This window comes from Microbacterium sp. Cr-K32, from assembly GCF_000708345.1.
GTDB lineage: Bacteria > Actinomycetota > Actinomycetes > Actinomycetales > Microbacteriaceae > Microbacterium > Microbacterium maritypicum_A.
In genome coordinates, this window is sequence record NZ_JARD01000012.1 from 1 (window position 1) to 114883 (window position 114883).

At 68.2% G+C, this 114883-nt stretch carries 108 protein-coding genes and 4 tRNA genes (1 of these 112 cut by a window edge); 76 read left to right on the forward strand and 36 right to left on the reverse strand.

Annotated elements, in window-relative coordinates:
* The 3 genes from GZ64_RS0104355 to GZ64_RS0104365 all read right to left on the reverse strand — a co-directional run.
* Positions 1-730 (reverse strand): biotin/lipoyl-containing protein (locus GZ64_RS0104355; RefSeq protein ID WP_029265291.1); only part of this gene is annotated, 730 nt, incomplete at its 3' end.
* Positions 731-797: 67 nt separating this feature from the next.
* Positions 798-2171: a dihydrolipoyl dehydrogenase gene (lpdA, locus tag GZ64_RS0104360; RefSeq protein ID WP_029259306.1), complete on the reverse strand. Its 1374-nt coding sequence runs from the start codon at positions 2169-2171 to the stop codon at positions 798-800.
* 3 nt (positions 2172-2174) lie between these two features.
* Positions 2175-3647, reverse strand: a complete 1473-nt coding sequence (locus GZ64_RS0104365; protein WP_029265292.1) for a leucyl aminopeptidase — start codon at positions 3645-3647, stop codon at positions 2175-2177.
* A 113-nt stretch (positions 3648-3760) separates the two neighbouring features.
* Here GZ64_RS0104365 and GZ64_RS0104370 point away from each other — a divergent pair, with 113 nt between their 5' ends.
* The 3 genes from GZ64_RS0104370 (at position 3761) to GZ64_RS0104380 (ending at position 6801) form a co-directional block, all read left to right on the forward strand.
* Positions 3761-4702 carry a proteasome assembly chaperone family protein gene (locus tag GZ64_RS0104370; RefSeq protein ID WP_029265293.1) on the forward strand — a complete coding sequence of 314 codons (942 nt, stop codon included), beginning with the start codon at positions 3761-3763 and terminating at the stop codon, positions 4700-4702.
* A 168-nt stretch (positions 4703-4870) separates the two neighbouring features.
* A complete protein-coding gene (locus tag GZ64_RS0104375; protein ID WP_029265294.1) occupies positions 4871-6109 on the forward strand; it encodes an RNA polymerase sigma factor in 1239 nt (412 codons plus the stop codon).
* On the forward strand, positions 6106-6801 hold the full coding sequence (locus GZ64_RS0104380) for a coenzyme F420-0:L-glutamate ligase (RefSeq protein WP_021200693.1): 696 nt from the start codon (positions 6106-6108) through the stop codon (positions 6799-6801). Before GZ64_RS0104375 ends, GZ64_RS0104380 begins: the two co-directional genes overlap by 4 nt.
* A gap of 77 nt (positions 6802-6878) precedes the next feature.
* On the opposite strand, the gene GZ64_RS0104385 is transcribed toward GZ64_RS0104380, so the two are convergent.
* Entirely contained in the window at positions 6879-7895 is a 1017-nt protein-coding gene (locus GZ64_RS0104385) for a sugar-transfer associated ATP-grasp domain-containing protein (RefSeq protein WP_029265296.1), read from the reverse strand.
* A gap of 80 nt (positions 7896-7975) precedes the next feature.
* On the opposite strand from GZ64_RS0104385, the gene GZ64_RS0104390 reads away from it, so the two are divergent.
* Both GZ64_RS0104390 and GZ64_RS0104395 read left to right on the forward strand, forming a co-directional pair.
* Complete coding sequence (locus GZ64_RS0104390) at positions 7976-8680, forward strand: alanine racemase (protein ID WP_231479825.1); 705 nt, start codon at positions 7976-7978, stop codon at positions 8678-8680.
* The gene (locus GZ64_RS0104395) at positions 8677-9717 is read left to right on the forward strand and encodes an alanine racemase (RefSeq protein WP_029265299.1); all 1041 of its coding nucleotides are present in this window, start codon (positions 8677-8679) and stop codon (positions 9715-9717) included. Before GZ64_RS0104390 ends, GZ64_RS0104395 begins: the two co-directional genes overlap by 4 nt.
* Positions 9718-9776: 59 nt before the next feature.
* On the opposite strand, the gene GZ64_RS0104400 is transcribed toward GZ64_RS0104395, so the two are convergent.
* Positions 9777-9995 carry a DUF7455 domain-containing protein gene (locus tag GZ64_RS0104400; protein WP_021200689.1) on the reverse strand — a complete coding sequence of 73 codons (219 nt, stop codon included), beginning with the start codon at positions 9993-9995 and terminating at the stop codon, positions 9777-9779.
* A gap of 181 nt (positions 9996-10176) precedes the next feature.
* On the opposite strand from GZ64_RS0104400, the gene GZ64_RS0104405 reads away from it, so the two are divergent.
* Complete coding sequence (locus tag GZ64_RS0104405; RefSeq protein ID WP_021200688.1) at positions 10177-12297, forward strand: DNA gyrase/topoisomerase IV subunit B; 2121 nt, start codon at positions 10177-10179, stop codon at positions 12295-12297.
* A gap of 83 nt (positions 12298-12380) precedes the next feature.
* On the opposite strand, the gene GZ64_RS0104410 is transcribed toward GZ64_RS0104405, so the two are convergent.
* The gene (locus tag GZ64_RS0104410; protein ID WP_029265301.1) at positions 12381-14822 is read right to left on the reverse strand and encodes a DNA gyrase/topoisomerase IV subunit A; all 2442 of its coding nucleotides are present in this window, start codon (positions 14820-14822) and stop codon (positions 12381-12383) included.
* A 95-nt stretch (positions 14823-14917) separates the two neighbouring features.
* Between GZ64_RS0104410 and GZ64_RS0104415 the strand changes: the two genes are divergently transcribed.
* Complete coding sequence (locus tag GZ64_RS0104415; RefSeq protein ID WP_081859674.1) at positions 14918-15988, forward strand: alkaline phosphatase family protein; 1071 nt, start codon at positions 14918-14920, stop codon at positions 15986-15988.
* Between the two features lie 59 nt (positions 15989-16047).
* On the opposite strand, the gene sepH is transcribed toward GZ64_RS0104415, so the two are convergent.
* Positions 16048-17097 carry a septation protein SepH gene (gene sepH / locus GZ64_RS0104420; RefSeq protein ID WP_021200685.1) on the reverse strand — a complete coding sequence of 350 codons (1050 nt, stop codon included), beginning with the start codon at positions 17095-17097 and terminating at the stop codon, positions 16048-16050.
* A gap of 198 nt (positions 17098-17295) precedes the next feature.
* Here sepH and GZ64_RS0104425 point away from each other — a divergent pair, with 198 nt between their 5' ends.
* Positions 17296-17589 carry a DUF4193 domain-containing protein gene (locus tag GZ64_RS0104425; protein ID WP_029259298.1) on the forward strand — a complete coding sequence of 98 codons (294 nt, stop codon included), beginning with the start codon at positions 17296-17298 and terminating at the stop codon, positions 17587-17589.
* Between the two features lie 113 nt (positions 17590-17702).
* On the opposite strand, the gene GZ64_RS0104430 is transcribed toward GZ64_RS0104425, so the two are convergent.
* Positions 17703-18167, reverse strand: a complete 465-nt coding sequence (locus tag GZ64_RS0104430) for a DUF3093 domain-containing protein (protein WP_029265304.1) — start codon at positions 18165-18167, stop codon at positions 17703-17705.
* Positions 18168-18179: 12 nt separating this feature from the next.
* Between GZ64_RS0104430 and dut the strand changes: the two genes are divergently transcribed.
* The 5 genes from dut to dxs all read left to right on the forward strand — a co-directional run bounded on the left by dut (position 18180) and on the right by dxs (position 25062).
* The gene (gene dut, locus GZ64_RS0104435) at positions 18180-18653 is read left to right on the forward strand and encodes a dUTP diphosphatase (RefSeq protein WP_046398983.1); all 474 of its coding nucleotides are present in this window, start codon (positions 18180-18182) and stop codon (positions 18651-18653) included.
* Complete coding sequence (locus GZ64_RS0104440; RefSeq protein ID WP_021200682.1) at positions 18646-19233, forward strand: DUF3710 domain-containing protein; 588 nt, start codon at positions 18646-18648, stop codon at positions 19231-19233. Before dut ends, GZ64_RS0104440 begins: the two co-directional genes overlap by 8 nt.
* Positions 19230-19964 carry a DUF3159 domain-containing protein gene (locus GZ64_RS0104445; RefSeq protein ID WP_021200681.1) on the forward strand — a complete coding sequence of 245 codons (735 nt, stop codon included), beginning with the start codon at positions 19230-19232 and terminating at the stop codon, positions 19962-19964. The genes GZ64_RS0104440 and GZ64_RS0104445 overlap by 4 nt, the downstream gene beginning before the upstream one ends.
* Before the next feature lie 153 nt (positions 19965-20117).
* Complete coding sequence (locus GZ64_RS0104450; RefSeq protein WP_021200680.1) at positions 20118-22952, forward strand: aconitate hydratase; 2835 nt, start codon at positions 20118-20120, stop codon at positions 22950-22952.
* A gap of 169 nt (positions 22953-23121) precedes the next feature.
* On the forward strand, positions 23122-25062 hold the full coding sequence (gene dxs / locus GZ64_RS0104455) for a 1-deoxy-D-xylulose-5-phosphate synthase (RefSeq protein WP_029259296.1): 1941 nt from the start codon (positions 23122-23124) through the stop codon (positions 25060-25062).
* Positions 25063-25101: 39 nt separating this feature from the next.
* Here dxs and GZ64_RS0104460 read toward each other — a convergent pair whose 3' ends face one another.
* From GZ64_RS0104460 to GZ64_RS0104470, 3 genes are all read right to left on the reverse strand, one after another.
* The gene (locus tag GZ64_RS0104460) at positions 25102-25863 is read right to left on the reverse strand and encodes an SPFH domain-containing protein (protein WP_021200678.1); all 762 of its coding nucleotides are present in this window, start codon (positions 25861-25863) and stop codon (positions 25102-25104) included.
* Positions 25864-25954: 91 nt separating this feature from the next.
* The gene (locus GZ64_RS0104465) at positions 25955-27406 is read right to left on the reverse strand and encodes a glycerol-3-phosphate dehydrogenase/oxidase (protein WP_029265311.1); all 1452 of its coding nucleotides are present in this window, start codon (positions 27404-27406) and stop codon (positions 25955-25957) included.
* Entirely contained in the window at positions 27403-27981 is a 579-nt protein-coding gene (locus tag GZ64_RS0104470) for a TetR/AcrR family transcriptional regulator (protein ID WP_029265312.1), read from the reverse strand. Before GZ64_RS0104470 ends, GZ64_RS0104465 begins: the two co-directional genes overlap by 4 nt.
* A gap of 20 nt (positions 27982-28001) precedes the next feature.
* Between GZ64_RS0104470 and GZ64_RS0104475 the strand changes: the two genes are divergently transcribed.
* The 3 genes from GZ64_RS0104475 to GZ64_RS0104485 are packed head-to-tail and all read left to right on the forward strand — an operon-like array spanning position 28002 to position 32155.
* On the forward strand, positions 28002-29624 hold the full coding sequence (locus GZ64_RS0104475) for an FAD-binding oxidoreductase (protein ID WP_231479826.1): 1623 nt from the start codon (positions 28002-28004) through the stop codon (positions 29622-29624).
* A gap of 1 nt (position 29625) precedes the next feature.
* A complete protein-coding gene (locus GZ64_RS0104480) occupies positions 29626-30531 on the forward strand; it encodes a YegS/Rv2252/BmrU family lipid kinase (RefSeq protein WP_029265314.1) in 906 nt (301 codons plus the stop codon).
* Positions 30524-32155, forward strand: a complete 1632-nt coding sequence (locus tag GZ64_RS0104485) for a GMC family oxidoreductase (protein WP_029265315.1) — start codon at positions 30524-30526, stop codon at positions 32153-32155. Before GZ64_RS0104480 ends, GZ64_RS0104485 begins: the two co-directional genes overlap by 8 nt.
* Here GZ64_RS0104485 and GZ64_RS0104490 read toward each other — a convergent pair.
* From GZ64_RS0104490 to GZ64_RS0104510, 5 genes are all read right to left on the reverse strand, one after another.
* Positions 32140-32319 (reverse strand): hypothetical protein, encoded by a 180-nt coding sequence (locus GZ64_RS0104490; RefSeq protein WP_029265317.1) that lies wholly within the window; start codon positions 32317-32319, stop codon positions 32140-32142. The genes GZ64_RS0104485 and GZ64_RS0104490 overlap by 16 nt on opposite strands.
* Positions 32320-32369: 50 nt before the next feature.
* Positions 32370-34514, reverse strand: a complete 2145-nt coding sequence (locus tag GZ64_RS0104495) for a 3-hydroxyacyl-CoA dehydrogenase NAD-binding domain-containing protein (protein ID WP_029265319.1) — start codon at positions 34512-34514, stop codon at positions 32370-32372.
* Positions 34515-34522: 8 nt separating this feature from the next.
* Positions 34523-35728, reverse strand: coding sequence for a thiolase family protein (locus GZ64_RS0104500; protein WP_029265320.1), 1206 nt, complete (start codon positions 35726-35728; stop codon positions 34523-34525).
* Between the two features lie 72 nt (positions 35729-35800).
* Positions 35801-36994 (reverse strand): ribonuclease D, encoded by a 1194-nt coding sequence (locus GZ64_RS0104505; RefSeq protein ID WP_029265322.1) that lies wholly within the window; start codon positions 36992-36994, stop codon positions 35801-35803.
* Positions 36987-37568 carry a DUF3000 domain-containing protein gene (locus tag GZ64_RS0104510; RefSeq protein WP_021200668.1) on the reverse strand — a complete coding sequence of 194 codons (582 nt, stop codon included), beginning with the start codon at positions 37566-37568 and terminating at the stop codon, positions 36987-36989. The genes GZ64_RS0104505 and GZ64_RS0104510 overlap by 8 nt, the downstream gene beginning before the upstream one ends.
* Before the next feature lie 25 nt (positions 37569-37593).
* Between GZ64_RS0104510 and GZ64_RS0104515 the strand changes: the two genes are divergently transcribed.
* On the forward strand, positions 37594-38748 hold the full coding sequence (locus GZ64_RS0104515) for an alpha/beta hydrolase family protein (RefSeq protein ID WP_029265323.1): 1155 nt from the start codon (positions 37594-37596) through the stop codon (positions 38746-38748).
* On the opposite strand, the gene GZ64_RS0104520 is transcribed toward GZ64_RS0104515, so the two are convergent.
* Positions 38732-39163: a SufE family protein gene (locus GZ64_RS0104520; protein ID WP_021200666.1), complete on the reverse strand. Its 432-nt coding sequence runs from the start codon at positions 39161-39163 to the stop codon at positions 38732-38734. The genes GZ64_RS0104515 and GZ64_RS0104520 overlap by 17 nt on opposite strands.
* A gap of 19 nt (positions 39164-39182) precedes the next feature.
* Positions 39183-40076, reverse strand: coding sequence for a sulfurtransferase (locus GZ64_RS0104525; protein WP_029265325.1), 894 nt, complete (start codon positions 40074-40076; stop codon positions 39183-39185).
* Between the two features lie 146 nt (positions 40077-40222).
* Between GZ64_RS0104525 and zapE the strand changes: the two genes are divergently transcribed.
* From zapE to GZ64_RS0104540, 3 genes are all read left to right on the forward strand, one after another.
* Positions 40223-41260: a cell division protein ZapE gene (zapE, locus tag GZ64_RS0104530; RefSeq protein ID WP_029259286.1), complete on the forward strand. Its 1038-nt coding sequence runs from the start codon at positions 40223-40225 to the stop codon at positions 41258-41260.
* Positions 41261-41394: 134 nt separating this feature from the next.
* Entirely contained in the window at positions 41395-42633 is a 1239-nt protein-coding gene (locus GZ64_RS0104535) for an ammonium transporter (protein ID WP_021200663.1), read from the forward strand.
* A 20-nt stretch (positions 42634-42653) separates the two neighbouring features.
* A complete protein-coding gene (locus GZ64_RS0104540) occupies positions 42654-43238 on the forward strand; it encodes a type II toxin-antitoxin system PemK/MazF family toxin (RefSeq protein WP_021200662.1) in 585 nt (194 codons plus the stop codon).
* Here the strand turns inward: GZ64_RS0104540 and GZ64_RS0104545 are convergent.
* Complete coding sequence (locus GZ64_RS0104545; RefSeq protein WP_197020505.1) at positions 43204-44361, reverse strand: DUF1611 domain-containing protein; 1158 nt, start codon at positions 44359-44361, stop codon at positions 43204-43206. The two genes, GZ64_RS0104540 and GZ64_RS0104545, sit on opposite strands and share 35 nt — an antisense overlap.
* Before the next feature lie 277 nt (positions 44362-44638).
* Between GZ64_RS0104545 and GZ64_RS0104550 the strand changes: the two genes are divergently transcribed.
* Positions 44639-45025 carry an SPW repeat domain-containing protein gene (locus GZ64_RS0104550; RefSeq protein ID WP_021200660.1) on the forward strand — a complete coding sequence of 129 codons (387 nt, stop codon included), beginning with the start codon at positions 44639-44641 and terminating at the stop codon, positions 45023-45025.
* Positions 45026-45100: 75 nt separating this feature from the next.
* On the opposite strand, the gene GZ64_RS0104555 is transcribed toward GZ64_RS0104550, so the two are convergent.
* Positions 45101-45538, reverse strand: a complete 438-nt coding sequence (locus tag GZ64_RS0104555; RefSeq protein ID WP_029265328.1) for a GIY-YIG nuclease family protein — start codon at positions 45536-45538, stop codon at positions 45101-45103.
* A gap of 90 nt (positions 45539-45628) precedes the next feature.
* Here GZ64_RS0104555 and GZ64_RS0104560 point away from each other — a divergent pair, with 90 nt between their 5' ends.
* On the forward strand, positions 45629-46801 hold the full coding sequence (locus GZ64_RS0104560; RefSeq protein ID WP_081859687.1) for a PQQ-dependent sugar dehydrogenase: 1173 nt from the start codon (positions 45629-45631) through the stop codon (positions 46799-46801).
* 140 nt (positions 46802-46941) lie between these two features.
* Here GZ64_RS0104560 and GZ64_RS20145 read toward each other — a convergent pair whose 3' ends face one another.
* From GZ64_RS20145 to GZ64_RS0104575, 3 genes are all read right to left on the reverse strand, one after another.
* Positions 46942-47073: a putative transporter small subunit gene (locus GZ64_RS20145; protein ID WP_029265330.1), complete on the reverse strand. Its 132-nt coding sequence runs from the start codon at positions 47071-47073 to the stop codon at positions 46942-46944.
* Complete coding sequence (locus GZ64_RS0104570; protein WP_051667865.1) at positions 47073-48719, reverse strand: sodium:solute symporter family protein; 1647 nt, start codon at positions 48717-48719, stop codon at positions 47073-47075. Before GZ64_RS0104570 ends, GZ64_RS20145 begins: the two co-directional genes overlap by 1 nt.
* A 463-nt stretch (positions 48720-49182) precedes the next feature.
* Positions 49183-49258: transfer RNA gene (locus GZ64_RS0104575), tRNA-Val, on the reverse strand.
* A 151-nt stretch (positions 49259-49409) separates the two neighbouring features.
* On the opposite strand from GZ64_RS0104575, the gene GZ64_RS0104580 reads away from it, so the two are divergent.
* The 3 genes from GZ64_RS0104580 to GZ64_RS0104590 all read left to right on the forward strand — a co-directional run bounded on the left by GZ64_RS0104580 (position 49410) and on the right by GZ64_RS0104590 (position 49705).
* Positions 49410-49482 (forward strand) — tRNA-Gly (locus tag GZ64_RS0104580).
* Between the two features lie 54 nt (positions 49483-49536).
* Positions 49537-49607, forward strand: a tRNA-Cys gene (locus GZ64_RS0104585).
* A gap of 26 nt (positions 49608-49633) precedes the next feature.
* A tRNA-Val gene (locus GZ64_RS0104590) sits at positions 49634-49705 on the forward strand.
* Between the two features lie 164 nt (positions 49706-49869).
* Here GZ64_RS0104590 and GZ64_RS0104595 read toward each other — a convergent pair.
* The 6 genes from GZ64_RS0104595 to GZ64_RS0104620 form a co-directional block, all read right to left on the reverse strand.
* A complete protein-coding gene (locus GZ64_RS0104595; protein WP_029265332.1) occupies positions 49870-51096 on the reverse strand; it encodes a Dyp-type peroxidase in 1227 nt (408 codons plus the stop codon).
* Positions 51096-51629 carry a copper chaperone PCu(A)C gene (locus tag GZ64_RS0104600; RefSeq protein WP_029265333.1) on the reverse strand — a complete coding sequence of 178 codons (534 nt, stop codon included), beginning with the start codon at positions 51627-51629 and terminating at the stop codon, positions 51096-51098. The genes GZ64_RS0104595 and GZ64_RS0104600 overlap by 1 nt, the downstream gene beginning before the upstream one ends.
* Before the next feature lie 11 nt (positions 51630-51640).
* On the reverse strand, positions 51641-52258 hold the full coding sequence (locus tag GZ64_RS0104605) for a copper resistance CopC family protein (protein ID WP_029265334.1): 618 nt from the start codon (positions 52256-52258) through the stop codon (positions 51641-51643).
* Between the two features lie 121 nt (positions 52259-52379).
* Positions 52380-52985 (reverse strand): hypothetical protein, encoded by a 606-nt coding sequence (locus GZ64_RS18980; protein ID WP_051667849.1) that lies wholly within the window; start codon positions 52983-52985, stop codon positions 52380-52382.
* Between the two features lie 64 nt (positions 52986-53049).
* Positions 53050-54402: a cryptochrome/photolyase family protein gene (locus GZ64_RS0104615; RefSeq protein ID WP_029265336.1), complete on the reverse strand. Its 1353-nt coding sequence runs from the start codon at positions 54400-54402 to the stop codon at positions 53050-53052.
* Between the two features lie 34 nt (positions 54403-54436).
* Positions 54437-54850 (reverse strand): DoxX family protein, encoded by a 414-nt coding sequence (locus tag GZ64_RS0104620; protein WP_021200650.1) that lies wholly within the window; start codon positions 54848-54850, stop codon positions 54437-54439.
* A gap of 181 nt (positions 54851-55031) precedes the next feature.
* On the opposite strand from GZ64_RS0104620, the gene thrS reads away from it, so the two are divergent.
* Together thrS and GZ64_RS0104630 are read left to right on the forward strand one after the other, a co-directional pair.
* Positions 55032-56957 (forward strand): threonine--tRNA ligase, encoded by a 1926-nt coding sequence (gene thrS, locus GZ64_RS0104625; protein ID WP_231479832.1) that lies wholly within the window; start codon positions 55032-55034, stop codon positions 56955-56957.
* Positions 56954-57508: an HIT family protein gene (locus GZ64_RS0104630; protein ID WP_021200648.1), complete on the forward strand. Its 555-nt coding sequence runs from the start codon at positions 56954-56956 to the stop codon at positions 57506-57508. Before thrS ends, GZ64_RS0104630 begins: the two co-directional genes overlap by 4 nt.
* Positions 57509-57589: 81 nt before the next feature.
* On the opposite strand, the gene pdxY is transcribed toward GZ64_RS0104630, so the two are convergent.
* A complete protein-coding gene (gene pdxY / locus GZ64_RS0104635; protein ID WP_029259275.1) occupies positions 57590-58441 on the reverse strand; it encodes a pyridoxal kinase PdxY in 852 nt (283 codons plus the stop codon).
* A 46-nt stretch (positions 58442-58487) separates the two neighbouring features.
* On the reverse strand, positions 58488-59795 hold the full coding sequence (locus GZ64_RS0104640; RefSeq protein ID WP_029265338.1) for an aminotransferase class I/II-fold pyridoxal phosphate-dependent enzyme: 1308 nt from the start codon (positions 59793-59795) through the stop codon (positions 58488-58490).
* Between the two features lie 90 nt (positions 59796-59885).
* Between GZ64_RS0104640 and pdxS the strand changes: the two genes are divergently transcribed.
* Positions 59886-60779, forward strand: a complete 894-nt coding sequence (gene pdxS, locus GZ64_RS0104645; protein ID WP_021200645.1) for a pyridoxal 5'-phosphate synthase lyase subunit PdxS — start codon at positions 59886-59888, stop codon at positions 60777-60779.
* Positions 60769-61389 (forward strand): pyridoxal 5'-phosphate synthase glutaminase subunit PdxT, encoded by a 621-nt coding sequence (gene pdxT / locus GZ64_RS0104650; protein ID WP_029265339.1) that lies wholly within the window; start codon positions 60769-60771, stop codon positions 61387-61389. The genes pdxS and pdxT overlap by 11 nt, the downstream gene beginning before the upstream one ends.
* Here the strand turns inward: pdxT and GZ64_RS0104655 are convergent, their stop codons facing one another.
* Positions 61390-62313 (reverse strand): aminoglycoside phosphotransferase family protein, encoded by a 924-nt coding sequence (locus GZ64_RS0104655; protein WP_029265340.1) that lies wholly within the window; start codon positions 62311-62313, stop codon positions 61390-61392.
* Complete coding sequence (locus tag GZ64_RS0104660; protein WP_029259271.1) at positions 62310-63020, reverse strand: alpha/beta hydrolase-fold protein; 711 nt, start codon at positions 63018-63020, stop codon at positions 62310-62312. The genes GZ64_RS0104655 and GZ64_RS0104660 overlap by 4 nt, the downstream gene beginning before the upstream one ends.
* Before the next feature lie 86 nt (positions 63021-63106).
* Here GZ64_RS0104660 and GZ64_RS0104665 point away from each other — a divergent pair, with 86 nt between their 5' ends.
* From GZ64_RS0104665 to GZ64_RS0104700, 8 genes are all read left to right on the forward strand, one after another.
* The gene (locus tag GZ64_RS0104665; protein ID WP_021200641.1) at positions 63107-63868 is read left to right on the forward strand and encodes a YebC/PmpR family DNA-binding transcriptional regulator; all 762 of its coding nucleotides are present in this window, start codon (positions 63107-63109) and stop codon (positions 63866-63868) included.
* 45 nt (positions 63869-63913) lie between these two features.
* Complete coding sequence (gene ruvC, locus GZ64_RS0104670) at positions 63914-64498, forward strand: crossover junction endodeoxyribonuclease RuvC (protein WP_021200640.1); 585 nt, start codon at positions 63914-63916, stop codon at positions 64496-64498.
* 9 nt (positions 64499-64507) lie between these two features.
* Entirely contained in the window at positions 64508-65128 is a 621-nt protein-coding gene (gene ruvA / locus GZ64_RS0104675; RefSeq protein WP_029259270.1) for a Holliday junction branch migration protein RuvA, read from the forward strand.
* The gene (gene ruvB / locus GZ64_RS0104680) at positions 65121-66146 is read left to right on the forward strand and encodes a Holliday junction branch migration DNA helicase RuvB (RefSeq protein WP_029265341.1); all 1026 of its coding nucleotides are present in this window, start codon (positions 65121-65123) and stop codon (positions 66144-66146) included. Before ruvA ends, ruvB begins: the two co-directional genes overlap by 8 nt.
* Before the next feature lie 78 nt (positions 66147-66224).
* A complete protein-coding gene (locus tag GZ64_RS0104685) occupies positions 66225-66623 on the forward strand; it encodes a preprotein translocase subunit YajC (protein ID WP_021200637.1) in 399 nt (132 codons plus the stop codon).
* A 55-nt stretch (positions 66624-66678) separates the two neighbouring features.
* Complete coding sequence (secD, locus tag GZ64_RS0104690) at positions 66679-68427, forward strand: protein translocase subunit SecD (protein ID WP_021200636.1); 1749 nt, start codon at positions 66679-66681, stop codon at positions 68425-68427.
* The gene (secF, locus tag GZ64_RS0104695) at positions 68427-69416 is read left to right on the forward strand and encodes a protein translocase subunit SecF (protein ID WP_021200635.1); all 990 of its coding nucleotides are present in this window, start codon (positions 68427-68429) and stop codon (positions 69414-69416) included. The genes secD and secF overlap by 1 nt, the downstream gene beginning before the upstream one ends.
* Positions 69417-69482: 66 nt before the next feature.
* Positions 69483-71735, forward strand: coding sequence for a RelA/SpoT family protein (locus GZ64_RS0104700; RefSeq protein ID WP_029259269.1), 2253 nt, complete (start codon positions 69483-69485; stop codon positions 71733-71735).
* Here the strand turns inward: GZ64_RS0104700 and GZ64_RS18985 are convergent.
* Together GZ64_RS18985 and GZ64_RS0104710 are read right to left on the reverse strand one after the other, a co-directional pair.
* Positions 71722-72273, reverse strand: coding sequence for a type IV toxin-antitoxin system AbiEi family antitoxin (locus GZ64_RS18985; RefSeq protein WP_051667850.1), 552 nt, complete (start codon positions 72271-72273; stop codon positions 71722-71724). The genes GZ64_RS0104700 and GZ64_RS18985 overlap by 14 nt on opposite strands.
* Before the next feature lie 64 nt (positions 72274-72337).
* Positions 72338-73690: a DUF349 domain-containing protein gene (locus GZ64_RS0104710; protein WP_021200632.1), complete on the reverse strand. Its 1353-nt coding sequence runs from the start codon at positions 73688-73690 to the stop codon at positions 72338-72340.
* A 213-nt stretch (positions 73691-73903) separates the two neighbouring features.
* Here GZ64_RS0104710 and GZ64_RS0104715 point away from each other — a divergent pair, with 213 nt between their 5' ends.
* Both GZ64_RS0104715 and GZ64_RS0104720 read left to right on the forward strand, forming a co-directional pair.
* Positions 73904-75796, forward strand: a complete 1893-nt coding sequence (locus GZ64_RS0104715) for an NAD(P)/FAD-dependent oxidoreductase (protein ID WP_051667851.1) — start codon at positions 73904-73906, stop codon at positions 75794-75796.
* Positions 75796-76554, forward strand: a complete 759-nt coding sequence (locus GZ64_RS0104720) for a winged helix-turn-helix domain-containing protein (protein ID WP_051667852.1) — start codon at positions 75796-75798, stop codon at positions 76552-76554. The genes GZ64_RS0104715 and GZ64_RS0104720 overlap by 1 nt, the downstream gene beginning before the upstream one ends.
* A gap of 42 nt (positions 76555-76596) precedes the next feature.
* Here GZ64_RS0104720 and GZ64_RS0104725 read toward each other — a convergent pair whose 3' ends face one another.
* The gene (locus tag GZ64_RS0104725; RefSeq protein ID WP_036331106.1) at positions 76597-76899 is read right to left on the reverse strand and encodes a hypothetical protein; all 303 of its coding nucleotides are present in this window, start codon (positions 76897-76899) and stop codon (positions 76597-76599) included.
* Between the two features lie 102 nt (positions 76900-77001).
* Between GZ64_RS0104725 and GZ64_RS0104730 the strand changes: the two genes are divergently transcribed.
* The 37 genes from GZ64_RS0104730 to trpB form a co-directional block, all read left to right on the forward strand.
* Positions 77002-78390: a replication-associated recombination protein A gene (locus GZ64_RS0104730; protein ID WP_029265345.1), complete on the forward strand. Its 1389-nt coding sequence runs from the start codon at positions 77002-77004 to the stop codon at positions 78388-78390.
* A gap of 182 nt (positions 78391-78572) precedes the next feature.
* The gene (gene rpsD, locus GZ64_RS0104735) at positions 78573-79202 is read left to right on the forward strand and encodes a 30S ribosomal protein S4 (RefSeq protein WP_017830546.1); all 630 of its coding nucleotides are present in this window, start codon (positions 78573-78575) and stop codon (positions 79200-79202) included.
* 111 nt (positions 79203-79313) lie between these two features.
* Positions 79314-79502 (forward strand): hypothetical protein, encoded by a 189-nt coding sequence (locus GZ64_RS0104740; protein ID WP_021200628.1) that lies wholly within the window; start codon positions 79314-79316, stop codon positions 79500-79502.
* 55 nt (positions 79503-79557) lie between these two features.
* Positions 79558-82218: an alanine--tRNA ligase gene (gene alaS, locus GZ64_RS0104745; protein WP_029259262.1), complete on the forward strand. Its 2661-nt coding sequence runs from the start codon at positions 79558-79560 to the stop codon at positions 82216-82218.
* Positions 82215-82688, forward strand: coding sequence for a Holliday junction resolvase RuvX (gene ruvX / locus GZ64_RS0104750; protein WP_021200626.1), 474 nt, complete (start codon positions 82215-82217; stop codon positions 82686-82688). Before alaS ends, ruvX begins: the two co-directional genes overlap by 4 nt.
* Positions 82689-82690: 2 nt before the next feature.
* Positions 82691-84211, forward strand: a complete 1521-nt coding sequence (mltG, locus tag GZ64_RS0104755; protein ID WP_051667853.1) for an endolytic transglycosylase MltG — start codon at positions 82691-82693, stop codon at positions 84209-84211.
* On the forward strand, positions 84186-85028 hold the full coding sequence (locus GZ64_RS0104760) for a shikimate dehydrogenase (protein ID WP_051667866.1): 843 nt from the start codon (positions 84186-84188) through the stop codon (positions 85026-85028). The genes mltG and GZ64_RS0104760 overlap by 26 nt, the downstream gene beginning before the upstream one ends.
* A 63-nt stretch (positions 85029-85091) precedes the next feature.
* A complete protein-coding gene (gene aroC / locus GZ64_RS0104765; RefSeq protein ID WP_029265346.1) occupies positions 85092-86321 on the forward strand; it encodes a chorismate synthase in 1230 nt (409 codons plus the stop codon).
* Positions 86305-86823: a shikimate kinase gene (locus GZ64_RS0104770; protein WP_021200622.1), complete on the forward strand. Its 519-nt coding sequence runs from the start codon at positions 86305-86307 to the stop codon at positions 86821-86823. The genes aroC and GZ64_RS0104770 overlap by 17 nt, the downstream gene beginning before the upstream one ends.
* Complete coding sequence (aroB, locus tag GZ64_RS0104775; protein WP_021200621.1) at positions 86820-87908, forward strand: 3-dehydroquinate synthase; 1089 nt, start codon at positions 86820-86822, stop codon at positions 87906-87908. The genes GZ64_RS0104770 and aroB overlap by 4 nt, the downstream gene beginning before the upstream one ends.
* A complete protein-coding gene (aroQ, locus tag GZ64_RS0104780; protein ID WP_029259258.1) occupies positions 87905-88342 on the forward strand; it encodes a type II 3-dehydroquinate dehydratase in 438 nt (145 codons plus the stop codon). The genes aroB and aroQ overlap by 4 nt, the downstream gene beginning before the upstream one ends.
* 55 nt (positions 88343-88397) lie before the next feature.
* The gene (gene efp / locus GZ64_RS0104785) at positions 88398-88958 is read left to right on the forward strand and encodes an elongation factor P (RefSeq protein ID WP_021200619.1); all 561 of its coding nucleotides are present in this window, start codon (positions 88398-88400) and stop codon (positions 88956-88958) included.
* 3 nt (positions 88959-88961) lie between these two features.
* Positions 88962-89372 carry a transcription antitermination factor NusB gene (nusB, locus tag GZ64_RS0104790; protein ID WP_021200618.1) on the forward strand — a complete coding sequence of 137 codons (411 nt, stop codon included), beginning with the start codon at positions 88962-88964 and terminating at the stop codon, positions 89370-89372.
* Positions 89373-89420: 48 nt separating this feature from the next.
* Positions 89421-92381, forward strand: coding sequence for a DEAD/DEAH box helicase (locus GZ64_RS0104795; RefSeq protein WP_029265347.1), 2961 nt, complete (start codon positions 89421-89423; stop codon positions 92379-92381).
* Between the two features lie 81 nt (positions 92382-92462).
* Positions 92463-94040 (forward strand): Rieske 2Fe-2S domain-containing protein, encoded by a 1578-nt coding sequence (locus GZ64_RS0104800; RefSeq protein ID WP_029265349.1) that lies wholly within the window; start codon positions 92463-92465, stop codon positions 94038-94040.
* Positions 94041-94124: 84 nt separating this feature from the next.
* On the forward strand, positions 94125-94655 hold the full coding sequence (pyrR, locus tag GZ64_RS0104805) for a bifunctional pyr operon transcriptional regulator/uracil phosphoribosyltransferase PyrR (RefSeq protein WP_029265350.1): 531 nt from the start codon (positions 94125-94127) through the stop codon (positions 94653-94655).
* Entirely contained in the window at positions 94652-95617 is a 966-nt protein-coding gene (locus GZ64_RS0104810) for an aspartate carbamoyltransferase catalytic subunit (protein ID WP_021200614.1), read from the forward strand. Before pyrR ends, GZ64_RS0104810 begins: the two co-directional genes overlap by 4 nt.
* Positions 95614-96918: a dihydroorotase gene (locus GZ64_RS0104815; protein WP_029259254.1), complete on the forward strand. Its 1305-nt coding sequence runs from the start codon at positions 95614-95616 to the stop codon at positions 96916-96918. The genes GZ64_RS0104810 and GZ64_RS0104815 overlap by 4 nt, the downstream gene beginning before the upstream one ends.
* Positions 96915-97427: a PH-like domain-containing protein gene (locus GZ64_RS0104820; protein ID WP_021200612.1), complete on the forward strand. Its 513-nt coding sequence runs from the start codon at positions 96915-96917 to the stop codon at positions 97425-97427. The genes GZ64_RS0104815 and GZ64_RS0104820 overlap by 4 nt, the downstream gene beginning before the upstream one ends.
* Positions 97424-98602: a glutamine-hydrolyzing carbamoyl-phosphate synthase small subunit gene (gene carA / locus GZ64_RS0104825; RefSeq protein ID WP_029259253.1), complete on the forward strand. Its 1179-nt coding sequence runs from the start codon at positions 97424-97426 to the stop codon at positions 98600-98602. Before GZ64_RS0104820 ends, carA begins: the two co-directional genes overlap by 4 nt.
* The gene (gene carB / locus GZ64_RS0104830) at positions 98602-101889 is read left to right on the forward strand and encodes a carbamoyl-phosphate synthase large subunit (protein ID WP_029265351.1); all 3288 of its coding nucleotides are present in this window, start codon (positions 98602-98604) and stop codon (positions 101887-101889) included. The genes carA and carB overlap by 1 nt, the downstream gene beginning before the upstream one ends.
* On the forward strand, positions 101886-102731 hold the full coding sequence (pyrF, locus tag GZ64_RS0104835) for an orotidine-5'-phosphate decarboxylase (RefSeq protein WP_021200609.1): 846 nt from the start codon (positions 101886-101888) through the stop codon (positions 102729-102731). Before carB ends, pyrF begins: the two co-directional genes overlap by 4 nt.
* Entirely contained in the window at positions 102724-103635 is a 912-nt protein-coding gene (gmk, locus tag GZ64_RS0104840) for a guanylate kinase (protein WP_029265352.1), read from the forward strand. Before pyrF ends, gmk begins: the two co-directional genes overlap by 8 nt.
* Before the next feature lie 65 nt (positions 103636-103700).
* On the forward strand, positions 103701-103955 hold the full coding sequence (gene rpoZ, locus GZ64_RS0104845) for a DNA-directed RNA polymerase subunit omega (protein WP_017204385.1): 255 nt from the start codon (positions 103701-103703) through the stop codon (positions 103953-103955).
* A gap of 88 nt (positions 103956-104043) precedes the next feature.
* Complete coding sequence (gene metK / locus GZ64_RS0104850; RefSeq protein WP_029265353.1) at positions 104044-105237, forward strand: methionine adenosyltransferase; 1194 nt, start codon at positions 104044-104046, stop codon at positions 105235-105237.
* A 16-nt stretch (positions 105238-105253) separates the two neighbouring features.
* On the forward strand, positions 105254-107212 hold the full coding sequence (locus GZ64_RS0104855; protein WP_029265354.1) for a hypothetical protein: 1959 nt from the start codon (positions 105254-105256) through the stop codon (positions 107210-107212).
* A gap of 18 nt (positions 107213-107230) precedes the next feature.
* Complete coding sequence (locus GZ64_RS0104860; protein ID WP_029265356.1) at positions 107231-108151, forward strand: methionyl-tRNA formyltransferase; 921 nt, start codon at positions 107231-107233, stop codon at positions 108149-108151.
* A complete protein-coding gene (locus GZ64_RS0104865; RefSeq protein WP_029265358.1) occupies positions 108148-109647 on the forward strand; it encodes an RsmB/NOP family class I SAM-dependent RNA methyltransferase in 1500 nt (499 codons plus the stop codon). The genes GZ64_RS0104860 and GZ64_RS0104865 overlap by 4 nt, the downstream gene beginning before the upstream one ends.
* Positions 109648-109651: 4 nt before the next feature.
* Positions 109652-110332 (forward strand): ribulose-phosphate 3-epimerase, encoded by a 681-nt coding sequence (gene rpe, locus GZ64_RS0104870; protein WP_021200603.1) that lies wholly within the window; start codon positions 109652-109654, stop codon positions 110330-110332.
* On the forward strand, positions 110329-110592 hold the full coding sequence (locus GZ64_RS0104875; protein ID WP_017202142.1) for a phosphoribosyl-ATP diphosphatase: 264 nt from the start codon (positions 110329-110331) through the stop codon (positions 110590-110592). The genes rpe and GZ64_RS0104875 overlap by 4 nt, the downstream gene beginning before the upstream one ends.
* 38 nt (positions 110593-110630) lie before the next feature.
* Positions 110631-111473 (forward strand): ATP phosphoribosyltransferase, encoded by an 843-nt coding sequence (gene hisG / locus GZ64_RS0104880; RefSeq protein WP_029265359.1) that lies wholly within the window; start codon positions 110631-110633, stop codon positions 111471-111473.
* A complete protein-coding gene (hisF, locus tag GZ64_RS0104885; protein WP_029265360.1) occupies positions 111473-112234 on the forward strand; it encodes an imidazole glycerol phosphate synthase subunit HisF in 762 nt (253 codons plus the stop codon). Before hisG ends, hisF begins: the two co-directional genes overlap by 1 nt.
* Complete coding sequence (hisI, locus tag GZ64_RS0104890) at positions 112231-112611, forward strand: phosphoribosyl-AMP cyclohydrolase (RefSeq protein WP_021200600.1); 381 nt, start codon at positions 112231-112233, stop codon at positions 112609-112611. The genes hisF and hisI overlap by 4 nt, the downstream gene beginning before the upstream one ends.
* A complete protein-coding gene (locus tag GZ64_RS0104895) occupies positions 112608-113195 on the forward strand; it encodes a Trp biosynthesis-associated membrane protein (protein ID WP_021200599.1) in 588 nt (195 codons plus the stop codon). The genes hisI and GZ64_RS0104895 overlap by 4 nt, the downstream gene beginning before the upstream one ends.
* 48 nt (positions 113196-113243) lie before the next feature.
* Complete coding sequence (locus GZ64_RS0104900) at positions 113244-113474, forward strand: HGxxPAAW family protein (RefSeq protein ID WP_021200598.1); 231 nt, start codon at positions 113244-113246, stop codon at positions 113472-113474.
* A gap of 2 nt (positions 113475-113476) precedes the next feature.
* Complete coding sequence (gene trpC / locus GZ64_RS0104905) at positions 113477-114247, forward strand: indole-3-glycerol phosphate synthase TrpC (RefSeq protein WP_029259244.1); 771 nt, start codon at positions 113477-113479, stop codon at positions 114245-114247.
* Positions 114247-114883: the 5' portion of a tryptophan synthase subunit beta gene (gene trpB, locus GZ64_RS0104910; RefSeq protein WP_021200596.1), read on the forward strand. Its footprint extends 632 nt past the window's final position; 637 of the gene's 1269 nt are visible here — the first part of the coding sequence; its start codon is at positions 114247-114249; its stop codon lies off the right edge, out of view. The genes trpC and trpB overlap by 1 nt, the downstream gene beginning before the upstream one ends.

Sequence of the window (114883 nt, forward strand, 5' to 3'; positions counted from 1 at the left end):
GAGCAGCAGCGGGTGCCGGAGCAGCAGCGGGTGCCGGAGCAGCAGCGGGTGCAGGAGCAGCAGGTGCCTCGGAAGCGGGCGCTGCGCCGGAACCGACACGTGCGAGCACAGCGCCGACGGCGACGGTCTCGTCCTCGCCGGCCACGATCTCCTGCAGTACGCCGGCGACCGGCGACGGGATCTCGGTGTCGACCTTGTCGGTGGAGATCTCCAGAAGGGCCTCGTCGACGGCGACGGTGTCGCCGACCTGCTTCAGCCAGCGGGTGACGGTTCCCTCGGTGACGCTCTCGCCCAGTTCGGGAAGCACGATGTCTGTCGCATCGCCGGCGGGTGCGGCAGGTGCGGACTCAGCGGCGGGCGCCGGTGCTTCTGCGGCGGGGGTCGGAGCCTCTGCAGCCGGGGTCTCTTCGGCAGCGGGAGATGCCTCGGCTGGCGCTTCTTCCGCAGCGGGTGCGGCGGCGGCGGGAGCATCTGCGGCCGGAGCCGCGGCGCTGCCATCGCCGATGCGCGCGAGGAGCGCGCCGACCTCGACGGTCTCGTCCTCGGCCACGAGGATCTCCTCGATCACGCCGCTGACGGGGGAGGGGATCTCGGTGTCGACCTTGTCGGTCGAGATCTCGAGCAGGCCCTCGTCCGCCTGCACGGTGTCTCCCACCTGCTTGAGCCAGCGGGTGACCGTACCCTCTGTGACGCTCTCGCCGAGAGCGGGGAGGACGACGGATGTGCTCATGACTGAGTCTCCTTCAGGAAGTTGTATGACGCTTGTCTAGCTTAGTGACTCGGGCACCGGTTGGTGCTCAGAGGGCGTGCAGGGGCTTGCCGGCCAGGGCGAGGAAGGCCTCGCCGAGTGCCTCGCTCTGGGTCGGGTGTGCGTGGATCAGAGGAGCGATGTCCTCCGGGTGCGCCTCCCAGGCGACGGCGAGCTGCCCCTCGGTGATGAGCTCGCCGACGCGGTCGCCGAGCAGGTGCACACCGATGACGGGGCCGTCTTTGAGGCGGACGACCTTCACGAGACCACCCGTTCCGATGATCTCGCTCTTGCCGTTCCCGGCGAGGTTGTACTCGTAGGCGACGATCGCGTCCGCGCCGTGTTCAGCAGCGGCGGCTTCCTCGGTCACTCCGACCGACGCGACCTCGGGGCTGGAATAGGTGACCTTGGGGATCTGCAGATCGGGAACGTTGACGGGGGAGAGGCCGGCGATCCGTTCGGCGACGGCGATGCCCTGCTGGAATCCGCGGTGCGCGAGCTGGAGGCCGGGGACGATGTCGCCGACGGCCCAGAGCCCCGGGACCCCGGTGCGCAGGTCGTCGTCGACGATCACGAAGCCGCGGTCCAGAGTGACACCGGCCTCTGCGAAGCCGAGGTCGGCCGTCGCCGGCCCGCGTCCGACGGCGACGAGCAGGTAGTCGGCCGTGAACTCCTTGCCGTCCTCGAGCGTGACCGTGACGGACGAGTCGTCCTGCGTGGCCGTCTGGAAGCGGGTCCCGAGGGAGTACTGGATGCCACGGCGGCGGAATGCCCTCTCCAGGCCCTTGCTGAGCGCGATGTCCTCGTTCGGGACGAGGTGCGGCAGCGCTTCGATGATGGTGACCTCGGAGCCGAAGGAGCGCCAGACGCTCGCGAACTCGACGCCGATGACACCACCGCCGAGGATCAGGACGCGGTCGGGGACGACATCCAGAGCAAGCGCCTGCTCGCTGGTGAGGATCCGTCCGCCGATCTCGAGGCCGGGGAGCGATCGGCTGTACGAACCGGTCGCGAGCACGACGTCCGCACCGACGTAGATGTCATCGCCGACGCTGATGCTGCGGTCTGGATTCAGTCGACCGAGCCCGGTGACGGTGGTGATGCCGCGAGCTTTGACGAGACCTTCGAGACCCTTGAACTTCTTGGCGACGATGCCCTCGCGATACGTGCGGACGCCGACGGGGTCGATGCCTTCCAGGGACGCCGTCACACCGACCGACGCGGCATCGCGCACATGCTCGGCGACCTCGGCCGCATGCAGGAGTGCCTTGGTCGGGATGCAGCCGCGGTGCAGGCAGGTGCCGCCGACCTTGTCCTTCTCGATCAATGCGACGGACTTGCCGAGCTCACTCGCGCGCAATGCAGCGGCATAGCCGCCGCTTCCGCCGCCCAGGACGACGATGTCGAAGGTGTGGGTTGTCATATGTCATGCCTCCGTGTGGGATGCTTCGGCGAAGGCGACGATCGATCGGACCATCGCCCCTGTGGGGCCCTTCTCGGTGAAGCCGTACGGGGCGCCGGCGTGTTCGCCGGAGCCGGCGATGTCGAGGTGCACCCAGGGGATGCGCGGGGCGTCCTCGGCCTCCGACCTGCGCCCGACGAACCGGCGCAGGAACAGGCCGGCATAGGAGGCACCGCCCATCCGGTCGCCCATGTTGGCGTTCTGGAGATCGGCGATGGGGGACTCGAGCGACTCCTCCATGTACTCCGGCAGCGGCATGTGCCAGGCCGGTTCGTCGACCTGTGCGGTCGCGGAGATGAACGCGGAGACCGTCTCGACGTCGCCGAAGACACCCGTGTGCCGGTGGCCGAGCGCGGCGACGATGGCACCCGTGAGGGTCGCCACGTCGATGATGACGTCGGGATTCTCTCGGCTCGCGGCGACCAGACCGTCCGCCAGGACGAGGCGGCCCTCAGCGTCGGTGTTCTGCACCTCCACCGTGGTGCCGTCGAGGATGCGGATGACGTCGCCGGGGCGCAGAGCGCGGCCCGAGGGCATGTTGTCGGTGATGCAGAGCCAGGCCGTCACGTGGACAGGGAGCCCGAGAGTCGCGATCGCGCGGATCGCGGCGAGAGATGTCGCTGCTCCGGCCATGTCGAACTTCATGCCGACCATCGATGCGGCGGGCTTCAGCGACAGCCCGCCGGTGTCGAAGGTGATGCCCTTGCCGACCAGCGCGATGTGTCGCGATGCGTCGGCGGGGGAGTAGTCGAGGCGGACCAGGCGCGGGGGGCGGTCGGAGCCCTGCCCCACGCCGAGGATGCCGCCGAAGCCCTGCTCGGCGAGGTCTTTCTCGTCGAGGATCTCGACCGTGACGTCGAGGTCGGCGACGCTGTCGGCGGCGCTCTGGGCGAGCTGGGCAGGGCTCTGCCACTCGGCGGGAACGTTCACGAGGTCCTTGACGAGGGCGACGGCGTCGCCGAGGACCTGAGCATGCTCGGCGTCCTCGTCGTCGAGGGCGGCGTGCAGGGTGATCGTGGTGGCGCGAGCCTTGCCCTTCTCCGTCCGGTACCCGTCGAATTTGTGTCCGCCGAGCACCGCGCCTTCTGCTGCCGGCGCGGCGAAGGACTCCAGGCCGTCGGCGAGGGCGATGGCGACGTGCTCGAAACCGGCGAGGGTGCGCAGCGCTGTCCCGGTCGCATTGCGCACCGCAGCGGGGTCAGGCGCGTTGCCGACGCCGACGACGGCCAGCGGCAACGACGTCACCTCCGGGGCGTACACGCGCGCGAACGATCCTGCGGAGCCGGTGAAGCCGATACCGGCCAACGCATCGGCGAGGCCGGGATAACCGGCCAGTGAATCCGCCGAATCAGGGAGAGCGGCGACGACGAGCACTGCGGCATCTGCAGCGCTTCCGGGGAACTGAGCGGTGGTGTGCGAGAGCACGGGAAGCGTCATGCCTCCATCCTAGGATCTCTGTCGCAGCATGGTCGCGCGCCCTCGTGGCGCGTGTTCGCTCTCAGCATGATGCTCCGCGCCCCGGCCCCCAGCCCTGCTCGTAGCATGGACACATGCCCTTCTCCGGTGAGATCCACGAACGCGTCGCGAATGCGCCGACAGTGCCGCACGGCCTGCCCCTGGTGCTCCTTCTCACCGGTTTCACCGACGCGGGCAGCGCGGTGTCCGGCCTGATCGACCACCTGAGGGAGACCGCGTCGCCGGAAACCGTCGTGGTGTTCGACAACGATGCCCTGCTGGACTATCGCGCCCGTCGACCGGTGATCGCCTTCGACCAGGACCACCTCACCGAATTCCGGCCGCCGCGTCTCGAGCTGTCGCTTGCGACGGACGCGCTCGGTCGTCCCTTCCTGCTCCTCGCCGGGTACGAGCCCGACTTCGCGTGGAACCGCTTCGCGAGCACCGTCCTCGCCCTGGCGGCGGAGTTCGAGGTGTCGGGACTGCACTGGGTGCATTCGATCGCCATGCCTGTTCCGCACACACGTCCGATCGGTACGACCGTCAGCGGCAACCGCCGTGAGCTCACGGTCGCGCACTCCGTCTGGCGTCCGCGCACCCAGGTGCCGGCGACCGCCGGTCACCTCCTCGAGTTCCGGTTCGTCGAGAGCGGCGACCCCGCCGTCGGATTCGTGCTCCTCGTGCCGCACTACCTCGCCGAGACCGAGAATCCAGAAGCGGTGATCGCCGCGGCAGAGAGGCTGATGGCCTCGACCGGTCTGGTGCTGATGCTGGACGCCGTACAGGAGCGCCGCGAGGACTACCTGGCGCGCGTCGACGAGCAGGTCGCCGGGAACGATGAGCTGCAGCAGATGGTGCATAACCTCGAGCGCCGATATGACGCGTACATGGCGGGACGCAATCCCGATGACGACTCGTACGACGAGGGCGGGTTCAGTGAGCGGGACCTTCCCAGCGCCGACGAGCTCGCTGCGGAACTGGAGCGCTACCTGGCGTCGCGTCCGTCGGGCGACGAGGACAAGCCCGGTCGCAACTGACACGGATCCGCGAGAACTTCGTCGTAATGCATCCGCATCGCCACACGTGTGCGATACTAGGACTCTGACCCGTTGTCAATCAGTGTTTTCGAGCGCTGGACTTGACAAGGGTCTTACTAGTGTCCGAAATGTCCCGGGGCTACACAGCAGCTCCGTGAAAGGCGAAACGTGACTCCTGCCACGACGAAGAACACCCGGACGAAGAAGGCTGCCGAAGAGACGACCACCGACGCTCCGGTCGAGGCCGATGCGCCCGAGAAGCCCGCGCCCCTGAGCGCGGCGAAGCGTGCTGCCGCGAAGCGCGCCCCCGTCAAGAAGAAGAAGTCCGAGGACGTCGTCGAAGAAGACGAGGCCCCCGCCGCTGCTGCGGTCGAGGACGACGAGGACGAGGACGCGAAGCCGAAGTTCACCGAGCCGCTCCCGACCGGCGCGATCGTCATCTCGTCGAACGACGATGAAGACGTTCCCGTCTACTCGACGCAGATCACCGGTGCGACTGCCGACCCTGTCAAGGACTACCTGAAGCAGATCGGAAAGGTCGCGCTCCTGAACGCGGCCGAAGAGGTCGAGCTCGCGATGCGCATCGAGGCGGGTCTGTTCGCCGAGGAGAAGTTGTCGGCGATGACCGCGGCCGAGAAGACGAGCCAGCTCGGACTCGACCTGCAGTGGGTCGCCCGCGACGGACAGCGTGCCAAGAGCCACCTGCTCGGCGCGAACCTCCGACTCGTCGTCTCGCTCGCCAAGCGCTACACGGGCCGCGGCATGCAGTTCCTGGACCTGATCCAGGAGGGCAACCTCGGCCTCATCCGCGCGGTCGAGAAGTTCGACTACACCAAGGGCTTCAAGTTCTCGACGTACGCCACGTGGTGGATCCGCCAGGCGATCACCCGTGCGATGGCCGACCAGGCCCGCACGATCCGCATCCCGGTGCACATGGTCGAGGTCATCAACAAGCTCGCGCGAGTGCAGCGTCAGATGCTGCAGGATCTCGGCCGCGAACCCACGCCGGAAGAGCTCAGCCGTGAGCTCGACATGACGCCCGAGAAGGTCGTCGAGGTGCAGAAGTACGGCCGCGAGCCGATCTCGTTGCACACGCCGCTGGGTGAAGACGGCGACAGCGAGTTCGGCGACCTGATCGAGGACACCGAGGCCGTGGTTCCGGCCGACGCGGTGGGCTTCACCATGCTGCAGCGTCAGCTGGAGCAGCTGCTCGACTCGCTCTCCGAGCGCGAAGCCGGCGTGATCCGGATGCGTTTCGGCCTGGGCGACGGTCAGCCGAAGACTCTCGACCAGATCGGCGACACCTTCGGCGTGACGCGTGAGCGCATCCGTCAGATCGAGTCGAAGACCATGGCGAAGCTCCGGCACCCGAGCCGTTCGCAGTCCCTGCGGGACTACCTCGAATGAGCCAGGCGAACGACGGCAAGGCGCTCGAGGCGAGCGTCGACGGCAAGAGCTATGCGCGTATCCCGCTGCGTACCCGTGTGGTCATGCCCGAGGACGACCTCGATGCGATCATCACGGAGTACGCCAAGGACGCCGTGCAGCCGGGCGACCTGCTGTTCGTGACGGAGAAGATCGTGGCGATCACCCAGGGGCGGTCGTACCGTCTCGACGAGATCAAGCCGCGCAAGCTCGCCCTGTTCCTCTCCAAGTACGTCACCCGCACGCCGTACGGCATCGGGCTCGGCATGCCGGAGACGATGGAGATGGCGCTGCGGGAGTGCGGCACTCCGCGGATCCTGTTCGCGTCGGCCGTGGCAGCGGTCACCAAGGCGTTCGGTCGTCGTGGTGACTTCTACCGCATCGCGGGTGACAAGGCGCGGGCCATCGACGGTCCCACCAAGCACACCATCCCTCCGTACAACGAGGCTGTCGTGCTCGGACCGAAGGATCCCGACGGCGTGGCCGCGCGGCTGAAGGCACTGATCGGTGGCCAGGCAGAGGTGGCAGTGGTCGATATCAACGACCTCGGCGGCAACATCCTCGGGTCGACGCTCGACAAGGACGGCGAGCGTCGTCTGGTCAAGATCCTCGGGGACAACCCGCTCGGACAGGGGCTCGAGTCCACACCGCTCGGCATCGTCCGCGCAGTCTGACCTCTGTCATCTGATCCGCTCAGAACGATGACGAAGGCCCCGGATGCTCGGCATCCGGGGCCTTCGTCATCTCTGTCTCAGAAACCGATGACTTCGCGGTACCGAGGTTTGTGGCCCGTGCGGATACCGGTGACGCTGGGCTTGTTCTCGTAGACTCCGGCGCCCCAGTTGCCCTCGACGAGGACGGGACCGTCCGGGGAGACGACGACGTCCCAACCGACGTACTGCACCTGGGGCACGACGCGGGCGACTTCGTCGATGAACGCGCGCACCTCGTCCATGTAGGGCAGCTGGAAGTCGGCGATGCGGAAACCCGAGTCCGGGTGCGTCTCGTGCACGTGCCCGTGCGAGTCGTACCCGGCACCGACGGCATGACCGTTCTCGTCGAGCATCGTGTAGAAGCCGCCGAAGGTCATCTGATCGCTCACCGCACCGCGACCGAACTTCTGGGCCATGGCGAGGATGTGCGCCTTCTCACCATCGAAGAACGCGGTGATGCGGGTGGTGTTCACCGTGCCGGGGCACACGGCCGCAAGCGCGTCGTGCTGGCGGATCACCTCTTCGATCAGCAGCTCGCCTCGAGCGAGGAGCCCCTGGTGGAAATCGTTCCAGTCGGTGATGTCGGCGGCGTGATAGCGATGCACTCCGGTTCCGGCCTGTCCCACAGGTTCCTTCGTGACGATCGTGCCGAGTCGCTGTGTGAACTCGCGCACCGCGTCGGCGTTGCCCTGGTCGACGACCATCCATTCGCGGTGCAGGTGGTCGGAGAACTGCTTGTCGAACTCGACCTTGTCCTGGAAGATCCAGCGGTAGTCAGGGTGGTCATACCGCTGCGAGAGCTGGTTCGAGACGGGATGCGTCATGTAGGTGTCGCGCTCGGCCTTCGTCAGCATCGCGAAGTCGTAGTCGATGTAGTCCTGGAACCCGACGTTGTGGCGCGCGGCCGACCAGAGCATGTCCGCGACGATGGCGGGGACGGCCTTGTGATGCTGAGCGGATGCCTCCTTGGCGCGTTCCACCACCGATCCGACGTCGATGCGGCGGGCACGTCCCATCAGATAGCGGATGCGGGGCGCGAGGGAAAGACGAGACATGAGGCTCCAGGGTCGGGGTCCCCACCAGTCTACGGGGGCCGGGACGGCCGACCTGAGAGCCGGAAGCTAGGGTGGAAGACGTGTGTGAGACGACTTCCAGCGCCCTGCCGCGTGCGATGATCTCCCGTTCGGCCCTGGCCGCGGGCGCCTTTGCTGCCGTGTCGGCAGGCGGCCGAGTCGCCGATCTTCGGCGTGACGCCTGGGGTCATGGTGTTCTCGCCGTCGCGCAGCTCGTGACGGCCGCAGGAGCCGAGCGAGTGCTCGTCGACGCCCGCGGAGAGGTGGAGGCGTTGCAGCTCGAGGGAATCGACGGCGTCACGACGGGTGAGCCGGACATCGACGCGACGCTCCTCTACGGTCTTCCTGATGCGACCGGACGCACGAGGACGCGACCGGTGATGCGGCTGACGGGTCGCGTCCTCTCCACCAAGGGGCTCCGGCCGGGAGACGCCGTCTCCTACGGTTACACCTACCGCGCCTCGCGTGAGACCACGGTGGCGCTGGTGACCGGTGGGTACGCCCAAGGCATCGTGCGCGCGCTCGGAAACCGTGCCGAGGTCGAGATCGACGGCGCAGCTCGCCCCATCGTCGGCCGGGTCGCCATGGACGTCTGCGTCGTCGACCTCCAAGGCGCGGATGCCGAGGCGGGCGCGGAGGTCACGTACTTCGGCGGCGAGGGTCAGGCGGGATCCGCCATCGCGCACTGGGCCGCCGTCACCGGAATGAGCCCGGCGGAACTCGTCACCGTCGCCGGCGCACATGCCGTGCGGGGGTGGGAGGCATGAGCCGTCCGGAGCTGCGCCTGAGCAGCAGCACGTTCCGGGCGAACATCGACGTGGTACGCGCCCGAGTGGCGCCGTCGACGTTGATGCTCGTGCTCAAGGACGACGCATACGGCCACGGACTCTCGTGGGCCGTCGAGTCCGCGGCCGACGCGGGCGTCACGTGGTTCGGCAGCTATGACATCCGTACCGGGTTGACCGTGCGCAGGATCGCCGGCGGCGACGCCAGGATCTTCGCGTGGGTGACGTCGACGGACGCCGAGATCGACGACGCCCTCATGCAGAGGCTTGACCTCGGGGTGGGCACGAGCGACTACCTTCGGCGGATCATCACGCGCGCAGAGGCGCTCGGCACGTCCGCGCGCGTGCACCTGAAGATCGACACCGGCCTTCATCGCAACGGCATCCTGCCCGACGATTGGGCTGCGGCCGTCGCTGTCGCGCGCGACGCCGAGCGCGCAGGACTCCTGGAGTTCGAGGGGGTGTGGAGCCATATCGCCGAGGCGAGCGACGCGGACGACGACGTCGCACAATCGGTGTTCCTCGAAGCGGTCCGTACCGTGGCGGATTCGGGGACGACCCCTGCCGCGCTTCACCTGACCGCGTCGGCGGCGTCCTGGTGGCGCCCCGAACTGCGCGGAACGGTCTCGCGCATCGGAGCCTTCTGTTATGGCATCCGATCCGCAGACGGACCGGAACTGGAAGGCATCCTCCCGGCTGCGAGCCTCGTCGCGCCCGTCATCAGCGTCCAGCGGGACGACGTGACCATCGGCATCGGCAGTTTCGACGGATTCCCTTCGACACTGGCAGGAAGTCGCGTCGGCACATCTGCCGGAACGCGCACCCTCACGTCGGTGGGACATACGACGTCGACTGTCGAAGGCTGGGCAGGAGCGAGAGCGGGGGATCAGGTCGTGGTCTTCGGCGCCGGGACGCACGGAGAGACGTCGGCGACGACTCTCGCTGAGCGTATCGATACCGTGGGAGAAGAGATCCTCACCCGGCTCACATCACGTGTGCGGAGAGTCGTCGCCGATTGATTCGTGTGCGCTGACCGCAGTCGACTGACCGGGACCAGTCGACATGCGTCAGGATGCGATCAGACCGTCTCGACGAGGCGGGCGGTTTCGTCGTGCCAGCTGGTCGCGATGCTGCGGAGCTTCTCTTCGTACTTGCGGCCGTGGTGGGCGCAGAACAGGAGCTCGGATCCGTTGACCTCAGCGGCGATGTACGCCTGAGCGCCGCATGAATCACAGCGATCCATGGCGGTCAGGCGGAACTCGACGGTGGAGGTGTCACGTTCGGTCGTTGCGTTCATCTCGGTGCCTCCTCGGGTGTCGGCTTCGCTGGGGGATTTGGTCAATACAACCACGCCCCACCTGTGCGCATGCCCGGTTTGCGGCGTGTTTCGCTCAGCGCGTACGCGACCCCCGTCGAGTAGCCCTCCGCGGGGAGTGTCTGCGGAGCCGGAACGACTCGCGAGATTAGACTCGGAGATTGTGAATGCCGAGTACTCCGCCCATCATCTCCAGGTGCTTGAAGGCCTCGAGGCCGTCCGCAAGCGCCCAGGGATGTACATCGGGTCGAACGGGTCGCCCGGACTCATGCACTGCCTCTGGGAAATCATCGACAACTCCGTCGACGAGGCGGTGGCCGGCAACGGCACGAAGATCGACATCATCCTCCATGCCGACGGCAGTGTCGAGGTCCACGACCGTGGCCGCGGCATCCCGGTGGACGTCGAACCGCGCACCGGTCTGACCGGCGTCGAGGTGGTCTACACCAAACTGCACGCCGGTGGGAAGTTCGGCGGCGGGTCGTACGCGGCATCCGGCGGTCTGCATGGTGTCGGCGCCTCCGTGGTGAACGCGCTCTCCGAGCGCCTGGACGTCGAGGTCGATCGCGGCGGCAAGACCTACGCCATGTCGTTCCATCGTGGCGAACCGGGGGTCTTCGCAGACTCCGGAGAGAAGCGTCCCGACGCGCCGTTCACTCCCTTCCAGGAGAAGAGCGAGCTCCGCGTCATCGGCAAGGCGCCCCGCGGCGTGACCGGTACGCGGGTTCGCTACTGGGCCGATCGGCAGATCTTCACCAAGGACGCGGCCTTCCAGCTCTCCGAGCTCGAGACCCGCGCCCGACAGACGGCGTTCCTCGTCCCGGGTCTCGAGATCGAGGTCGCCGACAAGCGGACGAATCGTCCGGATGCTCCCGAGCTCGGCTCCGAGGACGCGGATGCCACCGGGACGGTGACGTCCTACCTCTATGAGGGCGGGATCTCGGAGTTCGTCGACTACCTCGCGGTCGATCCGCCGGTGACCGACAACTGGCGCATCCAGGGGGAGGGGACGTTCAAGGAGACCGTTCCCGTTCTGCAGGCCGACGGGCACATGGTCGCCACCGAGGTGGAGCGCGTGTGCGCCGTCGACATCGCGCTGCGGTGGGGCACCGGTTACGACACGCGCGTGCGGTCGTTCGTCAACATCATCGCGACGCCCAAGGGCGGAACCCATCAGCAGGGCTTCGAGCAAGAACTCCTCAAGGTTCTCCGCACCCAGGTCGAGCAGAACGCGCGTCGCCTCAAGGTCGGCAACGACAAGCTCGAGAAGGACGACGTCCTCGCGGGCCTCACAGCGGTGCTCACGGTGAACGTGCCCGAGCCGCAGTTCGAGGGGCAGACGAAGGAGATCCTCGGCACTCCGGCCGTCCGGCAGATCGTCGCCCAGGTGATCCGCAAGGACCTGGCCCAGCGATTCAGCTCGACCAAGCGCGACGACAAGAACCAGGCGTCGCAGCTGCTCGACAAGATCGTCTCGGAGATGAAGGCGCGCGTGTCGGCACGTGCGCACAAGGAGACGCAGCGCCGCAAGAACGCACTGGAGTCGTCGACCCTTCCGACGAAGCTCGTCGACTGCCGCACGAACGATGTCGAACGCAGCGAGCTCTTCATCGTCGAGGGAGACTCGGCGCTCGGCACCGCCAAGAACGCGCGCAACAGCGAGTTCCAGGCGCTGCTGCCGATTCGGGGAAAGATCCTCAACGTGCAGAAGGCGTCGGTCGGCGACATGTTGTCGAATGCGGAGTGCGCGTCGATCATCCAGGTGATCGGTGCAGGCTCCGGCCGGACCTTCGACATCGATGCGGCTCGCTACGGCAAGATCATCCTGATGAGCGATGCCGATGTCGACGGCGCCCACATCCGCACCCTCCTGCTCACCCTGTTCTTCCGCTACATGCGACCGCTGATCGAGCACGGCCGCGTGTTCGCCGCCGTCCCGCCGCTGCACAGGATCATCGTGATGAACCCGGGCTCGAAGCCGAACGAGACGATCTACACCTACAGCGAGCAGGAGATGCACACGCTGCTGGCGAAGCTCCGCAAGGCGGGCAAGCGCTGGCACGAGCCGATCCAGCGGTACAAGGGCTTGGGTGAGATGGACGCAGAACAGCTGGCGAACACCACGATGGACCGTTCCGGACGGCTGCTGCGTCGCGTGCGCATGGAGGATGCGGAGGCCGCGGGCCGCGTGTTCGAGCTCCTGATGGGCAACGAGGTCGCCCCGCGCCGCGAGTTCATCATCGACTCCTCCGACCGGCTGTCGCGCGAGTCGATCGACGCCTGAGCCCCGGAGACACGGAAGAAGCCGGCACGGGTCATCCCATGCCGGCTTCTTCGCTGCAGGCGGTCACCCCGCCTGCGGAGCACTCAGACCAGGGTGCGGCCGATGCTGCCGATCACGCCTTCTACGGGCTGTCCGGAGGCATCGCGACGTGCGCCGGTCTCGGGAAGCTTGCGCACGGCACCGGTCGGATCGACCGCCAGCGGTGGCTGGGGCCCGACCCACGCGACCGTGAGGCGATCCTCACCCTTCAGGAATGCGTGCGCGCGCACGCCGCCCGTGGCGCGACCCTTGGCCGGGTACTCGGTGAACGACGAGACCTTCGCGCGCCCCGGCTCCGTGCCGGGAAGTGCGCTGTCGCCTCCGGAGACGGTGGCGACGACCGACTCGGTGGCGGGATCGACGACACCGAAGAAGAGGACCGATGCCCCGGAGCTGAGCTTGACGCCGGCCATGCCGCCGGCCGGCGCTCCCTGCGGGCGCACGGCGGAGGCCGAGAAGTGCAGCAGTTGCGCGTCGGTCGTGACGAACACCAGTTCGGCGTCGTCCGGCGCCTCGGCCGCGCCCACCACCGTGTCGCCCTGCTTCAGGCCGATGACCTCGAGGTCGGGCCGCACGGGAAGCGCGGACGGGACGATGCGCTTGACCGTACCCTGGGCGGTGCCGACGGCGATCGGCGTATCGCTGTCGAACCGCACGAAACCGAGAACCCGCTCGCCCTTCGTCGTGATCCCGAGGTAGTCGCGCAACGGCGTGCCGGCAGCGAGCTGAACCGAGGTGGCAGGCACGGAAGGCAGGTCGACGGGGGAGAAGCGGACGACGCGTCCGAGGTTCGTGAGCGCTCCGAGCTCGGCCCTGACCGTGGTCTCGACCGTGGTCAGGATCGCGTCGTGCTTGCTACGACGTGCCGGGGAAGTGAGCTCCTGCCCTTCGCCGAGGTCGACTCGGACCGTGCGCCCGGTGGTCGAGAGGATGAGCACCGTGGGGGCGTCGGCGATCTGCAGGTCGACCGCGCCCTTGGTGGCGCGGGGCTTGGGCGGTGCGGCGTTCATGAGCAGTGTGCGCCGGGGCGTGCCGTACGCGTCGGCCGCGGCATCGAGTTCCTTCGCGACCGCGGCGCGCAGCAGCACGGGGCTCCCCAGCAGTTCGCGGAGGGCAGCGATCTCGGCCAGCAACGCGTCTCGTTCGGTCTCGAGCTCGATGCGGGAGAACTTCGTCAGACGGCGCAGACGCAGCTCGAGGATGTACTCCGCCTGCAGCTCGCTCAGATCGAAGACCGAGCGCAGGCGGGTGCGGGCCTGCTCCGAGTCGTCGGATGAGCGGATGACCTGGATGACCTCGTCGATGTCGAGGATCGCGATGAGCAGCCCCTCGACGAGGTGCAGACGCTCCTCGCGCCGCTTCAGGCGGTAGCGGCTGCGCCGGGTGATGACCTCGAGGCGGTGGCCCACGTAGACGCTCAGCATCTCCTTGAGCCCGAGCGTGCGCGGCTGGCCTTCGACCAGAGCGACGTTGTTGATGCTGAACGAGTCTTCCAGCGGCGTCAGACGGTAGAGCTGTTCGAGGACGGCGTTCGGGTCGAAGCCGGTCTTGATGCCGATCGCGACGCGGAGTCCGTGGTTGCGGTCGGTGAGGTCGGTGACGTCGCTGATGCCCTGCAGCTTCTTCGACTGCACGGCGTCGCGGATCTTCTCCAGCAGACGCTCGGGGCCGACCATGTACGGCAGTTCCGACACGATGATGCCGGTGCGCCGAGGGCCGAGGGGCTCGATCGAGGTCTTCCCTCGGACCTTGAGCGCACCGCGTCCGTTCGTGTAGGCGTCTTTGACCCCGTCCAGTCCCATCAGGATCCCGCCCGACGGGAAGTCCGGACCGGGAACGAACTCCATCAGGTCCTCGGTGGTCGCGTCCGGGTTCTCCAGGAGATGCGTGGCGGCCGCGACGACCTCGATCAGGTTGTGCGGCGCCATGTTGGTCGCCATGCCGACCGCGATGCCGCTCGCTCCGTTGACCAGGAGGTTCGGGAAAGCAGCGGGCAGGACAGCCGGCTGTTGGAACTGGCCGTCGTAGTTCGGGATGAAATCGACGACGTCCTCGTCGAGGTTCTCGGTGAGCGCGAGGGCGGCGGCGGCGAGCCGTGCCTCCGTGTATCGAGCCGCGGCCGGACCGTCGTCGAGGGAGCCGAAGTTGCCGTGTCCGTCGACCAGAGGGACGCGCAGCGCCCACTCCTGCGCGAGGCGCACCAGCGCGTCGTAGATCGCGGAGTCGCCGTGGGGGTGGAGCTTTCCCATGACCTCGCCGACCACGCGGGCGCTCTTGACATGACCGCGGTCGGGGCGAAGGCCCATCTCGGCCATCTGGTACAGGATGCGGCGTTGCACCGGTTTCAGACCATCGCGCGCATCGGGGAGCGCGCGCGAGTAGATCACCGAGTATGCGTACTCGAGGAACGAGCCCTGCATCTCGGTGGAGAGGTCGATGTCCTGGATGCGCTCCTCGACAGGCTCGGGCGGCGGGGTTTTCGGCATGGACTTCCTGAGGGCATACGGGAGCCTGTGTCAGACTGGCTCGGATGTCCTTCATGCTACCGTCCGCGTCGCCTAGTGCCCGGAGTGTCGTCGGGGTGGCGGACGACCTGCTCGCCGCCCTCCGCGGCGAATCGGCGCTGCTGCCGCGTGCAGACTCGGTCGTGCTCGTCGTGATCGACGGGCTCGGAGCGATCAGTCTGCGGGCACACGCCGGTCACGCACGTGCGTTGACGGCGGGGATGGCGAAGAAGGATGTCGCGCAGTCGGTCTTCCCCTCGACCACCGCGGCGGCGCTGACCAGCATCGTCACCGGTGTCTGGCCGGGGGAGCACGGCCTCGTCGGCTACCGAGTGCTCGATCCGGCCCGCGACGTGCTCGTCAACCAGCTCAGCGGCTGGGAGACCGACGGGATCGACCCGTATACGTGGCAGGCGGCTCCTACGATCTTCGAGCGCGCCGGTGGCGCCGGTCATGAGAGCTTCGCCGTGGGGTTCGCCGGATACGCGCACAGCGGCTTCACCAAAGCCACGCTCCGAGGTGCCGAGTTCGTCGCAGCCACCACAGCGGCGTCGCGTATCGAAGCCGCCTATGCGCTCGCTCAGTCCCATCCGGGCTCGCTGGTCTACTGCTACCTTCCAGAGGTCGACAAGGCCGGCCACAAATACGGCATCGCCTCGTCCGAATGGGTCGCGGCGCTCGAGGACGTCGATGCCGCTCTTTCCGCACGGGTGCCCCCGGGCGTCGGGGTCGTGGTCACGTCGGATCATGGGATGGTCGATGTGGCGCCGAACCGACAGATCGTGCTCGAAGCGGACCACCTCGAAGGCGTCCGACACGTGGGTGGTGAACCGCGGATGCTGCACGCCTATCTGGAGCCCGATGCGGATGGCGTTTCGCTGATATCGCGCTGGCGTGCGGATCTCGAGGGGGTCGCCGATGTCGTCACCCGCGAGGAGGCCGTGCGTGCGGGCCTCTTCGGACCCACGGTCTCCGAGGCAGCCTCGCCTCGGATCGGTGACGTGCTCGCGATCGCGCGTGGGTCGTGGGCGGTCTATGACGGCACGGCTGCGGACCAGCGCGGTCGCGGAATGGTCGGCCAGCACGGTGCACTCACACCGGAGGAGCGGCAGGTCCCCGTCGTCAGGCTCGGCGCTTTCGCTCGCTGACGACGATCGCCCGGTATGCTCTCCGGCTCGACTTCCCGGCGAGCACCCTCAGGCCGGTCTCACTCGTCCGTTCGTGCGCCGAAGACGATCTCGTCCCAGGAGGGCATGGCGTTGCGACGACGCCTCCGGCCCGTGGATTCGCCGGAATCCGAGTTGGTCGTCTGAGGCGCGGGCTGCGGAGACTGCGGCTCGTCGTCCGGCTGCTCCAGGACCTCGAAGAGCGAGATCGGGCTCTGATCGGCGCGATCTGCGTCCGTGGGCTCATCCAGCAGCGGCGCGGTCTCGCGCTGGCCGCGACGACGCCGGAGAGCTTCGAGAAGGTCTGCGGTCTCGGGGCTCGTCGTCTGTGATGCCGGTGCGCGCTTGATCGCCGCGTCCTGTGCGGCCGCGTCGGAACGCTCGGGAAGGGAGGGATCCTCGATCTCGGCGTCGGGAGCAGGGAGCAGACGGGGGCCGAATGCGCCGGAGTCGAAGCGGCTCTCGTCTTTGTACGGAGAGGTGATCCGTTCTGCGTCCACGGCCCGCAGGCGGGGGATGAGTCCCTCGGGCAGCGAGCCCTGGCGGGACAGCTGCGTGGCGTCCGCATTGAGCGGCGAGAGGGCGCTGCGGCGGGGATCGAAGCTCCAGCGGGCGTCGTGCTCGACGTCGTTGGCGGTGAATTCGAGCTTGATGGTCCAGCCCGAGTCCTCCTTCCAGCTCGCCCAACGCTCCGACGTCGCTTCGACCTCCGCGAGCTTGGCGCGGACGGCAACTCCGAAGGTGGGCTGCGCGTCGGGCTCGACCTCGCTGCCGATGAGAACGGGAACGGCGAGGGCCTGGCCGATGACGTGCTCGCGTTCGGCCAGGACGGGGCCTTCGAAACGGGCGACGTCGTCGACGCTGATACCCAGGAGCTCGGCAACCTCCGGAGCCGTGAGACCGGCTCGGATCTGCGCCTGGATATCACGCGGACTCGCGGCGAGCTTCTGTGCCGTCGGCTCACTCTGACGGGTGGCGCGACGGATCTCGCGCTGCAGCATGTCGTCGATGGGCAGCGCGAACCGCTCGCCCGACTCGGTCGCGAGTACGAGGACTCCTGCTTCTGTGCCGACGATGGTGACGTTTTCCATGCGAATGCCCCTCTGATGGGTGTCTCATCATGGTGTCACGCATGGGGCATCCGGGCCGGGAATACCCTGGGCGTGCCGTGAGTTTGTTCAGGCGAACGGGCGAGCATTTGCGTTATGTCGTCCGGTCGTGCAAACTATGGCCGCCGAATACCCGACGGCGCACCACCCACTCGCACCATGAAAGTGGAGATCTACCGCATGGCAACCGATTACGACGCCCCCCGAAAGAGCGAAGACGACTCCGAGTCGATCGAAGCCCTGAAGGAGCGTGTGCCGGACAAGCTCTCCGGCTCAAGCGGGGACGAAGACTCCGACAACCCGTCGAGCTTCGACCTTCCGGGTGCCGACCTCTCCGATCTCGAGCTCGACGTCGTCGTGCTGCCCGCGCAGCAGGACGAGTTCACGTGCATGAGCTGCTTCCTCGTGAAGCACCGTTCACAGCTCGACCACGAGGGCGCATCCGGGCCCATCTGCAAGGAGTGCGCTGCGTAAGCAGTCCTCCGAGCGACGTATCACGCGCCCCCGACCACTCCGGTCAGGGGCGCGCTGTCGTATGCGGGTGCCTCTCGGCTCCGCACCTCAGCTCTGCCTCTTCGTGCCGCGTCTCAGCTCTGCGCAGCGCGGATCGCCGCTGCCAGTCGATCCGGCGTGCGTGTCGAGACGGTCCACGTGTCGACGGGGTCGTCCGGGTCGAGATTCGGGACGACGACGATTCCGTCGATGCCACCGCGGATCAGGTGCCACCCGCGCGCCGGGAGCCTGGGGCCGCGAGCCTGCCGGGCGTCGTCGCCGGTCAGGGCCACCGGCTCGCCGAGATGCTTCGTGTCGATGTGCGCGCGGCCGGCGCGCAGCACCGTGCCGATGACGGAGACGACAGGGGTGGCCGCGATGAAGCCCAGCACCAGGAGGGCCGATACGGCGGCGCCGAGGACCAGTGCGACTGTCGAGCCGATCGGCACGAAGACGAGCGACACCATGGGGCCGGCGACCGCGACGGTCACGAGCAGCCAGAGGCTCGGCGAGAGTCTTTCGCGGTAGCGGGGACGTGCGTCTGTGGCGGGGTTCTGCATTAGCCTCATGGGGTGACCGATTCCGTTGATGTCCCCATTATCGCTGCAGTGGTGCCCGGGTATGCGCATCCGGGCGATGCCGGTGCCGATCTGGTCGCGGCGGAGGCCGTGCACCTCGAGCCGGGGGAGCGTGCACTGGTGCCGACGGGCGTCAGCATTGCGCTGCCCGACGGGTACGCCGCTTTCGTGGTTCCGCGCAGCGGACTGGCCGCGAAGCACGGGATCTCGATCGTGAACTCGCCGGGGACGGTGGATGCCGGGTATCGCGGCGAGATCAAGGTGAGCCTGATCAACACGGATACCCAGAGCGCGTACGATGTGGCGGTCGGCGATCGTATCGCGCAGCTGATCATCATGCCGGTCACGCGCGCCACGTTCATCCCGGTCGACGAGCTGCCGGACAGCGTCCGCGGTGCCGGTGGGTTCGGTTCCACCGGTTACCAGGCAGCGACCCACCAGAACGAAGCAGGACAGGCCAATGACTGACAACAACGAGACCCCTTCGAAGTCGGCACCGCTGAATCGTGCCACCGACGGTCCCTTCGACGATTCCGAGGCGAACCCGGTCCGTCCCTACATCGACCTCGGCGGCATCAAGATCCTGCCGCGCGAAGGTCTGAACCTGCGCCTCGAGGTCGAGGAGCAGTCGAAGCGCATCGTGGCGGTCGGCCTCGATTACGCGGACTCCTCGCTGCAGGTGCAGCCCTTCGCCGCACCGCGCACCGGAGGACTGTGGGACGAGACCCGCGTACAGCTCCGCGACCAGGTCAAGGCGCAGGGCGGCCGCGTGGAAGAGCGCGAAGGCCCGCTGGGCAAGGAGCTCCTCGCCGAGGTCCCCGCCACGGCGGCGGAGGGATCCGGTCTGCGCCTCGCGCGCTTCATCGGCATCGACGGCCCGCGCTGGTTCCTCCGCGGCGTGATCGGCGGCGCCGGCGCCTCGGACCCCGAAGCGGCGGAGAAGGTCGAAGACCTCTTCCGGTCGATCGTGGTCGTCCGCGGCGGGTCTCCGATGCCGCCGCGCGACCTGATCCCGCTCAAGATGCCGGCGACCCCTGGTTCCGCGTGAGCACTCCCGAGCCCGACGCCGAACGGGAGAAGAGCACCTCCGAGATCCTCGGGGAGGCCCTCGGAGGAGTCGCGCGTCGTGCCGGGCTCGACCCGTCGGAGAGTGCGGCCACCCACACGGTCGTGTGGACCGCCATGGGCGGGTGGCGGGGCATCCTCGAGTCGGTGCTGCCCAGCCTCGCGTTCGTGATCATCTTCACGATCCGCCCCGAGCCGCTGATCCTCTCGCTCGGCATCTCGGTCGGTCTCGCAGCCGTCTTCACGATCGTCCGACTCGTGCAGAAGTCGCCGCCCTCGGCCGCCCTCGGCGGTCTCATCGCCGCGGTCGCCGCGGCAGCGCTGGCTCTGTGGACCGGACGCGGCGCCGACAACTTCGTCCCGGGGCTCATCACCAACGCGGTCTACGGCTCGGTCATCCTGGTGTCGGCACTGATCGGCTGGTCGCTGATCGGCCTCGCCGTCGGATTCCTGATGGGGGAGGGCACCACCTGGCGGAACGACCGCCGCAAGCGACGTGCCTACTTCTGGCTGGGGATCGCCTGGGCCGCGCTGTTCTTCACCCGGCTGGCTGTGCAGCTGCCCCTTTATCTGGCCGGTGACGTCACGGCGCTGGGCACGCTCAAACTCATCATGGGGCTGCCGCTGTTCGCCCCGCTGATCGCCGTCACGTGGCTCGTGGTCCGCGCGTTGCACCCGCGCGAGCCCGCGCGCGAGGATGCCCCCGAGGCGTGATAGATTTATCTTGACATCAAGATAAATCGCAGGCTTTCGCCGGTGAGCTGCGCGGAGCAGACTGGTTAGGTCCGCCTTGCTAGCCGCAGGGGCTCGCTGGCGAGCAAGATGGAGGCGCCTGTCGCTCCCATCCGAATAGAAGGAGACGGATTCGTGTCCACGGTGAACAGCTTCGGTGCCAAGAGCACCCTGACAGTCGGCAGCACCGACTATGAGATCTTCCGCATCGACACGGTGCCGGGTTTCGAGAAGCTTCCCTTCAGTCTCAAGGTCCTCCTGGAGAACCTGCTTCGCACCGAAGACGGCGCGAATGTGACGAAGGCGCAGATCGAGGCGCTGGGTTCGTGGGATGCCGCGGCCGAGCCGAACACCGAGATCCAGTTCACGCCGGCCCGTGTGGTCATGCAGGACTTCACCGGTGTGCCGTGCATCGTCGACCTCGCCACCATGCGCGAGGCCGTGACGGCACTCGGCGGTGACGCGAACAAGATCAACCCGCTCTCGCCCGCCGAGATGGTCATCGACCACTCCGTGATCGCCGACCTGTTCGGCTCGGAGAACGCCCTCGAGCGCAACGTCGAGATCGAGTACGAGCGCAACGGCGAGCGTTATCAGTTCCTGCGTTGGGGTCAGACTGCGTTCAGCGACTTCAAGGTCGTCCCGCCGGGCACCGGCATCGTCCACCAGGTGAACATCGAGCATCTGGCCAAGGTCATCTACGACCGCAACGTCGACGGTGTGCTCCGCGCATACCCCGACACCTGCGTCGGCACCGACTCGCACACCACCATGGTCAACGGCCTCGGCGTGCTGGGCTGGGGCGTCGGCGGCATCGAGGCCGAGGCTGCCATGCTCGGCCAGCCCGTGTCGATGCTCATCCCGCGCGTCGTGGGCTTCAAGCTCTCCGGCGAGATCCCCGCCGGCGTGACCGCGACCGACGTGGTGCTCACGATCACCGACCTGCTGCGCAAGCACGGTGTGGTCGGCAAGTTCGTCGAGTTCTACGGCGAGGGCGTCGCGTCGGTGCCGCTCGCCAACCGCGCGACCATCGGCAACATGTCGCCGGAGTTCGGCTCCACCGCCGCCATCTTCCCGATCGACGACGTGACGCTCGACTACCTGCGACTCACCGGCCGCAGCGAAGAGGCCGTCGCACTGGTCGAGGCATACGCCAAGGAGCAGAAGCTCTGGCACGACGCCGCGCACGAGCCCACGTTCAGCGAGTACCTCGAGCTCGACCTCGGCACCGTCGTGCCGTCTATCGCCGGCCCGAAGCGCCCGCAGGACCGCATCCTGCTCTCCGAGGCGAAGTCGCAGTTCGAGCAGGACATCCTGAGCTACGCGACGGCATCGACCTCGGACTCGATCGTCGACCTCGAATCGAAGCACTCCTTCCCGGCCTCCGACCCCGGACAAGCACCCGGCGACGAAGAGCCCACCACGCGTCCGGTGCACATCAACAGCGGCGCACCGGCGAACGCCTCGAAGCCCGTGCCGGTCACGACGCCGTCGGGGGAGAAGTACATCCTCGACAACGGTGCCGTCACCCTCGCGGCCATCACCTCGTGCACCAACACGTCGAACCCGTCGGTGATGATCGCCGCCGGTCTCGTCGCACGCAAGGCTCTCGAGAAGGGTCTGAAGCAGAAGCCGTGGGTCAAGACCACGCTCGGCCCGGGGTCGAAGGTCGTCACCGACTACTACGAGAAGTCCGGACTCGACAAGGACCTCGAGGGCCTCGGGTTCTATACCGTCGGCTACGGCTGCACCATCTGCATCGGCAACTCGGGCCCGCTGATCGAAGAGGTCTCCGAAGCGATCAACTCGCACGACCTCGCCGTCACCGCGGTCCTCTCCGGAAACCGCAACTTCGAGGGTCGCATCAGCCCCGACGTGAAGATGAACTACCTCGCCAGCCCGCCGCTGGTCATCGCGTACGCGCTGGCCGGGTCGATGCACTTCGACTTCGAGAACGACGCGCTCGGCAAGGGCACCGACGGCGAAGACGTCTTCCTGAAGGACATCTGGCCGACCCCGGCCGAGGTGCAGGAACTCGTCGACTCCTCGATCTCGCGCGAGCAGTTCATCAAGCAGTACGCGACGGTCTTCGACGGTGACGAGCGCTGGCGCAGCCTGCCCACTCCGGACGACGCGATCTTCCAGTGGGACGAGAACTCCACGTACGTGCGCAAGGCGCCGTACTTCGAGGGCATGACGATGGAGCTCACCCCGGTGAAGGACATCGAGGGTGCGCGCGTGATGGCGACGCTCGGCGACTCGGTCACCACCGACCACATCTCGCCCGCCGGGAACATCAAGGCCGGAACGCCCGCGGCGCAGTACCTCACGGAGCACGGCGTGGACCGCAAGGACTTCAACTCCTTCGGCTCGCGTCGCGGCAACCACGAGGTCATGATCCGCGGAACCTTCGCGAACATCCGTCTGAAGAACGCGATGGTCGCTGCCGTGAACGACGGACAGGTCGTCGAGGGTGGCTTCACCCGCGACTTCACGCAGCCCGGTGGCCCGCAGTCGTACATCTACGACGCGAGCATGAACTATCAGGAGCAGGGCACGCCGCTCGTCATCTTCGGTGGCAAGGAGTACGGCTCGGGTTCGTCGCGTGACTGGGCGGCCAAGGGCACGAGCCTGCTGGGCGTCAAGGCGGTCATCACCGAGAGCTTCGAGCGCATCCACCGCTCGAACCTGATCGGCATGGGTGTCGTCCCGCTGCAGTTCCCCGCCGGCGAGAGCTGGGAATCGCTGGGCCTCGACGGCACCGAGATCGTCTCGATCTCGGGTCTGGAAGAGCTCAACAACGGTGTCACGCCCAAGACGGTCAAGGTCACGGCCACCCCGAGCGAGAACTCGCCCGAGGGCAAGCAGCCGGTGGAGTTCGATGCTGTCGTCCGCATCGACACCCCCGGTGAAGCTGACTACTACCGCAACGGCGGCATCCTGCAGTACGTGCTGCGTTCACTGGTCTGATCGCACGAGACGAAGGGGCTCGGGTCTGCGGACCGGGGCCCCTTCGTCGTGCCGACCCTTCCTGTCAAGGGGGTCCGATTCGCCGTGCTCTCCGAGTCCGGCGGGGTAGGATCGAGGGGCGCTCGCACCGTCGTCGGGCGCTTCTGACGGAGCCTGTGAGGAGGTGCAGATGCCCATTCTTCCGAGCATCTCTGGACCCCGTGATCTCGATGCACTCTCGACCGACCAGTTGACCGAGCTCGCTGCGGAGATCCGCACGTTCCTGGTCGAGAACGTGTCCAGGACGGGCGGCCACCTCGGCCCCAACCTCGGCGTCGTCGAACTCACGATCGCTCTCCATCGAGTGTTCTCCTCCCCGGACGACCCCTTCATCTTCGACACCGGACACCAGTCCTACGTGCACAAGCTCCTCACCGGGCGCCAGGACTTCTCGGCGCTGCGCGTGCGCGGTGGTCTCGCCGGGTACCCGCAGCGGGGCGAGAGCGCCCATGATGTGGTGGAGTCGTCGCACGCGTCCAGCTCGCTCAGCTGGGCGGACGGCATCTCCCGGGCCTTGACGGCCACCGGTCGTGCCGACCGGCACGTGGTCGCGGTCGTCGGCGACGGCGCGCTGACCGGCGGCATGACCTGGGAGGCGTTGAACAACATCTCCGATGACAACGACCGCAACCTGGTCATCGTCGTCAACGACAACGGACGCTCCTACGCGCCGACGATCGGCGGCATGTCGCGGTACCTCAACCGCGTGCGCACGGCAGCAGCCTACAAGGACCTCCACCAGCGGTCCGATCGCCTGTTCCGCGCTTTCGGGCCCGTGGGACGTGCGGTGTTCCGCGGCGTCCGGGGAGGCACGCACGGCTTCCTGTCGAGGTTCACCAACAACGAGGCGCTGTACTCCAACCTCGACATCAAGTACCTCGGTCCGGTCGACGGCCACGATCTTCCCGCGCTCCTCGAGACTCTGGAGTTGGCGAAGTCGTACGGTGCGCCCGTCATCGTCCACACCATCACCGAGAAGGGCCGTGGCTACCAGCCGGCCCGCGACGACGAAGCAGATCAGTTCCACGCCGTCGGCAAGATCGACCCCACGACCGGGGAGACCCTGTCGTCCGGTGGGCGTGGGTGGACCGATGTGTTCTCCGACGCGTTGGTGGCCGTCGGCGAGCAGCGCGACGACGTGATCGCGATGACGGCTGCGATGCTGCGCCCCACCGGCCTCGCGCCGTTCGCCGAACGCTTCCCCGATCGCGTCTATGATGTGGGCATCGCAGAACAGCACGCGGTGGCGTCAGCGGCTGGTCTGGCCTACGGGGGCTTGCACCCCGTCGTCGCCCTGTACGCCACGTTCATGGGACGCGCCTTCGACCAAGTGCTGATGGACGTGGCTCTGCACCGTGCCGGAGTCACCTTCGTCCTCGATCGAGCGGGCGTCACCGGTCCCGACGGTCCCAGCCACCACGGCATGTGGGATCTCGCGATGCTGCAGATCGTCCCGCACATCCGCATCGCCGCGCCGCGTGATGGGGCGCGGCTGACGGAAGCCCTCGGTGAGGCCGTCGACGTCGAAGACGCTCCGACGGTCATCCGCTTCCCGAAGGGCGAGGTCGCCGCCGATCTTCCCGCGATCGAACGCCTGAGCGACGGCGTCGATGTGCTCGCCCGCGGCGAATCCGAAGACGTCCTGATCGTCGCCATCGGACCATTCGCCGAACTCGCTCTCGATGTCGCGGACCGCCTTCGAGCGCAGGGGATCGGCGCGACGGTCATCGACCCGCGCTGGGCTATTCCGGTGCAGCCGTCGATCGTGGAACTCGCCGCCCATCACCGCCTCGTGATCACCCTCGAAGACGGCATCCGGGTCGGAGGCATCGGCACCCGTGTACGTCAGGTCCTTCGCGAGGCGGGCATCGACACCGCGGTGGATGAGCTGGGTCTTCCCGACGAGTTCATCGACCACGCATCGCGTGATCAGATCCTCGTCGACGCCGGCCTCACGGCGCCGAAGATCGCACAGGACATCGTGTCGCAGGTGCTCGGGACGCGAATCCCGAAGGCGCGTCACGCGGGAGAGACAGGAACCATCGATCTTCCGCTGCACGAACGGCACTGACGCTCGCTCCGACCTTTCGGAATCCCCTGCGCGCAGACGTCAGTTCAGAGCGTGCAACGCGGCGACGGCCTGTGCTCCGCGATCGACGTCTCGGAGCGCGGTCGACAGCAGGTAACCGTCGGTGAGGGCGTCGCCGGTGACCATGACCCGCACCAGCTCGACGCCGCAGGCGCGACGCACCTCCGCGGCGCTGGCCGCGATCACTCGGGTGTTGATCTCGTCGTTGTGCGGCAGCTCCGCTCCCTCGAGACCACGGATCACGTCCCTCAGCGCGGCGCCGACGATGTTCGAGGCTCGCTCCTTGACGTTCACGACGTCGAGCTCGAACACCCGAAGATCGCTTCCCGTCGGTATCGGACGCCACTCGAACGAGGCATGCACGCGGTGCTGGTGTCCGCTCGCGCCGCTCATCTCTCGCGCGGGCAGATCGGTCGCACGGCAACGGACGTCGATGAGCTTGTACCAGTAGAACAGCGGGAATGCTCCGTGCGAGCCCGGGTCCAGAACGACGACTTCTCCGACAGCCCCGCCGCGGTTCCGCGGACGACGCTGCGGGCGGTTGCGGATGATCGGCTTGCCGTTGCGCGTCCGGATCGCCGCCCACCCCTCGTCGACGGTGACGATGAAGAGCTTGAGGAGGGCGGGGAGGACCAGAAGCGTGGTGAGGATCGCCGTTCCGGTCTTCAGCAGACCCGACATCCCCTTGCCGCCCAGCATCGTGAAGAGCATGTCCATGTCACCACTGTGCAGGGTCGCCGGGGTGCGGGGTGCCTTCGGGACGGGTCGGGCGGGGGAGTTCATGCGCTGTTCCGCGCACGTTACCCGCGGCGCTGTGCGCTGGATACGCACCGCTCAGGATTCGCCGCGGCGGGTCAGGATTCGCCGCGGCGGGTCAGGCGAGGTCGGCGAGAGTGCGGGCGACGACGTTCTCGACCGCCGCGTGGCAGCGTGCGCGATCGGCATCCACGAGTCCGACACGGGTGCGCCTGTCGAGGACGTCGTCGACGCTCATCGCGCCCTCCGTGTGAACCGCGAACTCGACCTCCGCGGTGGTCAACCCCGTGGCGTCGTCGAGCACGTCGTCCGAGGCGGGCACTTCCCGATCGACGAGGCGCAACGACGCCGTGCGGCTCGGCCCCGCCTGCAGTCCGCGGGTGCGTCCCGCAAGGTCCACGGCATCCTCGGCCATCCGGCGGTAGGTGGTCAGCTTTCCCCCGAGCACCGTGACGAATCCGGCGGTGGATACCGTCACCAGATGCCGGCGAGAGATATCGGCGGTGGAGTCGGTCCCGCTGTCGACCAGCGGACGCAGGCCGGCGAACGCGCCCCGCACCCGATCGCGGCCGAGGGGAGCAGCGATCACGCGATTGAGGTTCTGCAGCAGGAAATCGATCTCCGGCTCCGTCGGTTGGGCGACGCGCGGCACGGCACCGGGGGAGTCTTCGTCGGTGAGGCCGACGATCACGCGGCCGAAGGCCTGCGGCAGCGCGAAGACGTAGCGACTGATCGATCCCTCGTGCGGGATGGTGAGCGCGGCCGACGGCGAACCCAGGTCGGCGGCGGCGAGGACGATGTGCGTCCCTCGGCTCGGGCGCACGTGGATCGTCTGATCGAGCGCACCGGCCCAGACGCCGGTCGCGTTGATGACGGCGCGGGCTCTGACCTCGAACCGCTCGCCCGTGGACGTCTCCTCGACGGATGCGCCGTCTTCTCGCAACACGACCGCACGGACGCGGGTGAGGATGCGCGCACCGAGAGATGCTGCCGTGCGGGCGACGGTCGCCACGAGCCGCGCGTCGTCGACCAGCTGGCCGTCGAAGGACAGCATTCCGCCGCGGAGGCCGTGAGGGTCGAGCGCAGGCACCAGGCGGGTGGCGGAGCGCGCGGACACGAGAGCGGGGGCAGGCAGCGTCGTACGGGTGGTGTGCGCGCGCATGCGGAGCAGATCTCCCAGCCCCATCCCGACGGCGCCCGCAGTGCGCTGGCGGAGCGTGACTCCGCGGGAGAAGGGCAGGAGCTGTCCGAGCGGGCGGATCAGATGCGGGGCGATCGTGGTCATCAGGAGATGCCGCTCGTGTGCGCTCTCTCGCGCGGTCGCGATGTCACCGGTCGCGAGGTAGCGCAGGCCGCCGTGCACGAGCTTCGAGCTGAATCGGCTGGTCCCGAAGGCGAGATCCTCGGCTTCGATCAGCGTCACACGGAGCCCGCGCGAGGCCGCGTCCAGAGCGACACCCACGCCCGTGATGCCGCCCCCGACGACGAGCACGTCGACCGTCTCGTCGGCTGCGCGTGCGAGTTCGATCCTCCGTCGCGCGACGTTGAGCGCGGATGACTCCCGGGTCATGGGCGGAGCAGCCCGTCGAGTGCGGCCCGCAGTTCGCGCTCCCACGCGTTCTCCGAGATGAGGTCTGCCACGGTGCCGTGGGAGAGGACCGCGGACTGTGCGATGAGCAGCAGCATGACCGCGATCTCCTGCGGTGGTCCCGATCTGACCGAGCCGTCGGCCTGTGCGGTGCCGATCGCCGTGGCGAGCCAGTCGAGGATCAAGCGCTGACTCGATCCCACCCGCTGCAGCGTGTAGCGGGTGAAGGCTTCGGGTTCATCGGCGAGCAGGCGCCCGTAGAGGGTGTCATTGCGGAAGAGCGTCGTGAAATGGAGGACGTCGTCGACAAGGACCGTCCGGGTGCGCGCTTCCGCGGGGAAGGTGCCCAGGATGCCGTCGACGCGCCGCAGCAGCGCGGCACGGACGACATCATCGGCATCGCTCCAGTTGCGGTAGATCGTGGGGCGACTGAGATCGGCGCGACGGGCGAGCTCGGCGATGGTGACGCCGTGCACGCCGCGACGCTCGATCAGCGCGTCGGCGGCGTCCAGGATCCGCGTCTGTGTCGCATCCCATTGTGGTTGACGTTCTTCCATGATGTGTCACACTGTAACGCATGGGCCAAGACAGTGGCAGGGTCGATGCGGACCCGTCGATGAGATGGAACGGCTGGGGTGATCCGGCCAAGGCGAAGGACCTGCCCTTGGCGGTGCGCGCGCTGCTGCCGATGCTGCTGGGGCGAGTGCGCAAGCCCGGACCGGCGATCGAGCTCGCGCACGTGCAGCTCGATCCTCCGCGGCTGACCGCTGAGGATCATGCGGCATTCAGCGCCGCGCTCGGCCCGACGAACATCGATGATGCCGCCGAGGCACGCATCCGCCACGCAGGTGGGCGTTCGACACCCGACCTCCTCCGTCGTCGCGAGGTGCGTCAGGAGGCGCCGGATGCCGTCCTCCGTCCTGCCGATCACGACGAGGTGCGCGCGTGCCTCGACATCGCGGTCGCGCGAGGGATCGCGGTGATCCCCTTCGGGGGCGGCACGAGCGTCGTCGGAGCGCTGGAGCCCGAGCGGGGCACGCATCATGCGGTCGTGAGCCTCGACCTGCGACGTCTCGGCGGTCTGATCCGGCTGGATGAGTTCAGCGGCGAAGCCCTGTTCGCGGCGGGGACGACGGGGCCGGAGGCGGAAGCATCGCTGTCCGCGCACGGCTTCGAACTCGGCCACTTCCCTCAGAGCTTCCGCTACGCCACGATCGGCGGATTCGCGGCGGCCCGGTCTTCGGGACAGAACTCGGCGGGCAACGGGCGCTTCGACACGATGGTGACCGGGATCAGAGTGGCGACGCCGACCGGCGACATCGAGCTCGGGCGCTCGCCCGGTTCCGCCGCAGGGCCAGACCTGATCAGGGTGTTCCTCGGCTCCGAGGGCATCTTCGGCGTGATCACCGAGGTACGGGTGCGGGTGCATCGGATCCCGCGCGACCGCGTGTTCGAATCCTGGTCCTTCCCCGACTTCACCAGCGGCGCCGAGGGGCTGCGGCGGGTCGCGCAGCAGGGCGATGGCCCCACCGTCATCCGGCTCTCCGACGAAGCGGAGACGGCGGTGAGTCTCGCGCAGGTCGGCAAGATCGGCAGGGCTCTCGCGAAGGGCGCCAGCGTGGTGACCGTGTACGAAGGTGACGGTATCGCCGAGCGGCGTGCCCGCGCCAGTATCCAGCTCGCTGCGGCCGGCGGAGTCTCGGCAGGTGAAGGGGCAGCGGAGGACTGGCTGAAAGGTCGGTTCGACGGCCCCTACCTGCGGGATTCGCTGCTCGACGCCGGTGTCTTCTGCGAGACGCTCGAGACCGCGACCACATGGTCGAACCTGCAAACACTGCGTTCGGCGGTCGACTCTGCACTCAAAGACGGCTTCGCCGACGCCGGGGCGAAGTCGTACATCATGTGCCACGTCTCCCACATCTACCCGACCGGGGCTTCCCTGTACTTCACCGTGCTCGCCGGCATCCGTTCGGACCCGCTCGGTGTGTGGAATGTCGTGAAGGCGCGTGTCAACGATGCGATCGTCGCGTCGGGGGGGACCATCAGCCATCACCACGCGGTCGGCAGGGATCATGCGCCCTGGCTCCGTGCGGAGATCGGCGAGACGGGCGTCCGTATCCTCCGTGCGATCAAGCGCGAACTCGATCCGTCGGGCATCCTCAACCCGGGTGCCGTGATCCCCATCGAGCGGACGCTCTGACATGGCCGAGCACATCGCCGTGCTCGCGAATCCGTTCTCCGGCAAAGGGCGGGGCGGGCGAGCAGCGGAGGCTGCTGTTCTGCATCTTCGCGATCGTGGAGTCGAGGTGCGGGCCTATGCGGGAGGATCCGCAGAGGACACCGCACGGCTCGCGGTCGCGGCCGTGGCAGACGATCCGCGAGCACTGGTCGTCGTCGGTGGTGATGGCACACTGTCCGGTGTGCTCGACACGGTATGTGCGGCATCGGTCCCCGTGGTCCTGGTCGCGGCCGGGACCGGGAACGACCTCGCCCGCGCTCTCGGACTCCCACGCAGCGACGCACGGGCTGCCGCCGAACTCGCTCTCACGGGCGTGCCTCGGTCGATCGACGTCGGCGTGGTCCGCACCGCGAAGGGCAGCAGGAAATTCCTGACCATCGCGGCGCTGGGTTTCGACGCGAAGGTCAGCGATCGCACCAACCGGCTCCGCTGGCCGCACGGTGCGCCTCGCTATTACCTCGCCCTGCTGATCGAACTCGTGCGGCTGCGTCCCATGGAGTTCACCCTCGCCATCGATGGCGAGCCGCCGAGAAGTGAGCCGGGTACGCTGATCGCGGCCGGCAGCACCTCCAGCTACGGCGGCGGGATGCCGATCTGCGCCGGGGCCCTGCCCGACGACGGGCTCCTCGACATCGTCCGTGTCGCCCCGTTGGGCCGACTGCGCCTGCTGCGTCTCTTCCCCCTGCTGCTCCGCGGGACGCATCTCGCGCGCGACGAGGTGGTGCATCGTCGTGGACGCTCCGTCACGGTGTCGGCTCCCGGCCTGGTGGTCTATGCCGACGGCGAGCGGATCGGCGAGGATGAGTGCACCATCGCGGTGCTGCCGGGTGCGCTCACGATGATGGTGCCGAAGGAGTGCGATGACTGAGTTCGACGAGGATGTCGTGGTCGTGGGTTCCGGATTCGGAGGTTCCGTGGCCGCTCTGCGACTTGCGGAGAAGGGCTACCGCGTCCGCGTCTACGAGGCGGGTCGCCGCTTCGAGGACGATGACTTCGCGAAGACCAACTGGAACGTCCGCCGGTACCTGTGGGCACCAGCGCTCGGCTGCTACGGTGTGCAGCGCATCCACCGACTGCCGCACGTGATGATTCTGGCGGGCGCCGGGGTGGGTGGCGGATCACTCAACTACGCGAACACGCTGTACCAGCCGGGGGCGGCCTTCTTCGCGGACCCCCAGTGGCAGGGCATCGCGGACTGGGAGTCCGAGCTGGCGCCCCACTATGCCACGGCGAAGCGGATGCTCGGCGTCGTGGAGCGCTACCCGCACACGGGTCCGGTGGAGCGGATCATGGCCGGCGCCGCGGACGACCTCGGCGTCGGTGCGACGTTCCGCCACGCGCCCGTCGGGGTCTGGTTCGGGAAGCCGGGGGAGCGCACGCCGGATCCGTTCTTCGGTGGTGAGGGCCCTGATCGCACCGGTTGCACCCTCTGTGGCAACTGCATGGTGGGATGCCGCGTCGGCGCGAAGAACACGCTCATGAAGAACTACCTGCCTCTCGCGGAGCGCCGAGGGGTCGCGATCGAGGCGCTGCGCACGGTCAGCGAGGTGCGAGAGCTCCCCGGAGGCGGGTTCGCGGTGACGACGCAGCGCAGCGGCGCCTGGTTCCGGCGGGCGCGGAGTACCGTGACCGCCCGGCAGGTCGTGCTGGCTGCCGGCACCTGGGGCACGCAGCAGCTGCTGCATCGGATGAAGGAGTCCGGAGCCCTGCCGCATGTCTCGACGTCGATCGGCCGTCTCACGCGCACGAACTCCGAGGCGCTGGACGGCGCGGTCGCCACGAGCGTCCCGGAATCGCTCGAGCTCGCCCGCGGCGTCGCCATCACGACCTCGTTCCACATCGACGATCGCACGCATGTCGAGAACGTCCGCTACGGTCCGGGATCGAACCTGATGGGTGCGCTGGCGACCGTCATCGTCCCCGGCGGACAGCCGCTGGGCGTGCGCCTGCGCCGTCTGGTCGCGCAGGTGCTCCGCTCACCGGTGAGACAGTGGCGGCTCGGGAGCCTCCGCCGATGGAGCGAGCGCGGCATCATCGCGCTGGTGATGCAGACCGCCGACAACTCGCTCACCCTCTCGCTGCGCCGCCGATTCGGCCGCCTCGTGATGACGAGCGCGCAGGGGCACGGGCAGCCGAACCCGAGCTTCCTGCCCCAGGCCCATACGGCGGCGGCGGCGATCGCCGCGCGGGTTGAGGCGGACGGCGGAGTGCCTGCGGCTGCGCGCGGATCGTGGCCGGAGGTGTTCGGCATCCCGCTCACGGCGCACTTCCTCGGAGGCGCGGTGATCTCGGCGTCGCCGGCGGAAGGGGTCGTCGACGCATATCACCGGGTCTGGGGGCATCCCGACCTGCACGTCGTCGACGGGGCGGCCGTTCCCGCGAATCCCGGCGTGAACCCCTCGCTCACGATCACCGCGCTGGCCGAACGGGCGTTGTCGTACTGGCCTCGTCGCGGTGACGAAGACCCCAGACCGGCTCAGCCCGCGAGCTGAGTGTCGGCGATCGGGGCCTGCGGCGCAGGGGCATCATGCAGGGCCCACGACCCCGTCCAGTGCCGGCAGTGGGCCACGCCGACGGGGCTCACGCCAGGGAGCGGCAGCGCGATGTGCGGCTCGGAGGTGTGCGTGCTGATGCGGCGGACGACGAAGCGCCCCACCGGATTCGCCAGGAATCCTGTGGAGCGCTTCGCGGGATGGCGTCCGACGATCAGCGGCTCTCGACGCCGCGGATCTGCGGGGTGTGGAACGAGCCGCCGAAGGCCCGCTCTGAGGCTCCCTCACGGTCGAGGTACGGTGAAGCACCACCGTCGATGAACGGCCAGCCGGCGCCGAGGATCAGGCACAGGTCGATGTCCTCGACCTCGGGCACGACGCCCTCGTCGAGCATCAGCTTGATCTCCTGCGCCAGACCGTCCTGCACACGCTGGAGGATCGTCGCCGCCGTTGCGGGATTCTTGCCGACGGCGGGCTTCAGAACCTTCTCCGCCTGCTTGCTCCAGCCGACGACGCGCCCGCCCTTGTCCTTCTCCACGACGGTGTCGAGCTCCGCGAGCGCATGGAAATTCTCGTTGGCGTAGAAGCGGTCGGGGAAGGCCTTCACCATCGTGTCCTGCACGTGGGCGGCGACCTTCCAGCCGACGAGGTCGATCAACTGGAACGGGCCCATCGGCAGGCCGAGCGGGCCGAAGGCCTTCTCGACATCGGCGATGGGGGTGCCCTCGTAGACGGCGCGAGCCGCCTCGCCCATGACCTTGGCGAGCAGTCGGTTCACGACGAAGCCGGGGGCGTCGGCGGTGAGGACCGCGTTCTTTCCGAGGTTCTTCGCGACCACGAACGCCGTCGACAGAGCGGCATCGTCCGTCGCCGGTGTCTTCACGATCTCGATCAGCGGCATCACCGCGACAGGGTTGAAGAAGTGGAAGCCGACCAGGCGTTCGGGGTGAGCGAGCTTCGATCCGATCTCCTCGACGGAGAGCGACGACGTGTTGGTCGCGAGGATCGCGTCCTCGGCGATGATCTTCTCGATCTCGCCGAACACCTGCTGCTTGACCCCGACCTCTTCGAACACGGCCTCGATCACGAAGTCGCAGTCCGCGTACAGGCTCTTGTCGGTGGTGCCGGTGACGAGCGCGCGCAGCTTGTTCGCCGAATCGGAGTCCAGGCGTCCCTTCGCTTCGAGCTTGCCGATCTCCTCGTGGATGTAGGCGACGCCCTTGTCGACGCGTGCTTGATCCAGGTCGGTGATGAGCACGGGCACCTGGAGCTTGCGCACGAAGAGCAGTGCGAACTGGCTCGCCATGAGACCGGCGCCGATGATGCCGACCTTGGTGACCTTCTTCGCCAGCGCCTTGTCGGGAGCTCCGACAGGTCGCTTCGCGCGCTTCTGCACGAGGTCGAAGGCGTACATGGATGCAGCGAACTGGTCGCCCGTGACGAGTTCGGCGAGTGCCTCGTCCTCGCGGGCGAAGCCTTCGGCCTTGGTGCCGCCCTTGGCCTTGTCGAGCAGGTCGAGGGCCGCATACGGCGACTTCGGCATGGTGCCGATCTTCGACTCCAGCATCCCGCGCGCCATCTTGATGGCGATCGGCCACTTGGTGAGACGCTCGATCTTGCCGGGCTCGTTCTTGCGCTCGACCTTCTTGCCACCCAGGACGGCATCCGCCCAGGCCAGCGAGTTCTCGAGGTAGTTCGCCGCGGGGAAGATCGCGTCGAAGATGCCCAGGTCGAACGCCTGCTGCGGCTTCAGCATCCGGTTCTGCTTGAGCGGGTTGGAGATGACGACCTCGAGGGCGTTCTCGATGCCGATCAGGTTCGGCAGCAGGTAGGCGCCGCCCCAACCGGGGATGATGCCGAGGAAGACCTCGGGCAGTGCCACCGCCGCAGCAGAGGAGTCGACGGTGCGGTAGCTGGAGTTCAGCGCGATCTCCAGGCCGCCGCCCAGGGCGAGGCCGTTCACGAAGGCGAACGACGGCACGCCGAGGTCGCTGAGCGTGCCGAGGACCTTGTGTCCGAGCTGCGCGATCAGGCGGGCGTTGTCGCGCGATCCGACCTTGCTGATGTCGGACAGGTCGGCGCCGGCCGCGAGGATGTACTGCTTGCCGGTGATGCCGACAGCCTGGATCTCGCCGGCTGCGGCTCGTGCCTTGAGGCCGTCGAGCGTCTCGCCCAGCTGCGTCAGCGTCGCGGGACCCAGCGTGTTCGGACGCGTGTGGTCACGGCCGTTGTCGAGCGTGATCAGGGCGAGCACCTTGCCGGACGCGAGACGGATGTCGCGCACCGGCGACTGCGTGATGACCTCGCCCTCGGTGAGTGCCTGGATGGGGGAGAAGTCGATCTCGTCGTAGTTGGTCACGTTCGCGCTCACTTCTTCTTCTTGCCGTCGTAGTGCGGGTTCTCCCAGATGACCGAACCGCCTTGACCGAGACCGACGCACATGGCGGTCAGACCGTAGCGGACGTCGCGACGCTCGGCGAACTGCGCGGCGAGCTGGATCATCAGACGCACACCGGATGCCGCGAGCGGATGGCCCAGCGCGATCGCACCGCCCCACTGGTTGACGCGGGGGTCGTCATCGGCGATGCCGAAGTGGTCGAGCAGGGAGATCACCTGGATGGCGAATGCCTCGTTCAGTTCGAACAGCCCGATGTCGGCGATCGTCAGTCCGGCCTTCTTGAGCGCCTTCTCGGTCGACGGAATCGGTCCGATGCCCATGATCTCCGGCTGCACGCCGGCGAACGCGAACGAGACCATCCGCATCTTCGGCGCGAGTCCGAACTCCTTCACCGCGCCACCTCCGGCGAGCAGCGACATCGTGGCGCCGTCGGTGAGGGGGGAGGATGTGCCGGCTGTGACGCGGCCGTGCGGGCGGAACGGCGTCTTGAGAGCCGCAAGGTCTTCCATCGTGGTCTGCGGGCGACGGCCCTCGTCCTCGGTCGCGAGACCCCAGGCGCCATCGGCACCCTTGGTGGCGACCGACACGAGGTCGGGCTGGATCTTGCCGGCGTCGTACGCCGCCTGCACCTTGTGCTGGCTCAGCATGCCGAACCGGTCGGAGCGCTCCTTGGTCAGGTGCGGGAACCGGTCGAAGATGCGCTCGGCGGTGACACCCATGTTGAGTGCACCGGGGTCGACCATCTTCTCGGCGACGAAGCGCGGGTTCGGATCCGCGTTGCCACCGATCGGGTGATGACCCATGTGCTCGACACCGCCGGCGAGGGCGAAGTCGTACATGCCGACGCCGATCGAGGCTCCCATGGTCGTGACGCTCGTCATGGCGCCGGCGCACATGCGCTCGACCGCGAGGCCGGGCACGGTCTGCGGAAGCCCGGCGAGGATCGCCACCGAGCGTCCGAGCGTCAGCCCCTGGTCGCCGGTCTGGCTCGTCGCGGCGATCGCGACGTCATCGATGCGGTCTGCCGGGACGGCGGCGTTGCGCTCCATCAGGCCGATGGTCGCCTTCACGGCGAGGTCATCTGCGCGGGTGTTCCAGTACATGCCTTTTTCGCCGGCGCGCCCGAAGGGGGTGCGTACTCCATCGACGAAGAAGACGTCCGAGATCTCGGCCACTCTGCCTCCAAGTTAGTGCGTGGCCTCAGTCTATGAAGCCCGCGAAACGGGGAGGAATCGGTTGGGTCGAACCTACGAAGCCGGTGCGGGCGTCGTGTCGGGCGTTTGCGCCGCCTCTACAAAGGCGGCAGCGATCTTCTGTGCGGTCTGTGCAATCTGCCAGGGCCGGGCACCCAGCGCTGCCAACGCATCCGCGATCGCCTCGGGGGTTTCACCGGGCAGGTCCCAGGCCACGCGGCGCAGGTACTCCGGAGTGAGGAGGTTCTCGGTAGGCATACCCAGCTCCTCGGCGACGGCCTCCACGATCGGACGGGCGGCCTTGAGTCGTGCATCCGCTTCGGGATTCCGATCAGCCCACGCGCGAGGGGGAGGAAGAGTGTCGCTCGGAACGCGTTCGCGGGGAAGCTCTTCCGACGCCCTGCCTTCGACGATCGCCTGCCACCAGCGGTCGAGCTGCGTGCGGCTCGCGCGGCCCTGGAACTCCTTGAGGCCGGCCAGCGCCTGCTTCGACTGCAGGTTCGCCAGCACCGCCGCCACCAGGGAGCGGTCGGGCACGAGTCGTCCGGGGGAGACGTCCTGCTCCTGCGCGTAGGCTTCGCGTGCCTGCCAGAGGGAACGGGCGACGGCGAGGTTCCGGGCCCCACGCACCTGGTGCAGGCCGCTGAGGCGGCGCCAGGGATCTTCGCGCGGCGGTTTGGGAGCGCGGGCGAGGGTGGCGGCGAACTCTTCGGCGGCGAACTCGCTCTTGCCCTGCTCTTCGAGCTCGAGAACGAGGACGTCGCGGACGTCGATCAGGTGCAGCACGTCGAGGGCGGCGTACTCGAGCCAGGAATCGGGGAGCGGACGAGTCGACCAGTCGGCGGCGGAGTGCTCCTTCTTGAGCATGATGCCCAGCGTGTCCTCGACGACGGCACCGAGGCCGACACGCTCGTGGCCGAGCAGGCGCGAGGCGAGCTCGGTGTCGAAGATCACCGGCGGTTCGAGGTGCAGTTCGCGAAGAGACGGCAGGTCCTGGCTCGCCGCGTGGAGCACCCACTCCACGTCACCGATCGCCTCCTGGAGAGGTGCGAAATCGCCGATCGCCGGCGGGTCGAAGAGGAAGACGCCGGCCTCGCGACGGAACACCTGCACCAGATAGGCGCGCTGCGAATAGCGGAAGCCGGACGCCCGCTCGACATCCACGGCGACGGGTCCGGTACCGGCGGCGAGCACGGCGCAGGCTGCGCGGAACTCCTCGGCATCCGAGATCACGGAGTATTCAGTCACGTACAGCCTTTCGCGCGCCGATCACGGCGATGCCCTCGGAGCCGGGCGGAAGCCCCGCCAGCATTCCGACCAGCTCGGCCCATGCTTCGACGTGCGGTCGGAACGGGCCCTCCGGAGTCCAGGACGCCCGCAATTCTATCTGGGCGCCGTCTCCTTCGACGGCGAGCCCGCCGAATCCCTTCGACAGCGTCTTCGTCGACGTGCCCGATTCCGAGTGATAGACCGCTTGGCGCGAGTCGAGAGCATCGACCAGCCATGACCACGTCACGTCGGCGAGAAGCGGATCGGTGCCGATCTCGGTCTCGAGCGGCGCCTGCGCGAAGATGACGATGCGCCACGAGCCTCCCCATGCTCCCGGCTCGTCCGGATCGTGCAGCAGGACGAACCGGCCGGTGCCGTACACGGACTCGCCGTCACCCTCCGGACGCACGTCGGCGGCGAGGGCGATGGCGAAAGGCGCGAGGCCTTGTGGCGTGGCGATCTCGCGCACCGTGATGTCATCGCGGAACTCGGTCTCGCGCAGTTCGGCCACGGCGCTCTCGAAAGGCGTCCCGGCCTCGGGGTGTGCGGTCACGGCAACAGGCTAGAGTCAGGAAGCGATGAAGAGTCTCAGGCACGCCGTTACGCTCCTTGTCCCTGCCCTGTTCGCGTTCGGAGCAGCGCTCGCTCTCGTCGTGTTCGCCGTGGCCCGTCGGGTCGTCACGCCCATGCGCCGCGCGACCGACACGGAGATCCTCTCGGTCGACACGGGTGCCCAGACCATCGAGCTGAAGCGCACACCCGACACCGAGCTTCCCGGTCGCTACGGCCTGTTCACGACGGGCACCTACGGCTACGTCAAACTCGGGGCGGTACTCAGTGCCGATGGTTCAGCCGTACGGCGCAAGCTCCTCACCCAGATCGAACCCGGCGCACGTGTCGATCGTGCCGCGGCCTTCAGCGGCTACTACTACTCGTCTCCGAGCGAGCTCCATCTGCGCTGGGAGAACCTGCTGATCGGCTCTCCCGCAGGGCCATGTCCTGCCTGGTACTTCCCGGCGTCGTCGTCGACCTGGGTGATCCAGGTTCACGGACGCGGAGCGACCCGCGCCGAGTGCCTGCGCGCGGTGCCGGTGCTGCACGCCGCGGGGTTGCCGAACCTCGTCGTGTCGTACCGCAACGACGGTGAGGCCCCGCGCACGAGGGCGGGTGCCTACGCCCTCGGAGCCGCGGAGTGGCGTGACGTCGACGCCGCCATCGCCTATGCGCTCCGACACGGCGCCGAGCGGGTGATCCTGATGGGCTGGTCCATGGGGGGCGCCGTATCGCTGCAGGCCGCCGTGACGTCCGGCCACCGGGAGCGCATCGCCGGGATCATCCTCGAGTCTCCCGTGGTCGACTGGCGCACGGTGCTGCGGTTCCAGGCGAAGCTGGCCGGCGTGCGTGCGCCGCTGCCGGAACTCGCGATGGGGGCGCTCCAGATGCCTCTGACCGCGCGCCTGAGCGGAGCGGACGAACCGATCCACTTCGATCGTCTGGACATGGTCGCTCGTGCGGACGAACTGACCGCGCCGGTGCTGATCCTGCACAGCGACGACGACGGCTTCGTGCCGGCGGATTCATCGCACGCGCTGCAGGAGGCACGTCCGGATCTCGTGACGATGCCGAAGTTCACGGTGGCACGCCACACGAAGCTGTGGAACTACGACCAGACCGGCTGGACGACCGCGATCACGGATTGGCTGGAATCACAGGCTCTCAGCGCTTCTGGCTGACCTGGTTCTTCGCCCGCATCAGCATCCCGGTCATGCCCCCGATGCGCAGAGGGGACACGGCCTTCGTGAGACCGATCGACTGCGGGTAGTCATTGGGAATCGCGAGCACCTCGTCTGCGGTGAGGCCGGTGAGACCCTGCACCAGGATGCTTGCGAACCCGCGGGTCGTCGGAGCTTCGGGCGGGGCTGTCGCGTGCATCGTGACGATGTCATCGTTCACCTCGACATGGATGTACACCGGCGACTGGCACTCCGCGACGCGCTCGTACATCTCCGGGTGGGCCGCGACCTCGTCGGAGACGTCGGGAAGCTCGTCCGAGAACTCGAGCAGCAGCAGGAGGCGATCGGGCTCCGGGGTCTCCAGGAAGCCGTCGCGGATCTCGGCGAGAGTGTCAGGAACGTCGCTTGTGCTCATCCCTGTCATTGTCACATGTTCAGAGTGTGCCGGGCTCGGAACCGGTGACGATGGGCACGCGTACCGCGCTGCCCCACTCTGTCCAGGATCCGTCGTAGTTGCGCACGTTCTCGAAGCCGAGGAGGTGCTTGAGCACGAACCAGGTGTGGCTCGACCGCTCGCCGATCCGGCAGTAGGCGACGACATCATCCCCGTCGCGGAGCCCTGCGCCGTCGCGGTAGATCGCGTCGAGCTCCGCACGGCTGCGGAAGCCGCCGTCCTCGGCCACCGCCTTCGCCCACGGCACGCTCTGCGCGGTCGGGATGTGACCGGCGCGGAGGGTTCCCTCCTCGGGATACGCGGGCGCCGTCGTGCGCTCTCCGCTGTACTCCTCGGGGGAGCGCACATCGATCAGCGTGCCGCCGATGTGGGCCAGGACGTCTTCCTTGTATGCACGGATGATCGAGTCGTCGCGCTCGACGACGGGGTACTCCGTGGGCGGCCGGTTCGTTGCCTCACGCGTGAGCTCGCGCCCCTCGGCGATCCACCGATCGCGTCCGCCGTCGAGCAGACGCACGTCTTCGTGGCCGAACAGCGAGAACACCCAGAGGGCGTAGGCGGCCCACCAGTTGTTCTTGTCGCCGTAGATGACGACCGTGTCGTCGCGTGCGATGCCCTTGCGGCTGAGCAGCTCGGCGAAGCCCTCGCCGTCGACGTAGTCGCGCACGACCGGGTCGTTGAGTTCGGTGTGCCAGTCGACCTTCACCGCGCCCGGGATGTGGCCGGTTTCGTAGAGGAGCACGTCTTCGTCGGACTCGACGACCACGAGTCCAGGAGTCCCCAGCCGTTCCGCGAGCCACTCGGTGGTGACGAGCCGGCCGGGTTCGGCGTACTCGGCGAACTTGGGGGAGGAGGAATCGAACTCGATGGCCATGGGATCTCCGAAGCGTTTGAGCGGACGAGGGTGCAGCTGCAGACGGCGTAGTGTTGATCCGTCCCTTCGACGATAGATCCCCGCCGAGCACCCTGCGCCCGATTCGTAAGACTTCGACACAGGTGAGCACCTGATTCAGGACCGTGATGACCGACCCGACCAGCCGCACGGGAATCGTGCACCTCACCGAGCGCCAGCCGACCGTCAGCGGACCCGAGATGCTGGCGAGCCTGGTGCCGCCGCCGCAGTTCGACACCGCGACGTTCGACAGCTATCGTGCCGATCCCGCATATCCCTCGCAGGAGGAGGCGAAGGAGACGCTGATGCGCTTCGCCGGGCGCGGCACCCCCGCGAAGCGCGGAGGGCTGTTCAGCCGGGCGAAGAAGGAGCCCGAGCTGAAGCCCGGCGTCTACCTCGACGGTGGTTTCGGCGTCGGGAAGACGCACCTGCTCGCCTCGATCTATCACGCGATGCCCGCCCGCCGGAAATACTTCGGCTCGTTCATCGAGTACACCGCCCTGGTCGGCGCACTCGGCTACAAGAACACCGTCGATCTGCTCAAAGGTGCCGACCTGCTGTGCATCGACGAGTTCGAGCTCGACGACCCGGGCGACACGATGGTGATGACCCGCCTTCTGGGAGAGCTCGTGCCGACGGGGACCCGGCTCGCCGCGACCTCGAACACCCCGCCGAACGCGCTCGGCGAGGGGCGCTTCGCCGCACAGGACTTCCTGCGCGAGATCCATGCGATGTCCGACAGCTTCCAGACGCTGCGCATCGATGGCGTCGACTTCCGCCAGCGCGCCCTCGACGGACACGCGGTGGTGCTCGACGACGACGCGTACGAGACGGCGATCGAAAGGGCCGGCGCTGCGGGCGCAGCGTCGGACGACCGGTTCGACGACCTGATCCGTCATCTCGCGCAGGTGCACCCCTCGCGCTACATCAGGCTGATCGACGGACTGGGAAGCGTGGGCCTGCGCGGCGTGCGCCAGCTCACCGATCAGTCGGAGGCGCTGCGCTTCGTCGCGTTCGTCGATCGTGTGTACGACGCGCAGATCCCGATCGTGGCCACCGGGCTCGGCCTCGACGCGGTCTTCTCCGACGAGATGCTCGCCGGCGGGTACCGCAAGAAGTACCTCCGCGCCATCTCCCGACTCAATGCCCTGACACATTCTGCGTAAGCCTGCAGGCGCGCGTAACGCGATGTTCACGGGCGGAGCCGCGCTGTAACAGCGGGGAAACAAACCTCACGCATTGACGAAACCGCAGGTCGTCACACTGAAGCTCTCAATTACTTCGGATGTGAGGTTTTCCTATGGATGCTCCCGGCAACATCTCGTGGGCGATCACCGCGACAGCGCTGGTGCTGCTCATGACGCCCGGCGTCGCCTTCTTCTATGGCGGTCTCGTCAAGGCGAAGAGCGTCGTCAGCATGATGATGATGAGCTTCGGCTCCATCGGACTCGTCGCCGTGCTCTGGATTCTCTTCGGTTTCTCGATGAGCGCGGTCGACAGCCCGACCGCCTTCGCTGGCAACCCCTTCGCGGACTTCGGGCTGTCGAGCCTGGCGGCCGGTGAGGGCTCGAACGTCGCGCTCCTGGGGGTGGCCTACGGTGCCACATTCGCGATCATCACGGTCGCGCTGATCTCCGGAGCGATCGCGGATCGTGCGAAGTTCGGCAGCTGGCTCATCTTCGCCGGCATCTTCGCGACCGTCGGCTACTTCCCGGTCGCCGCGTGGGTCTGGGGCGGTGGCTGGATCATGAACCTCGGCACCACGCTCTTCGGCGAGGACAGCGGCATCGGCGTGATCGACTACGCCGGCGGTACCGCCGTGCACATCAACGCGGGCGCCGCGGCTCTGGCACTCGCCCTGGTCCTCGGCAAGCGCATCGGGTTCCAGAAGGGCATCCTGAAGCCGCACAACGTGCCGCTCACGCTCCTCGGGGCCGCCCTGCTGTGGTTCGGCTGGTTCGGTTTCAACGCGGGAGCGGAATGGCTGGCCGAAGACATGGGCGGCGTCGGACTCATCGGTCTGAACACCCTGGGCGCCACGGCGGCCGCCATCCTCGGCTGGATCCTCGTCGAGAAGATCAAGGACGGCAAGCCCACCTCGGTCGGTGCAGCGTCCGGTGCCGTCGCCGGTCTGGTCGCGATCACCCCGGCCTGCGCCAACCTGACGCCGGGTTGGGCTCTGCTTCTCGGCGCACTCGCCGGTGTCGTGTGCGCCCTCGCGATCGAGTTGAAGTTCCGCCTCGGATTCGACGACTCGCTCGACGTGGTCGGCATCCACCTCGTCGGCGGTCTCATCGGAACGCTGTACCTCGGCTTCTTCGCCACCGAGACGGGACTGTTCGTCGGCGGCGACGCCCGCCAGCTCGCCGTACAGCTGATCGCGGCGCTCGGAGTGCTGATCTACTCCTTCATCGTCGCGTTCATCATCGGCTTCGCGATCGAGAAGACCATCGGCTTCCGCGTCACGAACGAAGACGAGATCGCCGGTGTCGACCAGGTCGTGCACGGCGAGGAGGGCTACGCACTCGCAGACGCGTGATCAGCGGTTAGGGTGACCGTGTGAGCAAGACCAACGGCATCCTGGCAACACTCGCGGAGATCCTGCTCAAGGCAGTGGGCTCCGGCCGGGCGTCTCGGACATCAGATCCGAGACGCCCGGACGCGCGTCTACGGACCCCGCAGGAGCGCCCGACGCCCGCGGGTGGTGGCACCGACCCGGGACGGGCGCGCGGCACCGACACCGTCCGCATCGATCCGGATCGGATCACGCACCTGCAGGTCGGTTATGCACCGCAGCGGGACGGCGCACCGGACGCGGGAGAGATCGTCTGGACCTGGGTTCCCTACGAGGAGAACGACGGTCGCGGGAAGGATCGTCCCGTGCTCGTCATCGGACGGGAGTCCGCAGAGCGCGTGTACGCGGTGCGGATGACGAGCAAGCCCCATGACGGTGACCGCGACTATCTGTCGATCGGTACGGGCGACTGGGACTCTCAGGGTCGAGAGTCCTGGGTGGATGTCGAGCAGCTGTACAGCGTGCACGAGCGCGGGTTGCGGCGAGAGGCCGCCGTTCTCGATCGGGGGCGCTATGACCGGGTCGGAGCGGCTCTCACGCGGCGCTACGGGTGGTCCGTCGCGGGCTGAGCGTCGGGAACGCCTGCAGCACCATCTCCACGAGCTCCGCCAGCGGTCGGGTCAGCGGGTCGGTGGCGGGGAGTCCGGTGTCGAGCTCGATCTCGTCGATGGCGGCGGCGAGCTGCTCCGCCGTGAGGTTCTCATGGTTCACCGTGACGCCGATGACCTTCGTGTCGGCGAAAGCTTCGATCAGGGCGATCTCACTCGTGACCGTCGGCATCGCGACCATCGGGAAATCGCCCAGGACCGTCCGGCCCGGGGCGTGCTGCACGATGACCCCCGCAGGCTGACTGCCGCGGAGGATGTGCGCCGAGGTGATGTATGCGGGGTGGCTGAGCGCGCCCTGGCCCTCCACGATGATGACGTCCGGGTCTTCGCCTTCGAACGCCGCGACCACCTGGTTCTCGACCTCACCCGAGCAGAACTGGGGCACGAGGGCGTCGAGCGCGACGCCGTAGCGGCCGCCCTGGATGATCGTGGTCTGTCCGGTGCCGACCATCACGGCGTGGACGCCACGATCGTTGAGGGCCTTCACGAGGATCGTCGCGGTGGTGCGCTTGCCGATCGCGCCGTCGGTCCCGAGGATGGTGATCCGCGGACAGGTCACGTCGAAGATGCGGCCGGAGAACAGATGGAGATCCTTCTTGTCCCGGGGGCGACGGATATCGGTGATCGTGACCTGGGCGAGAAGGGCAGCCGCGACGAACTCGGCATCGTCGGTGAGGAACTCGTGCAGGCCGTTGATGATGTGCATCCCGCGGGCGATGCCGTCCAGCAGCACGGTGCGCTGGTCGGCGGAGAGCAGCCCATCAGCCGGTGCGACACCGCAGATCAGGTAGTCCGGCACGTGACCTGCATGAGCGATCGCCGTCGGGAGTCCGTCGAGCATCGGGATGTCGTTCGCGAGACCGTCCAGGAGCACCCCGGCGTCCGCACCCGCGTGGGTGCTGTCGATGACGCTGAGGATCTCGTACTTCTCCGAGTGTCGGACCAGACCGTTCGCGGTCTTGCCGTCCTGCTCGCCGAACTGGCCCTCGCAATACACGATGGCCGTGGTGCCGACGGGGAGGGCGATGGGCGCCGCCCAGGCGTGCGCAGGGTCGAGAAAAGAGGGGACTGACGGGGTGGGCATGATGCTCCTCGGGCTCACACAGAGGAGGCGACGGAGAACGAAATGACCCAGGAGGCCCGTTGGTCGACGAGAAGTCTTCCCTGATGCCGGCGAGATACCGGCATGCTCAACGTAGCAGGGCTGCCTGGGACCGGGCCGCGAGTGCGCCGTCGAGAGACTCGAGTCGAGCTCCCCGGCCCGCAGGTCGATCGTCCTCCGAGGCGGGGAGGCAATCCGATCCGTGGCGGGCTTCGAACCAGTGGTGAGTCGCGGAAGCGGCGCCACACAAGGAGGAATCATGCGTTTCATCCCCACCAAGGTCCACGGAATTCTCGACTACATCGTCGGCGTCGCGTTGATCGCCGCTCCCTGGCTGTTCGGCTTCGCGAACGTGGGCGGAGCGGCGGTCATCATCCCGATCGTCCTCGGTGTCGGGCTGATCGTGTACAGCCTCTTCACGAAGTACGAATGGGGTCCCTTCGGTTTCATCCCGATGCCCGTCCACCTGGTGTTCGACATCGTCGCCAGCCTCTTCCTCGCCCTCTCGCCGTGGATCTTCGGGTTCGCGGGCGAGGCGCTGAACGTCTGGCTCCCGCACGTCGTCGTCGGCGTCGCCGTGATCGTCGTGGTGCTGTTCTCGCAGCCGCAGCCGGCGACCACCAGGGGGCATGCGGCCACGGCCTGATCCCCGCAGAGACGCGGTGCCGGGCGACTGGACTTCCCGAAGCAGTCGCCCGGCACCGTCACGTCCTGGCGCAGGTCACGAGGCATCGAGACCGCGGAGCGCGTTGCTCAGCCATCGCCCGTAGAGCAGCCACGGCTCACCTTCGCGGCGGAGGGCGTCGACGTGCGTCCGCAGATCGTCCGTCAACGTGAACCACTCTCCGCCTTCGCGGTCCGAGGCGAACTCGCGGTGTCGCTGCTGCTCGACCGGGCGTCCGCCCGGCTCGAAGGCGAGGAGCTCGTCGTGTCGGATGCTCGCCAGCCGTTGTCGCGGTCGTCGGCTCGTGCCGATCTTCACCCGACGGTCGAAACGGATGTAGTAGACGACGTCGATGCGGGGGAGCGGGAGATCGGCGTCGGGGACGTCCCCGTAGCGCCATCCGCAGGAGGCGCAGCGCCAGGAGTCGTCACCCCGGGCACCGCGCGTTCCTCCGCAGAGGGTGCACGGGCCCGGGAGAGCTTGTTCCTTCGACACCGTGGCAGGCTACGCGCCCCCTCGGACACCTGCCTCTTCTGCGGTGCGCGCCGCTCGCCTACTCTCGAACGGAGGATGAAGGGATCGGCGATGACGACGACGCGGAGGGCGCAGAGGACGCCGGCCGATCCGCGTGTCGCCGCGGTCGCTCGCGGGGCGGGCGCTCTCGTCTCGACTGCTCTCGTCTCGACTGCTCTCATCGCGATCGCTCTCATCGCGATCGCTCTCGCCGCGTGCGCTCCTACGTCCCCCGCCTCGTCCTCTCCCGCGCCGCTCGCACCCTCGCCGTCCGCCGGATCGGGAAGCATCGTTCCGGGGCGCGCGTCCACGGTCGTGGCTGGACTGGAGGCCCCATGGTCCATCGCCTTCTTCGGGAGCACGGCGCTGATCAGCGAACGGGACACCGCCCGCATCGTCGAGGTTTCCGGCGACGGGAGGCTTCGCGAGCTCGGGATGATCGACGGCGTCGCGCCTCGAGGAGAGGGGGGACTGCTCGGTATCGCGCTGCGGGACGATTGGCTGTACGCGTACTCGACGGCTGTCGGCGAGAACAGGGTGCAGCGCTTCGCGTTGTCGGGGGCGCCGGGTTCGTTCGAGCTCGGCGAATCCGAGACGATCCTCTCCGGGATCCCCGCCGCCGGGAATCACAACGGCGGACGAATCGCGTTCGGCCCCGACGACATGCTCTACGTGACGGTCGGCGACGCGGGCGACCGTGAGGGGGCTCAGGATCGGGATTCGCTGGCCGGGAAGATCCTCCGCATCACACCGGACGGGGACGTGCCGGAGGACAACCCCGTCCCGGGATCACCCGTCTACAGCCTGGGGCACCGCAATCCTCAGGGCCTGGCGTGGGACGACGAAGGCACGCTCTACGCGAGCGAGTTCGGCCAGGACACCTGGGACGAACTGAACGTGATCGAGGCCGGTGGGAACTACGGGTGGCCGACGGTCGAGGGCATCGCGGATCGTGACGGGTTCGTCGATCCGGTCCAGCAGTGGTCGCCGGACACCGCGAGTCCGAGCGGCATCACGATCGCGTCGGGATCGATCTTCATCGCGAATCTCCGTGGAGAGCGGCTCAGGGAGGTGCCGCTCTCCGACGTGCGCACCGCCGGAGAGTACTTCGTCGAATCGCTCGGGAGGCTTCGCGACGTCGTGGTCGCGCCAGACGGGGCACTCTGGGTTCTCACGAACAACACGGACGGGCGGGGCGATCCCCGCGAGGGCGACGACCGAGTCCTGCGTATTCCGATCGAGTAGCGCTACGGAGGGCGGCGACGCGCGACGACGGGCGGCATCGAGACAATCCGCTTCGTCCGAGCGCGAGAGGTACAGGCGCGGGGCAGTGCGCCGATGGCTCCGCACACGCCTTGTCGACATCTGTGCGGAGCCATCGATGATCAGATGATGTCGCGCCCTTCGCGCTTCGCCTCCTTGGCATCCTTCACGAAAGCCCGAACCACGACGACGAGCACACCGACGACGATGATCGGCCACACCAGCACGTACGCGGTCAACAGAATGGTCTCCATCAGGCGTCCTTCCCTGCGAGCGTGGCGTCGCCCTTCACATCGGCGCTTGGTGTGATATCCCCGGTGTCGAAGCTGCCGGTGCGCTCCTTGATCAGGTCGAAGTCGAATCTCCGCGTCCTGTTCATCATCGTGAGGGCGACGCAGACCAACGTGCTCACCGCGTATGCGACCAGTGACCCCGACAACACCGGGTACTGGTGCAGGAAGCCGATCGCGAACGGCGCCGACACCAGCGTGGCCAGCGTCCCGACCACAAGCGCCACCCGCAGACCGAAGAAGCCGAACGACATCAGGGCCAGGACCACCCCGATCCCGACGACGGAGAGGACGTCACTCGCGAGACCCCAGCCCCCCGACAGGGAGATCCACTCGAAACGCACGGGCAGGAACGCGGCGAGCGCGGCGATCACGGCGATGCTGAACGCGGAGTTCGTCACGCGGTCCCAGTAGAAGCTCGCGATGACGGGGAACACGAGCGCTCCCCACAGTGCACCGACGAACACCAGCAGGTCGAGGATGTTGAACTGCATCGATGCGAAGCCGAGTGCCGCGGCGGTTGCGCCGATCATGGTGAGTCTGCCGATGAGCAGCATCGTCTTCGGGTTGGCGTTCTTCTTGCCCGCGATGTTCTGCCCGTAGATGTCGGCCATCATGATCGACGAGAGAGCCGTCATGTCGGCATCCGCGGTGGACGACAACGAGCCGATGATCATGACGAAGAACACGCAGATCAGCAGCGGGGGCAGGTATGTCGAGGCCATCTGCGGGATCAGATTGTTGACGTCGCCGCCCACCGGCTGGATCCCTGCGTACAGGGCGAGCACTCCCAGCATGCCGATCCCGATGATAGACGCGCCGTACCCGAATGTCGCGGTGACGAATGTCTTCTTGATCAGGTCCTCTCGCACGGCGAACAGTCGCTGCGCGATGGTCTGGTTGCCGATCGCGTAGGCGAGCACGGCGGCGATGTAGGGAGCGCCCTGGTTGAAGAACGCGTCGGAAGAGAAGAAGTCGCCCTGCTGCGGGGTGAGGTTCGCTGCGCCGGTGACGAACAGCTCGGGGCCGCCCGCGGCGAAGAAGATCACCGGAACGATGATCGCGACGGCGCCCAGCATGGCGATGACCTGCGCGAAGTCGGTGAGCACCGACGCCCTGAAGCCCGACCACAGCGTGTAGGCGAGCACGCCGATCGCGATGGCGACGATGCCCTGTGTGAAGGTGAACGGCGACAGCATCGAGACGAGCGCGCCTCCGGCGATCAGATTCGACGTGAGGCTGATCAGGCTGCCGAGCACATTGGAGCCGGCGAGCATGAGCTGACTCGAACGTCCGTGGCGGGCGAACATGACCTCGGCGATGGTGTGCGCGTGGGGTGCGACCGTGCGGATGCGGCGCCCGAACGGATAGATGAGGAGGATCATCAGTGCACCCCAGAGGCCGTAGTGAATGGGGCCGGAGATGCCGTAGGTGTATCCGGATGTCGCGGAGGCGTACATCGAGGATGCCCAGATCCAGGTAGCGGTCATCGAGGCGGCGGAGATGCCGAACCCGATCTTGCCGCCACCGGTCATGTATCCGTCGGCGTTCTCCTTTCTGCGGGAGATGCGGATGGACATGTAGAGGCTGCCGCCGAAGAACAGCAGCATGAGCAGGATCACGACCGGTCCTGACAGCGTGTGGAAGTCTTCCACCGGGTACTCGCTTTCTCGTCTTGGTGCGGCGATGCCGCCTATCGATGGAGAAGGAGTCCCGCTAAGTGGGGGAGTAGTGCGTCGTCTGGTGTTGAGGGTTCTGCGGGGAGTGGAGAAGGGTCGGCATGGCGAGAACGAACCTGGACCACTGAGGCGCATCACAGCACACAGACGAGTAGCCCGGGGTGCGGCTCCTTTCGAGGACGTCCGTTTCCGGGCGCACCGAACAGCGGTGCATCCTCGAACGGGATTCGGTGATCGCGTGGTCGCCGGTCGGCGTCTGACGCGTGAGATCGCGGCGGAGCCACGACCATCGCTCAGGGGGTGAGAGCGTCTCTCGACCATAGCAAGTTCCCAGGAACGCCGCCGGGGGAGCGGGCAGGGGACGAAAAAGCCCCCGGGAGAACCGGGGGCGATGTGGTGGGCGATACCGGACTCGAACCGATGACCTCTTCCGTGTGAAGGAAGCGCGCTACCAACTGCGCCAATCGCCCATACCCGTGGGGTACGTCAACCGATACTACCGGACGCTCGGAGGCCTCGCGGACCACTCGGCGAGACACGCGCGAGATTCGCTGCCGGTTTGGCGGAGTGCGGATCTTCGGCTAATGTTTCATGAGTGCCCGGGACAACCGGGAACGAAATGCGGATGTAGCGCAGTTGGTAGCGCACAACCTTGCCAAGGTTGGGGTCGCGAGTTCGAGTCTCGTCATCCGCTCGAGTGCAGTAGGTCTTCTTCGGAAGGTCTGCCGCACGTGGGGTCAATCCACACGGTGGCGTGGCCGAGCGGCTAGGCACCGGCCTGCAAAGCCGTTTACACGGGTTCGAATCCCGTCGCCACCTCACGGAAAACTGAAAAGCCCCAACGGGCGCGATTGGCGCAGCGGTAGCGCGCTTCCCTGACACGGAAGAGGTCACTGGTTCGATCCCAGTATCGCGCACACTGAAACCCCCGGATCTCCGGGGGTTTTTTCGTGTCTCGAAAGTCTCTCGTACTCCGAGGATGTCGCGCCCATCGGTTTCCGAAGCAGGCCGTTCCTCGTCGGGGGAGTGCCGCCCGCCGCTGCGGGCGTGCCCGGATGGGCCCGGGCACGCCTGCAGCCGATCACGCCAGAAGCGTGTCGCCGATGAATCCGTCTTCCGCGCATCCGGGCGGGATCGCGAACACGGCGGAGCCGATCGGCACGGTCCACTCGTTCAGCAGGTCGAGCTCGTCGAGCCGGCGCTGCATCGGGATGAACTGTCGCTCGACGTCGGCTTGGAACGAGACGAAGATCAGCCCCGACTCGGAGACCTCGGCGCCGATCGGACGCTCGTCGTAGTTGTACGCGCGCCGGAAGATGCGCTCCTCCCCGTCGCCGCGGGCCCGCCGGATATGTGCGAACTGCGGGATCACGGGGAACCCTATCGACGTCTTCGCCTCGAAATCGGGTTCGTCGAACTCGTTTGTCCCCGTCAACGGCGCCCCGTTGGCGAGTGTTCGCCCCACGGAGGCATCGCGGCCGCCGCGGTCCAGGCGGTCCCACTTGTCGAGGTCCATGCGGATGCGACGGATCACCATCCCGGTACCGCCTGTCAGCCAGCCATCCGCATTCCATACGACCTCGTCGAAGTCCGAGGTGCCCGGTTCGGGGTTGGTCGTGCCGTCCACCTGTCCGAAGAGGTTGCGCATCGTGGTCCCGGGGCGTTCCGTGCCGTACGCGCGCCGGAACCCCTGCTGCGTCCATCGGATGCTCGCGAAGCCGCGGGCGTCCTTCAGGAGCATCCGTGTCGCGTGGGCAACCGTCAACGGATCGTCCCCGGCGATCTGCAACAGCAGGTCTCCATCCGAGAATTCAGGTCGCAGTTGATCCACCCCGAAAGCCGGGAGCGGTGCGAGCCACGCAGGGCCGGAGCCCGCGGCGCGCGCGACGAGACCGGGTCCGAAGCCGAAGGTGATCGTGAGCCGCGCCGGCGAGAGCGCGAGCTCCGGCTCGGAATCGGCGAGGGCGGGGAGCCCCTGCGTCAGACGAGCTGCGTCGTCCGTCAGGATCCGCATCAGGCGAGTGAGCCCGTCGCGGTCCACATCCTCGCGGAGATCGAGCCCGAGGAAGACACCGTGGGCTTGCGCCGCGGTGTCGACACCGGCTTGGTGGGCGCCGAAGAACGGAACGGTCTGCTCACCGTTCATCGGCGTGGAGACCGGCTTCGCACCGTTCTCCTGACTGTTGAGGGCGAGATCCACTCCGACAGCCGCGACCGCGCCGACGCCGGCGACGGCTCCTCCGAGGAGGAACTGTCGCCGGGTCGACCCGGCGCGGCGGGAGCGGGCGCCCTCGGCGGGCGCCGACATCACTGCCCCGAGCCGTCTTGCTCTTCGCCGCCCTCGTAGTTCTCGTTCGCGCCGGAGTAGTCCTTGACGGGAGCGGTGAACTCATACGTGGAGTCGTCGGAGAACGTGAGGGTGAAGGTCACGTCGCTGCCTGCCGTGAGAGGACCGGTCAGGTCCATCATCATGATGTGGTTGCCTCCCGGCTCCAGGGCGAGCTTCCCGCCGGCGGGAATGACGAACCCGCCGTCCTTCTCGCGCATCACCATCTCACCGGCCTCGTTCTCGACCGTCTCGTGCAGCTCGAGCATGTTCGACGCCTCGGACGTGACGGAGACGACGGTCACGTCGTCGTCACCGCTGTTGACGAGGGTGCCGAAACCGGCGGACATGCCCTCTTCCGCCGACTTCACCCACGCATCCTCGATCGTGACGGCGTCACCGGCGGGGCGGGATGCGGATTCGGTCGGGGAGCTCTCCGGGGTGCACCCGGTGAGCGCGAGGAGGGAGACCGCGATAACGGCCGCGAGGCGGGGAAGGTTCTTGCTGGTGTTCACAATGGTGCCTTTCACAGGTCATCTGCCGCGGAACCGCCGTCTTCCGGCGGAGCGGCTTCCGTCCGAGGACGGCGGAGGAATCGGATGAGGACGAGGACGAGGACGGCCACTGCCGCCCCGCCTGCGCCGATGAGCAGCACCCTGACGGTGCCGCCGGAATCTGCTGCGTTCTGATCCGGCTGTTCTGCGGATGCCGACGGGGTCTCCGCCGCGCCGCCGGGCGCGGGGGCCGCCATCGGCTCGGCATCGCCCACGGTGAACGGGACGACGCCGGCGATCGGATGGCCGTCTTCCGACACGACCTGCCACCGCACCTGGTAGCCGGCGGTCGGCATGCCTGGCTCGAGGGGGGCGGTCACCGTGCGGCCGGCGACCGTGACGTCACCGGAGACCCAGTCCTTCCCCGAGGCGTCGACGACCAGGACGACAGCCCCGGTCAGTGACTCGTCGAGCACCAGGAGTTCACCGGAGAAGGTCATCGTGATGCTCTCCGGCCCGGCCGCCAACTGCTCGTCGGCGGCCGGGGAGCTGGAGATCAATTGATCGTGGGCGGACGCGGGCGTGGCGATCGCGAGGGTCGCGACCGTCGCCAACGCCAGCCCGGCCGCAATCCTGCGGACAGGGGACATGGGAATGGCCTCTCATCAGACGTCGCGTGAGCGACGTGCATGCATGCGTTCAGAACCCGTGCGCGACGAAAGGCGCACGGAGGTGACGCACCACAGGACCGGCGAAAGCCCAGGGCGCGGATCAGATCGCTGCGGAGAGGGGAGGAGCGCGGCCTCTGAGGGTCGCGAGGAGAACGAGATCGCCCGTGCGTGCGACGTCGAAGATGCCGCGGAGAGCGCGCGGGAGGCGGAGAGCCGGGAGGACCAGCACGTGATCGACCCGGCGGCGCAGCCATCGCCCCAGCTGCACGGCGAGGTTGCGTGCGGCGATGATCAACCGCTCGCCTCGATACAGCGCGGACACTGTCAGCAGCGCCGCGAGCGCGTGGCCCAGCCACATCGATGCGTCGGCGGTGACAGCCTCAGGGAGGCCGGGCGTCGCGGGGATCACGAGAGGCGCACCGTGCACGTGCGGGACGGAGACACCGGAGGGCGTGACGGTTCCGAGCACGAAGAGGGTGTGGAACAGGAACTGGCTCACCGCGACCGAGAACGTCAAGCGGATGAGCGACAGTGAGCGGCCGGCGAGCAGCACGCAGATCATGAAGGAGAACACCCACGGCACCACGATGCCGAGCGCACCGGGCATCTGCCCGCCACCCGACACGTGCCCCGCGAGTGCGACGAAGATCGCCAGCGACGAGGCAGCGAAGCCGCGGATGACGGCTGGCTTCCTGGACTCGGTCACGGCTCCAGTCTGGCACGGACGGCGCGCGCGTCGTTCTCCGACCATCAGGTGACAGGCCCTCCGGTCACTCGCGGCGAGAGCGTGGGGTGCGCTTGACGACGTCGTACGCGGCGAGTGCCGCCTTGCGTGTGTCACCCAGGTCGACGATCGGCTCGGCGGGGGCGTCTGCGGCCCAGCGCGAGATGTAGAGGTTCTGTGGGTCGAACTTCTTTGCCTGGAGTTCGGGGTTGAACACACGGAAGTACGGAGCGGCGTCGGCGCCGGATCCGGCGACCCACTGCCAATTGAAGGGATTGCTGGCTTCATCGGCGTCGACGAGCGTGTCCCAGAACCACTCTTCACCCCGGCGCCAGTCGATGAGCAGGTTCTTCACGAGGAAGGAAGCCACGACCATCCGCACCCGGTTGTGCATGTAGCCGGTGTGCCAGAGCTCTCGCATGCCGGCGTCGACCAGAGGCACGCCGGTCTCACCGTGCTGCCAGGCATCGAGGTGGGTGGGGTCCAGCGGCGGCCAGGGGAAGGCGTCGAACTCCGGTCGAAGGTTCTCGCTCGCGAGGTCGGGGGAGTGGTACAACGTGTGCCAGGCGAACTCGCGCCAGCCCAGTTCGGAGAGGAAACCTCCCGCACCGTCGACACCCACCGCCTCGTGCCAGACCGTGAACGCGCTGATCTCGCCCCAGCGGAGGTGCGGTGACAACCGCGACGTGGCACCGGAAGCGGGTTCATCGCGTGCGCGGTCGTAGTGCCCCAGGTCTTCGTCGAGAAAATGGCGTAGACGCCGTCGCGCGGCGGGTTCACCGGGCTCCCAGGTCTCGCGCAGGCCGTCGGCCCAGTCGGGGGCGGTGGGCAGCAGGCTCCAGTCCTCGAGGGCCTCGGTTGCCGGAGTGCGTTGCGGGCCCTCGACCGTTCGCGGCTCCGGGAGCGGAGCGCGGGGCGCGGGGAGCGCGAGGCACGCCCGCCAGAAGGGAGTGAAGACGGAGTAGTGCGTGCCGCTGCCCGTCGTGACCGTCCACGGCTCATGCAGCAGAGAGCCGGCGAAGGAGGCGACCTCGAGTCCCTCGGCCCGGAGGGACGCCTTCAGCGCGGAGTCGACCGCGCGCTCGGCACCTCCGTAACGGCGATTCCAGTAGACGGCACCCGCTCCGACTTCCGTCACCATCTCACGCACGATGCGCTCGGCCGGGCCGCGACGGAGCACGAGTGCGCCACCGCGCTCGCGGAGCCGCTCGTCCAGCGACGCCAGAGAGTGGTGCAGCCACCAGCGCGCGGCGCCACCGAGCGCACGGATGCCCGGTGACTCCTCGTCGAGCACATACAGCGCGATGACCGCTTCGCCTCGTTCGATCGCGGCCCGCAGCGCAGGGTTGTCGGCGAGTCGGAGATCATCGCGGAACCACACGATGGAGGGGGACGTCATGGGGACAATTCTCCTGGAGGTCGGGCTCGGTCGTTCAACGACGACGGCGGTCGCGGCGGCGCGGGTTCTCGTCTCCGGTCGCCCACAGCGCCCACAGAACGAGAAGCGGCTGCAGGAAGAGCCTGCCGAATCGGCGAGCATCCGTGTCGAGTCCCGGGGTCGAGCGCTTCGTGCGCCACTGGTGGATGTTCCCCGGCAGCACGGCGACGAAGAACGCGGCGGTCGCCCAGCCGATGCGGCGCCGCTCTTTCGGCAGCGTGAGCAGGCCGGTGGCGAGAGCGACCTCCGTGGCACCGGAGGCGATCACGATCGTGTCCTTGTCCAGCTTGGTCAGACGGGTCGCCCAGTCCGGCACCACCACCCGGAATCCGCGGGTGCTGAGGAAGTGGCCGACCCCGATCGCGCCGAGCGCGATCGCGAGGATCCATCGTGCGACTGCTCTGTCCATCCGTTCACGTTACGTGATGCTCGCGAAGCGGCGTGGACGTCGTGCGGCGCGGACGAGGACGGTCAGGAGGACCGGGTCATGCGAGTAACCTGGGTATCGACCCAGATGGAGAGTTTCTGTGCCTGAAAACGCCCGGCCGAATGACGGCTTCGCCCTGTTCACTGACCGAAACGTCGTCGCGATGCGCGTCAACGGCGACCTCAAGGATCTCGCCACGACCGTGACCGACACCGATGTGGTCGAAGCGGTCACGATCGACAGTGCGGACGGGCTGAACATCCTCCGTCACTCGGCAGCCCATGTGCTGGCGCAGGCGGTGCAGCGCATCAACCCGCAGGCGAACCTCGGCATCGGCCCGCCCGTCACCGACGGCTTCTACTACGACTTCGGGGTCGAGACCCCGTTCACGCCGGAGGACATCAAGGCGATCTCCAAGGAGATGCAGCGCATCGTCCGCGAGGGACAGCGCTTCGTCCGCCGTGTCGTGACCGACGACGAGGCCAGGGCCGAGCTCGCGGACGAGCCGTTCAAGCTCGAGCTCATCGGTCTCAAGGGCGGGAAGGAAGCCGCAGAGGGCGCCTCCGTCGAGGTCGGCGAAGGCGAGCTGACGATCTACGACAACACCACCCGTGATGGCGAGGTCGTCTGGAAGGACCTCTGCCGCGGCCCGCACCTGCCCAACACGCGCATGATCGGCAACGGTTGGGACCTCACGCGCATCGCCGCCGCGTATTGGCGCGGCAGCGAGAAGAACCCGCAGCTGCAGCGCATCTACGGCACGGCATGGCCGACCAAGGACGAGCTGCGTGCCTATCAGGAGCGCATCGCCGAGGCGGAGCGCCGCGACCACCGCAAGCTCGGTGCGGAGATGGACCTGTTCTCCTTCCCCGACGAGATCGGCTCGGGACTCGCGGTGTTCCATCCCAAGGGCGGCATCATCCGCTACGAGATCGAGGAGAATCTGCGCAAGCACCTGCTGCGCAACGGGTACGACCTCGTGAACAGCCCGCACATCACGAAGAAGGATCTCTTCATGACGTCGGGTCACCTGCAGACCTATGCCGACGGCATGTTCCCGCCGATGCACCTCGACGAGATCGTCGACGAGGAGGGGAACATCACCCGCCAGGGTCAGGACTACTACCTGAAGCCGATGAACTGCCCGTTCCACAACCTCATCTTCCGTTCGCGCGGGCGCTCCTACCGCGAGCTGCCGCTGCGTCTGGCCGAGTTCGGGACGGTCTACCGCTACGAGAAGAGCGGCACGCTGTCGGGACTGACCCGAGTGCGCGGTCTGACGCAGGACGACGCCCACATCTACGTCGCGCAGGACCAGGTCAAGGAAGAACTCACCACCAACCTGAACCTCGTCCTCGACCTGCTCCGCGACTACGGCCTCAACGACTTCTATCTCGAACTGTCGACGAACGAGGAGGGGAACCCGAAGTTCCTCGGCGAGCCGGAGCAGTGGTCGACGGCGATCGACACGCTGCGTGAGGTCGCGATCGAGTCCGGGCTCGAACTCGTCGCCGATCCCGGCGGTGCGGCCTTCTACGGGCCGAAGATCTCCGTCCAGGCGCGTGACGCGATCGGCCGCACCTGGCAGATGTCGACCATCCAGCTCGACTTCAACCAGCCGGAGCGCTTCGAACTGGAGTACACCGGACCCGACGGGCAGAAGCACCGGCCGGTGATGATCCATCGCGCACTCCTCGGCTCCGTCGAGCGCTTCTTCGCGATCCTCCTCGAGCACTATGCCGGCGACTTCCCGCTCTGGCTCGCACCCAGCCAGGTGGTCGGCGTCCCGGTCGCCGAGCAGTACGGCGACTACCTGGACGACGTCATCGGGCAGTTGCGCGCTGCGGGCGTCCGGGCAGACGTCGACCACTCGGATGACCGCATGCAGAAGAAGATCCGCACCCACACGACGGCGAAGGTGCCCGTCATCCTCATCGTCGGTGAGCAGGATCGTGCCGCGGGGACGGTGTCGTTCCGCTTCCGCGACGGCACGCGGGAGAACGGCGTCCCGGTCGCGGACGCGGTGCGCCGGATCAACGCCGCCATCGCTTCGCACGCGCTCGTGCTGAAGGCAGGGGACCTGGCGTGACCGAAGGGGAGCAGCCGCTGGAGGACGCCGGTCGCCTCGCCGGCGTACCGGACGAGTTCCAGCGGCTGTGGACCCCGCACCGGATGGCGTACATCCAGGCGGGGCCGGAGCCGCTGCGCGAGGAGTGCCCGTTCTGCGAGGCCCCGAAGTTCCCGGATGCCGAGCGGTTGGTCGTCGCCCGGGGCGAGACGGCCTACGTGCTGCTGAACCTCTTCCCCTACAACTCGGGACATCTCCTGGTCTGCCCGTACCGCCACATCGGCACCTACGACCAGGCGACGCCGGAAGAGGTCGCCGAGATCGGAGCGCTGACGCAGACGGCCATGCGGGTTCTCCGTGAGGTGTCCCGATGCGACGGCTTCAACCTGGGCATGAACCAGGGCGCGGTCGCCGGCGCCGGCGTCGACGCCCACCTGCACCAGCATGTGGTGCCGCGTTGGACGTCGGACGCGAACTTCTTCCCGATCATCGCGAAGACCAAGGCGCTTCCCCAGCTCCTCGGAGAGGTGCGCGAGGCCGTGGCAGCGGCCTGGCCGGAATCCGACCACTGAGGCCGACGGCTTCGTCCCTCACCGCCCACCCGTCCGGCGGGCATCCGTCGAGCGGGGGAGCGGCGAGAGCGAGTACGGGCCTCAGCGCACCTGGCGGGCGGTGAACTGCATCTGCGGGTTCGCGTAGAACTCCTGTGCCTCGACGAGCTGCAGCTCGCGCTCACCGGATTCGAGCGTGGCCTTGAGCAGGTCGTACACGCTCGATGCCGTGCGCTCGAGCGCGATCCTCGCGCTGCCCGTCTCGACGTAGTGGGCGGTGAACAGTGCCGCGGTCACGTCTCCTGAGCCGTTCGCCTTCATCGGCAGGTGCGGGGTCTGCACGAGCCAGGCGCCCTCCCCGTCGGCGGCGAGCATCTCGATCGTGCCCTCTTCGCGGTCGGGGCGCTCGACACTCGTCACGAGCACGGTGCGCGGACCCATCGCGTGCGCGAGATCGACCGAGGCGAGCGTGGACTCGAGCGTGTCGGGCTCGGTGTCGGTGAGGAAGCCGAGCTCGAACTGGTTCGGCGTGATGATGTCGGCGACCGGAACGACGCGCTCGCGCAGCAGCACCGGGATGGCCGGCGCCACGAAGCAACCCGACTTCGCGTTGCCCATGACCGGGTCGCAGGCGTACACGGCGTTCGGGTTCGCGGACTTGACGCGCGCGACGGCGTCGATGATCACGTCGCCGATGCCCTCTCCGCCCTGGTAGCCGCTGAGGACGGCGTCGATCTGGCCGAAGACGCCGCGTTCCTCGATGCCCGTGATGACCTCGCGCACATCGTCGGGAGCGATCATCGGTCCGCGCCAGGCGCCGTAGCCGGTGTGATTCGAGAAGTTCACGGTGTAGACCGGGAGAACTTCGACGCCGATGCGCTGCAGAGGGAACACGGCGGCGGAGTTTCCCACGTGTCCGAAGGCCACGGCTGACTGGATGGAGAGGATCTTCATTCTCCGACTCTTTCGTTCAGGGCGGGCCGGCGCCCGCGACGGATGGTCATCGCCCGGCGGCGACGAGGTCTGCGACCAGTGATTCGGCCTCGTCGTCCGAGAGGTCGTGCACCGTCAGGCGCAGGTGATGCGAAGGCCCGGCCTTCTCATCGAGCGCGAAGTCGTCTCCGGTGCGGGCGAGCCAACCGCGGCGCATGAGCCGGTCGGCGACGGTCCGCGCGGGCCGGGGGAATTCGATCCACAGGCTCATGCCGTCGGACACCGTCGCATCGACGCCGCTCTCACGCAGTCGCGCGGCGAACGCCGCGTTGCGCTGCGCGTAGTGCGCGGCGGCGGCGGCGACGTCGGCCATCACCGCATCGTCGGTCAACTGTGTGAGGGCGAGTCGCTGAAGGAGATGGCTCACCCAGGTGGTGCCGGGGCTCAGCCGCATCGCGAGGCGTTCCGCGGTCTCCGGATCGGTGGCGGCGATGGCGAGGCACATGTCCGGTCCCAGGAACTTCGACACGGAGCGCACGAGGGCGAAACGGCGGTGGTCGGGGCCGATGAGGGACTCGTAGGGGCGCTGCGACAGCATCGAGAAATGGTCGTCCTCGATGATCAGCACGTACGGGTGGTCGGCGAGCACGGCACGAAGGTCGGCGGCACGCGAGGCGGTGAGGCTCGCGCCGGTCGGATTCTGAGCGCGTGGGGTGCAGATGATGGCGCGGACGCCGGCCTCCAGCGCGGAACGCAGGCCGTCGACCGTCATCCCCTCGGCATCGACAGGCACGGGGACGGCCCGGTATCCGCCCAGGCGCACGGTGTGGATGCTCGCCAGGAAGCACGGGTCTTCCAGAGCGACCGCGTCGTCACGCATGAGCGCCTGGGCGAGCAGCCTCTCGACAGCGTCGACGGCGCCGCTGGTCACGGTGATGCGGAAGTCGACGTCGTCGAGGTCGGTCGAGATCCAGTGCCGGGACCACTCTTCGAGACCGCGGTCGATCACGGGCTCGCCGTAGAGGACGGGACGGGACGCGATGGTCATGAGCGCCGGCGCCGGGTCGGGGATGAGGCGCGGATCGGGGTTCCCCGTGCCGATGTCGCGGAGCACGGTGTCGGGGGCATAGCCCTCCTGAGCCACGGCCTCGATCCCGGCGACGACGGTTCCGGCGCGCCCACGGGAGATCACGAGGCCCGCCTGCGCGAGCTGTCGATAGGCGGCGACGGCAGTATTCCGATTGACGCCGAGGGTGGCAGCCAGCTCCCGCACCGGGGGGAGCACCGCACCGGCCTGGAGGATTCCGCGGTCGCGCAGGGAACGCACGCTGTCGGCGATGTCCGATGCGGTGGTGCCTGTGATCTGGTCGCTCATGGTCCTCCTCAGCGATTCTAGGTCGAATCGGACAGTGCTATGTTTGATCTAGATCAAAACCGACTTCGGTGCATCCGACAGGAGTTCCCCATGGCAGAGCAGACAACCACCGGATCCGCGCGCGTAAAGCGCGGCCTCGCCGAGATGCTCAAGGGCGGCGTCATCATGGACGTCGTCACGGCAGAGCAGGCGAAGATCGCCGAAGACGCCGGCGCGGTCGCCGTGATGGCGCTCGAGCGCGTCCCGGCCGACATCCGCGCGCAGGGTGGGGTCTCCCGCATGAGCGACCCCGACATGATCGACAGCATCATCGATGCCGTCTCCATCCCCGTGATGGCGAAGGCGCGCATCGGTCACTTCGTCGAGGCGCAGGTGCTGCAGGAGCTCGGTGTCGACTACATCGACGAGTCCGAGGTGCTCTCGCCGGCCGACTACGTGAACCACATCGACAAGTACGGCTTCACGGTTCCGTTCGTGTGCGGAGCGACCAACCTCGGCGAGGCATTGCGTCGCATCAACGAGGGGGCGGCGATGATCCGCTCCAAGGGCGAGGCCGGCACCGGCGACGTCTCCGAGGCGATGAAGCACATCCGCAAGATCCGCGGCGAGATCGCCGCGCTCACGGCGCTGCCCAAGGACGAGCTCTTCGTCGCCGCGAAGGAGCTGCAGGCGCCGTACGAGCTCGTGGCGGAGATCGCCGAGACGGGCAAGCTCCCCGTCGTGCTGTTCGTCGCCGGCGGGGTCGCGACCCCGGCGGATGCCGCGATGATGATGCAGCTCGGTGCCGACGGCGTGTTCGTCGGATCGGGCATCTTCAAGTCGGGCAACCCGGCTGAGCGCGCGAAGGCGATCGTCAAGGCGACGACCTTCTTCGACGACGCCAAGGTCATCGCCGAGGTCTCGCGCGGACTGGGCGAGGCCATGGTCGGCATCAACGTCAGCGATCTCCCGGCCCCGCACCGCCTCGCCGAGCGTGGCTGGTAAGACCCGCGTCGGCGTCCTCGCGCTGCAGGGCGACGTGCGAGAGCACGCCGCCCTGCTCGCGCAGTTGGGTGCCGATGCGGTCCTGGTCCGTCGACCCGACGAGCTCTCCTCCGTCGATGGACTCGTGATCCCGGGCGGCGAGTCGAGCGTGATCGACAAGCTCTCCCGCATCTTCGGCATGCAGCAGCCGATCCGTGACGCGATCGCGGCGGGGATGCCGGTGTTGGGAACATGCGCGGGACTGATCATGCTCGCCGATGACGTCGTCGACGCGATCGACGGCCAGGAGTCATTCGGTGGACTCGACGTCGTCGTGCGCCGGAACGCCTTCGGCCGTCAGGTCGAGTCGTTCGAGGCTGTGCTCGATGTTCCCGCCTTCGAGGGCGAACCCGTTTCCGCGGCATTCATCCGCGGTCCCGTGGTCGAATCGGTCGGCCCGGGTGCAGAGGTGCTGGCTGAGCTGGACGACGGCCGCGTGGTCGCGGTGGAGCAGGGAAATCTGCTCGGGCTGAGCTTCCACCCCGAGATCACGGGGGAGAAGCGCTTTCACCAGCGCTTCCTCGCACGGGTGGAAGCACGTCGAGGAGTGACGGCACCGCCGCAGGTGTGATCAGATCAGTGTGGCGAGCCAGCGCAGAGCCGGATCCGCCTGTGCGCGCTGAAACTCGCGGAGGCCCGGAAGCTGAGGGATCTCGGGCTGCGCCTGTTGATACCAGAGGAACGACGCGAACGCCGAGATGACGGGGAGCAGTGCAGCCTGAGGTGGCGCGCCGTGCTCTTCGAAGATGGCCCAGGCCTCTTCGCAGGACGGCCCTCCGGACGCCTCGACGCTCGGCAGCAGACAGGGGAGATCGATCCACGCGGCACCTCGTCGCGCGTGTGGCCAGTCCAGGAGATGGGCGCGCCCGTCGCTGATCAGGATGTTGTCGGATCGCACGTCGTCGTGCACGATGACGTCGCCGTGCAGCGCGTCCGGGAAGCAGTCCTCCATCGAGAGGAGCGCGCGCACGCGGCTGGACAGGCCGTGGGGGAGAGCCTCCAGGAGCGGTGGATCCGCTGCGATCTCGTGCCATCGTGTGAAACCCGGGATCATGCCGTCCTCCGCGCGGGGCATCGCCGATGGCGCGGGGGTGGTCGACAGGGTGCGGAGGGCCCGTGCCACGGAATGCAGGTCCTCGGTCGTCCAGGGTCGGCCGGGATGGCGTCCGTCGATGGCCTCGATCACGAGCGCGGTACCGACGGCGGCGTCGATGGCGCCACGGAGACGCGGGGCGACAGATGGCGGCAGATGTGCGAGCGTGCGCAACTCCTCGCGAAGGAAGTGCAGAGAGTCCGCGTGCCAGTCTGCGCCGCAGGCCTTGACGAAAGCGTGACCGGCGGTGGTCGTCACGACGCCCGCATAGGACGCGCTGAAGCCGCCATGAGCGGGTTCGTCCCCCACGAAGTCGCCACCGATCACACCGACGATCTGCGTGCGCAGCGAAGCGGGGAGGGCACTCCAGGCGGGTCGGAGGCGGTCCGCTCCCGGTTTCATGGTGCCGCCCGCTCCGTGTCGTGATCGTTCTGCCGGTGGGAGAGCAGCCAGCTGTAGAGCTCGGGGTTCGCGTACGTCTCGGTCCAGGAATCGTGACCGACGCCCGCATAGCGCGTGAACCGCACGTCGGCGTCGAGCGATCTGAGCTCCGCCACGATCTGCTCCGTCGCGGAGATCGGCACGACGTCGTCGGCGTCGCCGTGGAACGCCCACGTGGGCAGGGCGCGGATAGGGGCAGCGCTCTGCATCCACAGTCCTCCGCAGATCGGGGCGATCGCCGCGAACCGATCGGGGTAGCGCACGGCGAGGCTCCAGGTCCCGAACCCGCCCATGCTGAGTCCGGTCACGGCTACGCGGGCGGGATCGATGCGGTGCGCCGCGGCGACCTCGTCGAGCAGCACGGACAACGTCGTGAGCTCGGCGACCCACTGACTCGATTCGGGGCACTGCGGTGTGACGAGGATGAAGGGGAACTCGTGGCCGGCATCTGCCAGCCTCGGCGGCCCGTGCACCGCGGCGAGATCGACGTCGGATCCTCGTTCGCCCGCACCGTGCAGGAACAGCACGAGGGGCCAGAGCCTGTCCGGATCCGTTTCGTAGTCGTTCGGCAGATGCACCAGATACCGCAAGGAGTCGGCCGGTGACGGCTCGCCGTCATGCACGTCCGACGAATGGGATGCAGGGGTGATGTGTCGCGATCGGCGCATGCATCCATCCTGCTCCACTTGCGCGGTTCGTTAGACTGGACGACGCGCTGAGTGCGAGCTCACGCGGATACGACGAGCGGAGACTTATGTCCGGGCATTCCAAGTGGGCGACCACGAAGCACAAGAAGGCCATCATCGACTCCAGGCGCGCGAAGTCCTGGGCCAAGCTCATCAAGAACATCGAGGTCGCCGCGAAGCTCGGCGGGCCCGACCTTGCGGGCAACCCGACGCTCTTCGACGCGGTGCAGAAGGCCAAGAAGACCTCCGTCCCCAAGGACAACATCGACCGCGCGGTGAAGCGCGGTGCGGGCATCGGCGGCGAGGCCGTCGAGTACCTCTCGATCATGTATGAAGGCTACGGACCCAATGGTGTCGCTCTCATGATCGAGTGTCTGACCGACAACAAGAACCGCGCGGCCGCAGAGGTGCGCACGGCTCTCAGCCGCAACGGCGGCACGCTGGCGGACCCGGGCAGCGTCGCCTACAACTTCAGCCGCAAGGGCGTCATCGTCGTCGGCTCCGAGGGCACCACCGAGGACGACGTCATGATGGCGGCACTCGAGGCCGGCGCCGAGGAGATCGAGCCGCATGCCGAGGGTTTCGAGGTCATCACCGAAGCCACCGACCTGGTGGCCGTGCGCACCGCGCTCCAGGAGGCGGGTATCGACTACGAATCCGCCGACGTCGAGTTCGTTCCGAACCTCAAGGTCGAGATCGACGCCGACACCGCTCGCAAGATCTTCCGTCTGATCGACGCTCTGGAAGACAGCGAAGACGTGCAGAACGTGTTCACGAACTTCGACCTCACCCCCGAGGTGCAGGCCGAGCTGGAGAACGACGAGGCGTAGGCGCGCCGGACGGTCCATGTCGGTGCCGCGGCCTAGCCTGGGGAAGTGACCTCCTCTCTGCGCGTGCTCGGCATCGACCCCGGGCTCACCCGGTGCGGTGTCGGCGTCGTCGACGTCGACGGCTCGCGTCGAGGAACGCTGGTGCACGTGGGGGTGATCCGCTCGTCCCCGGATGCCGAGCCCGGCGATCGCCTCGCGATCGTCGCCGCCGGGATCCGTGCCGTGATCGCCGAGCATCGCCCGGATGCGGTGGCCGTCGAGCGTGTGTTCGCTCAGCAGAACACGCACTCGGTGATGGGCACGGCGCAGGCCAGCGGCGTCGCGCTGCTGATCGCCTCCGAGTCCGGGCTCCCCGCGGCGACGCACACCCCCAGCGAGGTGAAGGCGGCCGTCACCGGATACGGCGCGGCGGACAAGCGGCAGGTGCAGACGATGATCGCCCGCATCCTGCGGCTGGACGCGCTCCCGCAGCCGGCCGACGCGGCCGACGCCCTGGCGATCGCCCTGTGCCACGCCTGGCGACGCGGAGGCGCTGCATCCCCCGGCCAGGGAGCGCTGACTCCGGCGCAACAGGCCTGGGCCGATGCCGAGAAGCGTGTCGGTCGAACATACCTACGAGCGACGCCGTAGGCTGAGGGGATGATCTCCTCTCTGCACGGTGTCGTCCTGCACGCGACATCCGATCAGGTCGTCATCGACGTGGGCGGAGTCGGATTCGCCGTCGCCGTCCCCACTGATGTGGCGCACACGGCCGTGGTGGGGGAGAAGCTCCTGCTGCACACCAGTCTCATCGTCCGCGAGGACTCGCTGTCGCTGTTCGGCTTCGCCGACCGGGGTGAGCTGGAGATCTTCGGTCTGCTGATCGGTGTGACCGGCGTCGGTCCGAAGTCGGCGCTCGGTGTGCTCTCGCACCTCACGGGTGATCAGATCGCCGAAGCCGTCACGGCCGAAGACGACGCCCCGTTCCGGCGGGTGTCCGGGATCGGTCCCAAGACCGCCAAGCTCATCGTGCTGCAGCTCGCCGGCAAGGTGCAGGCCTTCGCCGCGCCGTCGAGGCCGGCCGCCACGGGAGGCACGGACGTCGTGACGCAGGTGGCCGCAGCGCTCGTCGGCCTCGGCTGGTCGGAGAAGGTGGCCGCGGAAGCCGCAGCCCAGACCGCGGCAGAGGCTACCGAGGCGGAGAGTGCATCGGTCGCCGCGCTGCTCCGACGCACTCTCGCCCTTCTCGGGCCGGCTCAGGGAGGCCAGGCGCGTGTCTGATCCGTTCGACGCCAGTGAGCCGTCCGACGAGACCGAACTCGCGATCGAGGGCGCCCTGCGCCCGACGAGCCTGGGGGAGTTCGTCGGACAGCAGAAGGTCCGCGGTCAGCTGCAGCTGCTCCTGGAAGCGGCCCGCATCCAGAGCCGTCCCGCTGATCACATCCTCCTGGCGGGCCCCCCGGGACTCGGCAAGACGACGCTCGCGATGATCGTGGCGCACGAGAGCGAGCGTCCGCTGCGTCTCTCGAGCGGCCCGGCGATCCAGCATGCCGGTGACCTCGCCGCCCTGCTGTCGAGCCTGGTCCCCGGCGAGGTCCTCTTCATCGATGAGATCCACCGCATGGCGCGCTCCGCAGAAGAGATGCTCTACCTCGCGATGGAGGATTACCGCATCGACATCATGGTGGGAAAGGGCGCGGGGGCCACGAGTATCCCGCTCGAGCTCTCGCCGTTCACCCTGGTCGGCGCGACGACGCGCTCCGGGCTGCTGCCCAACCCGCTCCGCGACCGCTTCGGATTCACCGGGCACCTCGAGTTCTACGAGGAGTCGGAGCTGGAGCAGGTGATCGCCCGGTCGGCTGCGGTCCTCGGTGTGGATCTGCCGACCGACTCGCTCTCCGAGATCGCCCGCCGTTCGCGGGGCACACCACGCATCGCGAACCGCCTGCTCCGCCGCGTGCGCGACTACGCCCTGGTGCACACGGGGAGAGTGGCCACGATCCGTGAGGTGCGCGCGGCTCTGGAGCTGTACGACGTCGACCCGATCGGTCTGGACCGCCTGGACCGCGCGGTCCTGGAAGCGCTCGTCCGGCGGTTCCGTGGCGGCCCGGTCGGGCTCAGCACGCTCGCGGTGGCCGTCGGCGAGGAGGCGGAGACCGTGGAGAGCGTGGTGGAGCCGTATCTCGTGCGGATCGGCTTCCTCGGGCGCACTCCTCGGGGCCGCGTGGCTATGCCCGAGGCGTACTCGCATCTGGGCGTCCCGCATCCGGACGGGATGCTTAAGTTGGATGACCTATAATCACTGAAGACTTCCCGGTTACCTTCGCGCGCCCAAAGGCTGGAGCGTGCACCTGAGAAAGGCGCTTCCCCCATGCCCATGGAATTCCTGCTCTTCGGCCTTCTCGCCGTCCTCCTCGTCTTCATGATCTTCAACACGCGCAAGCGCACGAAGCAGATGAAGGCCGAGCAGGAGGAGAAGGCCACCAAGACCGTTCCGGGCGCCAAGGTGCTCCTTCAGGGAGGCATCTACGGGACGATCGTCTCCTACGACCCCGAGGACCTCGACACGCCGGCACTCGTCGAGATCGCTCCCGGCACCATCATCGACGTCCACAGCCAGGCCATCCTGCGCGTCGTCGAGCCCAAGGACGCCATCGTCGACGCTCCGGCCGATGAGGTCGTCGACCCGTCGGTCGCCGACGAGTCGATCGCTCCGGCCGTCGAGACCCCCGAGGAGACCCGCGCCCGCCTCGAGCGCGACGCCGACGACAAGTAAGCCCGAGGCCGACACGGCCGCTCGGATCTCCGTCCTTCCAGAAAGCTGAACACACGTGGCTTCATCCTCTCCCGTCCGTCACGCCTGGCGGGTCCTTCTCGGCCTGCTCCTCGTGACGGGCGTGCTCTTCGGCATCAATGCGCTGGGCGTCTACGTCTTCAAGGACAGCAACGGGGAGGCTGCGAGCTCGTGGTCGCCTGAGCTCGCCCTCGACCTGCAGGGCGGCACGCAGATCGTTCTGAGCGCGGAGACCGAGGACGGCGCGGCGCCGTCCTCCGAGCAGCTCGACCAGGCGGCGGCGATCATCCGTCAGCGCGTCGACGCTTCCGGTGTCGCCGAGGCGGACATCACCACCGAGGGCGGCCAGAACATCGTCGTCCAGATCCCTGGCGAGGCGGACGCGCAGACCCGGGAGCGGATCCAGTCCAGTGCGCAGCTCGAGTTCCGGCCCGTGCTGTACACGACGGCGGCGACCAACGAGTTCGTCGGCGAGGACGGGAACTCCACGCCGTACCCCAGCCCGGACCCGGGACTCAACTCGACGCCGACGGCTGAGCCGACCGACGCGAGCGACCTCTCCTGGGTGACGGACAAGCTGGCAGCGGAGTTCCAGGCGTACGACTGCGCGAACCCCGACAACGACGCCGCGAAGGCGCCGAAGGACGAGCCGCTCATCGCGTGCTCGGCCGACGGGTCAGCGAAGTACCTCCTCGGACCGGCCGAGCTCGACGGCACTGCGATCACCGATGCCGCAGCCGGCCGCGACCCGAAGTCGGGTGCATGGCTCGTGCAGCTCACGATGAACGCCGATGGTGCCGATGCGTTCGGCAAGGTGAGCACGCGGCTGAACCAGAACCGCATCGACGGTCTCACCCCGCGTGACCAGTTCGCGTTCGTGCTCGACGGCAACGTGATCAGCGCCCCGCGCATGAACGGGCAGATCCTCGACGGGCGCCCCAGCATCTCGGGCAGCTTCACGCAGGAGTCGGCGACCACCCTGGCCGACCAGCTCAAGTTCGGTGCCCTTCCGCTCAGCTTCACGGTCCAGAGCTCGGACACGATCTCGGCGACGCTGGGCACCCAGCAGCTGCAGATCGGTCTGATCGCCGGGCTCATCGGTCTCGCGCTGGTGGCGATCTACTCCCTGATCGTCTATCGAGCGCTCGGGTCGGTGATCATCGCGTCGATCGCAGTGATGGCGATCCTGACCTACATCATCATCTGCATCCTGGCGTGGCGCATCGGCTTCCGGCTCTCGCTCGCGGGAGTCGCCGGTCTGATCGTCTCCATCGGCTTCACGGCCGACTCGTTCATCGTGTACTTCGAGCGAATACGAGACGAGCTCCGTGACGGCAAGTCCATCACCGCCGCGGTGGAGGACGGCTGGGGCCGCGCGAAGCGGACGATCTACATCTCCAAGTCGATCAACATCCTGGCCGCGCTCGTGCTCTACATCCTTGCCGACGCCACGGTGAAGGGATTCGCGTTCACGCTCGGACTCACGACGCTCATCGACGTGTTCATCTTCGTGATCTTCACGCACCCGGTCATGCAGCTGCTCGCTCGCACGCGTTTCTTCGGCGGCGGACACAAGCTCTCCGGTCTCGACCCCGAAGCGCTCGGTGCCGTGTACCGCAGCCGGTCGCAGTACCGCGAGGTCACCACTGCATCCGCAGGTCGGGGTGCGAAGAACGCCCGCTCGCGCGGTGAGGCGGATCGTCGACAGACCATCGCCGAACGTAAACGTGCCGAGGCCCTCGCGGGCGACAAACCCACCAACGCCGGAAGTGAGGGAGACGCCTGATGCCTTCCATGAATGAGTTCGGCAACAACCTCTATTCGGGCAAGACGTCTTTCCCGTTCGTCGGCAAGCGCCGGCTGTGGTTCATCATCGCGATCGCCCTCGTCGTCGGTTCGGCACTCGTACCGCTCATCCGTCCGATCCAGTTCTCGATCGAGTTCACCGGCGGATCGCAGTTCACGGTGCAGGCACCGGACAGCCTCGACCAGGAGACCGCCACCACCGCCGTGCAGTCGGTCGTACCGGGGGCCGCCACCAAGGTCGTCGTCGTCAGCGGCAAGGACGTGCGCGTCCAGACCGACCAGATGAGTGCGGCCGAGACCCAGCAGGTCGGCGAGGCTCTGGCAGAGGCCTATGGTGTGGATCCTTCCGACGTCACGTCGTCGTTCATCGGACCCGCGTGGGGTGAGAACGTCACGAAGCAGTCCCTGTGGGGCCTCGCGATCTTCCTGGCCCTCACGTTCCTGATCCTCGCGATCTACTTCCGCACGTGGAAGATGTCGGCCGCCGCCATCATCGGTCTTCTCGACGTGCTGGTGATCACGGTGGGCGTTTATGCGCTGGCCGGCTTCGAGATCTCGCCCGCGGCGGTGATCGGCTTCCTGACGATCCTGGCGTACTCGCTGTACGACACCACGGTCGTGTTCGACAAGATCCGGGAGAACACCACGGAAGACGGGGAGAAGTCCGCCCGGCTGTTCGGGGAGTCGGTGAACCTCGCGGTGAACCAGACGCTCGTGCGTTCCATCAACACCTCTGTGGTCGCAGCGCTGCCGGTCGGCGCGGTGCTCTTCATCGGCGCCTTCTGGCTCGGTGCGGAGTCGCTCACCGACATCTCGCTGTCGATCTTCGTCGGCATCCTGGTGGCGACCTACTCGACGCTCTTCGTGGCTGCTCCGCTCTACTCGCTGTTCCGCGAGAACGAGCCGCAGCTGAAAGCCCGCGACGCCCGCATCCGCGAGGCTCGCAGCAGGGCGGCCGTCGAGGTCTGATCGGGTTCCTCAGCGGGCCCGGTCCCGCACAGCACGCGTAGGATTGATCGATCAGGAGGTGAGTAGATGGCGGAACCGCAGACGTCATCGCAGGGCTCGAGTCTGCGACGGCTGGTTCCCCGCATCTTCTCCCGCGCGTCGAGGATCAACGATCTCGACAACCTGATCCGCACGGTCCGCGCGAATCACCCGAAGGGTGATTTCTCTGTCATCGAACGGGCCTACGCCGTCGCGAAGGAGAAGCACGAGGGGCAGAAGCGGCAGAGCGGCGAGCCGTACATCACGCATCCGCTCGCCGTCGCGCAGATCCTCGCGGAGCTCGGACTCGGCCCACGGGCGATCGCGGCCGCACTGCTGCACGACACCGTCGAGGACACGGGCTATGCCCTGACGGACCTCACCGCCGAGTTCGGCGACGAGGTGGCGATGCTCGTCGACGGCGTCACCAAGCTCGACAAGGTCAAGTACGGCGAGAGCGCCCAAGCCGAGACCGTGCGCAAGATGATCGTGGCGATGTCGAAGGACATCCGGGTGCTGCTGATCAAGCTCGCCGACCGCCTCCACAACGCGCGGACCTGGGGCTTCGTCCCGCCCGAGAAAGCGGCGAAGAAGGCCAAGGAGACTCTGGAGATCTATGCTCCGCTGGCGAATCGTCTCGGTATCCAGGCGATCAAGTCGGAGCTCGAGGATCTCTCCTTCGCGGTGCTGCATCCCAAGATCTACAACGAGATCCACAGTCTCATCGCGCAGCGCACTCCGCAGCGCGAGAAGTACCTCAACCAGGTCGTCGAGGAGATCGACGAGGATCTGCGCGACCTCCGCATCCGCGGCAAGGTCGTCGGGCGTCCGAAGCAGCTCTACTCGGTGTACCAGAAGATGGTCATCCGCGGGCGTGAGTTCGACGACATCTACGACCTGATCGGCATCCGCGTCCTGGTCGCCTCCGTGCGCGACTGCTACGCGGTGCTGGGCGCCATCCACGCGCGCTGGACCCCGTTGCCCGGCCGCTTCAAGGACTACATCGCGACGCCGAAGTTCAACCTCTACCAGTCGCTGCACACCACCGTCATCGGCCCCGCCGGCCGCACCGTCGAGATCCAGATCCGCACCCACGAGATGCACCAGCAGGCCGAGTACGGTGTGGCGGCGCATTGGATGTACAAGGAGCGGATGAACGGCGGTGGCAAGACCGAGGTCCGTGCCTCCGACACCGACATGGCGTGGCTCGCGCACATCTCCGACTGGCAGGCGGAGACCGCCGATCCGGGCGAGTTCCTCGAATCGCTCCGGTTCGAGATCGGCGCGAAGGAGGTCTACGTCTTCACGCCGAAGGGGCGGGTGATCGGACTCCCCGCCGGCGCCACTCCCGTGGACTTCGCGTATGCCGTGCACACCGAGATCGGGCACCGCACGATGGGCGCGAAGGTCAACGGACGCCTGGTGCCGTTGGAGTCCGAGCTCAAGAGCGGTGACGTCGTCGAGGTCTTCACCTCGAAGAACCCCGATGCCGGTCCCAGCCAGGACTGGCTCGGCTTCGTCGCGAGCACCCGCGCCCGCAACAAGATCCGCGGGTGGTTCACGAAGGAGCGCCGCGAAGAGGCGATCGAGCAGGGCAAGGAGGCCATCGCGCGCGCGATGCGCCGACAGAACCTGCCGTTGCAGCGCCTGATGAGCCATGACTCGTTCACCGAGGTGGCGCGGGGCATGCACTACGAAGACGTCTCGGCGCTCTACGCCGCTGTCGGTGAAGGCCACGTGTCCACGCAGTCGGTGCTGGAGAAGGTCACCGCTCTCGTCGCGGCGAACGATCCGACCACCGGTGCCATCGACCTTCCCGGCAGCGTCCAGACCCGGGAGCCGCGATCCGGTGACTCGGGCGTGCTCGTGCGCGGAGCCAACGACATCCTCGTGAAGCTCGCCAAGTGCTGTACCCCGGTCCCCGGGGACCAGATCGTCGGATTCGTGACCCGCGGCAGTGGTGTCTCCGTGCACAGAGCGGACTGCGTGAACGTGAAGGCCCTCGGTGCGGAGCAGGACCGCTTCGTCGAGGTGTCGTGGGCGCCCACCACCAAGAGCGTGTTCCGGGTGCAGATCCAGGTCGAGGCGCTCGACCGCTCCGGGCTGCTCTCCGACGTCACCCGCGTGCTGAGCGAGCACCACGTCAACATCCTGTCGGCGACGGTCACGACGACCGACGAGCGTCTGGCACTGAGTCGGTTCGTGTTCGAGATGGGCGATGCCGTGCACCTCGACCGTGTGCTCAACGCCGTACGCAGGATCGACGCCGTGTACGACGTCTACCGCGTCACCTCCTCCTGAGGGCGAGTCTCTCGAGCACCGCCGATCCCGCTCTGCTTCCCGGAACGCGGCTCATGCCGCGCAGTACGTCGGCTGCGGCCGCCGGGGCATCGGGGAACACCACCGCGAGTCGTTCCATCCAGGTCAGCATCCGGGGGTCGCGATGGAGAGCCGTTGCGAGATCGAGCATCGTCCGTTCCGGCCGCGCCACTCGGACTCCGCCGAGCACCTGCACGTCAGACGCCGGGAGCACGGTGTCGTGGAACACGAGGCGTGCGCTGGTGGTCGCGCGGATCCGTCTCTCGACGCAGCGTCGCACATGGTGCACGACGGGCGGGGTGTCACCGGCGCCGTGGATCCAGGCAGCAGTCGGACCCGCGGCTGCGGTTCCCGGTTGCACGAGGGACCCGACTGCACCTGCCCTGACATCCGGTCCTTCGATGAGGTCAGCCGGGACGTAGACCTCGCCGACCTCGACCACATGGCCGTCGATCCGCGCGGCGCTGAGTTCGGACAGGCTCAGCCGATCGCCGGGGACATACAGGAAGACGGGGTGCATCACGTCAGTCTGACGTAGTGCACCCCGTCTCTTCAGCAGTGCTGAGCGACCTGTGGAGAACGGGTCAGCTCCCGAGGGCGCTGAGCCACGCGCGGCGTGCCTCGAGGGCATCCGTTGCCGCCTTGGCCGCCTTCTTGTCGCCCGACTTCTCTGCCGCGGCGACTTCGGCCTCGAGCTTCTCGATGGCCTCGAGCAGCTGCGAGCTCATGTCGTTCGCGCGAGCCTTGGTCTCGGGGTTGTTCTTCTTCCAGTCCACGTCTTCGCGGCCCTTGAGCCCCTGTTCGATGGCGCGGAGCTTGTCGTCGAGCGCACGTTCCTTCTCCCGAGGGAAGATGCGACCGATCTCGTCCCACTGCCGCTGGATGCGGGTGAGGAGAGCGCGGGCACGCTTGATGTTCGACTCGTCGGCCACGGCCTTCGCCTCTTCGAGGAGCGCCTCGCGGGCTTCGATCTTCGGGGCGGAATCCGCTTCCTCTGCGGCGGCCTGCTCGGCGCGGGCGGCGTAGAGCGCGTCGCCGGCAGCCTTGAAGCGCGCCCAGAGAGCGTCGTCGGCCTTGCGGCCGGCGCGGCCCGATGCCTTCCACTCGTCGAGCAGGTTCCGGTACGCGGGAATGCCGTCCGTGCCACGCGGGGCGAGTGCCTCGGCACGCTCGACCAGACGGGTCTTCGCGTCGCGGGCGACCTTGTGCGCGTCGTCGAGCTCGGAGTAGAACGCGCGGCGCTGCTTGTCGACGACGGCGCGAGCGTCGCGGAATCGCTTCCAGAGCTGCTGGGAGATGCCCTTCGACAGGCGCGGCCCGTTCTGCTGCTGCGCCTGCCAGGCATCGAACAGTTCGCCGAGCTCGGCCGTGACCTGCTTCCACTGCACCTTGCTGAGATCGCGGGCGGCGATGGCCTCGGCACGTTCGACGAGGACCGTGCGCTCGGCGATCGCCTTGTCGACGAGCTCCTTGGCGTGCTGTGCCTCCTGCTCGGTCGCCTCGGAGAGGGACGAGGTCAAGGCGTTGAGTCGATCGCGCAGGCCGGCGAGGTCGCCGACGGCCGCGGCATCGGTCGCTTCGTCGATCAGGTGCGAGGCCTGCTTGGCGAGATCGCTCGCCGACGCTCCGCCGGCCTGATGACGCTGTTCGAGAGCGTGCACCTTGAAGGCGATGTCATCGAACTTGCGGACGAAGTAGGCGAGGGCCTCGTCGGGAGTCCCATCGGGGTACTGGCCGACGACGCGCCAGGCCTCGCCCTCCTTGACCTCGACGGTCCCGTCTTCGGATACGCGACCCCATTCCGCTGATGTCGAGGATGCCGCAGGCACCGGGGCGACGGGCGCGACGGCGGCCGGCGTCGGCGCCTTGCGCGGCATCGGTACGGCAGGGGGGCCGGGGACGGGGGGAGTCGGCTTCGTGGGCTCGTTGGCAGACACGTGATTCTCCTTGCGCGGTCGGGCCGCGGGAGGCGGAAAGGACGAGGCTCAGCCTAGTACGCCGGAGCGTCGCGGGTGAGGTCCCAGGACTTCGATGATCGTTACCGTTCTGTGAGGAGAACTTTCGACGCAGGACACATTCTCCGTCATCTCCGGGAAACACGATGCTCCTATCGTCGCGAGCACGACAGTCTTCCGGTCGACAGGAGCAGTATGAAGGACACGACTTCCCCGCCGCACGAGATCCTGGTCGTCGGCGCGGGGATGGCGGCGCACCGTTTCGTGGAGCGCCTGCTTCGCGACCCGGGTGCGGCGGTGCGGGTCACGGTCATCGGCGATGAGGGACATGGCCCGTACGACCGATCCGCTCTCGTGGGTGTCCTCACCGGCCGGGAGGTCGAGGATCTCCAGCTCGACCGAACGGTGTTCCGCGACGACCGTGTGCGGTTGATCCGTGACGACCGCGTGCTCCGCATCGACCGGTCGGCGCGGGTGGTGCGCACACGATCCCGACGCTCCTATTCCTACGACGTGCTCGTGCTGGCCACCGGGTCGTTCGCGGCGCGGGTGGCGGTGTCAGGGGCTCGCCTCCCCGGCTGCTTCGTCCTGCGCACCATCGAGGACGCGGAGTCGGTGCGGGATTTCGTCGATTCGCGATCGCGTGCCCTCGGCCGTCCGCTGCGAGGCGTTGTCATCGGTGGCGGGCAGCACGGAATCGACACCGTTGCAGCACTCGACGACGCCGGCGTCGGCGCGACGATCGTGCAGTACGCGGATCGTCTCCTTCCCTCGCTGCTGGACGAAGCTGCAGCAGACGTCCTGCGCGGCGCCCTCGAAGAACGGGGCATCGCTGTCCGCACTCGGACCAGGACGACGCGGCTCGATCCGGACGACTCGGGAGCCGTCACGGCGCTCGAGTTCCAGGACGGTACCTTCCAACGCGCCGACCTCGTCGTCTTCACCGTCGGCGTGCGACCTCGGGACGAACTCGCGCGCAATGCCGGACTCGACGTGCACCCGCAGGGAGGAGTGATCGTCGACGATCACTGCACGACATCGGATCCGCGCATCCTCGCGATCGGTGAGGCGGCCTGCGTCGACGGACGCTGCGTCGACGCCGCCGCTTCCGCATATGCCATGGCGGAGGTGGCGGCCGCGCGTCTGCTCGGGGGAGGGGAACGCTTCGGCGGGCACCGACGAGACGTGCACCGCACCATCGCGGGCGTCGATCTCGCGTGCTTCGGCGAGCCGGCGACGCGCGACGCCGATCCCGACGCCGTCGAGGTCGTCACGCATCGCTCGCGAGGCACCGGTGTCTACCGAAAGCTCGTGCTCACCGACGATGCGCAGACGCTCCTCGGCGGAATTCTCATGGGCGATACGAGCGGTCTTGGCGTTCTTCGTCGGCTCGTCGGTGGACCGGCGCGTGGCGAGCTCGCTGCCGAACTGCGCCGGGCAGCGCATCCCGACGACTCCCGTGCGGTCTGCGTGCACATCGGCATGTCGTCGCAGGAGCTCCTGGCGGTGCTCCGCGCGGACGAGGTGTTCACGTTCAGCGCGGTCGGAGCCCGCTTCGGGCGGGACCCGGAGTGCGAGCGCTGCACCCTGGCTGTGGTGCGCGCGCTCGCGGAACTGGCGACGGAGCGCTCTCCGCTCAGCACGCGCGGCGCACAGGAGGGGCTCGATTCGCACACGGGCCCGGTCCGATCGGAGGGGAGCCGAGTGCGGCTGTCGACGGTGACGGGGACGGAGCTCACGCCGGGGCATCTCGTCGACATCGGGCGTCTTGCGCAGGACCTGGGCCTGACGTTGCGGATCGTCGACTCCCGGATCGAACTGCAGGGCGTCTCCCACGACCAGCAGGCGCGGTTGCGGCATGGCCTCACCGCCGCGGGCCTCGCGTCCTCACCCCCTCTGCCGGCCGGAGCCGACCCGAACTCCGCGTCACCGACGCGGCGCGCACACGGCGCGGTATCGGCGGATCCGAGTTCATCCGAGTCCCCGCATCGCGGTGACGGCACGACGGTCGCGATCGGCTGGAGGGATCGGGGTCGGAGCGCCGATCCGCGGCGGGGCGTCTCCCTTCGCGCCGAGAATCCCGCGTGATGACCGGGCGTTCGGGGGCACGCCCGGTGCTCGCAGGATGCAGGATCATCATCTCGGCCCAGGCGAGGGCGGCAGGAGCATCCGCGGCCGGGAATCGTTCCGCCGGAGCGGATGAACTCGACCGCGCACTCGGAGCAGAGGGCGCGGACGTGATGCGCGTCGTGACATCCCGTCCGGTGACCACCCCGACGGGCGTGCTGCACCGTGCGGTGCATCGCGTGGGGTCCGGGGGCGCCGACGCCGTGATCTTCACCGCGTCGTCCGCGTCATGGATCGACGCGGCGACGAGGAGCGGCGCGCTCGAAGCGCATCGCCGTCGTGCCGAAGCGGGCCGGTTGCTCCTGGTCTCGGATGACGAGCGCGAGGCTCGCCGCCTTCAGGACGCCGGCCTGAACGCACGATACGTCGAGCGGGAGAGACCGACGGGTCTCGTCGGATGCGTCGTCGCACACTACGGAAGCGGTGCAGGATCGGTGCGCACCGATGCCGGAAGCCTCGAGGTGCGCAGCGGGGGCGTCGTGCTGGACGGGCGCTTCCTTCCGCTGTCCCGTGGCGCAGCGGACCTGATCGAGGCCCTGTTCCTCGCCCGCGGACGCGTGCTCTCGCGGAGGGAGCTCGGTCGTGAGCTTCCCGGCGGCGAGCGCAGCGGACGGGCGGTGGAGGTGGCCGTCGCCCGGTTGCGGGAGTCGTTGGGTGGCGTCGACCTGGTCCAGACCGTCGTCAAGCGGGGCTATCGCCTCGCCGTATCGGAGCCGTGAGCCGAGGGCATCGGTGGTAGGGGCGATCAACCGCGTCGGCGGTCACTCCGTCGGTGCGTCCGAGGGGACGGGGGCCGGCGTCTCCGCGGGTGTCTCGGTCGGAGCGGTGGTCGGCTCGACGGAGGGAGTGGGGGTGGGCTCCGGTTCGGGCGCGGTGACCTGGGCGTGCACGACCTGGCTGCCGATCGCTGCGACGACGATGAGGCTGCCGACGACGGCGGCGATCGTGTTGTCACGGACACGGCGGCGGATCTGCCCTTCGTGCCACTGGGTGCGTGCGGTGTGCAGTCGTGCGCGCTCCGCCGATGTGCGCGCCTGTGCGTTCTTGGAACCGCGTGCGGCCATGCCCTGCTCTCCCATCCGAACGCCGCTCCACGACGTCGCCTGAGAGCCTACCCGGATGCGGAGGTTCACCGAAGTGTCGGGGGCCGACGTTAGCCTGGAGGGATGACGTCCCCTGCTGCGCTGCTCTCCGGGCAGACGCCCCTCGCCGTGCGCATGCGTCCGGTGTCCCTCGCGGAGGTCGCGGGCCAGCGTCATCTGCTGCGTGCGGGATCGCCGATCGTCGCACTCGCCGACCCCGAAGCGACAGCCCCCGGGGCCGTGTCGATCATCCTGTGGGGACCGCCGGGAACCGGGAAGACGACTCTCGCTCAGGCCATCGCACGATCGTCCGGTCGGCGATTCGTCGAACTCTCCGCCATCACGGCGGGGGTGAAAGACGTGCGCGAGGTCATGCAGGAAGCCGTCACGCAGCGCGACCTCTACGGGCAGACGACCATCCTCTTCCTCGACGAGATCCACCGCTTCACCAAGGCGCAGCAGGATGCCCTTCTCCCCGGAGTCGAGAACGGCTGGGTGATCCTGATCGCCGCGACGACAGAGAACCCGTCGTTCTCCGTCATCTCACCGCTGCTCTCGCGTTCGCTGCTGTTGACGCTGCAGCCGCTCACCGACGACGACATCGGCCTCCTCGTCGATCGTGCGGTCACCGACCCCCGCGGTCTGAACGCATCCGTCGCTCTCAGCGACGAAGCGAGGTCGGCTCTGGTGCGGCTGGCCTCGGGTGACGCGCGGCGCGCCCTGACCGGGCTGGAGGCCGGCGCCGCGGTCGCACTGTCCCACGCGACGGCCGCGGACGCGGACGACGAGGGGAACGATGCGTCGGCGCCCGGTGCGTCGGTGCCCGGTGCGTCGGTGCCCGAGGTCTCGGCCGATGACATCTCCCAGGCGGTCGACAAGGCCCTGCTGCGTTACGACCGGCAAGGCGACGAGCACTACGACGTCATCAGCGCCTTCATCAAGTCGATCAGAGGGTCCGACCCCGATGCCGCGTTGCACTACCTCGCCCGCATGATCGAGGCAGGGGAGGACCCGCGCTTCATCGCCCGGCGCCTGGTGATCTCGGCGTCGGAAGACGTCGGTCTCGCCGACCCGCAGGCCCTGGCCATCGCCGTGGCGGCAGCAGATGCCGTGGCGTTCATCGGCATGCCGGAAGGTCGCATCCCCCTCGCGGAAGCGACCGTCTACCTGGCGACCACCGCCAAATCGAACGCCGCGTACGTGGGGATCGACGCGGCGATCGCCGACATCCGCGCCGGCGGTTTTGGCCGGGTTCCGCTGCATCTCCGCGATGCGCACTACCCGGGCGCCAAACGTCTGGGCCACGGCCGCGGCTACGTCTATTCGCACGACAGCGAGTTCGGCGTCGTGCCCCAGCAGTATCTGCCGGACGAACTCGACGGTCGGCACTACTACGAGCCGAAGAACCTCGGTGCGGAGCGCGACATCGGTGCGCGCCTCGAGCGGATCCGCCGCATCCTCGGGGACCGCTGACCCTGCCGATCCGGTGGGGAAAAGCGATCTGTTAGACTTGAGCGGCTCGAAACCGAGTTTTCGGGCATCTCCTCGTTCACACCACACCTTGCTGGCGCCCCGGCGTGCGCTCCAAGGCAGAACGCGGACGATACGTCCGTGAGTCGTGAAAGACGCGACCACGTCATCGGAAGGAAAACTTCGTGACCACGAAGTCCCAGGACCGCCGCAAGGTGCGTCTCAGCCGCGCCCTCGGCGTCGCTCTCACCCCGAAGGCCGCCCGCTACCTCGAGAAGCGTCCGTACGCTCCGGGTGAGCACGGCCGCACCAAGCGCAAGGCAGACAGCGACTACGCCGTCCGTCTGCGTGAGAAGCAGCGTCTTCGCGAGCAGTACGGCATCCGCGAGAAGCAGATGCGCAACACCTTCAACGAGGCTCGTCGTCAGGACGGCCTGACCGGTGAGAACCTGGTCGAGCTCCTCGAGATGCGTCTCGACGCTCTCGTCGTGCGTTCGGGCTTCGCCCGCACCACCGCACAGGCTCGCCAGCTCGTCGTGCACCGCCACATCCTGGTCGACGGCCAGCTCGTCGACCGCCCGTCGTTCCGCGTGAAGCCGGGTCAGCTCATCCACGTCAAGGCCAAGAGCGAGGGCACCGAGCCCTTCCAGGTGGCGGCAGCCGGCGGTCACGCCGAGGTCCTGCCCCCCGTTCCGGGCTACCTCGAGGTCGAGCTCGACAAGCTCCAGTCGCGTCTGGTTCGTCGTCCGAAGCGCGCCGAGGTCCCCGTGACCTGTGAAGTGCAGCTCGTCGTCGAGTACTACGCGGCTCGCTGATCCAGCGATCGAGCAATCAGGCAGGAGGCGTCGGGATTCCCGACGCCTCCTGTCGTTTCCGCATACGATGGTGACACCGCGCCTTCGCGGGTCAAGGGCAAGGATGACGACATGAAGAACGTGCTGTGGTTCCTGATCGGTGTGATCGGCGGCTTCGTCGCGGCTCACTTCATGAACAAGGACCCGCGCGGTCATGACATCCTCGCCGAGGTCGACGCCCGGATCAACGGGTTCACCGCGATCCTCAGCGACGCCTACCGCGAGCAGGAGGCACGGCTCACGGAGCCGGGCGACAACTGAACCACCGCAGCGGCGCCTCGGCGCGGCATCTTCACGCAAGGACACCCGGAACCTTATGAAAACTGCGGAAATCGCGCAGCGCTATCTCGACTTCTTCGAGAAGAACGACCACCTCATCGTCCCCTCGGCCTCCCTGGTCAGTGACGACCCGTCCCTGCTGTTCACGGTCGCCGGAATGGTGCCGATGATCCCGTACCTCACAGGTGTCGTCCCTGCTCCGCACTCGCGTATCGCCGACGTGCAGAAGTGCATCCGCACGAACGACATCGAAGAGGTCGGCCGCACTGCCCGTCATGGCACGTTCTTCCAGATGCTCGGCAACTGGTCGTTCGGCGACTACTTCAAGGAAGGCGCGATCCGCTATGCCTGGGAGCTGTTGACGAGCTCCGAGTCCGACGGCGGTCTCGGCTTCGACGAGAAGGACCTGTGGGTCACCGTCTACGAGACCGACGACGAGGCCGAGGCGATCTGGCGCGACATCATCGGGCTCAAGCCGGAGCGCATCCAGCGCCTGGGCCGGGCGGACAACTACTGGAACACCGGCCAGCCCGGACCGGGTGGTCCCGACTCGGAGATCTTCTTCGATCGCGGTCCCGCCTACGGCAAGGACGGCGGCCCGGCTGTCGACGACTCGCGGTTCCTGGAGATCTGGAACCTCGTGTTCATGCAGGACTTCATCGAGAACATCCGCAGCAAGACGGAGTTCGACATCGTCGGCGAGCTGCCGATGAAGAACATCGACACCGGCATGGGCCTCGAACGCGTCGCCTTCCTCAAGCAGGGTGTCGACAACATGTACGAGTCCGATCAGGTGCGGCCGGTGCTGGACCGTGCGGTCGAGCTCTCCGGACGGCCCTACGGCGCGCAGCACGAGGACGACGTGCGGTTCCGTGTCGTCGCGGACCACGTGCGCTCCTCGCTCATGCTCCTCTCCGACGGCGTGCGTCCGTCCAACGAGGGACGCGGGTACATCCTGCGCCGTCTGATGCGTCGCACGGTCCGCTCGATGCGCCTGCTCGGTGTCGACGAGCCGGTGTTCCCCGAGCTGTTCGCCGCATCCCGCGATGTGATGAAGACCACCTATCCGGAACTCGAGAGGGACTGGTCTGTGCTCTCGGCATCGGCGTTCGCCGAGGAGGAGACCTTCCGTCGCACCCTCGTCGCCGGGTCGACGATCCTCGACCTGGCTCTGGACGAGACCAGGAAGGGCGGCGGGAAGACCCTGAGCGGTCCCGAGGCCTTCCTGCTGCACGACACCTACGGCTTCCCGATCGACCTCACGCTCGAGGTCGCCGAGGAAGCAGGACTCGACGTCGATCGTGCCGCTTTCGACAACCTCATGCAGGAACAGCGCCAGCGCGCGAAGGACGACGCCCGCAATCGCAAGCGTCAGCTCGCCGACGTGTCCGTCTATCGCGAACTGCGCGCGCTGGGAGAGACCGGATTCGACGGCTACACCGCGCTCGAGGTCGAATCCCGTGTGCTCGGTCTCCTCGTCGACGGTGTCCCCGTGCGCAGCGCCGCCGAGGGCCAGATCGCCGAGGTCGTGCTCGCCGAGACGACGCTCTACGCGGAGTCAGGTGGGCAGGTGGCCGACAAGGGCACGATCGTGGGCCCGGGATACACGCTCGAGGTGCTCGATGTGCAGAAGCCGGTTCCCGGTCTGATCAGTCACACCGTCGAGGTCACGCGCGGCAGCGTCGCCGTCGACGACATCGCGACCACGGTGGTGGACGCGGCGAACCGTCGTGCCGCCCGCCAGGCGCACTCGGCCACCCACCTCGTGCATGCTGCTCTGCGCGACACGCTCGGTCCGACCGCGACGCAGGCGGGCTCGTTGAACCGTGCCGGCTACATGCGCTTCGACTTCGCCTGGTCGCAGGCGCTCTCGACGGATACGCGGAGCGAGATCGAGGAGATCACGAACCGTGCAGTGCAGGACGCCCTGGAGGTGACCACGCGCATCGTCTCCCTCGATGAGGCGAAGGAAGCCGGAGCCATGGCGCTGTTCGGCGAGAAGTACGGCGATGTCGTGCGCATGGTCGACATCGGCGGCCCCTGGTCGCGCGAACTCTGTGCCGGCACGCACGTCAGCACGAGTGCCGAGATCGGTCTGGTGAGCCTGGTCGGAGAGTCCTCCGTCGGAGCATCCAATCGTCGCATCGAGGCTCTCGTCGGTGCCGATGCCTTCCGGGAGCTCGCTGCGGAGCGGGCGATCGTCTCGCAGCTGACCAGTTCCCTGAAGACGCCGCGCGAACAGCTTCCGGAGCGGATCGCCGACCTCGCCGCGAGTCTGAAAGCGGCGGAGAAGCGCATCGCGCAGTTCGAGGCGAAGGAGAGGGCCGGTCAGGTTCCCGCCATCGTCGAGGCCGCGACCCGCGTTGGAGCGTTCCGCCTGGCTGCCCAGAACCTGGGCGAGGTGGCGTCCGCGGACGATGTGCGCGATCTCGTGAACGGCGTGCGCGATCGGCTCGGTTCCGATGCCGCGGTCGTGGCATTGGGAGCTGTGGTCAACGGCCGTCCGGTCGTGGTCGTCGCCACCAACGATGCCGCTCGGTCTGCGGGAGCGAAGGCCGGCGCGTTGGCGAAGCGCGCTGCCGGTGTGCTCGGCGGCGGCGGTGGCGGTCGTGACGACGTCGCGCAGGGCGGTGGCGCGGATGCCGCGGCGCTTCCCGCGGCGCTCGAGGCCATCTCACAGGAGCTGCACGCCGCGTGAGCGGGTTCCGCCGCGGCGTGCGGCTCGGCATCGACGTCGGCAGGGCGAGGGTCGGTGTCGCGCGCTGCGATCCCGATGGCATGCTCGCCGTCCCGGTCGAGACGGTCCCTCGGGACGACGCATCGATCGACCGCCTCGTGCAGATCGCAGGGGAGTACGACCCGTTGGAGTTCGTGGTCGGCCTCCCTGTGAACATGCAGGGTGCCGACACGCCATCGACCACGGATGCGCGAGAGTTCGCCGCTGCGCTTCAGGTGCGCAGCGGGATCCCCGTGCGCCTCGTGGACGAGCGCCTCAGCACCGTGAGCGCGCACGCCGCTTTGCGCAGTTCCGGGAGATCTCAGAAGAACTCTCGTAGCATTGTGGATCAGGTCGCCGCCGTGGTGCTTCTGCAGCAGGCGATCGACATGGAGAAGAGCACCGGAAACCCGGCCGGCGCCACCATCTCGCCTGACGAGGAGCACGCCTGACGATGTCTGAACGTGACAGCGCCACCCCCCGGCACGATCCTGATTCCCGCCTGGGGGATCTGTTCGAGAATCTGCCGGACCCGACGCAGCAGATCCCGACCGTCGACAACAGTGCTCCGGCGCCCGGTTCGCGCCGCGCCGCCCGAGAGGCAGCCGCCGGAGAGGGAACCGCGACTCCGGTGGGAGGCACGGCCCGCACGCCGGCCGAGCCGTCCCCTGTGCCGGTACGTGGGTCCGCGGACGACGCCGTCACCGCGGATGCGGCGCCGACGCCGACGCCCGTTCGCGCTTCGGCCGACGCCGCAGAGACTCCCACGCGTGCTCTCCCGCAGGCGGTGCCCGCGGCGGGCACCGGTCGCACCTCGGCAGCGGCCGAAACGCCCGAACCGGTGATCGGAGGCGGGCTCGACGATCTGTTCGCCCCGCACGACGACCATGTTCCCGCGGCGCCGAAGAAGAAGCGCCGCAAGGGCTGCCTGATCGCGCTGATCATCGTGCTCGCCGTGCTCGGCGGCATCGCGGCGGGTGGCGCCTGGGCCTGGAACACCTACGGCGACAAGATCAGCGATGCCATGGGCTGGGGCGAGTCGAAGGACTGGGAGCCCGGTCTCGCGAACGGCGAAGCCCTCGTCACGATCAAGCAGGGCGACACCGGGGGGCCGGTGTCGACGGCGCTCTATGAGGCCGGCGTCACGAAGACCGAGGACGTGTTCTACGACTACATCGTCGAAGAGAACCTCGCGGTCACGTTCTATCCGGGCGTCTACCGCCTGCAGAAGAAGATGACGGCAGAGGCCGCCCTCGCCGCGCTCAAGGACGACGCGAACAAGATGGCGAATGCCGTCTCGGTCTCCGAGGGAGGCACGATCGTCTCCTCGTTGCCCGGCATGGCCGAGACTCTCGGGCTTCCGCTCGCCGACTTCGAGGCTGCGGTCCAGGACCCCTCGGCCTACGGCGTGGACGCGCCGAGCCTGGAGGGCTGGCTGTTCCCCGCAGTGTACGAATTCGATCCCGGGGTCACCGCACCTCAGGTGATCCAGCGGATGGTCGACCGCACCAGAGAGTCGCTCGACGCGGCAGGTGTGCCGGCGGCTGATGCCGAACGGATCCTGACGATCGCCTCGATCATCCAGCGCGAGGGCCGTCTCGACGACTTCGCGAAGGTGTCCCGCGTCATTCAGAACCGCCTCGACATCGACATGAAGCTGCAGATGGATTCGACCGCCCAGTACGGCTACGGGTCGCTGCACGAAGGCGTCGTGTCGAGCTCGAAGGAAGCGCTCGAGGACGACAACGAGTGGAACACCTACGTGCGCACCGGCCTGCCGGCGACACCGATCGCCAGCCCGAGCGACGCGGCCATCAAGGCGGCGATGCAGCCTGCTGACGGCCCGTGGCTGTACTTCGTCACGATCAACCTCGCCACGGGGGAGACGCAGTTCTCCGAGACCATGGCGGAGCACGAGCAGGGAATCGAGAAGTGGCGTGAGTGGTGCCGTGCGAACCCCGACGGCGGCTGCTGAGACGGTGACGCGCTCACGGTTGGCGGTCTGGGGCGATCCGATCGCGCACTCCAAGTCCCCGGAGCTGCATGCGGCCGCCTATCGTGTGCTCGGCCTGGACTGGGAGTACGGACGGCGTCGGGTCTCGGCGGAGGGATTCGCCTCGGCGATCGCCGAACTGGACGACACCTGGCGTGGTCTCTCCCTCACGATGCCGTTGAAGGAAGAGGCGTTCCGCGCGGCGGCGACACGGGATCGTCACGCGCAGCTCACGGGCGCCGTCAACACGCTCCTCCTGGGAGACGAGCCGGCCGGGTTCAACACCGATGTCGGAGGGATCGTCGATGCCCTCGCCGAGGCGCACATCGCCGAGGTCGAACGGGTCCGGATACTCGGGGCCGGGGCCACGGCGGCGTCGGCTCTCGTCGCCGCAGCCGAGATCGGGGCCGCGCGCGTCGACGTGCGTGCTCGGCGCGCTGCTGCCGCGGCGGCGCTGGTGGATCTCGGGGAGCGGCTCGGCCTCGTCGTGGAAGTACGCGCGTTCGATGCGCCTGCTCCGGCCGTCGAGCTGACCGTGGCCACGCTGCCCAGCGGCACCGCTCTCCCCGCGGAGATCGCCTCGGTGCTGTCGTCGAGTGGCGGGTCGCTCTTCGACGCCGCCTACGCCCCGTGGCCGTCAGCTCTCGCGATGACCTGGAGCGAGGGTCCGGCCATCTCCGGACTCGGCATGCTGCTGCATCAGGCCGTGCGCCAGATCCGTATCTTCCGGCACGGCGATCCGACGATGGAGCTCCGCGACGAGGCCGCGGTGATCACCGCGATGCGCGCCGCGCTCTGACCGAACCGCTCGCTCGACGAAACGCGGCGCTGCGGGGGTGCGAACCCGTGGGAGACTGGAGCAATGCTCCGCGTGCTCACGGCCGGCGAATCGCACGGCCCAGAACTCATCGCCGTCATGGAGGGTCTTCCCTCCGGCGTCCCTGTGTCCTCCGAGGCCATCCAGGCCGACCTCGCCCGTCGCAAGTTGGGCTATGGCCGCGGCTCGCGGATGAAGTTCGAGCAGGATGAGCTGACGATCTCCGGCGGTGTGCGCCACGGCCGGAGCCTCGGCAGTCCGATCGCGCTGCGCATCGGCAACACCGAATGGCCCAAGTGGATCGAGGTCATGAACCCCGAGCCCGTCGAGCTCACGGACAAGTCTCGCGGACGCAGCGCGCCTCTCACCCGTCCGCGTCCAGGGCACGCCGATCTGGTGGGCATGCAGAAATACGACTTCGACGAGGCGCGTCCGATCCTCGAGCGTGCGAGCGCCCGCGAGACGGCCGCTCGTGTCGCGTTGGGAGCGATCGCCCGCTCCTTCCTCGGTGCGCTCGGGATCCGTCTCGTCAGCCACACGTTGTCGATCGGCCCGGTGCGCGTACCCGAGGGTTCTGCGCTGCCCACGCCGGATGACGTCGAGGCGCTGGACGCCGATCCGCTCCGGTGCTTCGACGCGGCGACCTCCGCGCTGATGGTGGCCGAGGTCGACGACGCCAAGAAGGACGGCGACACGCTCGGCGGGATCGTCGAGGTCCTCGCGTACGGGCTGCCTCCGGGACTCGGCTCCCACGTGCACTGGGACCGGCGCCTCGACGCGCGTCTGGCCCAGGCCCTGATGAGCATCCAGGCGATCAAGGGTGTCGAGGTCGGCGACGGCTTCGAGACCACCCGTCGTCGCGGCTCGGCCGCGCACGACGAGCTCTTCGCGACCGCCGACGGCATCACGCGCGGATCCGACCGTGCCGGCGGCACCGAGGGCGGCATGTCGACGGGCACCGTCCTGCGCGTGCGTGCCGGCATGAAGCCGATCGCGACGGTGCCGCACGCGCTGCGGACGATCGACATCGCGACAGGAGACGACGCCACCGCCCACCACCAGCGCTCCGACGTGTGCGCGGTACCAGCCGCCGGTGTGGTCGCCGAGGCGATGGTCGCGGTCGAGCTCGCGAACGCCGTGCTGGAGAAGTTCGGCGGCGACAGCATCCGGGAGACGCGACGGAACCTCGACGGGTACCTGGCGGGCATCCCTGCCGAGCTGCGCACGACCCCCGCGTCCGAGGCGGCGCTCATCGCGCATGACGAGCGCGGCTGATCCGCTGACGCTGGTGCTGGTCGGCCCGATGGCCGCCGGCAAGACCAGCGTCGGCAGACGCGTCGCCCGTCGGCTCGGCGTCGCGTTCATCGACACCGACAAGCGCATCGTGGCCGCCCACGGACCCATCGCCGGCATCTTCGAGGCCCACGGCGAGGCGCACTTCCGTGCCCTCGAGCGGGCCGCGGTGGCAGAGGCCCTCGCCGAGGGCGGGGTGATCTCCCTCGGTGGCGGGGCGGTGACGGAAGCGGCGACCCGGGAGCTGCTGGCAGAGCACCCGGTCGTGTTCCTGACCGTGAGCCCCGACGCGGTGGCCGATCGGCTCCGTGGGAGCAATCGTCCGCTGCTGGCGGGGGAGGACCCCCTGGAGCGCTGGAAGAAGATCTTCGAGGAACGTCGGGGGTGGTACGCCGAGGTGTCATCGGCGACCTTCGACACCTCACGTCGTCCGATGCAGAAGATCGCGGACGAGATCGTGGCATGGAGGAGAGAGCAGCGATGAGCACGACGACCATCAGCGTCACCGGTAGCGACGCCTACGACATCACGATCGGGCGGGGGATCCTCGAACGGGTCTCGGCTGCGCTGGCTCCGGGGGTGCGCAAGATCCTGGTCGTGCACCCCCCGACGCTGGCCGCCCGGGCCGCCGAGCTGCGCGATCGCCTGCTCGCCGACACCTCGGACGGGCCGCGTGAGGTGCTGCTCGCCGAGATCCCGGATGCGGAGCAGGGCAAGCGCATCGAGGTCGCGGCCTTCTGCTGGCAGGTGATGGGGCAGGCCGACTTCACGCGCAGTGACGCCGTCATCGGCTACGGCGGCGGCTCGGTCACCGATCTCGCCGGCTTCGTGGCGGCGACGTGGCTGCGCGGTGTGCAGCTGATCCAGGTGCCGACCACGGTCCTCGGCCTCGTCGACGCGGCGGTCGGCGGCAAGACCGGGGTGAACACCGCGGAGGGCAAGAACCTCGTCGGTGCGTTCTGGGCGCCGCGCGCCGTCGTGGGCGACCTCGACGAGCTCGCGAGCCTCAGCCCGAACGAGGCGACCGCCGGTTTCGCCGAGGTGGTGAAGGCCGGATTCATCTGGGCGCCGGAGATCCTCGACATCGTCGAGGCGGATCCCGCTCGTGCCGTTGACCCCACGACGGACGAGTTCCGGCGTGCCATCGAACTTGCGATCGCGATGAAAGCCGAGGTCGTCTCGGACGACTTCCGGGAGGCGGGCCTGCGGGAGATCCTCAACTACGGCCACACCCTCGGGCACGCCATCGAGCACGCAGAGCGATACCGCTGGCGTCACGGCGCCGCGATCTCGGTCGGCATGCTGTACGCGGCCGAGCTCTCGCGTCTCGCCGGACGCCTCTCCGACGCCGCGGCGGAGCGTCACCGCACCATCCTCGAGTCGCTGGGGCTTCCGACCTCGTACCGCGCAGGAGCATGGCCGCAGCTGCTCGCCACGATGCAGCGCGACAAGAAGAGCCGCGGCGGAATGCTGCGCTTCATCCTTCTCGACGACATCGCGAAGCCGACGGTGCTGCAGGCCCCGGACGAATCGCTGATGTTCGCCGCCTACCAGGAGGTCGGCGCGTGAGCCGACGCATCCTCCTGGTCAACGGACCCAACCTGAACCTGCTCGGTTCGCGCGAACCAGAGGTGTACGGCACGGCCACGCTCGCCGACGTGGAGCGCATCACCATCGCCGCCGCCGCAGAACACGGCTTCGAGGTGCGTGCGGTGCAGAGCAACCACGAGGGGGTGCTGATCGACGCGATCCACGCCGCCCGTGAGGACTGCGCCGCGATCGTGATCAATCCCGGCGGACTCACGCACACGTCGGTGGTGCTGCGCGACGCTCTCACCGGAGTCTCGCTGCCGTTCGCCGAGGTGCACATCTCCGATGTGTACGCCCGGGAGGAATTCCGGCACCACTCCTACCTCGACGACGTCGCGGCCGTGCGCGTCGTCGGACGCGGTGTCGACGGCTACGCGGATGCCGTGCGGCAGCTCGCAGCACTCATCCCTTAGAATCGACTGTCGGTCTCGTCCGACCCCGCAGACTCACGAACGGAACTCGCAGCGCATGGCATCTACCGCAGACATCAAGAACGGCGTCGTCCTCAGCATCGACGGGCAGCTCTGGAGCGTCATCGAGTTCCAGCACGTCAAGCCCGGCAAGGGTGGCGCCTTCGTGCGCACCAAGCTGAAGAACGTCGTCTCGGGCAAGGTCGTCGACCGTACGTACAACGCCGGCGCCAAGATCGAGATCGAGAACGTCGACCGCCGCGACTACACGTACCTGTACACCGATGGCGACGGTTACGTCTTCATGGACCAGACAGACTTCGACCAGATCACGGTCGGCGCCGCGACGGTCGGCGACGCGAAGAACTTCCTGCTCGAGAACCAGGCCGTCACGATCGCCCTGAACAACGGCAACCCGCTCTACATCGACCTCCCGGCGTCCGTGGTCCTCGAGATCACCTACACGGAGCCCGGCCTGCAGGGCGACCGCTCGTCGGCCGGCACCAAGCCCGCCACGCTCGAGACCGGCTATGAGATCCAGGTGCCGCTCTTCGTCGAGGCCGGCACCAAGGTCAAGGTCGACACCCGCACGGGTGACTACCTCGGCCGCGAGAAGTAAGGCGTGAGCGCCCGGACGAAGGCGCGCAAGCGCGCTCTCGACATCCTGTTCTCCGCCGATGTGCGCGGGGACGACCTCGCGGTCACGCTGGCCGCCGAGGCGAAGCGCGCCGCGAGCGAGCCCGCCCGCGAGGCGTCCTGGCTCTACGCCCGCGAGATCGTCGACGGCATCATCGACTCGCGCGATGAGATCGACGAGCAGATCACGACGCACAGCCGCGACTGGAAGCTGGAGCGGATGCCCGCGGTCGACCGCGCGCTGCTCCGGATCGGCGTGTGGGAGATCCTCTACAACGACGACGTTCCGACGGCTGTCGCGATCGATGAGGCGGTGGAACTCGCCAAGGAGTTCTCGACCGATGACTCCGGCGCCTTCGTGCACGGCGTCCTCGCGCGAGTCGCCCGCGCCGCCTGATCCGTCCGACGGGGAGGCACTGTCGGCGGTGTCGGAGAGGATGGGGGCATGCCCCTGCCGAACGACCCGTCCCGTCCCGATGGCGCGTCATCCGCGGACTGGCGCTCGATGCTCGGAGCGCCGCGCGAAGATGCGGTGACGCAGCTCGCGCTCGGGGTCGAGCTCCGCGTGCGCGACGGTCGCGGAGCGAACCCCTGGGCCTCCCGCCCGCAGCGGACCGCTACTGCGCGCGACGTCGCCAAGCGCACGGGGGAGATCCTGCTCGGCATCCGTCCGCTCGAGAAGAGCGCGGCGACCGGTGCCTGGGTGCAGGGTGCGGCAACCTGGGACGCGGTGAGACGTTCCCCGACGCAGTACGGACGCGACCGCTCCCGATGGTTCGCCGATCTGCTCAGCATCGCGCGCGACACGCTGCTGTCCGGCACGGCGGGCGACTGGCTGGTCGCCGATCTGATCGAGTCCGGCCTGCTGTGGGGGCATCTGCGCGCGGCGGCCGACGTCGACGTCCCGCTGATCGCCACGCAGAAGAGCACGACCGTCGTTCTCGCTGATCGCGCCACGATCGGCGCGACGGTCGGCCGTGACGACGCGGGCGGACTCCTCGTGCGCCCTGACATCACGATCGACGGCCGCGATGCAGACCCCGCCGACGTGCAGACGATCGGGCACAGAGGGCTCTACGAGGTCGCTCAACACGGCACGAAGCTGCGCGTGACGCTCGCCGAAGCACCGATCGCCGAGCCGGTGCACGCACTGCTCGCCGCAAGGACGGGGCTCGAGGTGCCCGCGCGTGACGAAGCCGCGTTCTTCCGTGACGCCTACCCGCTGCTTGCCCGGCGGGTCGAGGTGCGTCCGGTCGGTCGCGTCGAGCTGCCGGTGCTGCCCGCACCCCGACCGGTGCTCGAACTGTCGTTCCTGCGCGGCGACACGGTGAAGTACACGTTCGAATGGGACTATCGCGGGTTCGGGCGCGTCCCGTTCGCTCCCGGAGGAGACGCCGTGCGCGACGCGGTCGCGGAGGAGATGCTCCGAGACGCGCTCCAGGCCGTCTGGATGGAGCAGCTGGGCGAAGAACTCACTTCGGCGGGTTCCTTCCACGACGTCGCCGCCGCCGAGTTCGTCACTCGCATGGTGCCGGCGCTCGAGGCAGAGGGCGTCATGGTCTCCGTATCCGGTCGTCGCAAGAGCTATCACGAGCTCACGGGCGAGCCGCAGATCACCGTATCCACCGTCGAGAGCAGCGACCCCGACTGGTTCGACCTGGGAGTCCTGGTAAAGATCGACGGGCGCACCATCCCGTTCGAACCGCTGTTCACGGCGCTCAGCAAGGGCCGCAAGAAGCTCCTCCTCGTGGATGGCAGCTACTTCTCCCTGAACCATCGAGCGCTCGATCGTCTCCGGGAGCTGATCGACGAGTCCGGCGAGCTCGAAGAATGGGAGACCGGCCCGCGGATCAGCCGCTACCAGACCGATCTCTGGGAGGAGTTCGAGGATCTCGCTGATGAGGCGGTTCCCGCGGTCACGTGGCGCGCGACCGCCGACGGCCTGCGCACAGCCACCTCCGTGCCTGCGGTGTCGATGCCGTCGGGCATCACCGCCACGCTCCGGCCGTACCAGAAGGAGGGCTTGGACTGGCTCGCCTTCCTGTGGAGTCATCGTCTGGGCGGTATCCTCGCCGACGACATGGGGCTCGGAAAGACGCTCCAGCTCCTGGCTCTCATCGCGCATGCCCGAGAGACGGGGGAGCAGCGGCCGTTCCTCGTGGTCGTCCCGACGTCGGTGCTCGCCACCTGGCGGAGCGAGGCCGAGCGCTTCGCGCCTGCGCTCCGGGTGCTGCTCCGGGGGAGCACACAGGGTCGCTCGCTCGATGACAGCATCGGTGACGCCGATCTCGTCATCACGACCTACGCGGTCGCCCGTCTCGACGAGGCCGAGTACGCCCGTGTCGAGTGGGCGGGACTCATCCTCGACGAGGCGCAGTTCGTGAAGAACCCGGCGACCAAGCTGCATCGTGCTGTGGCCTCGTTCCGTGCGGACGTGACGTTCGCGGTCACCGGCACCCCGATGGAGAACAGCCTCAGCGAGCTGTGGGCGCTGCTGAAGCTCACCGCTCCCGGCCTGTTCGCCTCTGCGCGGAAGTTCCGCGAACACTACATCCAGCCGATCGAGCAGGGAAAGGTCCCGGAGAACGAGGAGGGCGGCGCCTATCGGCAGCGACGCCTCGAGCAGCTGCGGCGGCGCATCCGTCCCCTGCTGCTGCGACGGACGAAGGAGCTCGTGGCCCCCGACCTCCCGGCGAAGCAGGAGCAGATCCTCGAGGTCGAGCTCAGCTCGTCTCATCGCGCGCTCTACGACGTGGTCCTGCAGCGCGAACGGCAGAAGGTACTCGGACTGCTGGAAGACCTCGATCGCAACCGCTTCATCGTCTTCCGCTCGCTCACACTGATGCGCATGCTCAGCCTTGCCCCCGGGCTCATCGATCCGGAAGACGCCAAGATCGGCTCGCGCAAGCTCGACGTGCTGCTCGAGCGGGTGATCGAGCTGCAGGCGGAGGGGCACCGGGCGCTCGTGTTCAGCCAGTTCACCTCGTTCCTCGACCTGGCCGCGACTCGCCTCGATGCCGCCGGCATTCCTTATGCGCATCTCGACGGGTCGACACGTCACCGGCAGAAGGTCGTCGAGAGCTTCACCTCGGGGGAGCAGCCGGTGTTCCTCATCAGCCTGAAGGCCGGCGGCTTCGGCCTCACGTTGACCGAGGCCGATTACGTCTTCCTGCTCGATCCGTGGTGGAACCCCGCAGCCGAGGCGCAGGCCGTCGATCGCACACACCGCATCGGTCAGGACAGCCAGGTGTTCGTGTACCGCATGATCTCCACCGGCACGATCGAGGAGAAGGTGCTCGACCTGCAACGCCGCAAGGCCCGGCTGTTCACCGCCGTGCTCGACGACGAGGCGCTGTTCGCGCAATCGCTCTCCGCCGACGACATCCGCGGGCTGTTCGAGGGCTGACCGGAATACTCACGGCCGGGTCGACCGGGCGTTCAGGGAGCCCTCGGTACAATCGAACGGTTCACTTTCGGGAGGAATGCAATGCGGATCACGGGACTCGGCCACGCCGGGATGTTCATCGAGACGGTCGGCGGGAACATCATCTGCGACCCGGTCCTCGGACCCTCGTTCTACGGATCCTGGTTCCCGTTCCCCGACAACCGGGGCCTGGACTGGGAGCGTTTCGGGCGTGAAGCCGATTTCCTCTGGATCTCGCACCGGCACCGCGACCACTTCGACCCGCGGCTCCTCGAACGCTACATCCGCAAGGACATCGAGGTGCTGCTTCCGGAGTACCCGACCGATGACCTCGAGAAGGACATCCGGGCCCTCGGCTACACGAACATCACGTACGCCCCGGCCGGGCAGGTGATCCAGCGCGGCGAGCTCAAGATGATGATCACCCCGCTGCGAGCCCCCAGCGACGGTCCGATCGGCGACTCCTCGCTGAGCGTCGACGACGGCACCGGCTCGATGCTGAACCAGAACGACTCCCACCCGCTCGATCTCGAGAAGCTGCTCGATTTCGGCAAGCCCGACGCGTACTTCACCCAGGTGTCCGGCGCGATCTGGTGGCCAATGGTCTACGACCTGCCTCTCGATGCCAAGCAGAACTTCGCCCGTCTCAAGCGCGAAGCGCAGAACAAGCGCGCCATGTACTACATCGAGAAGGTTGACGCTCCGCACGTCTTCCCGATGGCGGGCCCGCCCATGTTCCTGCGTGACGACCTGTTCGACTTCAACGGTCTCGGGAAGAACGGCGAGTCGATCTTCACCGACCAGAAGCAGTTCCTCGCGCACATGAAGGAGCTGGCGCCGCAGTACGACGGGCAGCTCTTCATCCCCGGCACGGTCGTCACGGTCGAGGACGGATCCGTCACGAGCGAGCAGACGCTCTACACCGAGGCCGAGATCGCCCACATCTTCGATGAGAAGTGGGACTACCTCGAGGAGCAGCGGGCGAGCCGACAGCAGGAGATCCGCGACGAGGAGGCTTCTCGTGCCGCGATCATCCCGCCCGCCGAGATGCTCGAGGCGATCAAGAACTGGTGGGAGCCGCTGCTGAAGAAGTCCCGCACGATCCGACTCGGCGTCGGCGGGTGCGTGCGCTTCCGCATCGGCGAGCTCGACATGGTGGTCGACTTCCCCCGCGCGAAGGTCCGGGAGTACGCCGGGGAGGAGTGCATCTACTGGTACACCATCCCCGCAGACCTGGTCTCGACGAACATCGTCGATCACGAGATCGACTGGTCGAACTCGATCTTCCTCTCGATGCAGTTCTCCGTGGGGCGCAGCGGCAAGTTCAACGAGTTCCTCACCACGTTCCTCAAGTGCCTCTCGGTCGACCGCATCGAGTACGTCGAGAACTGGTATCAGGAGCAGACCGACCAGACCGAGGATGCCGAGATCGGCGACTGGGTCGTGCAGCGTCGCTGCCCGCATCTCCGCGCCGACCTCACCCGCACGGGCACGGTCGACGAGGACGGCATCCTCACGTGCAGCATGCACGACTGGAAGTGGGACCTGAAGACCGGTCGGTGCCTGTCGACCGCCGGTCACCCGATCCGCTCCTCGAAGATCGACGAGGTCACGGACCCGGTGCTGCAGGAGGCCAGCTGATCCGCCGGAGTCCCCGCGCTCCGATAGACTGACATCACAAGCAACCTTTAACACCGTCCTGTGAGGCGGAGAAGGGAGCGGCCGATGAGCATGCGCACCGTGCTGCACGAAGCCGACATCTCACGAGCGCTGACCCGTATCGCGCACGAGATCCTCGAGTCCAATCGAGGAGCCGAGAATCTGGTCCTGCTGGGCATCCCGACCCGCGGTGTGACCCTCGCCCATCGCCTCGGGCTGCTGATCAGCGAGATCGCGCAGCAGTCCGTCCCGGTCGGCGCTCTCGACGTCACGCTCTTCCGCGACGACCTCGCCCAGCACCCGACACGCTCCCCGCAACCCACCGAGATCCCGGTCGGCGGCATCGACGGCAAGACCGTCGTGCTCATCGACGATGTGCTCTTCTCCGGTCGCAGCATCCGGGCAGCGTTGGACGCGATCCAGTCGATCGGGCGCGCCTCGGTCGTGCGCCTCGCGATCCTCGTCGACCGCGGGCACCGTGAGCTCCCGATCCGTCCCGATTTCGTCGGCAAGAACATCCCCTCCGCCCGCACCGAGCGGGTCAACGTGCGCCTCTTCGAGAACGACGGTGCGGAGGAGGTGACGATCGGCGAATGAGACACCTCCTCGACACCCGCACCCTCGACAGGGCCACCGCCCTGCGCATCCTCGACGTCGCCGAAGACATGTCCGACACGCAGTCGCGTGAGGTCAAGAAGCTTCCGACGCTGCGTGGCAAGACCGTCGTGAACCTCTTCTTCGAGGATTCGACGCGCACGCGCATCTCGTTCGAGGCGGCCGCCAAACGCCTCTCCGCCGATGTGATCAACTTCGCGGCGAAGGGATCCAGCGTCTCCAAGGGCGAGAGCCTGAAGGACACGGCGCAGACCCTGGAGGCGATCGGTGCTGACGCGGTCGTGGTCCGGCACCCGGGTTCCGGCGCGCCGCAGACGCTCGCCACCAGCGGTTGGATCTCGGCCGGTGTCGTGAACGCCGGCGACGGCACCCACGAGCACCCGACGCAGGCGCTGCTCGACGCCTTCACGATCCGCAAGCGCCGGTTCGGCGCCGACAGTCGCGGTCGTGACCTGAGCGGTCTGCGCGTGGTGATCGTCGGTGACGTGCTGCACTCTCGGGTCGCGCGCTCCAACGTCTGGCTGCTCACCACGCTCGGCGCCGATGTCACGCTCGTCTCGCCGCCCACGCTGGTTCCGCAGAACGTGTCGCTCTGGCCGGTGCGGGTCGTCTACGACCTCGATGAGGCGTTGGCGGAAGAGCCGGACGCGGTGATGATGCTGCGCATCCAGCTGGAACGGATGAATGCCGCGTATTTCCCGACTGAGCGGGAGTATTCCCGACGCTGGGGCCTGGACGCACGGCGTGTGGCCGGTCTTCCGGCAGGTAGCATTGTCATGCACCCCGGACCCATGAACCGGGGACTGGAGATCTCCTCGGAAGCTGCCGATTCCCCCCGCTCGACGGTGCTGGAACAGGTCACGAACGGGGTGTCCGTCCGCATGGCGGTGCTGTACCTGCTGTTGGCAGGAGAACGAGACGACGAACGAGGGGGAGACCTGTGAGCGAGACCCTCGTCATCACCGGTGCACGACTGCTCGGTGCCGAGAGCGCCGACATCATCATCGAGGACGGCCGGATCGCCGAGATCGGGAGCGGACTGCAGCGCTCGGGTGCTCGGGTCATCGACGCAGCGGGTCTCGTCGCCCTGCCCGGACTGGTCGACCTGCACACGCATCTGCGCGAGCCCGGCTACGAAGCGTCCGAGACGATCCTCACCGGAACGCGCGCCGCCGCGGCCGGCGGTTTCACCGCTGTCTTCGCGATGCCCAACACCTCGCCGGTCGCCGACACCGCTGGTGTCGTGGAGCAGGAGCTCGCGCTCGGTGAAGCGGCGGGCTACGCCACGGTGCAGCCCATCGGCGCCGTCACCGTCGGGCAGAAGGGCGAGCGGCTCGCCGAGCTGGGCGCGATGGCCACCTCCCGCGCGCAGGTCCGTGTCTTCAGCGACGACGGCTTCTGCGTGTTCGACCCGCTCATCATGCGTCGCGCGCTGGAATACGTGAAGTCGTTCGGCGGCGTGATCGCCCAGCATGCGCAGGACCCCCGCCTCACGGAGGGCGCGCAGATGAACGAGGGCACGGTGTCGGCCGAGCTGGGCCTCGCCGGCTGGCCCGCGGTCGCCGAGGAGTCGATCATCGCCCGCGACGTGCTGCTGGCCGAGCACGTCGGCTCGCGACTGCACGTGTGCCATCTCTCGACCGCGGGCTCGGTGGACATCATCCGCTGGGCCAAGAAGCGCGGCATCGACGTCACGGCCGAGGTCACCCCTCACCACCTCCTGCTGACCGACGAACTCGTGCGCGGGTACGACGCGCGCTACAAGGTCAATCCTCCGCTGCGTCGCGAAGAGGATGTGCTCGCGGTGCGCGAGGGTCTCGCCGACGGAACCATCGACATCGTCGCGACCGATCATGCCCCGCATCCCAGCGAGCACAAGGCCTGCGAGTGGCAGGCAGCGGCGAACGGCATGGTGGGTCTCGAGAGCGCGCTGCGCGTCGTGCACCAGTCGATGGTGCAGACCGGCCTGCTCGACTGGGCCGACATCGCGCGTGTGATGAGCGCGGCGCCCGCTCGCATCGGACGTCTCTCCGGACACGGCACGCCGCTCGAAGTCGGTCAGCCGGCACAGCTCACGCTGTACGACGCCGCGGTCGACGGTGTCTTCACGGAGGCCGACCTCCACGGCCGGAGCGTGAACTCGCCGTACCTCGGCCGCGCGCTTCCCGGACGAGTGGAGTACACGATCCACGGCGGCGTGCTCACGGTCGACGGCGGCAGCGTCGTCGAGGAGCTCCGCGCATGAGCGCTCGGGACCTCGCCGTCGCGATCACGATCGCCGTCGCGCTCCTGGTGCTGCTGGTGATGCTTCTCGCCTGGCGACGACGAGTCCGCCGCGATTCCGTGTTCACGGCCCCGCTGGGTGTGCCTGAGCACGCGGAGGTCGCCCGCCGCGACGAGGTGCTGTACGTGTCGACGACACGGCACGAGCAGCCGCTCGAGCGTCTCGCGGTGTCACCTCTCGCGTACCGGGCCCGCGGCGAGCTCGCGCTCACGGATCGCGGCATCGCCCTCTGCCTCGACGGTACCCCGACGGTCTTCCTCGCGAACGACCGGCTCGTCGCCGTCGACCGCGCTACGGTCACCATCGACCGCGTCGTGGAGCCCGGCGGCCTCGTGCGCATCGCCTGGAACATCGACGACGACACCATCGTCGACAGCTACCTGCGCCTCGCCACCGGCGATCCCCAGAACCTCATCTCCGACCTGCAGCGGCTCGTCCCCGCCGCCCCCGACACAGGAGCACAGTCATGACACTCTCGACAACCTCCGGGCAGGCCCCCGCGGCCTCGCTTCCCGATCCCGCCGTCCTCGTCCTGGAAGACGGCACACGTCACATCGGACGCGCCTACGGCGCCCGCGGCCGCACCCTCGGCGAGGTCGTCTTCGCGACCGGCATGTCCGGATACCAGGAGACGATCACCGATCCGTCCTACGCGGGCCAGATCGTCCTGCAGACGGCGCCGCACATCGGCAACACGGGCATGAATGACGAAGACGCCGAATCACGTCGCATCTGGGTCGCCGGCTACATCGTGCGCGACCCCTCCCGCGTCGTGTCGAACTGGCGCGCGAACGCCTCGCTCGACGACGTGCTCGTCGAAGACGGCGTCGTGGGGATCAGCGGTATCGACACCCGATCGATCACCCGCCACATCCGGTCGGCGGGCTCCATGCGCGGCGGGATCTTCTCCGGTGCCGATGCGGCGCTCGATGCCGAGGAGCAGGTGCGCATCGTCCGCGAAGCACCGGAGATGGCCGGGCGCAACCTGTCCGCCGAGGTCTCGGTCGACGTGGCCACCGTGACGACGGCGATGGGGGAGCGGATCGGAAACCTCGCCGTGCTCGACCTCGGTGTGAAGCAGGCGACGATCGACAACCTCGCCGCCCGCGGTTTCGAGGTGCACGTCCTTCCGCAGAACGTGACGATCGACGAGATCCGTGCGGTCGACCCGGTCGCCGTCTTCTACTCGAACGGCCCCGGAGACCCCGCGGCCTCCGGCGACCATGTCGAGCTGCTGCGTGCGGTGCTCGATGACGGGCTGCCGTTCTTCGGGATCTGCTTCGGCAACCAGCTCCTCGGTCGTGCACTGGGCCTCGGCACCTACAAGCTGCCGTTCGGTCACCGCGGCATCAACCAGCCGGTGCTGGACAAGCAGACCGGCAAGGTCGAGATCACCGCGCACAACCACGGTTTCGCGGTCGAGGCTCCGATCGAGGGCACCTTCGACAGCCCGAACGGCTACGGCAAGGTCGAGGTCAGCCACGTCGGCCTCAACGACAACGTCGTCGAGGGACTTCGCGCCCTCGACATCCCGGCATTCTCGGTGCAGTACCACCCCGAGGCGGCGGCCGGCCCCCACGACGCCAACTACCTCTTCGACAGGTTCCGCGACCTGGTCATCGCAAGCCAGAAGGACTCCAAGTAATGCCCAAGCGCGACGACATCAACTCCGTCCTCGTCATCGGCTCCGGCCCGATCGTCATCGGTCAGGCCTGCGAGTTCGACTATTCCGGCACCCAGGCGTGCCGCGTGCTGCGCGAGGAGGGCGTCCGGGTCATCCTGGTCAACTCCAACCCGGCGACCATCATGACCGATCCCGACTTCGCCGACGCGACGTACATCGAGCCGATCACCTGGCAGGTCATCGAGACGATCATCGCGAAGGAGCGTCCTGACGCGATCCTGCCCACGCTGGGTGGTCAGACCGCGCTGAACGCCGCGATCGAGCTGCACAACCACGGCATCCTCGAGAAGTACGACGTCGAGCTGATCGGCGCCAACTTCGAGGCGATCAACAAGGGCGAGGACCGCCAGATCTTCAAGCAGCTGGTGCTCGACGCCGGTGCCGACGTGGCGGACTCCCGCATCGCGCACACCATGGACGAAGTGCTGGCGGCTGCCGACGAGCTGGGCTACCCGATGGTGGTCCGCCCGAGCTTCACGATGGGGGGTCTGGGCTCGGGCTTCGCCTACGACGAGGAAGACCTGCGCCGCATCGCCGGCGCCGGCCTGCGAGACTCGCCGACCACCGAGGTGCTCCTGGAGGAGTCCATCCTCGGCTGGAAGGAGTACGAGCTCGAGCTCATGCGCGACACAGCCGACAACACGGTCGTCGTCTGCTCCATCGAGAACGTCGACCCGGTCGGCGTGCACACGGGCGACTCGATCACGGTCGCCCCGGCGCTCACCCTCACCGACCGCGAGTACCAGAAGATGCGCGACATCGGGATCGACATCATCCGCGCCGTCGGCGTCGACACCGGAGGCTGCAACATCCAGTTCGCGGTCGACCCGACCAACGGCCGCATCATCGTGATCGAGATGAACCCGCGCGTCTCGCGGTCCAGCGCCCTCGCCTCGAAGGCCACCGGATTCCCGATCGCGAAGCTCGCGGCCAAGCTCGCGCTCGGCTACCGCCTCGACGAGATCCCGAACGACATCACGGGCGTGACGCCGGCGAGCTTCGAGCCCACGCTCGACTATGTGGTCGTCAAGGTGCCGCGGTTCGCCTTCGAGAAGTTCCCGGCCGCCGACGCGACGCTGACCACGACCATGAAGTCGGTAGGCGAGGCCATGGCCATCGGCCGCAACTACGCGACCGCGCTGCAGAAGGCGCTCCGCTCGCTCGAGAAGCGCGGATCGAGCTTCCACTGGGGCGTGGAGGACCGCTCCGTCGAGGAGCTGCTCGAGATCTCGAAGATCCCCACCGACGGTCGGATCGTCACCCTGCAGCAGGCGCTGCGCAAGGGTGCGACCGTGGAGCAGGCCTTCGATGCGACAGCGATCGACCCGTGGTTCCTCGACCAGATCGTGCTGATCAACGAGGTCGCCGAGGTCGTGCGCCAGGCATCCGAACTGGATGCGGCGACGCTCCGCTACGCCAAGGAACACGGCTTCTCCGACGCACAGCTCGCCGAGCTCCGCGGAACCTCTGAGGCCGAGGTCCGCGGCGTGCGCCACGGTCTCGGCATCCGCCCGGTGTACAAGACGGTCGACACCTGCGCCGGCGAGTTCCCGGCTCTCACGCCGTACCACTACTCGAGCTACGACTTCGAGACCGAGGTCGAGCCGTCCGAACGCACCAAGGTCGTCATCATCGGATCGGGCCCGAACCGCATCGGGCAGGGCGTCGAGTTCGACTACTCATGCGTGCACGCATCGTTCGCGCTGTCCGATGCCGGCTTCGAGACCGTCATGGTCAACTGCAACCCGGAGACGGTCTCGACCGACTACGACACCTCCGACCGCCTGTACTTCGAGCCGCTCACGCTCGAAGACGTGCTGGAGGTGCTCGATGCGGAGGCCGCGAGCGGCACCATCCTCGGTGTCGTCTGCCAGCTCGGCGGTCAGACCCCCCTGGGACTCGCGAAGGGCATCGAGGCCGCCGGCTATACGGTGCTCGGCACGAGCCCCGAGGCGATCGACCTCGCGGAGGAGCGCGAGCTCTTCTCGCGGCTGCTCGACGAGGCCGGTCTCGTCGCACCGCGCAACGGCACGGCGATCCACGTCGAGGGTGCCGTGCGTATCGCCGAGGAGATCGGGTACCCGGTGCTGGTGCGTCCGAGCTTCGTGCTCGGCGGACGCGGCATGGAGATCGTGTACGACACCGCGTCGCTGCGCGACTACTTCGTGCGCACCGCGGGCGAGGTCGTCATCGAGGAGGGCAAGCCCCTCCTGGTCGACCGCTTCCTCGACGACGCGATCGAGCTCGACGTCGATGCGCTCTACGATGGCACCGACCTGTACATCGGTGGCGTCATGGAGCACCTCGAAGAGGCCGGCATCCACTCCGGCGACTCCAGCTGCACGTTGCCGCCGGTATCGCTCGGCCGGACCGATGTCGACCGCGTGCGCGAGGCCACGCTGGCCATCGCCGAGGGCGTGGGCGTGCGCGGACTCCTGAACGTGCAGTTCGCCATCAGCGCCGGCGTGCTCTACGTGATCGAGGCCAACCCGCGCGCCAGCCGCACCGTGCCGTTCGTGTCGAAGGCACTCGGCATCCCGATGGCCAAGGCTGCGAGCCGCATCATGACGGGCTCGACGGTCGCCGAGCTGCGCGCCGAAGGGATGCTTCCCGAGCAGGACGGTTCGCGCGTTCCGCTCGACGCACCCGTGTCGGTCAAGGAGGCCGTGCTCCCGTTCAAGCGCTTCCGCACCGCCGACGGCAAGACCGTCGATTCCGTGCTCGGCCCGGAGATGCGTTCCACGGGTGAGGTCATGGGCATCGACCGCGACTTCCCGACCGCGTTCGCCAAGAGCCAGGCCGCGGCCTACGGCGGCATGCCCACCTCGGGAACCGTGTTCATCTCGGTGGCCGACTCGGACAAGCGCGCCGTCATCCTCCCCGCCCACCGTCTGCAGCAGCTCGGCTTCACGATCGTCGCGACGGAGGGCACCGCCGAGATCCTCTCGCGCAACGGCATCGCCGTCACGGTCGTCGAGAAGTACAGCGAGACGCAGGAGTCGGGCGCGAAGAACATCGTGGATCTCATCAACGAGGGCTCGATCGACATCGTCGTGAACACTCCGTCCGGTGGTGCCGCGCGGGCGGACGGCTACGAGATCCGCGCTGCCGCCGTCGCCGCCGACAAGGCGCTGTTCACCACGATGGCTGTGCTCGGCGCGGCCGTGAGCGGGATGGACGCGGCCCACGAGGGCTTCCAGGTCAAGAGCCTGCAGGAGTACGCGCTGGACCGGAAGGCGGCACTGTGAGCGAACGCTTCGGCGAACGCACACGGTCCGCGCTGAGTGCGCGGGGGCCGCTCTGTGTCGGCGTCGACCCCCACGCGGCGCTGCTCGCCGCGTGGGGGCTGACCGACGACGCGCACGGTGTCCGTGAGTTCGGCCTCCGCACCGTCGAGGCGGCGGCCGGTCGGGTGGGCTTCGTGAAGCCTCAGGTGTCGTTCTTCGAGCGCTTCGGTTCCGCAGGCTTCGCAGCTCTCGAAGAGGTGCTCGCGGCGGCACGTGCCGCAGATCTGCTCGTGATCGCCGATGCGAAGCGTGGCGACATCGGATCGACCATGGACGACTACGCGAAGGCGTGGTTGACGCCGGGATCCTCGCTCGAAGCCGACGCGCTCACGGTGAATCCCTTCCTCGGCGTCGGTGCCCTCGACGGGTCCTTCGCCCTCGCCGAAGAGCACGGCAAGGGCGTGTTCGTGCTCGCCGCCACCAGCAACCCCGAGGCAGCGGGCATCCAGCGTTCGATCACTGCGAGCGATGAGACGGTGTCTGCCGCGATCATCGGGGAGGTCTCCGCACGCAATGCCGCAGCCTCGGGCGCAGGCGAGTGGGGGAGCTTCGGTTTCGTCGTCGGCGCGACCGTGGACTGGGCGGCCGCAGGCCTTTCGCCGTTCGGCCCGGTCGCCCCCATCCTCGCTCCGGGGTTCGGCGCGCAGGGCGCGACTCCCGCTGATCTCCGCCTTCGCTTCGGCTCGATGGCGGATGCCGTGATCGCGAGCGAGAGCCGCAGCATCCTCTCCGCCGGTCCCGCCGACCTGGCGACCGCCATCACCGCGCGTGCGGCCGAGTACTTGGAGGTGGCGCGTGCCTGACGCGCAGCGTACGGTTCCCGAGGTCGACAGGGCCGCGGCCGCCCGCCGTGCCGTGGAACGGCGCCGCGCCAGGGCATCGGTCAAACGCGACCTGACGATGCGCGTGGTGACCCCGCAGACCGTCCTGCACCGCGCGACGGCCGATGCCAACTCGGTGGAGGGGTCGATGCGCATCACCGACTTCCTGCTGGCGCTCCCCGCGATCGGTGCGGGCAAGCGTGACCGCGTGCTCGATGAGCTGCACATCTCCCCAGTCAAGCGTCTCGGCGGTCTCGGCGCGCGCCAGCGCCGGGTGCTGGAGGTCTGGCTCGATTCGCGCTTCCCGGTGCCGACCCCGCGCGACGCACGGAGCCGCCTGCTGGTGCTCGCCGGCCCCACCGCTGTGGGAAAGGGGACCGTCGCCGCGCATATCCGCGAGCACAACCCGGAGATCCACCTGTCGGTATCGGCCACGACCCGGCCGCCCCGCCCCGGTGAGATCGACGGCGTGCACTACTACTTCGTGGACGACGCCGAGTTCGACCGGCTGATCGCCGACGACGAGCTGCTCGAGTACGCCGTGGTGCACAACCGCTCCCGCTACGGCACGCCACGCGCGCCGATCGACGCCGCACTGGCCGAGGGCAAGACCGTGCTCCTCGAGATCGACCTCCAGGGCGCCCGTCAGGTGCGTCGTGCAGAGCCGTCGGCGACGCTGATATTCCTGCTGCCCCCGAGTTGGGATGAACTGGTGCATCGACTGGTCGGGCGAGGCACGGAAGACGCCGAGGAACGGGCCAGAAGACTGCGCACCGCGAAGGTCGAACTCGCCGCCCAGAACGAGTTCGACCACCTCGTCGTGAACGAGGACGTCGCCACCGCGGCTCGCGAGGTCGTAGAATTGTCCACAAGCTCTGCGCGCTGAGCGTCTTCGCGCGCCTTTCGCACCGTCTTCGCGACGATCCCGTCGCCTGATCAGGAGGTCTCACCATGGCCGGACACAACAACGGAATCATCGATCCCCCCATCGACAACCTGCTCGACCGCGTCGACTCGAAGTACGAGCTCGTCATCTACGCCGCCAAGCGTGCGCGTCAGATCAACGACTACTACTCCGACCTGCACGAGGGAAACCTCTTCGACAACGTCGGCCCGCTCGTGGACTCGTCCGTCGAGGACAAGCCGCTCACGATCGCCCTGCACGAGATCAACGAGGACAAGCTCCGTCTGCGTCACGCAGAGTGATATTCGGGACCGCGCCTCCCGCCTGTCGGAGGCGCGGTCCAGAATGGGTGCAACACCCTCCTTCCGTCCGTCCCGTTCTGGAGTACCGATGAGCGCCCTGCGTCTGTTCACGTCCGAGTCCGTCACCGAAGGGCACCCGGACAAGATCTGCGACCAGATCTCGGACAGCATCCTCGACGGCCTCATCGCGAAGGACACGGGCTCGCGCGTCGCAGTCGAGACGCTCGTCACGACGGGCCTCGTCCATGTGGCAGGTGAGATCCGGACCGAGGCATACGTCGACATCCCCACGATCGTCCGTCAGGTCGTGAACGGCATCGGATACACCTCGAGCGACACCGGCTTCGACGGCTCCTCGTGCGGCGTCAGCATCTCGGTCGGCGAGCAGTCGACCGACATCGCCCATGGCGTCGACAGCGCGCAGGAGCACCGCGACGGGTCCTCGGTGGACCCCCTCGACGGCCTCGGCGCCGGCGATCAGGGCATCATGTTCGGCTTCGCGACCACCGAGACGCCTCAGCTCATGCCGATGGCCGCGTGGACCGCTCACCGTCTGTCGGAGCGTCTCGCCGAAGTGCGTCGCAGCGGGGAGCTGCCCTTCCTGCGCCCCGACGGCAAGACCCAGGTCACCCTCGGGTACGACGGCTTCACTCCGAAGACCGTCGATGCCGTCGTGGTCTCCACGCAGCACCACCCCGACATCTCGCAGGAAGAGCTTCAGGCTCAGGTCCGTGCGCACGTGATCGACCCGGTGCTCGCGACGACAGGTCTCGATCTCGACGACGTCACCCTCTACATCAACCCCGCGGGTCCCTTCGTCACCGGTGGCCCCAAGGGCGACGCGGGTCTGACCGGTCGCAAGATCATCATCGACACCTACGGCGGAGCATCGCGTCACGGCGGTGGGGCGTTCAGCGGCAAAGACCCGTCCAAGGTCGACCGTTCCGGTGCATACGCCACGCGCTGGGTGGCGAAGAACGCCGTCGCCGCAGGGTTGGCGGAGCGTCTCGAGGTACAGGTCGCCTATGCCATCGGCGTCGCCCGTCCCGTCGGTCTCTACGTCGAGTCCTTCGGGACCGGCACGGTGTCGGATGAAGTCATCACGCGGGCGATCAACGAGGTGTTCGACCTGCGCCCGCAGGCGATCATCGAGCAGCTCGACCTGCTGCGTCCGATCTACGCCCAGACGGCCGCCTACGGGCACTTCGGCCGCGAGCTCCCCGACTTCACCTGGGAGCGCACCGACCGCGCCGAAGAGCTGCGTCGCGCTGCCGGGCTCTGATGGGACCGCGGTCCTGATGCCTCCGGAGAGCCGGCGCATCGCGCGCGTGCTCCTCGATTCGCCCCTGCCGCAGCTCGATCGGCTCTTCGACTACGCGTTGCCTCCCGAGTGGGGCGAGGTGCCTCGTGGTGTTCGCGTGCAGGTCCCGCTGCGCTCCGCCGGGCGTGTGATCGACGGCTATGTCGTCGACGTCGACACCGAGGACGACGCCGACCGGGCGCTCTCGGAAGTCGAGAGCGTGGTGTCGCTGGTGCCGGTGCTTCCGGAGCGCCTGCACACGCTCGCACGCCGCGTGGCGGATCGCGCCGCGGGTTCGGCCTCCGATGTGCTTCGGCTCGTCATCCCCAAGCGCCAGGTGCGCGTCGAGAAGGCCTGGACCGCCGACACGCCGGCCGAGGCGCCGACGGCGGATGCGCTCATCGCGGCAGAAGAGACCGTCGGTCTCTACGAGGGCCTCGATGTCGTGCTAGATGCGGGTGGACGGGCGGCCGTCGAGGCGATTCCGCAACTCGTCGACGGGGTTCAGGGATGGTCCCGGTTGCTGGCGGCCTCGGCGGCGCGGATGCTCGCCGCGGGGAAGTCGTCGATCATCGTGGTCCCCGACAGCCGTGACCTCGATCGACTTCTCGCCGCGCTCGAGGTCCTCGTGCCCGTCGCAGCGATCGTGCGCCATGACTCCCGTCAGACCAACCCCGATCGCTATCGCGGCTTCCTGCGCACGCTCGAGGACGCGCCGTGCGTCGTGGTGGGAAACCGTTCGGCGGTCTACTCGCCGGTCGTCGCCGGCATGGTGGCGATCTGGGACGACGGCGATCCTCTCCTGGGGGAGCCGCTGGCCCCGTACGTCAATGCGCGTGATGCTGCGCTGCTGCGTCAGGAGCTCGAGGGATCGGCGCTGCTCTTCGCCGGGCACACCCGGACGACCGATGTGGAACGTCTGGTCGCCCTCGGCTGGTTGCAGGACGTCAGAGCAACGCGCCGCGTGTTGCCCCGCGTCGTGCTCAGCACGCCCCAGGAGATGGAACAGCCCACCGCCCAGCGGATGCCGTCTTCCGCGTTTCTCGCCGCCCGTTCCGCCGCAGCAGAGGGACCGGTGCTCGTGCAGGTCTCGCGACCGGGTTTCTCGCCGTCGCTGGTGTGTGCGGAATGCCGGGCTCCGGCTCGATGCGCGCACTGCGGCGGTCCGCTCGGGGCGAAGCATCGCGGTGCCGTGCCGGTGTGCGCCTGGTGCGGTCGATCGGCCAGCGCATGGTCGTGCCCGACGTGCTCCTCCACCAAGCTGCGGTTGGCCTCATCCGGGAGCGAGCGCACCGCCGACGAACTGGGTCGGGCGTTCCCGGGCGTGCGTGTGATCGTCGCCGACAGTGCGCACCCGGTGGAGCGGGTTCCCTCCAAGCCCGCGCTCGTGGTGGCGACCCGTGGTGCCGAGCCGATCGCCGACGGCGGATATCGTGCCGTCGTCCTGCTCGACGGCCCACGGATGCTCCAGGCACCCGATCTGCGCGTCGCCGAGTCCTGCCTGCGCTGGTGGTCGAACGCGGCGGCCCTCGCCGCACCCGGCGCACCGATCCATCTGGTCGGAGTGAACGGCGCGGCCGCGAAGGCGCTCGCGACCTGGAATCAGGCGGGCCACGCCCGCATGGAGCTCGACAGCAGGGCTCCGCTGCACATGCCGCCGACGACCCGGGTGGCCCTGGTCCAGGGGTCGGCTCCCGCGGTCTCCGGCGCTCTCGCCGCGCTGACCGAGCTCGCGCTGCCTCCCGACGCGGTGCTGGGGCCCGTCCCGGTCGAATCCGACGACGTCCCTCCACGGGTGCGGGCGCTCGTTCGGTTCGACTACGGCGCCGGAGCGCGGGTGGCGACCGCACTGCGCGCCGCGGTCGTGGCCGAAGCAGTGAGCGGGCGTCGCCGAAAGGGACGTGCGACCAAGAGCACGCTCTCCGTCCGCCTCGATATCCTCGAACCAGAGCTCTGACCCTTCCGGAGAACCTTCATGCGCCTCGTCTTCGCCGGCACCCCCGCTGCCGCCGTGCCCACCCTTCGTCGCCTCGCGGTGTCCCACGACATCGCCGCGGTCGTCACCCGACCGGACGCACCTCTCGGGCGTCGTCGGGTGCTGACTCCGTCGCCCGTGGCTCAAGCGGCTGTCGAACTGGGCCTCCCCGTCATCAAGGCTGCTCGGCTCGATGACGCCGCGACCGACGCGATCTCGGCCCTGAGGGCGGACCTCGGTGTGATCGTGGCCTACGGCGGGCTCGTGCGCGAGCCGCTGCTCTCGGCGCCGACCGCGGGCTGGATCAACCTGCACTTCTCCGTGCTGCCCGCCTGGCGGGGCGCGGCTCCGGTGCAGCGCGCACTGATCGCCGGCGACGAGGTTCTCGGTGCCAGCGTCTTCCAGCTCGTCGCGGAGCTGGATGCCGGCGACGTCTTCGCGAGCCGCACGATCGACCTTCCCGCGACGGCGACGGCGGGAGAGGCGCTCGAGGCGCTCGCGCTGGACGGCGCCGAACTCACGGCCGACGTGGTCTCGGGGATCGCGGACGGTACAGCGGTAGCGGTGCCTCAGCAGGGCGAGCCGACCTTCGCCGCCAAGCTGACGCTCGCCGACGGACTGCTCGACTGGAACCAGCCGCTCGATGTCGTGTTCGCCCGGTTCCGTGGGGTGACCCCGGAACCGGGCGCGCACACCACCGTCGCCGGGCAGCCGCTGAAGGTGCTGGAAGCGGTCCCTGCGCCGGAGGCCGAAGCGCTGGCCCCAGGACGTCTTCGTGGCGCCAAGACGGCGCTCCACATCGGCACGTCCACCGGGCCGCTGGCCGTCACCAGGGTTCAGCCCGCGGGCAAGGGAGCGATGAATGCCGTCGACTGGTGGCGCGGTCTGCGCGGGGTCGATGAATTGGTGGCGGGATCATGAGCGAAGACGGACGACCCCGGCGGCCGCAGCCGTCGAACGGACGGCCGCGTGGCGGGCGGGGAGCGACAGAGGCTCGTCGCGACGTTCAGCGTGGCCCCGTCCGTGCCGTGCAACCCGCGCGACGGGTGGCTTACGACGTGCTGCGCGCGGTGTCCGAGACGGATGCCTATGCGAACCTCGTCCTTCCTCCGGCGATCGCCGATGCGCGGCTCTCTCCGCAGGACGCGGCCCTCGCGACCGAGCTGACCTACGGCACGCTGCGACGACTCGGCACGTATGATGCGATTATCGCCGCTGCGGCGGATCGTTCGACCGACAGCATCGATCCGGCCGTGCTCGATGCGCTGCGCCTCGCGGTGCACCAGCTGCTCGCCACCCGCGTCGCCTCGCATGCGGCTGTCAACGAGTCGGTGAACCTCGTGGCCACAGAGTCCGGCCGTGGCGCATCGAGCTTCGCGAACGCGGTGCTCCGACGTATCACGCGCGAATCGAGCGCGGACTGGCAGGAACGCATCGAGAGCGGGGCACGCTCCGACGACGAGCGCCTCGCTCTGCGTTCCGCACACCCGGTCTGGGTGATCCGCGCCTTGCGTCGCGCTCTGGCGGCCGAGGGGCGCGGAGAGGAACTGGACGCTCTTCTCGATGCCGACAACGCCTCGCCCGAGGTCACCCTCGTCGCCCTCCCCGGCCTGGCGGAGCCCGATGAGCCCCGACTTCCCTACGCGCCGACCGCCTTCGCGTCTCCCGGAGGCGATCCGCGTCGGCCGGTGGAAGCCTCGGGCGGTACCGTGCGCGTGCAGGACGAGGGGTCCCAGCTCGTCGCGCTCGCGCTCGCGGGCGCCGCGCCCATCAAGACGGGGGAGCGCTGGCTCGACCTGTGCGCCGGTCCCGGCGGCAAGACGGCACTCCTCGCCGCGATCGCGCGTCAGCACGAGGCGACGCTGGAGGCGAACGAGATCGTCCCGGTCCGCGCGCGACTCGTCCGCAAGGCGCTCAGGGCGGTTCCCGGTGACGTCGTGGTGCACGAGCAGGACGGGCGCACCCTCGCCGCATCGCGGCCGGGCGAGTTCGACCGCATCCTCGTGGACGCCCCCTGCACGGGCCTCGGTGCGCTGCGCCGCCGTCCGGAAGCGCGGTGGCGCAAGTCTCCGGCCGACGTCGCCGAGCTCGTTCCGCTCCAGGTGGAGCTGCTCTCCTCCGCGGTCGATGCTCTGGCCCCGGGCGGGATCGTCGCGTACGTCACGTGCTCTCCTCACCTCGCCGAGACGACGGGCGTCGTCAAGGAGGTCCTGCGCGACCGCACCGACGTCGTCGAACTCGATGCGCGCGCGGCGATCGCCGATGTCGCTCGCTCACCGATCGATCTGGCCGAAGAGGGGCGGGAGGGATCGGGCAGCGCCCAGCTGTGGCCGCACCGACACGGGACGGACGCGATGTTCCTCGCGCTCCTGCAACGCTCATCGACCGGGAACCACTCATCTGGGAAGGAAGACTAGGACCGTGGAACTGCCCCGCGCCCCGCGCATCAACCCGAGTATCCTCGCTGCCGATTTCGTGAACATGCAGGCGGACCTCGCCCGGATCGCGACAGCCGACTTCGCGCACGTGGATGTCATGGACAACCATTTCGTCCCCAACCTGACGTTCGGCCCGCAGATGGTGGAACGCATCCAGGCGACCAGTCCGATTCCGCTCGATGTGCATCTGATGATCACCGACCCGGAGCGCTGGGCTCCCGGATACGCCGAGATCGGCGCGGCGAGCGTGACCTTCCATCTCGAAGCGTCGAGCGATCCCGTGGCCCTCGCACGCCGGTTGCGTGACATCGGCTCGCGGGCGGGGGTGGCGGTCAAGCCGGCGACACCCGTGGAATCGCTGTACGACGTGCTCGACGAGTTCGATCAGATCCTCGTGATGACGGTCGAGCCCGGCTTCGGGGGACAGGGCTTCATGCCCGAGACGATGCCGAAGCTCCGTGCCCTCGCCGACGAGGCGCGTCGGCGAGGATCCCGCGTCTGGCTCCAGGTCGACGGCGGTATCTCCGACCGTACGATCGAGATCGCCGCCGATGCGGGCGCCGACACGTTCGTCGCCGGCTCGGCCGTATACGGCGCCGATGACATCGAGGCGGCCGTCACCCGGCTGAGAGACCTCGCCAGAGCCGCTAGCCTGGAACCGTGAAGACTTTCGACGAGCTGTTCGCCGAGCTCAGCGTCAAGGCCGAGACCCGTCCTGAGGGATCGGGGACGGTCGCCGAACTCGACGGCGGCGTGCACACGATCGGCAAGAAGATCGTGGAAGAGGCCGCCGAGGTGTGGATGGCGTCTGAGTACGAGTCCGACGAAGCCGCCGCCGAGGAGATCTCCCAGCTGCTGTACCACGTCCAGGTGATGATGCTCGCGAAGGGCCTCAGCCTGCAGGACGTCTACCGACATCTGTGATGCGCTCCGTTCCGATCTCCTCGAACTGAAAGCCATCCATGCTGCGCATCGCTGTTCCCAACAAGGGCTCGCTCTCCGAGACCGCCGCCGACATGCTCGCCGAGGCGGGCTACGCCGGTCGCCGCGACCCCAAGACCCTGCACGTCATCGACGCCGAGAACGACGTCGAGTTCTTCTTCCTCCGCCCCAAGGACATCGCCACCTATGTCGGCTCCGGCGCGATCGATGTGGGCATCACCGGACGTGATCTGCTGCTCGACGCCCGTATGCCGGGTGCGCGGGAGATCGAGGCGCTCGGTTTCGCCGGCTCGACGTTCCGCTTCGCCGCTCCGACCGGACGCTACACCGACGTGAGCGAGCTCGACGGTCTGCGCATCGCCACGTCGTATCCCGGCCTGGTGGACGCGTTCCTCGACGAACGCGACATCGCCGTCGATCTGGTGCCGCTCGACGGAGCCGTGGAGTCCGCGGTCCGCCTCGGCGTCGCCGACGCGGTCGCCGATGTCGTCGAGACCGGGACGACCCTGCGCCAGGCCGGGCTCGAGGTCTTCGGTCCGGTCATCCTGGAATCCGAGGCGGTACTCATCGCGGGACCGGTGGATGCCGAGGGAGCGGACACGCTTCTTCGTCGCCTCCGCGGCGTGATGGTCGCACGTCGCTTCGTGATGATCGACTACGACCTGCCGGTCGCCCTCCTCGATGACGCCGTGAAGGTCGCCGGCGGCGTCGAATCGCCGACCGTCTCGCCGCTGCGCGACCCCGAGTGGGTCGCGGTGCGGGTCATGGTGGCGCGCTCGCGCGTGAACCCCGTGATGGATGCGCTGTACGCGCTGGGTGCGCGGGCCATCCTGGTCACCGCGATCCACAACGCGAGGCTCTGATGACGCTCGCCAGTCGGGTGATCCCGTGCCTCGACGTGGCTGATGGCCGCGTCGTCAAGGGAGTCAACTTCGAGAACCTGCGCGACATGGGCGACCCGGTCGAGCTCGCCCGGCATTACGCCGCCCAGGGCGCGGACGAGATCACCTTCCTCGACGTCACCGCCACGGTCGACGCCCGTGCGACGACCTACGATGTCGTGCAGCGCACCGCCGAGCAGGTGTTCGTCCCGCTGACCGTGGGCGGGGGCGTGCGCAGCGTCGACGATGTCGCACGTCTCCTCGCGGTGGGCGCGGACAAGGTGGGGGTCAACTCCGCTGCGATCGCGCGCCCTGAGCTCATCGGCGAGATCGCTGACCGGTTCGGTGCCCAGGTGCTCGTGCTGTCGCTGGACGTGAAGCGTGCTCCGACAACGCGCTCGGGCTTCGTCGTGACGACACACGGCGGCCGGACCCAGACCACCCTCGATGCGCTCGACTGGGCGCGGGAGGCTGCGGAACGCGGCGCGGGTGAGCTGCTGGTGAACTCGATCGACGCCGACGGCACGCGTGACGGCTTCGACCTGGAGCTCGTCCGCCTGATGCGCGAGGCGGCCTCCGTACCGGTCATCGCTTCGGGCGGGGCGGGGCAGGCTTCCGACTTCGCTCCCGCGATCAAAGCGGGCGCGGATGCCGTCCTGGCGGCGAGCGTGTTCCACACCGGCGCGCTCACGGTCGGAGATGTCAAGGACGCGCTTCGCGCGGAAGGAGTGCTCGTACGATGAGCGATGCAGACGGGCAGGCGGCTTCGGTGGAGGAGCGCATCGCACAGGTCGTCTTCAACGCCGACGGCCTGGCCCCCGTGATCGTGCAGCAGTGGGACACGCGCGAGGTGCTCATGCTCGCCTGGGTCGATGCGGAGGCGCTTCGACGCACCTTGACATCAGGGCGGGCGACGTACTGGTCGCGCTCCCGCCAGGAGTACTGGCGCAAGGGGGACACGTCAGGGAACATCCAGGTCGTGCACGAGGCGCGTCTGGACTGCGACGGGGACGCGATCCTTCTCCTCGTCGCGCAGACGGGACCGGCCTGTCACACCGGCACGCGCACGTGCTTCGACACGAACGATCTCGAGGCGATCGTCGGGACGGACCAGTCGTGAGCTTCGCGCAGCGCGGTCGCGCCCTCTCCGTCTCCGGATTCCTTCTCGCCGGTGCGATCGGCATCATCTCGTCGACCCAGACCTGGCTGACGGTCGAGCGCGCGGATGCGGGCGAGGCGATCCTGGTCCCCGGTGCCTCCGCCATGGTGCTGCTCGCTCCGCTCAGTCTCGCGGTTCTGGCCCTCGGCGCGGCGCTGTCGATCTCCGGCAAGGTCGTGCGCCTGATCTTCGGTGTCCTCGCGGCGGCGACGGCGCTGTTCCTCGGCTGGTCGACTCTCCAGTTGCTGATCGCCGAACCCTTCGACGCGGTCGCGGCGACGGTGACCGAGGTCACCGGTCTCGCCGGGGGACTCGCCGTCCACGAGGTCGTGGCGAGCATCGTGCCGTCCGCCTGGCCGTACATCGCCCTCGTGGGCTGGGCGATCCTGCTCGTCGCGTCCCTGGTCGTCCTGATCACGTGGCGGGGATGGAAGGCCGGAGGACGGCGCTACCGGACCGAACACGTCGAGGTCGCGCATGACGGTCCCGTCGACGCCGTGGATTCCTGGGACGAGCTGTCCCGGGGCACCGATCCGACGCGCTGACCCCGATAGACTGATTCCGAACCGCACGTCGTCCCCCCGGAGGAGAACATGACCAACCCGATCGCCGACCCCGGCCACGGACACTCGCCTGCCGCCTGGACCGCCGTCGTGATCATGCTGGTCGGCGTCGCCGCCGGCACCGTCGCCTTCTGCTTCGAGCAGCCCGCCCTCGTCGTGGCCTCGGTCGCGCTCATCCCGATCGGTGCGATCGTCGGCTGGGCGCTCGCGAAGGCCGGTTACGGCGTGAAGGGTCCGAAGTACGCTCCGAAGGCGCACTAATGGTGCTCGCCGACCTGACGGCCGGCGCTGTCGCAGACGCTGAGCGTCGCTCCCTGTCGCGCCCGCTGGCCACTGTCGAGCGAGACGCTCTCGCACGCCCCGCGGCCAAGGACGCCCTGTCGTTCCTCGCACCGTCGGATCGGGTGAAGATCATCGCGGAGGTCAAACGCGCGAGCCCCTCGCGAGGAGCTCTCGCCGACATCCCCGATCCCGCGCTGCAGGCTTCCCTGTACGAGGCGGGCGGCGCCTCCGCGATCAGCGTCCTCACGGAGGAGCGTCGTTTCGGCGGAAGCCTCGCCGACCTCGAGGCCGTCACGGCCCGGGTCTCGCTGCCGGTGCTGCGCAAGGACTTCATCGCCACCCGCTACCAGGTGCTCGAAGCACGTGCGGCGGGTGCCGACCTCGTTCTGCTGATCGTCGCGGGCCTCGAGCCCGCGGTGCTCCGTGATCTCTTCGGCTTCATCGGCGAGCTGGGCATGACCCCTCTCGTGGAGACGCATTCCGCGGATGAGCTCGAGGCCGCGATCGATCTCGGCGCGCCGCTGATCGGCGTGAACGCGCGAGACCTCAAGACCCTCGAACTCGACCGCGACCTCTTCGGGCGCCTGGTCGATCGAATCCCCGACACGGCGGTGAAGATCGCGGAGTCCGCGGTGCTGACGCCCGCCGATGTCGTGCACTACCGCTCCGCCGGCGCCGATGTCGTCTTGATCGGCGAGGCGCTCGTGACCGGCGACCCGGTCGCCACCCTCAAGAGTTTCCTGGAGGCATGATGAGCCTGCGCGACCAGCACGGCCCCTTCTTCGGCGAGTTCGGCGGGCGCTACATGCCCGAGTCGCTCATCGCCGCGATCGATGAGCTGACGGTGGCCTATGAGGCGGCGATCGTCGATCCGGAGTTCCGAGCCGAGCTCGCGCACCTGCTCAGCTCGTACGCCGGCCGCCCTTCCGCCATCACCGAGGTACCGCGGTTCGCCGAGCACGCCGGGGGTGCGCGCATCTTCCTCAAGCGCGAAGACCTCAACCACACCGGCTCGCACAAGATCAACAACGTGCTCGGTCAGGCGCTGCTGACCAAGCGTCTGGGCAAGACCCGCGTGATCGCCGAGACCGGTGCCGGTCAGCACGGCGTCGCGACAGCGACCGCAGCGGCGCTGTTCGGTCTGGAGTGCACTATCTACATGGGCGAGGTCGATACCGAGCGTCAGGCGCTCAACGTCGCCCGCATGCGCCTTCTGGGCGCGGAGGTCGTTCCGGTCACCTCGGGTTCGCGAACGCTCAAGGACGCGATCAACGACGCCTACCGCGACTGGGTGGCGTCGGTCGAGACCACCAACTACATCTTCGGTACCGCGGCGGGACCGCACCCGTTCCCCGCGATGGTCCGCGACTTCCAGAAGATCATCGGCG

What these genes read in the sequence shown, in the direction of transcription:
- GZ64_RS0104605 (WP_029265334.1), bottom strand. Translation starts at nt 52,258, where the DNA reads ATGTCCCCTGTCCGCAGGATTGCGGCCGGGCTGGCGTTGGCGACGGTC.
- metK (WP_029265353.1), top strand. Translation starts at nt 104,044, where the DNA reads ATGAGCGCCCTGCGTCTGTTCACGTCCGAGTCCGTCACCGAAGGGCAC.
- GZ64_RS0104370 (WP_029265293.1), top strand. Translation starts at nt 3,761, where the DNA reads ATGCCCTTCTCCGGTGAGATCCACGAACGCGTCGCGAATGCGCCGACA.
- ruvA (WP_029259270.1), top strand. Translation starts at nt 64,508, where the DNA reads ATGATCTCCTCTCTGCACGGTGTCGTCCTGCACGCGACATCCGATCAG.
- hisF (WP_029265360.1), top strand. Translation starts at nt 111,473, where the DNA reads ATGACGCTCGCCAGTCGGGTGATCCCGTGCCTCGACGTGGCTGATGGC.
- GZ64_RS0104715 (WP_051667851.1), top strand. Translation starts at nt 73,904, where the DNA reads ATGAAGGACACGACTTCCCCGCCGCACGAGATCCTGGTCGTCGGCGCG.
- GZ64_RS0104480 (WP_029265314.1), top strand. Translation starts at nt 29,626, where the DNA reads ATGGCCGAGCACATCGCCGTGCTCGCGAATCCGTTCTCCGGCAAAGGG.
- GZ64_RS20145 (WP_029265330.1), bottom strand. Translation starts at nt 47,073, where the DNA reads ATGGAGACCATTCTGTTGACCGCGTACGTGCTGGTGTGGCCGATCATC.
- GZ64_RS0104440 (WP_021200682.1), top strand. Translation starts at nt 18,646, where the DNA reads ATGACTGACAACAACGAGACCCCTTCGAAGTCGGCACCGCTGAATCGT.
- lpdA (WP_029259306.1), bottom strand. Translation starts at nt 2,171, where the DNA reads ATGACAACCCACACCTTCGACATCGTCGTCCTGGGCGGCGGAAGCGGC.
- GZ64_RS0104430 (WP_029265304.1), bottom strand. Translation starts at nt 18,167, where the DNA reads ATGCAGAACCCCGCCACAGACGCACGTCCCCGCTACCGCGAAAGACTC.
- GZ64_RS0104685 (WP_021200637.1), top strand. Translation starts at nt 66,225, where the DNA reads ATGGAATTCCTGCTCTTCGGCCTTCTCGCCGTCCTCCTCGTCTTCATG.
- sepH (WP_021200685.1), bottom strand. Translation starts at nt 17,097, where the DNA reads ATGGAAAACGTCACCATCGTCGGCACAGAAGCAGGAGTCCTCGTACTC.
- GZ64_RS0104465 (WP_029265311.1), bottom strand. Translation starts at nt 27,406, where the DNA reads ATGACCCGGGAGTCATCCGCGCTCAACGTCGCGCGACGGAGGATCGAA.
- GZ64_RS0104620 (WP_021200650.1), bottom strand. Translation starts at nt 54,850, where the DNA reads ATGGACAGAGCAGTCGCACGATGGATCCTCGCGATCGCGCTCGGCGCG.
- pyrR (WP_029265350.1), top strand. Translation starts at nt 94,125, where the DNA reads ATGAGCATGCGCACCGTGCTGCACGAAGCCGACATCTCACGAGCGCTG.
- GZ64_RS0104520 (WP_021200666.1), bottom strand. Translation starts at nt 39,163, where the DNA reads ATGAGCACAAGCGACGTTCCTGACACTCTCGCCGAGATCCGCGACGGC.
- thrS (WP_231479832.1), top strand. Translation starts at nt 55,032, where the DNA reads ATGCGCGTCAACGGCGACCTCAAGGATCTCGCCACGACCGTGACCGAC.
- GZ64_RS0104860 (WP_029265356.1), top strand. Translation starts at nt 107,231, where the DNA reads ATGCGCCTCGTCTTCGCCGGCACCCCCGCTGCCGCCGTGCCCACCCTT.
- GZ64_RS0104900 (WP_021200598.1), top strand. Translation starts at nt 113,244, where the DNA reads ATGACCAACCCGATCGCCGACCCCGGCCACGGACACTCGCCTGCCGCC.
- GZ64_RS0104615 (WP_029265336.1), bottom strand. Translation starts at nt 54,402, where the DNA reads ATGACGTCCCCCTCCATCGTGTGGTTCCGCGATGATCTCCGACTCGCC.
- GZ64_RS0104700 (WP_029259269.1), top strand. Translation starts at nt 69,483, where the DNA reads ATGGCGGAACCGCAGACGTCATCGCAGGGCTCGAGTCTGCGACGGCTG.
- GZ64_RS0104545 (WP_197020505.1), bottom strand. Translation starts at nt 44,361, where the DNA reads ATGCCCACCCCGTCAGTCCCCTCTTTTCTCGACCCTGCGCACGCCTGG.
- alaS (WP_029259262.1), top strand. Translation starts at nt 79,558, where the DNA reads ATGAAAACTGCGGAAATCGCGCAGCGCTATCTCGACTTCTTCGAGAAG.
- GZ64_RS0104595 (WP_029265332.1), bottom strand. Translation starts at nt 51,096, where the DNA reads ATGTCGGCGCCCGCCGAGGGCGCCCGCTCCCGCCGCGCCGGGTCGACC.
- secF (WP_021200635.1), top strand. Translation starts at nt 68,427, where the DNA reads ATGCCTTCCATGAATGAGTTCGGCAACAACCTCTATTCGGGCAAGACG.
- carB (WP_029265351.1), top strand. Translation starts at nt 98,602, where the DNA reads ATGCCCAAGCGCGACGACATCAACTCCGTCCTCGTCATCGGCTCCGGC.
- aroC (WP_029265346.1), top strand. Translation starts at nt 85,092, where the DNA reads ATGCTCCGCGTGCTCACGGCCGGCGAATCGCACGGCCCAGAACTCATC.
- pdxS (WP_021200645.1), top strand. Translation starts at nt 59,886, where the DNA reads ATGGCAGAGCAGACAACCACCGGATCCGCGCGCGTAAAGCGCGGCCTC.
- GZ64_RS0104550 (WP_021200660.1), top strand. Translation starts at nt 44,639, where the DNA reads ATGCGTTTCATCCCCACCAAGGTCCACGGAATTCTCGACTACATCGTC.
- efp (WP_021200619.1), top strand. Translation starts at nt 88,398, where the DNA reads ATGGCATCTACCGCAGACATCAAGAACGGCGTCGTCCTCAGCATCGAC.
- zapE (WP_029259286.1), top strand. Translation starts at nt 40,223, where the DNA reads ATGACCGACCCGACCAGCCGCACGGGAATCGTGCACCTCACCGAGCGC.
- GZ64_RS0104795 (WP_029265347.1), top strand. Translation starts at nt 89,421, where the DNA reads ATGCCCCTGCCGAACGACCCGTCCCGTCCCGATGGCGCGTCATCCGCG.
- GZ64_RS0104640 (WP_029265338.1), bottom strand. Translation starts at nt 59,795, where the DNA reads ATGAGCGACCAGATCACAGGCACCACCGCATCGGACATCGCCGACAGC.
- GZ64_RS0104810 (WP_021200614.1), top strand. Translation starts at nt 94,652, where the DNA reads ATGAGACACCTCCTCGACACCCGCACCCTCGACAGGGCCACCGCCCTG.
- GZ64_RS0104395 (WP_029265299.1), top strand. Translation starts at nt 8,677, where the DNA reads ATGAGCCGTCCGGAGCTGCGCCTGAGCAGCAGCACGTTCCGGGCGAAC.
- mltG (WP_051667853.1), top strand. Translation starts at nt 82,691, where the DNA reads ATGTCTGAACGTGACAGCGCCACCCCCCGGCACGATCCTGATTCCCGC.
- GZ64_RS0104425 (WP_029259298.1), top strand. Translation starts at nt 17,296, where the DNA reads ATGGCAACCGATTACGACGCCCCCCGAAAGAGCGAAGACGACTCCGAG.
- rpoZ (WP_017204385.1), top strand. Translation starts at nt 103,701, where the DNA reads ATGGCCGGACACAACAACGGAATCATCGATCCCCCCATCGACAACCTG.
- GZ64_RS0104560 (WP_081859687.1), top strand. Translation starts at nt 45,629, where the DNA reads ATGACGACGACGCGGAGGGCGCAGAGGACGCCGGCCGATCCGCGTGTC.
- GZ64_RS18985 (WP_051667850.1), bottom strand. Translation starts at nt 72,273, where the DNA reads ATGCACCCCGTCTTCCTGTATGTCCCCGGCGATCGGCTGAGCCTGTCC.
- GZ64_RS0104770 (WP_021200622.1), top strand. Translation starts at nt 86,305, where the DNA reads ATGACGAGCGCGGCTGATCCGCTGACGCTGGTGCTGGTCGGCCCGATG.
- GZ64_RS0104400 (WP_021200689.1), bottom strand. Translation starts at nt 9,995, where the DNA reads ATGAACGCAACGACCGAACGTGACACCTCCACCGTCGAGTTCCGCCTG.
- hisI (WP_021200600.1), top strand. Translation starts at nt 112,231, where the DNA reads ATGAGCGATGCAGACGGGCAGGCGGCTTCGGTGGAGGAGCGCATCGCA.
- dxs (WP_029259296.1), top strand. Translation starts at nt 23,122, where the DNA reads ATGCCCATTCTTCCGAGCATCTCTGGACCCCGTGATCTCGATGCACTC.
- GZ64_RS0104570 (WP_051667865.1), bottom strand. Translation starts at nt 48,719, where the DNA reads ATGCTGCTGTTCTTCGGCGGCAGCCTCTACATGTCCATCCGCATCTCC.
- GZ64_RS0104380 (WP_021200693.1), top strand. Translation starts at nt 6,106, where the DNA reads ATGAGCCAGGCGAACGACGGCAAGGCGCTCGAGGCGAGCGTCGACGGC.
- carA (WP_029259253.1), top strand. Translation starts at nt 97,424, where the DNA reads ATGACACTCTCGACAACCTCCGGGCAGGCCCCCGCGGCCTCGCTTCCC.
- GZ64_RS0104800 (WP_029265349.1), top strand. Translation starts at nt 92,463, where the DNA reads ATGCGGATCACGGGACTCGGCCACGCCGGGATGTTCATCGAGACGGTC.
- GZ64_RS0104655 (WP_029265340.1), bottom strand. Translation starts at nt 62,313, where the DNA reads ATGAAACCGGGAGCGGACCGCCTCCGACCCGCCTGGAGTGCCCTCCCC.
- GZ64_RS0104470 (WP_029265312.1), bottom strand. Translation starts at nt 27,981, where the DNA reads ATGGAAGAACGTCAACCACAATGGGATGCGACACAGACGCGGATCCTG.
- GZ64_RS0104460 (WP_021200678.1), bottom strand. Translation starts at nt 25,863, where the DNA reads ATGAACTCCCCCGCCCGACCCGTCCCGAAGGCACCCCGCACCCCGGCG.
- GZ64_RS0104410 (WP_029265301.1), bottom strand. Translation starts at nt 14,822, where the DNA reads ATGCCGAAAACCCCGCCGCCCGAGCCTGTCGAGGAGCGCATCCAGGAC.
- GZ64_RS0104515 (WP_029265323.1), top strand. Translation starts at nt 37,594, where the DNA reads ATGAAGAGTCTCAGGCACGCCGTTACGCTCCTTGTCCCTGCCCTGTTC.
- GZ64_RS0104475 (WP_231479826.1), top strand. Translation starts at nt 28,002, where the DNA reads ATGGGCCAAGACAGTGGCAGGGTCGATGCGGACCCGTCGATGAGATGG.
- pdxY (WP_029259275.1), bottom strand. Translation starts at nt 58,441, where the DNA reads ATGAAGATCCTCTCCATCCAGTCAGCCGTGGCCTTCGGACACGTGGGA.
- GZ64_RS0104820 (WP_021200612.1), top strand. Translation starts at nt 96,915, where the DNA reads ATGAGCGCTCGGGACCTCGCCGTCGCGATCACGATCGCCGTCGCGCTC.
- GZ64_RS0104740 (WP_021200628.1), top strand. Translation starts at nt 79,314, where the DNA reads ATGAAGAACGTGCTGTGGTTCCTGATCGGTGTGATCGGCGGCTTCGTC.
- GZ64_RS0104535 (WP_021200663.1), top strand. Translation starts at nt 41,395, where the DNA reads ATGGATGCTCCCGGCAACATCTCGTGGGCGATCACCGCGACAGCGCTG.
- GZ64_RS0104720 (WP_051667852.1), top strand. Translation starts at nt 75,796, where the DNA reads ATGACCGGGCGTTCGGGGGCACGCCCGGTGCTCGCAGGATGCAGGATC.
- GZ64_RS0104485 (WP_029265315.1), top strand. Translation starts at nt 30,524, where the DNA reads ATGACTGAGTTCGACGAGGATGTCGTGGTCGTGGGTTCCGGATTCGGA.
- GZ64_RS0104385 (WP_029265296.1), bottom strand. Translation starts at nt 7,895, where the DNA reads ATGTCTCGTCTTTCCCTCGCGCCCCGCATCCGCTATCTGATGGGACGT.
- GZ64_RS0104525 (WP_029265325.1), bottom strand. Translation starts at nt 40,076, where the DNA reads ATGGCCATCGAGTTCGATTCCTCCTCCCCCAAGTTCGCCGAGTACGCC.
- GZ64_RS0104725 (WP_036331106.1), bottom strand. Translation starts at nt 76,899, where the DNA reads ATGGCCGCACGCGGTTCCAAGAACGCACAGGCGCGCACATCGGCGGAG.
- GZ64_RS0104865 (WP_029265358.1), top strand. Translation starts at nt 108,148, where the DNA reads ATGAGCGAAGACGGACGACCCCGGCGGCCGCAGCCGTCGAACGGACGG.
- hisG (WP_029265359.1), top strand. Translation starts at nt 110,631, where the DNA reads ATGCTGCGCATCGCTGTTCCCAACAAGGGCTCGCTCTCCGAGACCGCC.
- aroB (WP_021200621.1), top strand. Translation starts at nt 86,820, where the DNA reads ATGAGCACGACGACCATCAGCGTCACCGGTAGCGACGCCTACGACATC.
- GZ64_RS0104665 (WP_021200641.1), top strand. Translation starts at nt 63,107, where the DNA reads ATGTCCGGGCATTCCAAGTGGGCGACCACGAAGCACAAGAAGGCCATC.
- GZ64_RS0104730 (WP_029265345.1), top strand. Translation starts at nt 77,002, where the DNA reads ATGACGTCCCCTGCTGCGCTGCTCTCCGGGCAGACGCCCCTCGCCGTG.
- GZ64_RS0104365 (WP_029265292.1), bottom strand. Translation starts at nt 3,647, where the DNA reads ATGACGCTTCCCGTGCTCTCGCACACCACCGCTCAGTTCCCCGGAAGC.
- GZ64_RS0104660 (WP_029259271.1), bottom strand. Translation starts at nt 63,020, where the DNA reads ATGCGCCGATCGCGACACATCACCCCTGCATCCCATTCGTCGGACGTG.
- GZ64_RS0104855 (WP_029265354.1), top strand. Translation starts at nt 105,254, where the DNA reads ATGCCTCCGGAGAGCCGGCGCATCGCGCGCGTGCTCCTCGATTCGCCC.